The organism is Flavobacterium zhairuonense (assembly GCF_004352915.1).
GTDB lineage: Bacteria > Bacteroidota > Bacteroidia > Flavobacteriales > Flavobacteriaceae > Flavobacterium > Flavobacterium zhairuonense.
The window spans coordinates 1-115,343 of the sequence record NZ_SJSY01000076.1; the positions used below are offsets into that span (position 1 = coordinate 1).

Sequence of the window (115,343 nt, forward strand, 5' to 3'; positions counted from 1 at the left end):
CGGCAGCTGGGGGCCTCCAGCCTTTCTTTTGAGGATCCTTCCCGGCTTGTCGGGTGGGATTTTTTTGTCCTTCTATCTTTAAAAACTGAGGATTAAATTATATTGAATATCAAGAAATAAAATCCCCGTTAAATTTAATTTCAAAGTAAATTTTCTATTTTTGTGTCACTACTACTTTAATTTTAAATTATGCAAAATATTTTTCAAAAACCCGATTGTGATCTATTTATTGATAGGATTAATCAGTTAAAATCTGATTCGGAAGGTCTATGGGGAAAAATGTCTGTTGATCAAATGCTTGCGCATTGTAACGTTACTTATGAAATGGTTTATGATAATATCCATCCGAAACCAAATGCGGTTATGAAATTTATTTTAAAATTACTTGCAAAAAAAACAGTGGTTGGTGGCAAACCTTATTCAAGAAATATCAATACGGCGCCACAATTTATTATTAAAAATGATCGAGACTTTGGAATTGAAAAAAGCCGGTTAATTGCTTATATTACTAAAACACGAGAATTGGGAGAAAAGGAGTTTGAAGGTAAAGAGTCTCATTCTTTTGGAGTGTTAACTGCTTCAGAGTGGAATAATATGTTTGCAAAACATTTAGATCATCATCTTTCTCAATTTGGGGTTTAATAATTTTTATTGCTATGAAATTTTCTATTATTGTAGTTTTTCTGTTTTTAGGACTAACGGCTAATGCTCAGAAACAAGATGTCCAAAAAACTATTGAAGTGTTTTTTGAAGGGTTTCATCAAAAAGATTCAACTAAAATGAAATCGGTTTGTTCTGATCGTATTATTTTGCAGTCTATTTCAGAGAGCTCTACTAAAGGAAATAAATTGTCAGATGAAAAAGCAAGCGTTTTTTACAAATCTATTGCGTCAATTCCCGCAAATATGAAATTTCAGGAGAAGATTTTAAGTTATAATATTCAAATTGATGGTAGAATGGCGCATGTTTGGGCTCCATATGAGTTTTATTTGAATGAAAAATTAAGTCATTCTGGTGTAAATACTTTTACTTTGTTTAAAGAAAAAGATTCCTGGAAAATTATTTATCTAATAGATACGCGTAGAAAATAATAGATTATATTACTTCAGTGGCGTAATAATGACACGAATCTGCTATTAAGCATTCGTCGCATTTTGGTTTTGGTCGGCATGTTTCTCTTCCTAAAAAAGAAATTGCCATTCCAATTTCTGACCAGATATTTTTTGGCAAAACTTGCATCAAATCTTTTTCTACTTTATTTCCGTCTTTTGCTTCTTTAATAATTCCGATTCTTGGAGCAACACGAATAACATGTAAATCAGCAATTATACCTTCAGCTGGTCTTCCAGTTTCCCTTAAAATTACATTTGCAGATTTTCTTCCAACTCCTTTTAGTGCCGTTAATCCTTGCATAGTCAAAGGAATATCGTCATCATTTTGAATTGTTTTTGCGATTTCTAATATCCAATTGGCTTTTGTCCCGAAATTACGAACTTTACTTATATAAGGAATTAATGTTTCAATATCTGTTTGTGATAAACTTTTTAAAGTTGGAAATTTTTCAAATAAAACAGGTGCTATTTTATTGATATTGGCATCAGAATCTTGGGCAGATAAAATAACCATGATCAATAATTGATAAGTATTTTGATATTCGAGAGGATGTCTTTTTCCTTTATATTTCTCTAAAATTGGTTCCAATTTTGTTTCCCAATCTGATGTTTCTCCAAATAAATTCATTTCAAATTTGTTTTTAAGTTAATCGATGTAAAAATATAACTATCACAAAATTAGCTAGTTTTGATGAAATCTAGTGTCTTTTTAATGACATTTTGATTTCCAAGTATTTTTCGATGACCTAGTCCATCTGTCAAATATAAAGTTCCATTTTCCAAGTGTTGATGAATGTGAATTCCTGCTTTAACAAAAACTTCTGGATCATCATTATCGTGAATTACTAAAACAGGAATTTTTACTTTTTGTGCAGCTCTGTATGCTGAGAAATCATCCATTTTTACTTGATATTTTTCTTCAAAAAGATCCCTTAAGCGTTCACTAATTTCTTGCTTTAAACCTAATTTTGAGATAAATTCATCTAAAATATCCTGAACTATATCGCCACTTCCGATAATTATTGCTTTTTTTACTTGAAGTCCGTCTTTTATTGAGTTTAAAACTGACATTCCACCAAGAGAATGTCCAATTGCAATTTCAAATGGTCCAAACTGCTTTTCTATTTCTAAGATCGAAGCAATAAATTCAGACATAATAGTAGATTTTCCTTTGGATTTTCCATGTGCCGGTGCATCAAAACTAACGGTTGAATATCCAATTTTTAAGAGCTCATCAGCTATTTTGAATAATTGTGTACCTCTTCCAGACCATCCATGAACTAACAAAATTTTGCGATCACTTTTGCCATAATGATAAGTGACAATATTTTTGTCTATTGCGGGAATATTAATTGTTATTTGTTCACTTTTAGAATCCATCTCAAGTTCTCGTTTAGGAATCTTATGTTTTATAGGCGTTGTAAATAATTTTGCAGCGTATTTAGTAACCAATTTGGTGGAAATAAAAGCGCAAATTTTACAGGATACAATAATAAATTGTGGAATTTTTAATGATTTAGTAGGATTAGTTTCCTTTTTTGACATATTGATAATTTTTTTTAGAGAGCAGGATTCTCCTAATTTTTTCCTAAATTTAAAGAACATAAAAGTAGCATATTATTGATTAGCTCTAAAAAAATAAATCAACAATTACTATTTAATACTGTTATAAAATTTTAGGATGGAAATATTTCATTTAAGTGCAGAATGTTACCCAATGGCAAAAGTTGGTGGATTAGCCGATGTTGTTGGTGCATTGCCAAAATATCAGAGAAACGCAGGGCATCAAGTAAGAGTCGTTGTTCCTTGTTATGATACAAAATTTAGAAAGGAAAATGATTTTGAGTGTGTTCATTGGGGAAATGTAAAGCTTGGGAATTTTAATTTTCCTTTTAGTGTTTTAAAAGAAACTTCTGATAAGCTCGGCTATGAATTATATCTTATAGAAATCAATGAATTATTTGATCGTCCTAATGTGTACGGCTACGAGGATGATATTGAACGCTTTTTGTCTTTTCAAATAGCAAGTTTAGATTGGATTGTAGCTCGCAATCAAGTTCCAGAAATAATAAATTGTCACGATCATCATACAGGTGTTGTTCCATTTTTGATAAAGTATGCATATAAATACGAAAGTTTGCGAAATGTAAAAACAGCAATTACAATTCACAATGGTCTTTATCAAGGATGGTTTGGATTTGACAAACTGCATTATTTGCCAGAGTTTGATTTGATTCATGTAGGGTTTCTAGAATGGAATCATTCCATAAATTCATTAGCAGTAGGGGTCAAATGTGCGCATGCTGTTACGACTGTTTCCCCTAGCTATCTTAATGAAATAAATCGTTATGCAAACGGATTAGAAGCGTTGTTTAATTCGGTTCGAAGTAAATCAAAAGGGATTTTAAATGGAATTGATATTGAAGTTTGGGATCCGTCAAAAGATAAAATGATTGAATTTCATTATTCCATAGAAAGTTTTGAAAGTGGAAAACAAAAAAATAAAGAAAAACTTTGCGAACAATTTGAATTAGATCCATCAAAACCATTATTTAGTTTTATTGGACGCTTATTTGATGAAAAAGGAGGTGATTTATTGCCACAAGCTTCGGCATTAGCATTGTCTGAAAATTTTGAAAATATTAATATTTTGGTTTTAGGATCTGGAAATTCTGAAATAGAAATGCAATTGACTCAATTACGTGACGATTATAAAGGCAATTACAATGTTTTTATTGGTTATAATGAAGATTTGGCTCATTTAATTTATGCGGGTTCTGATTTTATTCTAATGCCTTCAAGAGTCGAACCATGTGGTTTGAATCAGATGTATGCAATGCGATATGGAACTGTTCCGGTTGTCAGAAGAACGGGTGGATTAAGGGATACTGTAATTGATTTTGGTGACGAAGGAAATGGTGTTTGCCACGACCAGGCTTCAGTTGGCGATATTTGTTATTCTATAAATCGTGCAGTAAAGCTATACGATGATAAAATAAATTTCAATAAAGTTTTAAAAAGAGGAATGTCAGCAGATCATTCCTGGGAAAGTGTGTGCCAAGAATATATCGAAATATACAACTTAATAATTCAGCAAAATGAAATTTAAAAAGAAAAATGTAGTTGCCATTATTTTAGGAGGCGGACAAGGATCTCGCTTGTTCCCATTAACAGAAACTAGATCAAAACCTGCAGTTCCTATTGGAGGAAAATATCGTTTGGTTGATATTCCAATTTCAAATTGTATCAATTCAGATATTTTTAAAATATTTGTTTTGACACAATTTAATTCTGCATCTTTAAACGCCCACATTAAAAACACTTTTAATTTTAGCATTTTCAGCCAGTCTTTTGTTGATATTTTGGCGGCAGAACAGACACCAGATAATCCTACTTGGTTTCAAGGAACTGCTGATGCCGTTAGACAATGTATGTCTCATTTTTTAAAACACGATTTTGACCATGCTTTAATTCTTTCTGGGGATCAGCTTTATCAAATGGATTTTAACGAAATGCTTGAAGCTCACATTGCGGCTAATGCTGAAATTTCTATTGCAACTTTGCCTGTTAATGCTAAAGATGCTCCAGAATTTGGTATCCTGAAAACAAATCATGAAAGTGTTATTGAAGCTTTTATTGAGAAACCGCATGCCTCTTTGTTGCCAGAATGGGAATCTGAAGTGAGCGAACAGATGCAGGAAAAAGGTAAAAAGTACTTGGCTTCAATGGGTATTTATATTTTCAATAAAGATTTGCTGGTCGAATTAATGTCAAATCCGGAAACGAAAGATTTTGGAAAAGAGATTATTCCACAAGCTGTTGGAAAACATAAAATTTTGAGTTATCAATATGAAGGATATTGGACAGATATCGGAAATATTGAATCCTTTTTCGAAGCAAATATAGGTTTGACCGCTGATATTCCGGAGTTTAATTTGTTTGATAATGACAACAAGATTTTTACAAGACCGCGATTGCTTCCGCCATCAAAATTCAGAAATTCAATTATCAATCAATCATTGATTTCTGAAGGCTGTATTATAAATGCTAAAGAAATTAAAAGCTCCGTAATTGGTATTCGTTCCCGAATTGGTGTTGGAACTGTTCTTGAAAATTGCTACGTTATGGGGAATGATTTCTACCAAGATTTGGATGAACTAAATCACGAAGCTAGCGTAAATAAAATTCATGTTGGAATTGGTGAAAACTGTTTTATAAAAAATGCTCTAGTAGATAAAAATGTCCGCATTGGAAATAACGTTCACATTAGCGGAGGAAAACATTTAGATAATTTCACAAACGAATTATACAGCATAAAAGATGGTATTGTTGTGATTAAAAAAGGAGCAATTCTTTCTGATAATTTTAGAATTGAATAAAATTTTAAAACTCCAAATACAATGAGAAATTCCAATTATTGCCTTAAAAACCAAATATGATAAAAGTAATTACGCATTCTCTATTTACTGATTTTGATATTGATTTATTCAAAGCAGGAAAACATTTCAAATTATATGAAAAGTTAGGAGCGCATTTAATCGAAGTAAACGGAGTAAAAGGTGTTTATTTTGCTGTTTGGGCTCCAACAGCAAAATCGGTTTCAGTGGTTGGTGATTTTAACTTTTGGACGCAAGGTGAACATCTTTTACAAGTTCGTTGGGATTCTTCGGGAATTTGGGAAGGATTTATTCCTGATTTGGCTAAGGGTTCGCTTTATAAATATAAAATTCAATCACATATTGATGGAATTGTAACTGAAAAAGCAGACCCTTTTGCTTTATATTGTGAAAAACCTCCACATACAGCTTCTGTTGTTTGGGACTTAGATTACAATTGGAAAGATAAAAATTGGATGGAATCCCGTCATGAAAATAATGCATTAAACAAGCCTTATTCTGTTTATGAAGTGCATTTAGGATCATGGAAACGCGCAGAACATAATAGGTTTTTGACTTATCTAGAATTGGCAGACGATTTGGTGAAATATGTCAAGGAAACTGGCTTTACTCATGTTGAGTTTATGCCAATTATGGAATATCCTTATGATCCTTCTTGGGGATATCAGCTGACAGGATATTTTGCGCCAACGTCTCGTTTTGGAAAACCACAGGATTTTATGGTTTTAGTTGACAAACTGCATCAAGCTGGAATTGGCGTAATTTTAGATTGGGTTCCATCGCACTTTCCCGATGACGCACATGGTTTAGGCTTTTTTGATGGATCTCATTTATATGAGCATCCTGATAGAAGAAAAGGTTATCATCCGGATTGGAAAAGCTTGGTTTTTAATTATGGAAGAAATGAAGTTCGCGCCTTTTTGATAAGCAATGCGGTTTTTTGGCTTCAAAATTATCATGTTGATGGATTAAGAGTTGACGCTGTAGCTTCTATGCTATATCTTGATTATTCCAGAAATGATGGCGAATGGGAACCTAATATTTATGGCGGAAGAGAGAATTTAGAAACCATAAGTTTTCTTAAAGAATTCAATGAAGTAATCTATTCTAATTTTGATGGAGTTCAGACAGTTGCTGAAGAAAGTACATCTTTTCCAATGGTTTCGAGACCAACTTCTTATGGAGGTTTAGGCTTTGGTATGAAATGGATGATGGGCTGGATGCACGATACTTTGAAATATTTCCAGAAGGAAACTGTTTATCGAAAATACCATCAAAATGATTTGACATTTTCAATGACTTATGCTTTTACAGAAAATTTTATGCTTCCATTCTCGCATGATGAAGTGGTATATGGCAAAAAATCTCTGATTTATAAAATGCCTGGCGATGAATGGCAACGATTTGCTAATTTAAGATTGCTCTACGGCTATATGTTTACACATCCCGGAACAAAATTACTGTTTATGGGAGCAGAATTTGGACAAAGCGATGAATGGAATTTTGAAAAAAGCTTAGACTGGCATTTGCTTCAATATGATTATCATTCGGGAATCAAAAAAGTGATTACAGATTTGAATCAACTATACAAATCTCAGCCAGCATTGTTCGAAAAACAATTTACAGGTGAAGGTTTTGAATGGATTAATTATTCTGATCATCAAAATGCTGTCGTTTCTTATATCAGAAAAGGAAACAATCCTGATGAAAATTTAGTTGTTGTTTGCAATTTTACACAAGTTGTCAGAGAAAATTACAGAATTGGTATTTCTAAAAAAGGAAAATTAAAAGAGATTTTCAATAGTGATGCTAAAATTTATGGAGGAAGTGGTGTTGGTAATCCTAACTCGATAAAAATTGATGTTTCTCCTTATGATGGAAGAGATTATTCTGTTGAAATGACTTTGCCTCCTTTGAGCGTTACAGTTTATTCTTTTGAGTAAAAAAATTAGATGTTATTTTCAGAGATGCTATTTTATCAGTTTAGCGTTTTAAAATTATCGAATTATTGATTTTTTGTAAACTAATTTGTAACTCATTCAGAAAAAACGTTTTCGTGAATAAACCTTTTATTCATAGTGCTTTACCAAGTTTTTTTGTATGTTTGAAGTAAGGATTGAGTTATAAATTAAGACAATAGCGATATGATTACAAATACATCATTAGAACATAAAGGCAATTTATTTCCGTCAAAAATAGTTTCATATGAACATGAGGGAGATTCTATTTCTTTTTACACAGACAATAATGTAATTTTAAAAGTCACGATTCTTAGGGACAGTTTAATTCGTTTTCGTTTTACAACAAAAGGATATTTCAGCAATGATTTTTCGTATGCAATAGACAAAACACAACTTCACGGCTATAATTTTCTCCAAGTTGATGAAGACGAAAATTATTTTGAAATCAGAACCAGTAAAGTAGTCTGCAAAATTAAAAAAGCTGATGTTCGTTTGTCTATTTATGATTTGGAAAATTGCTTAATTCTTCAAGATGAACTAGGATTTCATTGGGAAGAAAGTTATGAGTATGGCGGAAATGTTGTAAAAATGAGCAAATCCTCAAAAGATGGAGAATGTTTTTACGGTCTTGGAGACAAAGCCACTCAAATGAATTTAAAAGGCAAAAGAGTAGAAAATTTTGCCACTGATCAATACGCTTATCATAAAGATCAGGAGCCGCTTTACAAAGTAGTTCCGTTTTATATCGGATTGCATAATCAAAAATCCTACGGAGTTTTCTTCGATAACACTTTCAGAACCTTTTTTGATTTTTGCCAGGAAAGAAGAAATGTAACTAGTTTTTGGGCAGAAGGAGGTGAGATGAATTATTATTTCATTTACGGCCCGCAAATGCAGGATGTAGTTACAACCTATACAGATTTGACAGGAAAACCTGAATTGCCACCACTTTGGGTTTTAGGCTACCATCAATGTAAATGGAGTTATTATCCAGAAAGCAAAGTAAAAGAAATCACGTCAAAGTTTAGAGAACTTAAAATTCCGTGTGACGCCATTTATCTTGATATCGATTATATGGATGGTTTTCGATGTTTTACGTGGAATAAAGAATATTTTCCTGATCCAAAAAAGATGGTTGCCGAATTAGCCGAGGACGGTTTTAAAACAATTGTAATCATAGATCCGGGAATCAAAATTGATAAAAATTATTGGGTTTATAAAGAAGCTTTAGAAAAAGATTATTTCTGCAAAAGAGCCGATGGTCCATATATGAAAGGGAAAGTCTGGCCTGGAGAATGTAATTTTCCAGATTATACAAATCCCGTAGTACGAGAATGGTGGGCTGGATTATTTAAAGAATTAATTTCAGAAATTGGCGTAAAAGGAGTTTGGAATGATATGAACGAACCGGCCGTTATGGAGGTTCCTAATAAAACTTTCCCGATGGATGTTCGTCACGTTTATGACGGAAATCCCTGCAGTCATAGAAAAGCGCATAATATTTACGGAACCCAAATGGCAAGAGCCACTTATCACGGCGTAAAACGATTTGTTTATCCAAAGCGTCCATTTGTAATTACGAGATCTGCTTATTCTGGCGCTCAGCGTTATACATCATCATGGACGGGAGATAACGTTGCAACTTGGGAACATTTGTGGATTGCAAATATTCAAGTTCAAAGAATGTCAATTTCAGGAATGGGATTTACGGGTTCTGATATTGGAGGTTTTGCGGAACAACCAACAGGTGAATTGTATGCGCGCTGGATTCAGTTAGGTGTTTTTCATCCATTCTGCAGAACACATTCTTCTGGAGATCATGGAAACCAAGAACCTTGGGCTTTTGATGAAGAAGTCATTAACATTACAAGAAAATTTGTGAGTCTTCGTTATCAGCTTCTACCATATTTATATACCATGTTTTGGCAATATATTGAAGAAGGTATTCCGATGTTGAAACCATTAGTTTATTATGATCAGGATGATACGCAAACGCATTATAGAAATGATGAATTCATCTTTGGAAATCAAATTTTGGTTTGCCCAATTCTTGAACCTAATGCTGTAGGTAGACGTATGTATATTCCTAGAGGCGAGTGGTATAACTTTTGGACAAGCGAGCTTTTTGTAGGAGGTAGAGAAATCTGGATTGATACTAAATTTGACGAAATTCCGGTTTTTGTGAAAGCAGGTGCAATTATTCCGAAATACCCTGTTCAACAATATGTTGGTGAGTTAGAGTTTGATGAATTGACTTTGGACGTTTATTATAAAAAAGGCAAAGAAAAATCAGAAGTCTATGAAGATGCGCAAGATGGTTATGATTATAAAAAAGGACGCTATAGCTTTTTGTCTTTGAGGACTATTGGAAAAGAAAAAGAATTGATTATTCAGCTTCATAAAGAAGGGAAATATGACACGCCTTATTCTAAATATAAAATCAATTTAATTGGACTTCCATTTAAAGTTACGGAGATTGAAATCGACAATGAAAAAATCGAATTTGATAAAATTGGTTTTGAGCAAAATAATTTCTTGATTGTTGATAAAGAATTCAATGAACTCCATATTGTTGGCGAATAAGTAAATTCTGGTAAATTTTTAAAGAATTCTATAATAATTTTGACTTTAATTAGTTGTATTTTTGTGTGTGTTTAAATTTTTAAAATCATGAAAAAACATCTATTTGCGGGAGTTTTTACAGCTGTTTTGGTTTACAGTTGTGCAACAAATCCAATAACAGGGAAACAAAACTTGAATTTTGTTTCCAATAGTGAATTATTTCCATCTTCATTTCAACAGTACAATCAGTTTTTGACTGAAAATAAAGTAATTACTGGAACTTCGGATGCAAAACTGGTAGAGACAGTAGGTTATAAGATTAAATTGGCGGCAGAGAAATACTTGAATTATTTAGGACAAACACAATATTTAAAAGATTATCGCTGGGAATATAAATTAGTCGATAATAAAGAAGTAAATGCATGGTGTTTGCCTGGAGGAAAAATTGTTGTTTATTCTGGTATTTTGCCTGTAACGCAAAATGAATCTGGCTTGGCAACTGTAATGGGGCATGAAGTTTCGCACGCATTAGCTAATCACGGTGCGCAAAGAATGTCGGCGGCGCAATTGCAGCAAATTGGTGGTGCTGCATTAGGAGCAGCGACAAGCGGAAAGTCTGAAGCAACACAACAAATTTTTGCGCAAGCATACGGAATTGGATCAGAAGTAGGAGTAATGCTTCCATTCAGTAGAAGCAATGAAAGTGAAGCTGACAAAATTGGTTTGACTTTAATGGCGATTGCTGGTTATAATCCAGATGATGCTGTGGCATTTTGGAGCAGAATGGCGGCAAAATCTGGCGCATCAGGAACTCCTGAATTTATGAGCACGCACCCTTCAGATGCAACAAGGATTGCTAATATAAAAGCATTGGTTCCTGAAGCTAAAGCAATAGCGTTAAAAGTAGGAACTATAAAATAATTTTTGCATTTGAAACTAAATGATATTTAAAGCTATTCGAAAACGAATAGCTTTTTTTTGCGCTTTATGATTTAATAATATACCAATTGAATAATTTGTATTTGATTATCATAAAAATTAGATAAATTCGTAGCGCATTAACAAAACCATTTCTATGAAAAACCTACCAAAAGGAGATAAGAAATTATTAAATGCCTGGGCATTTTATGATTGGGCCAATTCAGTTTATACACTAACTATTGCTTCGGCAGTGTTTCCAATATTTTACGAAGCATTATTTACGGATCGCGGTCATTATATCGATGTTTTCGGGATGCGACTCAAAAATTCTGCATTAATTAGTTTTACTACAGCAGCAGCGTTTTTAGTTGTTTCGTTTATTTCACCTTTATTATCCGGAATTGCTGATTATGTTGGAAACAAAAAAGCATTCATGAAGTTTTTCTGTTATTTGGGAGCTTTATCATGCATGGGATTGTATTGGTTTGAACTAGGAAATATTTATATCGGATTGGCATTTTATTTCTTGGGATTGATAGGGTATTGGGGAAGTTTGGTTTTTTATAATTCTTATTTGCCAGATATTGCTTTTGAAGAGCAACAGGATAAAATTAGTGCGAAAGGCTATTCTTTGGGATATATTGGTAGTGTGATTTTATTGCTGATTAATCTAGGAATGATCATGTTTCCAGATACTTTCAGTATTTCAGCAATGGAGGCAATGCGTTATTCTTTTGTAATGGTGGGTGTTTGGTGGATTCTTTTTAGCCAGTATACCTATTATTATTTACCAAAAGGAAGCAAAGAAAATGGTCAAAAACTGACTAGAAGTGTTGTTTTCAACGGCTTTAAAGAACTAAAAAAGGTTTGGGGTTTATTGAATGACAATATCCCTTTACGAAGATATTTAGGCGGATTTTTTGTTTCAAGTATGGCAGTGCAAACCGTAATGCTTGTAGCAACTTATTTTGGTGCGCAAGAAATTAAGTGGTCTTCGCCAGAAGAAAGTCAACAAGGATTAATTATTTGCATTTTATTAATTCAGCTAGTAGCTGTTGTTGGAGCTGTTTTAACTTCAAGAGCTTCGGCAAAATATGGAAATGTGCCAACTTTGATTTTTATCAACGCAATTTGGGCTGTATTTTGTGCTTTGGCATATTTCATAACATTACCAATACATTTTTACGTTATGGCAACTGTTGCGGGATTTGTAATGGGAGGAATTCAGGCATTATCACGTTCTACATATTCAAAATTATTACCAGAAACTGAGGATACAGCTTCGTTTTTTAGTTTTTATGATGTTGCTGAGAAAATCGGAATTGTAATAGGAATGTGCATTTATGGAATAATTGACCAGCAAACAGGAAGTCCGCGTAAAGCAATTGTTGTTCTCGCAATTTTCTTCGTTACATCAATTTTTCTATTAAGAAGAGTTCATAAAAAAGAGGCACTTTAAGTGCCTCTTTTTATTTAATAAAGTATGAAGAAAATAAAACTCAATAATAAAAGACGAATGATTGTTCGATTTTTGATTTGATGATTTTTAAAAATCTTTTATTATTGAGTTTTTTTTAATTTATGCTTTTGAAATACTTCCTGAACCTGAAACTTTTACATCACGTTTTTCAGGATTTCCAGTATATTTAATGTCTCCTGAACCAGAAACTCTTGCAGTTAAGCTTTCATTGCAATTGATTTTTACATCTCCTGAGCCTGAAACCATAACATTAGCGTTTTTAGATTTCAAATTAGCAGCTTCGATATCACCTGAACCAGAAAGTTTAATAACTAAGTCATCTGAATTTCCTTTTAATTTAATGTCTCCTGAACCACTCAAACTGAAATCAAATGAGTTTGCTGCAATATCTAAATCAATATCTCCTGAACCGGATAATTTTGCTGAAAATTTATCATTTTTAATCGGTGATTTTGTAACAACATCTCCCGATCCAGAAAGATTAAGCTCAGATATTTTTTCGAATGGAACTGTAATCTCAACTTTTTTTCCTGTACTCGGACGAATATTGGTTCCTTTTTTTGTATAAATTTTTAAAGCATTATTTTCGACTTCAACAATAATTGCGGCTAAAATATTTTCTTCTCCTTTGATTGTAATTTTTCCTTCTTTTCCTGCTACTAAATCAACATCATAAAAACCTGATATTTTGATTGCATCATATTCTGAAGTTGTTCTTGTCTGAGTTACTACATTTCCGTTTCCGTTAATTTTTTCTTGTGCATTAGCTGTAAGGCCAATTAAAAGTGCACTGCAAACTACTGATTGAATAATTTTTTTCATGGTTTTCGATTGTTTAAAATTATTGTTTTTTGATTAATGATACGTTTCCGTAAGTTGAATTAATTATTACCTTATTCTGACCTTTCTTTTTATGAAAACCACTAATGTTTTTTGAGCTGTTCTTGGTTTCATTGACATTGATTTCTAAATCATCACCATTTTTAATATTTGCATATTTGGTGTTAATATCAAAATCAAATGCATAATTGTAATTGTAGCCTAAAGTAATGTCTGTGTAACCTGAATTGATGTTGACATTGTTTGCCTTTTCTGTCAGTGAGCCAATATTGACTTTGCTGTAATTTGTATTGATGCTTAAATTGCTTGATACTTCAGCAACCGAAACTGTGAGGTAGTTTCCAGAACCTGAAAAAGAGTTTACTTTTTGAAATTTCAGATTTCCGTAATTACAATCGTATTTAATGTTTTGAGCATCAGAAACTACTAAATCTGTATAATTTGCATCAAAATTGATATTGCCTGAATCATTGATTTTCAAACCTGAATAACGAGCTTCTACCGTACCATTTTTGATATAATCTATAGATGAATTTTGACAATATTCGATATTTAGTCTGTTTGTTGCATTGTTCAATTTCCCAAGAGTAACTTTTCCGTATTTACAGCTAATGTCAGTTGCGCCTTCAATTGTCATTGTTGTAATATTTCCGTATTTGTTCATCAATTTTACGGTTCCGTTTTTCGGAATTTTGATTACATAATTGATCTCAAAACTATTACTGCTTCCTCTTCCTTTGTTGGTAGAATTTCCGATTTTAGTAACCGCTGTAACCATTGATTTCAAAGCTGTAATATCAACATCAATTGTGTTCAGTTTTTCATTTACCCAATTTTCATTTCCGCCAGTAACTTTGATCGTAATATCAAGATCAACTTTGTCTTCATCCCAAGTAGATACAGAGATGTTTCCATATTTATTGTCAATATCAATTCCTGCATTAGAGTTTACTATATAGGTTTTTTTGATATTTTTTTGTTTCGAAATATTCGTGTCATCATTTGAAAACCCCAAAAAAGGCATCAAGATGAACAGAATTAGTATTTTATAATGTTTTTTCATGGCTTGTGTTTTTTAAATTTTCGTTTTCTTCAATTCTTTTCAAAACCGTCTGCAGAAATGAAATTCTAGTTTGCAGATTGCTTATCATGGCATAAATGATTTGTTTGTTTTCGCCGTTTTTTTGCAATTCATTAATGATTTTTTGATAATCGGCATCAAAAACTTTCATTTGTTTTAATGCATCATTGATGATTTGCTCATTTTCGGGCGAGCTTTTTTCTTTGAGTTTAACCAGTTCGTTATCAATCAGAATGTTGAAAATAGAGTCGGTACGCTGTGTTTCTTTAGATGCAAATTTGAATTCCTTTGGTTTTTCATTTTTATAAAAAACAGTTATTCCAAGCATTAAAACTATAGTCGCCGCAATTGCTGTGGCAAACCAATAATTTCTCTTTTTAGGTTGTTTTTGGTTTAATTTATTCAAGAAAATATCCTGATGATCTGGATTTAATTCTTGAACATCCCATTGGTCTTCAAACTTGTTGAATAATTGATCTAAATTGTCGTTGTTCTTTTCCATTTTCATATCTCCTCTAATTTTTTTCGCAAACTTTCCTTTGCTCTGCTTAATGTAGTTCGGCAGTTTTGATAACTAATATTCAAAATTTCGCTTATTTCTTCTTGATCGTAACCTTCAATGTAAAAAAGTGTCAGTACCATTCGGTAATTGTCTTTCAGACTTAAAATAGTGTCTAAAACTTGTTTTACTTTTAAAGTGTTAAAATCAATGGTTTCAGAATAAAAGTCATCGCTATCTTCAATTTTATAAAGCGTCTTGCTTAGATCATCGATCTGAAAAGCATTATTCTTTTTGTAAAAATCAATACTATAATTGATCACAATTTTCTTCAGCCACGCGCCAAAAGCAACTTCTTGTTTGTAGTCGTTTATTTTTGTAAATGCTTTCAAAAAACCTTCTTGCATGACGTCTTGTGCAAAATGTTCGTCTTTTACAATACGATAAGCCACGTTGTACATAGCTTTGCTGTATCGGTTGTAAATTTCAAATTGGGCTTTTTGATTATTCTCTTTACAAAGCGCGATTAATTCTTCGATATTTTGGTTGGTTATACTCAAGTAATGATTGCTAGTTTTTTATAATGACTTGACTTTTTTTTATTTGTTACAGTTTCTATAAAATTAATTTTATTTTTTTTGAAATAATTAGATTGTGTAAGATTTTTATTTCTTTGGATAAAATCTATATTTGTACGTAAAATAAATACCACATGAAAAAAAATATTTTATTTCTCTTGCTTTTTGCAATATGCAGTCTTTTAGGTTTTTGTAGTCCATTTGATGATGGACGCGATATCGAAGGTTCTCAGAATAATGGAAGCGGAAATGGAAATGGAAGCGGAACTGTCGAAGAAAAGGCTGTTTTTAAGGCTAAAATTGGCGGAGAAGAATTTGTTGCAAATACTACAACTGCAGTTGTAACAGATGACTATGTATTAATCGCTGGTACTAGATCTTCAAAAGGAGATTTAATTCAGATCATTTTGCCAAGCAATAAAGTAGGAACATATACATGGGCAAACAGCAAAGAAAGCGCAGATCGTTTTGTTTTGGCTTACGCCGAAGAAGCTGGAGGGTATGGATTTATTAGTGCTTCAAACGAAGATGCGGCATTTTTGGAAATAAAAAATTATACAGATACTGCAATCATTAAAATTACTGGGGTAGATAAAACGAAAAAAACAATTTCAGGAACTTTTCAATTCACAGGATTTAGAGAAACAGATAATGGCTCAACTGAAACTAAAGTAATTACAAATGGTACTTTTACAAATGTGCCTTATACTGAAGATATTCCTGCAGATGATTCAGATCAAATTTTGAAAGCAAAAGTAAATGGAGTTGATTTTATTAATGACAAAGTTGATGTAACTGTTGTAAGCGCAACTGGAAGTAATCCATATTATAGTATAGTCGGAAAAAAGAATGATGGCAGTGTAAGTGTTGGTTTGAGTATTAATAAATCATATAATGCTGGAATTTATCAGGTTTCAACTAATTCATCGAATACAGGTGGCGCTCTTGAAAACGTTATTGCAGGTACTTTCAGAATAAATGATTACATATATACATCTAAATCTGGGTCAATCACAATTGTTTCAAAAACAGCAACAAAACTAGTTGGGACTTTTGATTTGGTCGTTCAGAATTTTAGTATAAATGATGAAAAGACAATTTCAGGATCTTTTGATATAGATATAGAAGGTCTATAATAATTTATAAGACTCGCTTAAAATCCGCCTTGTGCGGATTTTTTTTGGTAATACAATTTGATTTTATTAGTTTGGCTGATTAAATAGATGCAGTACATTCCATTATTGGCATAGTGATTGTCTATTTTATAGGTGTATCTTGTAAATTAAGTTTTAGCTTGTTTTTATTAGGAAATAATAAATTTCGAGCTTTATTTGCAAGTTGTATTAATCATTTAATGACAAAACGACTTATATATTATTATGTCAAATCATAAAATACTTACTATTGACAATCTGTCACTTCAGGAATTTGATTCTGAAGCAGAATTAATTCCATTATTAACTCCCGAAGACGAAGAAGAAATGAATAATGAGGAACTTCCAGTTTCTCTGCCAATTTTGCCTTTGCGTAATACAGTTTTATTTCCAGGTGTAGTTATTCCGATTTCAGCGGGAAGAGATAAATCAATCAAATTGATTAATGATGCCAATGCAGGTGGAAAAATTATTGGAGTAGTTTCTCAAATTAACGAGGAAGACGAAGATCCATCTAAAGATGATATTCATAAGATTGGAACTGTAGCCAGAATTCTTCGCGTTCTAAAAATGCCTGACGGAAATGTTACCGTTATTTTACAAGGAAAAAAACGTTTTGAAATAGACGAAGTAGTTTCAGAAGAGCCTTATATGAATGCAACAATAAAAGAGGTTGCAGAAGAAAGGCCAGCGGACAATGATACTGAATTTACAGCAATTCTAGATTCAGTTAAAGAATTGGCAATTCAGATTATCAAAGAAAGCCCAAATATTCCATCAGAAGCTACATTTGCAATTAAAAACATTGAAAGCCAATCGTTCTTGATCAATTTTGTTTCTTCAAACATGAATTTGTCGGTAAAGGAAAAACAAGGACTTTTATCAATAAATGGATTAAAAGAACGTGCTTTAGAGACTTTGCGCTATATGAATGTCGAACTTCAAAAATTAGAATTGAAGAATGACATTCAGTCAAAAGTTCGTTTTGATCTAGATCAGCAACAAAGAGAATATTTCCTTCATCAGCAAATGAAAACCATTCAAGAAGAATTGGGAGGCGTTTCGCAAGAAGAAGAAATGGACGAAATGGGGCAGAAGGCGAAAACCAAAAAATGGGATGAAAAAACGCAAAAGCATTTCGAAAAAGAATTGTCTAAAATGCGTCGTATGAATCCGCAATCGCCAGATTTTGGAATTCAACGCAATTATTTAGAGTTGTTTTTAGAATTGCCTTGGGGCGAATATTCTAAAGATAAATTCGATTTAAAGCATGCACAGAAAGTATTAGATAAAGATCATTTTGGACTTGATGAAGTTAAGAAAAGAATGATAGAGCATTTGGCAGTTTTGAAATTGCGAAATGATATGAAATCGCCAATTATTTGTTTAACTGGACCTCCGGGAGTTGGGAAAACCTCAATTGGGCGTTCAGTTGCAGAAGCTTTAGGTCGTGAATATGTACGTATTTCGTTAGGTGGTTTACGTGATGAAGCAGAGATTCGCGGACACAGAAAAACATATATAGGAGCAATGCCGGGACGAATCATTCAAAGTTTGAAAAAGGCAGGAACTTCAAATCCGGTGTTTATTTTAGATGAAATTGATAAATTGTCTAACGGAAATTCTGGAGATCCATCTTCTGCATTATTAGAAGTTTTAGATCCAGAGCAAAACAATGCTTTTTATGATAATTTCCTAGAAATGGGATACGACTTATCTAAAGTAATGTTTATTGCAACATCAAACAATATGGCGGCAATTCAGCCAGCATTGCGCGACAGAATGGAAGTAATTAAAATGTCTGGTTATACAATTGAAGAAAAGGTTGAAATTGCAAAAAGACACCTTTTTCCAAAACAATTGGAAGCGCACGGATTAACTTCAAAAGATTTAACAATTGGAAAAAAACAATTGGAAAAAATTGTTGAAGGTTATACACGTGAATCAGGTGTTCGTAACTTAGAAACTAAGATTGCCCAGGTAATTCGTAATGCGGCAAAAGCGGTTGCAATGGAGGAGGAATACAATAAAAAAGTTACAGATGAAGACATTGTAGCTGTTTTGGGAGTTCCGAGATTAGAGCGCGACAAATACGAAAACAATGATGTTGCCGGAGTGGTTACGGGCTTGGCTTGGACAAGTGTTGGGGGAGATATTTTATTTATAGAATCATTGATTTCAGAAGGAAAAGGTGCATTGACAATTACAGGAAATCTTGGAAATGTCATGAAAGAATCTGCTACAATTGCTTTAGAATATATTAAAGCTAATGCTAAGAAATTAGGATTGAGCACGGAAATTTTCCAGAAATATAATATTCACTTACACGTTCCGGAAGGAGCGACTCCAAAAGACGGTCCAAGTGCCGGTATTGCAATGCTGACTTCATTGGTTTCATTGCTTACTCAAAAGAAAGTAAAGAAAAGTCTTGCAATGACTGGAGAAATTACTTTACGTGGAAAAGTTTTGCCAGTTGGAGGTATTAAAGAGAAAATCTTAGCAGCGAAAAGAGCCGGTATTAAAGAAATCATTTTGTGTCACGAAAACAAAAGTGATATCGATGAAATCAAAGCTGAATATTTAGAAGGACTTGCTTTTCATTATGTAAAAGAAATGAGCGAAGTTCTTGCAATTGCACTTACAGATCAAAGTGTGAAAAATGCAAAACAACTGAAGTAAGCTTTAGTTTAAAAAAATCAATATTATAAAATCCAAATTTCAATTGTTTTAGATTGGAATTTGGATTTTTTTTGTTCTTTTTTTTGATGTTTTTGGAATTTAATTATGGCATAGTTGTTGATTTTAAGGTAATTATAAAAATTATTTTTTCTATTATATAATTTTATCTTTGTATTTACGTTATTCCCACATAGGAACGTTCCAAAAACATGTTAAAACAGATTGTTTTATTTTTTATGTTGCTACTTTGTTCGAGTTCAATCGGGCAAGTAGGAGGGCGCTACACCTATCAATTTCTAAACCTGACATCATCGCCCAGGCAAGCAGCGTTAGGAGGAAAGGTTGTTACGATTTATGATGAAGATGTTAACCAAGTGATGTTTAATCCCGCGGTTTTGAATGAAGATATGGATAATCATTTAGCAATGAATTACGGGAGTTATTACGGCGAAGCTTCTTACGGAACAGCTTCGTACGCTTATACTTACGACAGACATATTCAAACTTTTTATGCTGGCGTAAGTTATGTCAATTATGGAAGTTTTGAAGGTTATGATGAAAATGGCCAAGCCACATCAGATTTTACAGGGAGTGAAGGCGCGCTAACACTAGGATATGCTTACAATGTTCCTTATACAGACTTGCATATTGGGGTAAATGGGAAGTTAATAACTTCGACTTTAGAGAGTTATAATTCTATTGGTGGTGCAATTGATGTGGGAATTATGTATCAAATTGAAAAAAATGATGTAAATTTGGCCTTAGTATTTCGTAATATTGGAACACAGTTTACAACATATTCAGGAATAAAAGAGAATTTGCCCTTTGAAATCATAGCAGGTGTTTCACAAGAATTAGAGCATGTACCGCTTCGTTGGCATCTTACATTAGAAAATTTGCAACAATGGAACATTTCTTTTTCGAATCCCGTTCGTGGTGAAACAAATATCGATGGGTCAACAAGTGACGAGAAAGTCTCGTTTGTAAATAATGCTTTGCGACATGTTGCTTTTGGTTTGGAGCTATTCCCCGAGAGAGCATTTAATTTGCGTTTAGGATATAATTTTAGAAGAGGAGAAGAATTGCGAATTGATGAACAACGCAATTTTTCAGGGGTTTCATTAGGATTTGGCTTAAGAATGAATAAATTAAAATTCAATTATTCTTATTCAAGATATACATTGGCAGCTAATACAAGTCTTTTTGGTCTAACTTTAAATTTTCAATAGTTAATGAAAATATTTACTTTATTTTTGTTTATGACAGTAGGTGTTTTTTCAGGAGCAAAACACTACTTCAAGGAAGATGAATCTACGATAACCAATGTCGAGATTGAAAGAATTAACAGCAGAATAACTGACATAAGAAATATGATTAATGCTGATCGTAGATACAATTCTAAAATCGCATTTTTGATTGATATGAAGGTTCCTTCTGGAAAAAATCGTTTTTTTGTTTACGATTTAGAAAAGAACGAAGTTATAGATCAAGGTCTTGTAGCTCACGGTTCTGGTTCAGAAACTGGTATCAAAGGCATGTTAAAATTTAGCAACATGCCAAACTCTAATTGTACAGCTTTAGGCAGATATTCAATTGGAAAAACATACAAAGGTATTTTTGGCAAAGCTTATAGATTAGCAGGTTTGGATGAAACTAATAATAAGGCTTTAGAGAGAGCTATAGTTTTGCATGCTTATTCTGCAGTTCCATTGCTAGAACAAGATTATTATATCAGCAATAGCCATGGATGTCCAATGGTAAATGAGGAATTTTTCAAAAGAATCCAAAAAATTATTGATAGTTCCAAAACGAATATTTTAATGGATATTTACTATTAAAATAAATAATAGAGAGAAAACTTTTAGTTTAAATTATTATAGCTTTTTATTGTCATAAGTAATTTTACTTTTGATAATCGAAAGCTTTTTTTTGTTTAAAAGTAATCTTTTATAACTGTTGTAAATCTTCCGAATAAAGAGAAAGATGGTTACATTTGCAACACTTTGATTAATTAGACTAATAAAATAAAAATAAAAAATTGAAAAAGATTACCATTGCAATCGACGGATTTTCATCAACTGGAAAAAGTACTTTAGCAAAACAACTGGCAAAAGAGCTTGAGTATGTCTATGTAGATACTGGAGCAATGTATCGTGCAGTTGCCTATTTTGCGATGCAACATAATTTTATTGGAGTTGACTTTTTTGAAAAAGAAGCGTTAATTGCATCATTACCAAAAATCCAGCTAGAGTTCAAATTTAACTCTGATTTAGGTTTTGCAGAAATGTATTTGAACGGTGACAATGTGGAAAAACAAATCAGGACTATTGAGGTGTCTAATTTTGTTAGTACAGTTGCTGCAGTTTCTGGAGTTCGTTCTAAATTAGTCGAACAACAACAGGAAATGGGAAAAAACAAAGGAATTGTAATGGATGGCAGAGATATAGGAACTGTTGTTTTTCCTGATGCAGAACTTAAAATTTTCATGACGGCCAGCGCCGAAACCCGTGCACAAAGACGTTTTGATGAATTACAGCAAAAAGGCGACAACGTGTCGTATGAAGAAGTTTTGAAAAATGTTGTTGATCGTGATCATATGGATACTCATCGTGAAGATTCTCCATTGGTAATTGCCGATGATGCGATTGAGATTGATAATTCCTACTTAAATAAAGAAGAGCAGTTTGCGGCTGTTTTAGAATTAGTAAATGATGTTGTAAAAACCGCTTAATTTTTTGCAGATATTATTTTAAAAAATTAGTTTTACCGCTTTATTTTATTCAAAAGACAATTTTATCATATGGGGATTAAAAACAGATTGATCATAATGAGCTTTCTTCAATTTTTTGTTTGGGGAGCCTGGCTTATAACAATTGGAAATTATTGGTTTGGGACGAAAAACTGGGAAGGAACTCAATTTGGGCTTGTTTTTGGAACCATGGGAATTGCTTCTCTTTTTATGCCTACACTTACAGGTATTATTGCTGACAGATGGATTAATGCCGAAAAATTATACGGTGTCCTTCATATACTTTATGCAACAGTTTTGGTTGGAATTGCGCAGGTTGCTACACCAGATACTTTTATTGTAGTTATGCTTTTGGCAATGTGCTGTTATATGCCGACTATTGCTTTAAGTAATTCGATATCTTATACTTCATTAAAATTAAACAATAAAAACATTGTTAAAGATTTTCCACCAATTCGTGTTTGGGGAACAATTGGTTTTATTGTTGCCATGTGGATTACAAACTTAAGCGGAAGTAAAGCAACAGAGTATCAATTTTATATTGCCGGTGCAGGCGCTTTGATTCTTGGGATTTACGCTTTTACATTGCCAAAATGTGAGCCACAACGTTTAATCAAGGAAAATGCAACTTGGATTGAAACTTTTGGTTTAGAATCATTTAAGCTTTTTGCCAACTACAAAATGGCTTTGTTTTTTGTTTTTTCTATGTTTTTGGGAGGAGCACTTCAATTGACAAATGCTTATGGAGACGTGTTTTTAGATGAATTTAAGCATTTTCCAAAATATGCAGATTCGTTTGTGATTCAATATTCGACTATTATTATGTCGATTTCTCAGGTTTCTGAGACATTGTTTATTTTGGCGATTCCGTTTTTCTTGAGACGTTTTGGAATCAAACAAGTTATGTTGATTAGTATGCTGGCTTGGGTTTTACGTTTCGGATTATTTGCTTTTGGAGATCCAGTTGGAGGTTTATGGATGATTATACTTTCTTGTATCGTTTACGGAATGGCATTTGATTTTTTCAATATTTCAGGTTCTTTATTCGTAGAAAGTAATACAGATTCTAAAATTCGTTCTTCTGCGCAAGGATTGTTTATGATGATGACCAATGGAGTAGGAGCGGTTCTAGGAAGTTTGACTTCGGGATGGGCAATTGATCGTTTCTTTACAAAATCGTTTGCTAATACAACTGAGTTAGCTGGGTTTCTACAAACTGATGCAACAAATGAAAAGATGGTAGAATTTGTAAAGAGCCAAGGAAATTCAATTTCTGCAGATGGAATTTTTACAAATCCAGTTTTAATGAAAGATTGGCATACTATCTGGCTTTCGTTTGCGCTTTATGCTTTGGTGATTGCGATTGCTTTTGCTGTTTTGTTTAAGCATAAACATGATCCTAAGGAGATTGAGAGTTTGAGTCATTAAAAAATATATAATCTTTAATTACTGTATTAAGTATAAAGAGATAGTTTAAATAGAATTTTTAAAAATATAAAATACCACAAAAGTTTCTAAATTTAGAAACTTTTGTGGTATTTTTGTTATGTTATAAATTGAATGAAATATTTTGAAACTAAATTTTTAGAAGAAGCGCGGGAATTTATATTAAAATTGGATGCAAAGATTAGCGCGAAAATTTTATATAACATTGATTTAGCAGAAAAGAAACAAGATCCTAGATTATTTAAGAAGCTTAGTGATGATATTTGGGAATTTAGAATTAGGTATGCGAGAGTTCAAATTCGACTTTTAGCATTTTGGGACAAAACTAATAACAAGAAAACTTTGGTTATTGCAACTCATGGTTTTATAAAAAAGGTTGATAAAGTGGCTGGAAGTGAAATTGAAAAAGCTAATAAAATTAGAATGAAATATTTTGAAAATAAAATAGATTAGTTATGGCAAAGAAAGAAATAAAGATGTATTCGCTTTCTGAAATGAAAGATGAAGTTATTGGGAAAATTGGAACTCCTGAAAGAGATCAATATGAATACGAACTTAGTATGGAGTTATTAGGAAGGATGATTAAAACTGCTAGGAAAGAAAGAAATCTGACCCAAGACCAATTAGGTGAATTAGTTGGTGTGAAAAAATCTCAAATTTCAAAATTGGAAAGTAGTGCCAATAGCGCAACAATAGATACGGTTATAAAAGTTTTTAAAGCATTAAAGGCAGAAATAAGTTTTAATGTAAAGATTGAAAATCAGACTTTGCAGGTTTCTTGAATCTTTGTCAAAGTTTAAAACTTTGACAAAGATAGTCACGAATAGTAAACCCGACAGGTTTTTAAAACCTGTCGGGTTTCGTTTCTAGAGATCTTATGAAAAACAAAAAAATCTAACCTAGCCCCGATAGAAGTGGAAATCCTTTTGTGCCGGGGTTCGGCACAAAAGATTGCAACGGATAGCGGGACTAAACGTCTTTTGAAACCTCAAATCTTCTGCTTCTTAATAATCAACTGATAATCATATCGGTTTTGTTTTGTTAATTCAGAAAAAAGTATTAATTTTGCAGTCCTTTTGGCAGAGAAGAGTTTCCATTAGGAATCAACCATTTATGTAAAACAACTTCTGTATTTTCTATCGCATAGAGAAACTCGAGAAAAACAGAATACAAATTTTTTTATCAGCATGTCTGAACAAACAAAATCACAAGAAGAGTTTTTAGCAAATTTTAACTGGCACAACTTCCAAGAAGGAATCGATGCAGTAGATGAAAAAAACTTACAAGAGTTTGAAGAACTAGTATCAAAAACTTTCATCGCTACAGATCAAGAAGAAGTAGTTGAAGGAGTTGTAGTTAGAATTACAGATAGAGACGTTATCGTTGATATCAATGCTAAATCTGAAGGTGTTATTTCTTTAAACGAATTTCGTTACAACCCAAACTTAAAAGTAGGTGACAAAGTAGAAGTATTAATCGACATCCGTGAGGATAAAACAGGTCAATTAGTATTATCTCACAGAAAAGCACGTACTATCAAATCTTGGGATAGAGTTATTGCAGCTAATGAAACTGGAGAAATCGTTAACGGTTTTGTTAAATGTAGAACTAAAGGAGGTATGATTGTTGACGTATTCGGTATCGAAGCGTTCTTACCTGGATCTCAAATTGACGTTAAGCCAATTAGAGACTACGATGTATATGTAAACAAAATGATGGAATTCAAAGTGGTAAAAATCAACCACGAATTCAAAAACGTTGTTGTATCTCATAAAGCGCTTATCGAGGCTGATATTGAAGTACAGAAAAAAGAGATCATCGGTCAATTACAAAAAGGACAAGTATTAGAAGGTGTTGTTAAAAACATTACTTCTTATGGTGTGTTCATTGATTTAGGTGGTGTTGACGGATTAATTCACATTACTGACCTTTCTTGGAGCAGAATCAACCACCCAAGTGAAGTTCTTGAATTAGACCAAAAATTAAACGTTGTAATCCTTGATTTCGATGATGAGAAAACAAGAATTCAATTAGGATTGAAACAATTAAATGCTCACCCATGGGACGCTTTAGATGCTAACTTAACTGTTGGTGATAAAGTAAAAGGTAAAGTAGTTGTAATCGCTGATTACGGTGCATTTATCGAAGTTGCTGAAGGTGTTGAAGGTTTAATCCACGTTTCTGAAATGTCATGGTCAACTCACTTACGTTCTGCTCAGGACTTCGTGAAAGTTGGAGATGTTGTTGAAGCAGTTATCTTAACTCTTGATAGAGAAGATCGTAAGATGTCATTAGGTATCAAACAATTGACTCAAGATCCATGGACTGACATTACTTCTAAATACCCAGTAGGTTCTAAACATACAGGTATCGTTAGAAACTTTACAAACTTTGGTATTTTCGTAGAATTAGAAGAAGGAATTGATGGATTAATCTACATCTCTGACTTATCTTGGACTAAGAAAATTAAACACCCATCTGAGTTTGTAAACGTTGGTGAAAAACTTGATGTTGTTGTATTAGAGTTAGATGTTGAAGGACGTAAATTATCTTTAGGTCACAAACAAACTACTGCTAATCCTTGGGATCAATACGAAGATTCTTTCGCTGTAGGAACTATCCACAACGGTGAGATTTCTGAAATCGTTGACAAAGGAGCTACTGTAGAATTCGGAGATGATATCGTTGCTTTCATTCCTACTCGTCACCTTGAAAAAGAAGACGGAAAGAAATTGAAAAAAGGTGATACAGCTGATTTCAAAGTAATTGAATTCAACAAAGAATTCAAAAGAGTAGTTGCCTCTCACACTGCTATCTTCAGAGAAGAAGAAGAGAAAAACGTGAAAGCTGCTGCTGAAACTACTGCATCTGCATCTACAAACGCACCAGCTGCGACTTTAGGTGACAACAATGATGTATTAGCTGCTTTAAAAGCTAAAATGGAAAAAACTGAGAAAAAATAATTCTTAGATTTTTTATAAATAGAAAGTCCCACAGCAATGTGGGACTTTTTTTATGCTTTTTGTTTCAGGTTTTCTTTGTTTCAAGTTTTAAGACTGTAAATTCGAGCGAAGTCGTAAATTTTTTAAACTGAATTTAATTAGAAGCTAATAATTTTGATTCTTCTGGAGTATAATAATCTACAACAGAATAGGTGTTAATTCCAGCAATTTTCATTTCATCTAGTATATCAACTAAATTTCCATAATTCGACTTTTTACTTGGCTTGATAATTACAGTAACTCCTCTTCTAGGTTTGCCAAGTTGTGCTGAATATTCTAAAACTTTTTTGTTTCTTTCGAGTAATTCTTTTCTAATTCCGTTTTTACCATATTGAACTTCTTTTGGTGCATCAATAGGAACAAATAATAATCCTGTATAAGTAATTATTCTATTATCGCCGTCTAAAAGTATTGTCATATTTCTACTTTCGTCAGGCATATTGCATTCTCGTATTGGGCCACATCCTGTATCTGATGAAGATTGTTCCATTGCTTTTGGTTTCGACAATTCCCCAACGACCATAAAAAATATAATCAACAAAAAAGAAACGCTGACCATTGCAGTTAAATCGACTTTTGAATTTAACTTTTTGCTTCTGATTTTTTGTGGTAGATTTTTCATAATCGATTTGTTTTGATTTAAAGTTAATAATAAAATAGAGACAAAATAAATATGGATTGCGTATTTTTTTGAAAATATTTTAGAGTATTAACTCCTTGTTTTATAGTGTTTTTTGAGTATTTTTTAAAAATATTTAAACTTTATTGATTTTTTGTTAAAACCAAAACGGCTTTATCGCCGTAAATGAGCTTATAACTTAAAACAATAATTATGAAAACTAGAAAATTTTTAGCAACAGCAATTTTAGCATTAGCATTCGGATTTACATCATTTGCTCAAAAAACAGTAATGGTGGGAGGTGCTGCAATGTATCCAAACAAAAATATTATTGAAAATGCTGTTAATTCAAAAGACCATACTACGCTGGTCGCCGCAGTAAAAGCCGCTGGATTAGTAGAAACATTAGAAGGAAAAGGTCCGTTTACCGTTTTTGCGCCAACAAATGAGGCTTTTAATAAATTGCCAAAAGGAACTGTTGAAACTTTACTGAAACCTGAAAACAAAAAACAACTTCAAAATATTTTAACCTATCATGTTGTTGCTGGAAAATGGAATTCGGCTGATATTGCAAAAGCAATAAAAGACGGTAAAGGCAAAGCAGTTATTAAAGCTGTAAATGGTGGCACTCTAACTGCCTGGATGTCCGGCAAGGATTTATATATTTCTGATGAAAACGGAAATAAATCAAAAGTTACAATTGCAGATGTTAATCAGTCAAACGGTGTAATTCATGTAGTTGATGCTGTTTTATTACCAAAGAATTAATATTTGATAAATTCGAATAAAAAAATCCAAATTCCAAGTTTTAGTTTGGAATTTGGATTTTTTTGTTGGAACTTTAGTTTAGTTATAAATAAGATATTTTAACAGATTGTGCATTTGATTCTAATTTAACTTTTTTCCCAAAAGTCATCGCATGATTGTTTCTAATGTGTCCTGCCGGAAAATCAAAAATCACAGGATAATCATACTCTTTTACTACATTTAAAATGATTTCACGTTGTGTGCCTCCAAACTCTGCATTTTCTTCTGTTTTATAATCAAAATCACCAACAATAATTCCTTTTAAATCTTTCAAAAAGCCATTTCTTTTGAGCGTATACATCATTCGGTCCACTCGGTATAAATCTTCGCCGACATCTTCGATAAATAAAATTTTCCCTTTTGGATCAATATCAGAATTACTTCCAAGCATTGACATGACAATTGATAGATTTCCTCCTATAAGAACTCCTTTGCTTGTGCCTAATTTATTTAGCGGATTTGTTGTTATTTCATAAGTTAAGTCTTGGCCAAACAAGGATTTATAAAGAGTTTCTTTGGCTTCAGGTGAAGCTCGTTTCATTCCGCCAGGCATCGTGGCGTGAATAGAGGCAAATCCTAATCTATGAACTTGTTCGTGAAGTGTTGTAATATCTGAGTAGCCAATAATCCATTTTGGATTTTTCTTAAAAGCAGTAAAATTCAATTCATCAATAATTCTGACAGTTCCGTATCCTCCTCTAGAACACCAGATCGCTTTAATGTTTTTATCATCTAAAGCCTCTTGCATATCATTTTGTCTTTCAAGATCAGTTCCTGCAAAATGATTGTGTCTTTTGAAAAGATTCTTGCCTAATTTGATATTAAGCCCCCAGCTTTTTGCAAGTTCAACTCCTGCGTCGATTTCTGTCGAATCTCTTAGGAAACCTGCTGGAGCAACAATCATTATTGTGTCGCCTGGTTTAAGATAGGGTGGGATCGTAAATTGTTTAATTGCTTTATCTGATTCTGAAAGATAATTTTCTTGATAATTCATTTTATAGGCTGGGGTTTTGCACTGAATAAAAGTTAACGCGACTAAAATAGAAAGAAATACTTTTGTGTGGTTATTGATTATCATTTTTTTGGTTAAATTATAATAGTAAGTTTTTTGATTTAAAAGTAACAAATTTATTGTTTCAATATTCATGTATTGAATAAATTTGAAAGATATTTCTTAAAAATAAAGATGATTGAAATTTGAAATAATAAGAAAGAAATGGGCTTGTACGTGTTGTGATTTTAGAATTATAAACAACAAGTTGCTTTATTGCTTTTTTATCGTTTTGCAGTTAAAGTCGATCCCGCCGAAGCGACAACAACACTGACAACAGCCAAAATTTCATAAAAGCTTAAATTTTCTTGTAAGAAAATAAAAGCACAAATGGCTGCGGCTGCAGGTTCTAAACTCATTAAAATACTAAAAGTGCGTGGAGGAAGTTTTCCTAAAGCTTTCATTTCTAAAGTAAATGGAATTGCGCTTGATAATAATGCAAGAGCAACGCCCATTCCGAAAAGTCTTGGCGTAAGGTTGCTGAGTCCGTTTTCAAAAATGCCAAAAGGTACAATTAGAATTGCTGCTAAAAGCATTCCGGTTGAAACTGCGGTTCCTTCGTTCATTATTTTTGAAATTTTTCCTCCGAAAATAATATAGCAAGCCCAAAGTGCACCAGCCAAAAGTGCAAATAAGACACCAAAAGTGTCTAAACGTTCATTTGTCCATGGAGCAATCAATAAAATTCCGATTGCTGCCAGAACAACCCAGCAATAATCAATCAAACGTTTTGATCCTATAATGGCAAGTAATAATGGGCCAATAAATTCTAGTGTTACAGCTAGTCCAATTGGTATTCTTTCAATTGCAAAATAAAAAATCAAATTCATCGCACCTAAAGACAAACCATAGGGAACCACAACTTTCCATTGTTTTGATGTAATTGCTTTTAGATTTGGTCTGTAAGCCAAAAGAAGAATTATTGCAGAAACACCAATTCTGATAGATGCAGTTCCTGCAGCTCCAATTGCAGGAAATAAAGTTTTAGCAATAGCAGCGCCACATTGTACACTAATAATTGCCAGTAATACAGCCTGAACTGGAGGGAGTTTGATTTCTTTATTTTTCATCGAAGTAAAGTTGCAGAAAAATAAAATTCAACATTTTTCTGCTAAATAAAATAGTAATAAAAGTTTTTGGATTAATTACCCAAAGCTTTCTTGGTAACAAATGCACGATAACCAATAATTGCCATTTGCCATTTTTTGGCTTTAGAAATATCTAAACCTTGTTTGGTAAAACTTGGCAAAAGCATTTTGTTTAATTTGGCTAAAATTTTATACATAAGTAGGTTAGTTTTTTTCAAAGATATAAAAAAAAGACTTTGCAGCTAGCAAAGTCTTTTGATGTTATGGAACTTGCAATTCTAAATTTTCAGAATAAGATTTTGGTCTCCTTCTGTTTCTTTATTTATAGCGTTTTTTGGCGTTTGCATCCAGCCGCTTTTATTAATTACAAATTTAAACATATATGTTTTGTTTTTTTCCAGCTGAGATAGAGGAACCACCAATTCGAATGTGTTTTTGCTTTTTTGAATCATTTGAAAATTTTTGTCATCAGGATTCCAATTATTGAATGATCCAGCAATTGATACACTTTTTACTAAGCCGACATTTAAAGCTTTGTCGTGTTCATAGCTGAAAACTACATTATCATTGATTATTTTGTATCCGTAAATTCCAGATTGTTTTTTGTATTCATTTAACAAATCGTTTGAAAGATTTACAATAGCTTCGCCTAAAGCATTTCCCGTATTTTCATCGCTAACATTTACAATGATCGAAAGTCCCAATTGACGTTCTGGATAAACAACAAGCATATTTTGCGTTCCGAATGCGCCACCGTGTTTCCAGCAGTTTTTTCCGTTGTCGTCAACTTCGATATAATCCCAAAAATATCCATTCCAGATTGTCGGACTGTTCAAAAGATTTCGCTGTGATTCCTGAACAATTTTATCTTTTGTATTTAATTCATAAGCAATGAATTTGGTCAAATCACTTAAAGTAGATTTTAAACGTCCGGCAGCTCCCCAAAGATTATCTGAAATCGTAGGCATTAAAACGCCTTTTAAATTATAGCCATTCGCAATACTAACATTTGGACTTAAATTGATTCCAGTTGAAGTCATTTTAAGTTTGGAAAGAATATGTTCGTTTAAAAGTGTTTCGTAGCTTTTATGATAAACATTCTCTAAAATATGCGCCGTTAGGTTCAAGCTTCCATTGCTGTATTTAAATTTGGTTCCAGGCAAAGTATCCAATTGAATTGTTTTTAAATCTTCAAAAAATTTTTCTCGATTGTATGATTCGTCCATTTTTTTGAAGGCTAAATAACTGCTGTCATTTCGATTTTTTCGCAGTTCAGAATTATCTGGTAGATCTTTGTTAAAACCTGTTCTAAAAGAAACCAAATCTTTAATGGTAATAGGTGTTCCCTTATATTCCAAATTAGGATATGAGCCAGTAATGTATTTTCGGATATCATCATCTGGATTAAGTTTTCCTTCTAAAACAGCTTGTGCAGTAAGCAATCCAGTAAAAAGTTTTGTTATAGATGCAACTTCAAAAACGGTATTGTTGTTGGCTACATTTTCTTTTCCTTTGTCAATTTCTCCGTAATGACGTGTATAAGTTTTGCCATTTTTTACAACTCCAATAGAAACAGAATTTGCTTTTGATTTTTGTATTAAGACTGTAGCAACTTTATCCATTGCTATGAAAATGTCTTTTTCAGTTGTTTTCTGTTGAGCCCAACTTGAAAAACCAAAACAAAGAAATAATAGAATTAATATTTTTTTCATTTTTTAGCTTAATGGTTTTGTTAGTTAAATAGTTAGCTACGATTTTTTATCCAGTAAAGAATCGATTTTTTGCAGCATTTGTTTTGCATTTGTATTATCAGGCGACAATTCTAAGGACTTGATGTAATATTTTTTAGAAATTTCAAATTCCTTATTATAAAAATAACCCTCGGCCAAACTATCAAAACTATTCCCTGATTTTGGATTTTCCTGCGTATTTAATTCAAAAACTTTGATGGCATCTTCAGTCTTTTTTGAACTAAGTAGCGTATAACCAATAGCATTTAATCTTTCTTCAAAATTCCAGTCTGGATGTTGCTTTTTGATGGTTCTATAATTGTTCAGCGCTTTATTGATTTCCAATTTTAAAAAATCAAAAGTTAATTTTTCATCAGTAATTGCATATTCGTCAAATAAGCTCTTATCTACAATTCCAGCTACATGATTTATAACCTGATCTTGAATGCCAGAATATTTATGCCCATTTGACAAAAAGATAACGGTTAAATTGTTTTTAGGAAATTTTCTAAATGCCGTTTCATTTCCACCACTAAATCCGTAACTGAGAATATTGTTTGTGGAATATATTCCCCATCCATAACCAAAATCATATTTGGTTTTAAACTGAAACGGTTCCCACATCTTAATTTTCGTTTCGTTTTTTAGATAAATATTATTATCGAGGTTTTTGTTCCATCGAATAAATTCGTCCAGTGTGATATTCATTCCGTTTGCAGAATGAGAATCAATACCGTTGTCTAAAACACTTTTCTGATATGAATTGGTTTCTCTATTAAAATTATATCTTTCAGCAGCATTTGGATACGGTTCACCAAAGTTAGAAGAAAGATACACGCCACGTTTTATATTTGAAAATTGACTTTGTAGTAGATACTCATCAAATGTAAAACCTGATATTTTTTCTATAATTTTTGCCAAAAATAAATAGTTTGTCTGATTATAGCGGTATTCATTTCCAGTAGCAAAATCCATAGGCTTTTTGGCTAGCAATTCTATTCTCTCTTTATAAGGTGCTTGGATTGGTATATCGCTAAACATTACAATATTTGGTAAACCAGAGGAATGGGTTAGTAGATTTTTGACTTTTATTTCTTGCCATTCTAATGGTAAGTTGTCTAAATATTTAGAAATAGGATCTTCTAAAGATAATTTTCCTCTTTCGATAAGCTGAAAAACACCAACCGTTGTCATTAGTTTTGATGTTGAGAAAATTTTAAAGATGGTGTTTTTGTCTACTTCTTTATTTTCTTCCAATGAAGCCTTTCCGTAATATTTTTCATAAATAACTTTACCGTCTTTAATAACGGCTAAAGCTGCACCTGGTATTTCATTTATTGCTATTACGTTTTGAATATAAGTATCGATTTTTTGTTCTGTTTCCTTGCTTTCTTTTGTTTGGCTGAAGCCCATATTAATAACCAGAAACAAGAATGTGATAATAAAATTTTTTCTCATTTTTAAAGTTTTTAAATGATTAAGTCAATTATAAGAACTAAAAAACCAGTGTTTTGGGCACTGGTTTTTAAATTATAAACTGAGAAGATTAAGCTTTCTTGTCTGCTTTCTCTTTTATTTTCATGTCTTTTTCATGCTGCTTCATATCTTTTGCATGCTGTTTCATTTGTTTTGCATGCTCTTTCATGTCTTTTTCATGCTGTTTCATGTCAAGCTCATATTCTTTCATGTCTTGCTCGTATTGTTTCATATGATTTTCATACTCTTGAGAATCACTGCCAAATTTCATTTTCATGTCAATATTGAATTTGTCCATGTTCATATTGAATTTTTGCATGGCAATCTCATACTTTTCCATTTGTTTTTCAAAAATGGCTTCACGTTTAGACATGATTTCTTCCACTGCATTTCCGTATGCTTCCATAGCATCGATGTTAGGCTGAAATTTTTCCATTTTTTTCTCAAATTCTTCCATATCTTTTTCAAACTGAGCCATTGCAACTTTGTTGTTTGGATCTTTTGGTGCTCTAGGAGGTTTAGGCATTTTTGACATATCAATTGCTGGAGCAGGAGGTAGTGGTCCGCTTGGGAAAACTGGTGCTACAGGAGGAACAGGAGCGACCATACCTGGAGCACTTGTCACACTTGGCGGAGCAGGTGCATCTGGAGCTTCAGGAGCATCATCTGAGTTTTTGAAATCGGTAATAACTACATTTTGAGTTTTAACCATTGTTGGAGTAGTAATGGTTTCGCCATTAACTAAAGTAATATTTTTAGTGCCATTATCATTTGTATTCAATACAATATTGCACTCTTTTATTGCTTCAGAATTGTTTACTTGTAAAATTTGTTTTTTACCGTTTTCTTTGATAATCTGAATTTTAATACCTGTGATTTCGTTTTTACTGTTTCTTTTTAAATCTGAAATTAAAACATCAACATTATGTTCTGATTTTAGTTTTGTTGCTAAGTCTTTTAATTCCTGATCTGTGGTTGATTTTGTGATTTTAAAAACCTCAGGATCTTGATTTTGTGTAGCAACAGTTTTTTCTGTCAAAGCCTTTTTTTCCTGAGCAATCGTTTTTATTTGGAATAAAAATACAAAAGCTGCAAGGGCCGGAATTACAGCATAATATTTCCAGTAATTCCATTTTTTTGATTGATTTTTGTTTAACATGACAATTCGTTTTTTGATTAATGATTGATAAAAATGATTGGTGATTGCAACACAAGTTTCATGTGTTGTTATTTTTAAAAGGGTGTATTGATACGCTTTTTTGTCTGATAATTTTTTTGATGCCTCATTGTCGGCGATGAATTCTAAATTTTGCAGAATTGCTTTTTTGTACAGCCAGATTATTGGGTTAAACCAAAAAAGAATACAGAAAACTCTAGAAATTATTACATCAACAGTATGGTATTGATCGCTATGTACTTTCTCATGTTCGAGAATACTTTGCAGTTCTGCTTCGCTGTACAGTGATGAGTTGTACACGATATAATCGAAATAAGAAAAAGGAGCAATGTTTTCTGTAACATCAACAAATTTGAAATCTTCTTGTTGCTTGATTTTCTTTCCTTTTAAAACCGAATTTAGGCTGTAAAAATCGATAGCAAATTTCAGCATAAAGGCAGTAAAGCCGATAGCATAAATCGCCAGAGAAACTAAATTCCAGTTTATTTCAAAAGGTTCTTCTTCTATAACTTGCGGGGTGTAATTTGCAACATAATGATTGCTTACTGAAGAAGCAGTTTGAACAACAGGCGAATAAACTATTGGCGCCGGATCAACCCAGATTACTTTTGTATAAATCACGAAAGGCAAAACCACTGAAGTGATTAATCCTGCCAATAAAAAAAATCGGTTGCTGGTAAAAAAAGTTTCTTTTCGCAACAAAAAGTAATAAGCAAAGTAAAATAAAGCTATTAAACTGCCTGATTTGATGATAAAGGTGAAAAGTGCTTCCATAACGACTATTTTTCTTCTTTTGGATTTTCAATCATTGCTAAGATTTCTCGTAATTCGTTTGCCGAAATTTTTTCTTCCTTGGCAAAAAACGAAACCATACTTTTATATGAACTGTTGAAATAATTATCAATCGCAGTGCTCATAAAACCTTTTCTATATTCTTCAATACTCACAATTGGATAATATTGATGCGTATTTCCAAAAGCATTATGGCTGACATATCCTTTTTCTTCAAGATTGCGCACAATAGTCGAAAGCGTGTTGTAATGCGGTTGTTCTTCAGTGATTTCAGCCTGAATTTCTTTTACAAAAGCTTTTTTAAGCTTCCATAAAATGTGCATTATTTCTTCTTCTTTGTTGGTTAATTTTTGCATTATTTTGGTTTTGGCTGTTAATTAATGGGTTAGATGTATTTATTTTTTTGTTTCTATAATAACAACACCCTCTTTTGCTTCTTCTCCGTATTTTTTTATGGCATCTTTTCCAGTAAATACTGTTACAGTTTCCATCTTTAATTTATTCATATCATCAATAGTAACTATATTTTTCGTTTTAACTCCATCAACAATTACTAATGGTGGCAAATTATTAGAAACATTTGTCCCATTTCTTAAAATCATAATACTGCTATTTGACTTACCATCACTATTTGTGCTTACGCTGACAGATGCATTAGCGTTAACATTTACATTTATATTATCGCTAGTATTTGTGCTACTACTTGTAGTAACGCTTGTATGAGTATTATCAGTAGTTTTAACATCACATTTTACTTTAGAATTTTGAACATTTTTTACTTCAACCTTTCTTTCTTTATTGACAACTTTTATCTGATTTTCTAGGTTTTCAGAAACAAAATCAATTTTTATAGATCCGTCATCTTCCGTTGTTACAACAATTTGGCAATCTTTAATAGCTTTGCTTCCATTAACCATAAAAGCTTGATTTTGTTCAGAGCCTTTTTTTGCTTCAACTTTAATAGCTGTAATTTCGTTGTCTGAGTTTCTTTCAACATCAGAAATAGAAGCTACAACATCATGTTTTGTCTTTAAATTTTCTGCAATTTCTTTTAACTGCTGATCTGTAGTTGTTTTTGTGATTTTATATGTGTCTACAGATTTACTCTCTTTAGAAACTTCTCTTTTGCTTTCTTGCTGCTTTTCTTTTGCAATTACTTCAATTTGAAATAATAAAACAAAAGAGACAAGGGCTGGAATTACAACATAGTATTTCCAAGAATTCCTTTTTCTTGATTGACTTTTGTTTAACATAACGATTCGTTTTTTGATTAATGATTGATAAAAATGATTGGTGATTGCGATACAGCTTTCGTGCGTTGTAATTTTTAAAAGCGTGTATTGATAAGCTCTTTTGTCTGATAATTTTTTTGCAGCTTCTTTATCAGCAATAAATTCCAGATTTTGAGCGATTGCTTTTTTGTAAAGCCAGATAACTGGATTAAACCAAAACAGCAGACAAAAAATGCGGGCTACCAAAATATCTGCAGTATGATTTTGATCGCTGTGCACTTTTTCGTGCTCGATAATATTCTCTAATTCTGATGGAGTGTACATTGATGAGTTGTAAACTATATACTCAAAATAGGAGAAAGGAGCAATATTTTCGTTTGTGTCAATAAATTTAAAATCAGCTTGTTGTTGGATTTTCTTTCCTTTTAAAACAGATTGCAGACTATAAAAGTCTAAAGCAAATTTTATTAATAAGACTAAAAAACCGATGCCGTAAATGGCTAGAATAACATAGTTCCAATTGATTTCAAAAGTTTCATTTGGAATGTTTTGAGAAATAGGCACTTGGTTTAAGACAAAATTCGATACTCGAGTAGGGTTGACAAAAATTGTTTTGGTATAAACCAAAAGCGGCAATAAAGCAGAGGTTCCTAAACCTGCAAGTAAAAACCATCTATTAGTATTGAAGAATGTTTCTTTGCGAAGTAAAAAATGATAAACACAATAAAACATTACAACTAAACCGGCTGATTTTGCTATATATATGAAAAGTGCTGCCATAAACGACTATTTTTCTTCTTTTGGATTTTCGATCATAGCCAAGATTTCGCGTAATTCTGCCGCCGAAATTTTTTCTTCCTTAGCAAAAAACGAAACCATATTTTTATAAGAACTATTGAAATAATTATCAATAGCGGTTTTCATATACTTCTTGCTATACGCTTCTAAAGTTACAATAGGGTAATATTGATGCGTATTTCCAAAAGCATTGTGCGCTACAAAACCTTTTTCCTCAAGATTACGAACAATAGTCGAAAGTGTATTATAGTGCGGTTGGTCTTCAGTAATTTCTGCCTGAATTTCTTTTACAAAAGCTTTTCTAAGCTTCCATAAAATGTGCATGATTTCTTCTTCTTTGTTGGTTAACTTTTGCATGTCTCCTAATTTTAATTCAAACTTACAACTATTTTTATAGTTACACAACTATAAAATTAGTTATTTAACTATTTTTTAAGTTTGAATTGCCATTTAGGCGCATGAAAATATTTCAATTTAAAATTAATAAATTGAATTTAAACGAGTTAAGTAAAAGTGAACTTTATGATTTTTTTTTGGTATCTACCAATTCATTAAGCCAAAAACAGCAAAGTAATGCTAGTAAACCCAGTGTCCCCATAATCAACCAATTGATTTGGTAGTCATAATGCGCAATAATTTCCAGTCCCGTTTTAGAACTGACAATATGAGCCAGACTGAAACTCATGGTGTAAAAACCCATATATTGGCCTTCCTGACCTTTTGGTGCGCGACTTAATGCTACCGCATTCACAAACGGGAAAGAGAAAATCTCTCCAAATGTGAGCAATACAATACTAATTACAAGGATTCCAACCCAAGAATCAAACAGCAAAATAAAATAGCCAGCGGCAATAAAAAAGGAACCGTAAGCAATATTTTTAATTTTATTTACTCCTTTTCGCTCCAGAGTACTTACAATAGGCATTTCTAATAGAAATACTAATAAACCATTTATAGATAAAAGCATACCAGTTTGAAATTCGCTAAGCCCAAATTTCTCATTATGATATAAAGGCAAAGTTGAAAATATTTGCAGAAAAACCATAAAAGTGACAAAACTGATAAAAAGCAGTAACCAAAAAGGTTTGTCTTTATAGATGGATTTTGGCAAATCTGATAAAACGATATTTTCGTTATTTATTGGTGTTTTCTTTTTTTCCTTAATATAAAATGCGAAAATTGAAATCGCAATCATACAAGTAATACCGTCAACCCAAAATAGGCCTTGATATCCCATTCCTATAATTATTAGTCCGCCTAAAGCCGGACCAGCAGTGAAGCCAAGATTTACGGCCAAACGTACTAAAGACAATGCACGAACTCTGTTTTCTGGTTTTGCGTATATACTTAGAGACACAAACATGGCAGGACGAAACATATCTGAAATTGCCATTATAATAAACATGGCGAAACACAATCCCCAAAATGTTGTAACAAATTGTAATAAGATAAATAGAATTCCGCTAGTAAAAAGACTGAAAATCATGATTTTGTAAAACCTAATTTTGTCACTCAATTTCCCTCCTAACCAGGAACCTAACATAGAACCTAATCCAAAGGAAACCATAATCCAGCCCACTTCGCCATAAGTAAATTGTAAGTCTTCTTTTAAATATTTAGATAAAAAGGGCAAAACCATTGTTCCTGCTCTATTGATAAAGGTAATTAATGCAAGAATCCAAACTTCGTGAGTGAAACCCTTAAAATTATTAATGTAGCGACCTAAGGCAGTTTTAAGCATTGTAAAATTATTCTTATTTGCAACAAAGTTAGGAAACTTTGTCACGTTTTGCCGTTGTTGCTTTGTTACTTTTGAACTATTTTTGCAGAAAATTTCTAAGATGAAAAAAGCAATTGTACTTGTTGCATTGATGATTTTGAATTTTGGCTATAGCCAAAAAAAGTTTAGTTACGCAAATGTTGCAAATTTTCAGACGACGATCAATTCTGAATATGCTGACGCTAAGACTAGTCCGTTGATGGAAGAGGATTTGAAGACTTTTAAATCTTTAGATTTTTATCCGATTAACGGAAAATATTTTGTGGTTGCAAAATTTGAAAAGGCAAAAAATGAAAAAGTTTTCGAAATGAAAACTACAGGAACCAGAACTCCTAAATATATAAAATACGGAACCTTGTCTTTTACTTTAGAAGGAAAAGCACTGAAGCTGAATGTTTACAGAAGTATTGATCTTTCAAAACAAGAGCAATATAAAGATCATTTATTTTTGCCTTTTTCAGACTTAACTTGCGGAAAAGAAAGCTATATCGGCGGAAGATATATTGATTTGAAAATTCCGAAGGGGAATACAATGGTAATCGATTTTAATCAAGCTTACAATCCATATTGTGCTTACAATCATAAATATTCTTGTCCATTGGTTCCTTTAGAAAATGATTTGAATATTGAAATCAAAGCGGGAGTTAAAACATTTCATTAATGGAATTCTTTAATTTTCATACGCATCAGTTTACAAATCAATCCAATGTATTGGAATTGGTTAATCAATATCCTCATGAATTCGATGCTTCTATTCCGTTTTATTCGATAGGCATTCATCCTTGGTATATTTCTGAAGAAAGACTGGAATCGGATTTGAAAATTATAGAAGAAAAACTGCAAACAGAAAATTGTTTAGCAATAGGCGAATGTGGATTAGACAAACGAATAGAACAACCTTTTGAAACTCAGATTTCAGTATTTGAAAAACAGTTGACTTTGGCCGAAAAATATAAAAAACCAGTTGTCATTCATTGTGTTGCCGCTTTTCAGGAAGTGATAGAAATAAAAAAGAAATTGAAAATTTCTGTTCCAATGATTATTCATGGTTTTTCGAGGAATAAGCAAGTTGCAGAACAATTAATAAAAGAAGGTTTCTATATTTCATTTGGAAAATATCTTCTAAAAAACCCGGAGCTTAAAACCGTTTTTCAGAATATTCCAAATGATAAATTTCTGTTAGAAACGGATACAATTGAAGAAAATATTCAACAGGTTTATGATTTAGCAGCAGCATATAAAGACTTAAATTTAAAAGAATTAAAAGGAATTATTTCTAGTAATTATAAAAGAATATTTGAGAAGAAGTAAGAAGTGAAATGTTTAAGGTAAAATATGTAAACCTGAAACAGAAAAATAAAAAACAACAAAAATTATAATATGGCAGAGTGGACAGAAAGAGCCGAGCTTTTATTTACAAAAGAAGGATTGGAAAACTTGCAGAAAGCAAATGTTTTAGTAGTAGGATTAGGGGGAGTTGGATCATTTGCAGCTGAATTTTTAGCGAGAGCCGGTGTAGGGAACATGACAATTGTTGATGGCGACGTAGTTGATATTACAAATATTAACAGACAATTGCCCGCTTTGCATTCAACTGTTGGCGAACCAAAAATTACGATTGTTGGTGATCGTTTAATGGATATTAATCCAGAATTGAAATTGACTCGTGTAAAAGAATTTTTATCGCCAGAACGTGCTTTTGAAATCGTTTCGCCAGAGTTTGATTATGTTTTGGATTGCATTGACAGTATTACTCCGAAATTAAATTTGATTATTGCAGCAAAACGCAAAAGAGTCAAAATTATAAGCAGCATGGGAGCAGGAGGAAAGATGCTGGCATCTAAAGTGAAAGTTGCAGATATTTCGAAAACAATCAATTGTTATTTTTCAAAAACAATCCGTAAAAGATTGAAGGCAGCAAAAATCAATAAATTGAAAGTGGTTTTCTCTTCTGAAATCCAAAATGAAAAAAGCTTAAAATTAACTGACGGAAAAAACTTCAAAAAATCTTTCTACGGAACAAACAGCTACATGCCTGGTTTATTCGGTCTTCATGCAGCGGAAACGGTTATTAGATATTTAATTTCGAAAGAATAATTAGAGTTGCTAAGATTCTGAGATTCTAAGTTGCTAAGATTTTATCTGAAAAACTTTGAAGTTCAGTTTCTGAGCACTTTAAAAGACTCGCAAGAACTTTGTTAAAGTTTTAAACTTTGACAAAGTTGTACGATAGCACAAAAAAAACTTAGCAACTTAGAATCTCAGCATCTTAGCAACTTAAAAAAAAATGATTAAAACAGTAATTTTTGATATGGACGGCGTAATTGTCGATACAGAACCCGTTCATCGTTATGCCTATTACAAACAATTTTCAGAGTTAAATATTGAAGTTTCAGAAGAAATGTACACTTCATTTACTGGATTTTCGACTCGAAATACATTTCAGACTTTAAAAGGATTTTTTCCCGTAATCGACCAAGAAGTCGAAGATTTGATTCAAAGAAAAAGAAGCATTTTCAATGATGCTTTTGATACGAAAGAAGATTTGTTTCTGTTAGAAGGTGTTGAAGATTTGATTAAAGATTTATATGCGAATAAAATTCAGTTGATTTTAGCTTCATCGGCGGCAAAAGTTACAATTGAAAGAGTTTTTACAAGATTCAATCTGCATCAGTATTTTTCACATATTGTGAGCGGAGAAGATTTTCCACAATCAAAACCCAATCCAGCAATTTTCAATCATGCGGCTTCTTTGTCAATTGCGCCAAAAGAGGAATGCATTATTATTGAAGATAGCACAAACGGTGTTAAAGCGGCAAAAGCAGCAGGAATTTACTGTATAGGTTACAGAAGCGAAAATTCAAACTTGCAAGATCTTTCAGATGCTGATTTGGTTATAAATCATTTCAGTGAATTAAATGCTCAAAAAATATCACAGATTACAGTCTGAATTAAGTTAAATTTAACATTTGTTACCTAATTGAATTTGTAAATTTGGACAGAAACAAATAAAACTCTAAAATGAAAAAAATACTTATTGCATTTGCGATACTAATAGCGCCTTTTGCTTCACAAGCACAGATAAAAACACCACAGGCGAGTCCAAAAGCTTACATCAAGCAAACTGTTGGTTTAACTGATGTTGAAGTGACGTACTCAAGACCAGGTGCAAGAGGAAGAGCAGTTTTTGGAAATTTAGTTCCGTTTGGAAAATTATGGAGAACTGGAGCTAATGAAAATACGATTATTAATTTTAGTGATGATGTTGTAATTGATGGAAAAACTTTGAAAAAAGGAAAGTACTCAATTTATACAATTCCTAAAATTGAAAGCTGGGAAATTATTTTTTACTTGTCTACAGACAATTGGGGATTGCCAGAAAACTGGAGCGATGCTTATGTAGCATTACGAACTACGGTTAAAGAAGAGGCATTGCCAACTCCGGTAGAAACTTTTACTATAGGAATTAATGGTTTAGATCAAAATTTCGCTTACTTGGAAATGGCTTGGGAAAACTCTCATGTTGCATTAAAATTTGAGGTTCCAACTGCCAAAACAGCAACTGCAAGTATAGAAAAAACTTTGGCTGGGCCAACATCAAATGATTATTACGCAGCAGCTCAGTATTTATTTTCATCTAACGGAAATATCGAAACAGCAAGAACTTATGTGGACAAATCGTTAGATATGGTTACAGAAAAACCTTATTACATCTTAAGATTGAAGTCAATTATTCAAGCAAAGCAAGGTGATAAAAAAGGTGCGATTGAAACTGCAAAAGCTTCATTAGCTGCGGCTGAAACAGCAAACAATCAAGATTATGTAAAAATGAACAAAGACAGTATCGCTGAATGGAGCAGATAAGTCTTTAAGCAAATTCCAATATTTAAATTACAAATTCCAAAGCTTTCATAGTTTTGGAATTTTTTTTTGGATTTTCTCAACCGCAAAGAACGCTAGTTTTATTTAGCGAATATAAAAAACGCAAAGTTCGCAAAGCTATATGAAATATTCTCTGCGAACTTTGCGTAAACCTTTGCGTTCTTTGCGGTTAGATTGTTATTTTAAGTTGAAACTTGAAACAAAAGAATCAATTCATACTAGGTGGTTCTGGAATTTTGATGTTTCTTTTAATTTTCTTTACTATTAACAAGTAGAAAGTGATTCCGCCTAAAATTATCAGCAATGCAATTTCCAGCTGTCCAAGGCTATTGTTGTCATTATACATTGCATTTGCGGCGGCAAGTTTTGCTTTTCCTTCTTTGATTTGAATTTCAGATAAAGATTCTAGGGTTTTTAAAGCCTGCTCGCATGCATAAGCAATTTTGCTCCAATTTTTATTTTCGACTTGAGTATTTATTTCTTTGCAGGAAGCCAGGAAAATATCAAAATGCTCTTTTTCCTTATTTGTCAAAACAGTTTTCGCATACAAATCATCAATATTGTGAATGATGTCCAATGTGTGATTAATTTCGTTTTTTTTGATATTGTCGCTCAAATCCAGTTTTTCTGCCTCGGCTTTTATAAAATGTAGTTCTTTCGAATATTGAAAAATATAATGTGCTACAACTAATCGGTCGTTGTAGATAGCATTTATGTTTTCGTTTACTTTTTTAGAATTTTCAAGCGTATTGAAGTTGCTCAAAATAATAATCAACATTACAATCAGCAAAATAAATGCAGCCTTAGTTTTATTGCTATATTTTTTCAAATCTTTCATAATGATGTATTATAAAGAAATAATCCTTTGCTAACCATTTTATTATCTATAAGTTCAATATTTTTAACAGCTCCTAATGGTGTTATTTTTATGGCTTTGCTTCCTTTAGGAGTATAAAAATAATAAAGACTGTTGGTGTTGATTAAAAATATTTCTTCAGATTCGCCACTATTATAATTGATTTTGTAATTGTAGCTTTCTTTGTGATCTCTAATCTTTTTTGCAGTAGCGTAACCGCCGGCGAGTCCGTAACCCAAGAAAAACGAGCAAAGTATCGCCGCGAGCGTTTTTACTGAAATACTATTGAAATAGCTTTTAGTTTCTTCGGGAGTTAGGCCCTCATTTTTTTTTAGTTCAAATGTTCTTATAATGAATTTCTTATCGCTATATTTTGCAAGCAACGACGGCAAATTATAGTGAAATATAAATAGCGAAAGTATAAAAATTAAAACTATCGGATTTGAAGTGAAAGTTGCAATCGGACTAATTAATATGTCCATAATTGTTGAGTATTTCAATATGTTTATTCCTAATTGATAATGAAAAATACACTCTTTAACAATTCCCATTATCACAAGAAAAAGGTAACCAAAAGGAAGCAATTTTTGAATATCGTCTGAAATTTTCATTCGCAGTTTTTTAGGTTCAAATTATAAATTGTCTTTGAACATCTAAAATAGTGTTTTTTACTTACAAATGAAGAAGAATTGGATTAGGAATAAAGTGTTTGTAATTTTCAGGAGCTATTTCCTGCTGTCCGCTATATCTTTTTTATGGCAGAAAAAGCCATAAAAAAGGATGCCGCTTCCATCAGGGCTAGGGCATTTCGGTTTTTTAGAATTATTATTTTGATCGAGATTGTTCAATTAATAATTTAGTCTGTTTATTTACAATTTCGGCACCTTTTATTAAAAAAGATGGGTTTGTACATTCTCCGTAACTAATGTAAACGAGATGATTGTCATCTGTCAAGTTTTCGTTTTTCTCGTTTGCATATAAAGAGCTATCCATACCCATAATCATGTGTACGGGATTTCCTTCTCTAAATAATTGAGTTGCTATTCCAACTAATCTTTTTTCTCCAACAAATTGAATTTCTTCTTCGTATGACAATAAATAACTACATGCCAAAATTGAACAAAATTTTATGTTTTTAAAAGCAGCATATTTTTCTAATATTTCAGCTCCTTGATTTAGATTTTCAAAACATTTTGTATAAAATTGGGCTGAGATCGAATTGTCTTCTGTTTCAATTGAATCTGAGGTATTTTGACATACAACTGATATGCTAAAAAGAAGAAAAATCGTGGATATAATTTTTTGTAACATAGTGACTAATTCCTTTTAGGTTTAGCAAACAATAAAAATGCAATAAAAACTACATTCAAAACTGGAATAAAATTAAAAATGATAAAAATTGGTTTTGCATTTAAATCTCTCAATCTTCTAGCTGTAACGGCCTGCATCGGAACGAACGTAAATAAAACAATAAAACAGCTGTAGAATAAATGCAAAATAGTTTCATTATTTAGATCAATCGTTTGATATAAATAAAAAGCAAGCATTTGCATGAGAATTGTAAAAAATGCATAAATTCCATATTCGATTCTTCCTGATTTTTCTAAAAAGGAAGAATAAAAGAAAAGCATATTTCTAAAATATTTCATCTAAATTTTACTCCAAAATTACATTATCAGAATCCGGTTTTTCTCTAAAAAACAAATATTGCAATACCAATGATAACGCAACAGTAAGGTTTGCACCAATAAAATTCAGCCATAAATATCCTAGTTTTTCCTGACCGCTTGGATAAATATAGATCATGAAATAATAAATCACAAAAATCGTCAATTGACTGATGATAGCACTAATAAACATCGACTTCGCTTGAACGCGCTTCAAATAAAATCCAACAAGGAATATTCCTAAAACGGTTCCGTAAAAAATAGAACCAATGATGTTTACAAGCTGTATCAAATTCTCGAATAACGTTCCAACGCAAGCAAAAAGAATCGCTACAACTCCCCAAAAAAGCGTGAAGAATTTAGTCGCCATCAAATAATGTTTATCTGATTTTTCGGTTTTTACATTTCGTTTGTAAATATCAATTGCTGTTGTTGAAGCTAAAGCATTTAGTCCAGAAGCAGTCGACGACATTGCAGCTGAAAGAATTACAGCAAGCAATAAACCAATAAGGCCTTTTGGCAAATAATGCAGAATGAAATGGAAAAAAACATAATCCTTGTCATTGGTTTCGCTATTGCTGTCAGCTTTTGAAATGATTTCTTTTGCTTTGTCGCGCAAATCCTTTTCTTTGTTTGACAACGCAACCAATTCTTTTCTTAAAATCGGATTGTCGTAATCCTGATTCAACTGATCAATATACAATAAGTTGATTACTTTTTTATCTTCAGAAAGTTTGTCAAGTCTTTTTTCTAAAGCATGATATTCTTCTTTATATGCTGATTTTTCAATTACCGTTTTATTATTCGGATTAAAGTTTAAAGGCACTGGATTGAATTGGAAAAAAACAAAAACCATAACTCCTGTCAGTAATATGAAAAACTGCATCGGAACTTTTAAAAGTCCGTTCATGATTAGTCCCATTTGGCTTTCCTTTACGGATTTCCCAGATAAATAACGTCCAACTTGTGATTGATCCGTACCAAAATAGGAGAGAGCCAAGAAGAAACCACCAGTTATACCACTCCAAAAAGTGTATTTTTCTTCTGGATCAAAAGAGAAATCAACAATATTCATTTTGTCATTTGCGCCTGCAATATGCATGGCACTTGTAAATGTCATATCGTTTGGCAAATAGTGCAAAATCAAGAAAAAAGTGATAAACATTCCTGAAATAATCACAAACATTTGCTGTTTCTGCGTTACGTTTACTGCTTTTGTTCCTCCAGAAAACGTATAAATAATCACCATAACTCCAATGATTATATTCATCACAGTCAAGTTCCAGCCCAATAATGCCGATAAAATAATTGCCGGAGCATAAATGGTAAGTCCGGTTCCTAAACCTCTTTGTACTAAAAATAAAATTGCAGCAAGAGAACGAGTTTTTACATCAAATCGCTTTTCAAGAAATTCGTAAGCTGTATAAACTTTATTTTTATGATATAACGGAATAAAAGTGGCGCAAATTACAATCATGGCGATTGGCAATCCAAAGTAAAATTGCACGAATCCCATTCCGTCATGATAAGCCTGCCCAGGAGTTGACAAAAACGTAATAGCACTCGCTTGCGTTGCCATTACTGAAAGCCCAACAGTATACCATGGCGTTTCATTGTTTCCTAAAATAAAATCTTCAACATTTTTACTCCCTTTGGTTTTCCAAGAACCATATCCAACAATGAATAAAAGTGTAACAATAAGTACGATCCAATCAAATAGTTGCATAGGTTAAGAGTATAATTGCATGATTAAGAAGAAAATAAGGATATAAATAGCATTTGCCACCAAAACATAGGTGTAGCTTTTTTTCCATTTTTTTGTTTTTTTAGCTTCCATTTTACAAACGTTTTATTGCTTAAATTCTTGTTTAGGAGCTTCTACTGGCTGTTTCAACGAAATTATATTTGATAATAATCGGTATGCGCCGGCAACACCTTCTGGCAATTCTCTAAAAAAGCTTAAACCGGTGTAAATATAATATCCTTTTCCGTATGGCGCTACTAACAAAGCACCATCTTTTGGAGATTCACCTTTGTCGTGCGATGATATAATAGGAGTGAAGGCTGCATCATATTGATCTGGATAATACAAACCTTGTTCTTGAGTCCAACCTTGAAAATCCTTTTCGCTGATTTTATTAGGCGTATTTAAAACTGGGTGATTTGGAGCTAGAAATGTGATTTTAGCATTTTCTTCAGTCACTCGATCATTTGAAACTTTTAGCGGATATGGCGCAATTTGATCCGTAACCATTTTGCCATATGTATTGTATTGTACAATCATATTTTTACCGCTTTTCACAAAATCAAAAAGTATTTTTTGTTTGTTCGCCAAAGCATTAACAGTGTTGTAAGCACGAATTCCTGTAATAACAGTGGCAAAAGAATCCAAACGTTCTGGCGTAATTTCTTCCGGTTTCAGAATCGTAACTTTATATCCCATTTGCGCTAAACTTTCTGGAACTTCGTCACCTGCGCCCATAATGTATGCAATGGCATCGCCCGAAGTTTTTAAATCAATTCTAATACATTTTGATTCGGCTGATTTTAAAACCATTTGTTTTGTAATATGGCTGTATTCTATAACCGTTTCATCTTTATCAAAACGTTTATTGTCAGTAATTGCAACAGCTTTGGCAACCGCTTCTTCTGGATTTACTGGAGGTGTAACTTCAAAATAAAAGATTTGCTCGTTTCCTTTTTTATCTAACGAAAATGGAATCTGTTTTGGAGAAACTACCCAACTTTTTGGCAATTCTAATTGCAGATTTCCTTTTATTCCATCTTTTCCAGCACGAACTTTTACCGGAATCATTTTAGTTTTCGTATCCTTAAAAATTAGAACTTTTTCTGGTATAGAAGTGGTTACTTCAGGGACAATATCTAAGAAATTGTACATTTCACCTTTTACTCCATCATTGTATTTGTAAACAACAGTGCGCTCAAACGGAATTTCAACGCCATTTATTTTTACATTAAAAACAACTTTAACTTCTCTGATGATATCTGGAATTCCAATAATTTCCTGATTTGAAACCGTGTACATTCCAACAGTTGCTTTTTCTTTTAACCAATAAGGTTGCGTGTATTCAATTGTTTCAGGAAGCTGTAATTGAAGATTTATTTTTTGATCGTTGTTGTTTTTTAAAATACGGTTTTGAGCAGTTGTTTTATTATCTGGCAAAGTCGTAATACTGACTAATTCCATTTCAATAGCACATCTATTGATTGCTTCAAGATTAAGTTTAATTGTACTTCCAGGAGTTGCTTCTTGTTCGCTCGCAACTGCTTCAAGATATAAACCTGAGCATGATGCAATAATATTTTTAATTGCATTTGCTTTTAAAGGTTTCCAATGATCATCATCTAAAGCTTCAATCATTGTGTATGCTTTTATCAAATCAGGAATACTTGCTGATGGATTGCTGAAATCATATTTTGAGATGATTTTAGAAATTAACTCTCCAATTGGTTTTCCGTTTTTAACACGGTTCCAAGAAGTATCGATTCCGTCAAACAAATTATCTCTTTCTTTTGGAGTTTCCCCGTTTATAAGTTCCAAATATTCTGTTTCTTCACCACGCGCACCTGTACTTCCAAAACCTTGCGATTGATGACGGCTTCGGCTTAAAGCGGCAATTTCTTGATTTGATTTCCCAATTCCCGTATAGTAAACTCCAGTTTCTAGTTTGGTGAATTTTGATTTATTGGCAGCGTCAAATTTTTCTTGGCTTCCATAAAACCACCAAGACGGATTAAAAAATTGACGTTTTACTTGCCAAGGCGTAACATATTTTAATTGTTCTGGATATATTTTCGGATCATTTGTAAGCTTATAGCTTTCAACACTCAACATTGCCGATGATGTATGATGCCCGTGTGTTGTTCCTGGAGAACGATGATCAAAACGGTTTATGATTACATCGGGTTGAAATTTTCTGATGGTCCAAACTACGTCGGCAAGAACTTTGTCTTTGTCCCAAATTTCCAATGTTTCGCTTGGATTTTTTGAAAAACCAAAATCATTCGCACGAGAGAAAAATTGTTCTCCACCATCAATTTTTCGGGCTTCAATCAATTCCTGAGTTCGTATAACACCTAATAATTCACGTAATTGCGGACCAATTAAATTTTGCCCTCCATCACCGCGCGTCAATGACAGATATCCAGTTCTTGCATTCATTTCATTTGCCATATACGAAATCAAACGCGTGTTTTCGTCATCAGGATGTGCTGCAACATATAAAACAGAACCTAAAAAATTTAATTTCTTGATTTGATTGTAAATTTCTACAGAACTTGGTTTCTGTGGTTGTTGTGCAAAAGAAATTGAAATCCCTGTTAAAAAAAATGAAAGAATTAGTAACTGAATTTTTCGCATAGCGTGGTTAGTGTTTTTGAAAGTGCTTCAAAAATAGTAATTATATTTTTGAAGACTATTTAAATGAATTGTTAATGTTTGGTTATTGATTTCCTTTTTTAAGAAAAACTACCCCACAAAAAAAATGCCATCAGATTGTCTCCGATAGCATTTTTTTTAAAGAATTGATTTAATAAATTAAATCAGGTGGTATTTCTTAGGATTACAGAAAATTATTTCAATTTGTTTTCTGTGTCATTGTACGTTCCAGTAATAGTAACGCCACTATTTTTAGTCACTTTACCGTAAATGGTAATTGACGAATTGTTTCCAATAAAATTAATTTTTGCACCGCTGTTCAATCTTAAGTCCCCCCAGATTACTACAGAACCTTCAACTTGAAGTAAGGCATTGCTGTTTATAATAAGTTCAGTTGGATTTGATTGTTGGTATTTACCTTGAGCCAAACTTCCTGTCATATTAAAAGTTCCTCCACTATTTAAAATTAAAGTATTTTGAACAGAGATTGATCCGCAATGCGTTAAAACACCTCCAGAATTTACAATTATAGAGTTGATTGCAGTTGAACCATTATATGATTTCACTTCGTTTGAGTTCAAAATCAGATCTTTACCTTGGTTGTAAACACCATATGAAGAACAATTTGCGAAAGTAGTGTTTGGTTTTTCCATCTTAATGATTTTTAAACCGCCTTTTCCACTCGCAACATAAATATAGTTTCCGCTAGATTTTACATAGTTTGATGAACCTGTAATTCCAACAGTTCCAACTAAACTATATGGAGTTCCTGATTTATAAACGTTTAATCCTGCAGCGCCGTTTGCTACAAAAGCATATCCGTCGTTTACAGAAACAGCATTTGTTACATTATCACCTCCAGCAGAAGCCAAACCGATTGTTTGCAATTTTGATCCGCTGTTAATATCATAGATTCCTAAACCATTGTATCCTTCAGAAACCAATAATTTTGTTCCGTCAAAATCAATTGTTCTTTTTGCAGCACTTACATCAGTACTTGTCGCAAAAGATTTTTGAAGCGCAAGAGTCGATTCATTATAAATATTTACACCTTTTTTACCGCTTAAAGTAACAATTTTGTCACCACTTAGCGCTACTGTACGCAAATCTTCTACGGCAACTTTTGAAGTTATTGCTTTTGTAGAATTACTGATTTTAAACAAGCTTCCTGTATCACCAGTTACTGCAAAATAAGAAGATGAATTTGCAGCAACATCAGTTGTTGCATGGCTTTCCAGTTTAGTTACTGTGTATTTGTCTGTTAACATTCCGGAACTTAACTGCATATTGATTACAATTGCAGGGTTTGTCAATGTTGCATCTTTATCGATGTCTTTTGCTCCAGCAATAATTAAATTTCCGTTAGAATAAGTAAGCGATGTAATATCTGTATTTGCAATTAAAGCAGATGTAAGCAATTTAGGTTTATAAGGATCTGTAACATCGATAACATCGATTGCTCATGAATAGGCTTCTCCCATCATTGTATAAGCTACATAAGCATAGTTTCCATTTACAGCTACATGATTTGCTTGCAAAGTTCTTCCGTTGCCGTCTGTTGGAGGATTTATTTCTGCAATTTGAACCAAAGGCAAATCAGTTGTTGATTGCGTTGCTAATCCTTTTGCAGTTGAAGTGTTGGTAATTGAAATAACTCCTGAGTTTGTGTAATCAAGTCTTTTGTTTAAAGAAGTTGCATCACTATTAATTGTAATGCCATTTTCTGTTGCTTGATTTCCTGAATTGTCATCATTGTTGTCACAAGAGATAAAAAATGACGTAGTTAATAAGGCGAATAGATAGAATTTATTTTTCATAAACAACTGAAATTTAAAATAATGCGCAAATATAAGTCACAAAAGTAATAGAATAGGACAATTATTATAAATATAATTGATTTTGTCATCATTTTTAAATATTAAATAACAAATTAACATTTGGAAAATATAATATGCATGCATAAAAAAAGAGTATCATAATTTTTGATACTCTTTTGTGTTGAATTCTAGATATTTATCAATTATCTTCTTCCATGCCCATGGTGATCATCGTGATCATGGTCGTCGCGATCGTGTTTGTCATGGTGTTTGTCGTAGTGTTTGTCATAATGTTTATAATCTCTGCGGTCATATCCATAAACCGGTCTTGGGTTGTATGGTCTTTGAGGAGCTCCGTGATAACCTTTATAGTATTTCACTCTATGGCGATCAAAGTATACATAAGGTGTTCTTCCGTGGTAATCAGTTAAAACTACTTTGTAACCTCCATATAAATCATAGTTTCTATACTGTCTTGGCAAATAAGTGGTTCTAACCCATCTTCCGCCTCCAAAATATATAAATTGTGAAGCTCTTACATCATAGTATGCTTCGATGTCTGGTAAATAATAATATTCCATTTCAGAATATCCTGCAGGTCCCCAAGCTGGTGGCGTACCTATATTTACGTTGATTGATACTTGGGCTTGCGTGGCATTTGCAACCAAAAGAAATAATCCGGCGATTGCTATTTTTAGCGTTTTCATTTTTTCTAAAGTTTTAATGTTACTCTTGTCTAGTAGTATTCATATACTGTGCCAAAAATAAAAACTGAATGCATTTCGTCGGATAAAATTAGCCGTTTAACGAGTGGGAAGGCGCTAAATACTTGGTAATCTATTGATTTTTAATTTGTTCTGAAATATTTAAAAAAGATAAAAAAATATAAAAAAAATGCTTCTACTTGTAATCTACAATTCTTGGCTTTGACAGCTCAAAATTCATTAAACCAAAGTCTGTTGTTTCAAAAGTATTGGTTTTGAAAACGTTATCTCCTTCAAATGGAATAGTAGGATAATAGGACAGTGATAACTGAAAGGAACTGAATACCAAATAGTCATTGCTTACAATCACGCCAAGTGTAAATTTTGAATACGCTTTGTTTCTTCCCATAGCATTATTGGGACTTCCTAAAACGGCGACTGAATAATTAAAAAACGGATTCAGACGAAAACCTAAAAGTGCATTTGGCGAATAGGTCTGCGTTTGAAGTGATAAAACCATTTTATTGGTTCCGTAAATAGCGCTGTTGAAACCCGCCAGTCCGTTTTGTTCGTTTATATTTAATTGATCGCCGATAATATCTTCGCGATTGACACCAATTACTACTTTGGGATTCACGAATTGTCTTAATTTCCAAGTACCAATGCTGTAAAGTTTTGTAAAATAGTTGGTTTCTATAGAAAATGCCGTTTCATAGGTTTTGGAATCATGAAAAAAAGTTCCACCTTCAAAATTGGCACTTAAAAACCCAAGCCGATAATAATTTCCAAAAGAAAACTGACCACCAATGTAAGGCCTCCACATTTGATTTTTGTACTGATAGCCAAATGTAGCGCCATAGATTCGGCCAATTGGTACGTCTTCGGTTTGGCCATTTCTAAATATGTAATTGTCTTTTATAAATCGACGAGTGTTAATTCCGACACCCGATAAAATCAATTTTTGATCGGAATAAAAGTTAGTTGGATCATATAATTCCGTTGGACTTTCACTATAATTAACATTAAGAAATCGGCCGGAAACGATTAAATTCGTGATTCCTTTGTCTTCATCTTCAAAAACTTTATATGCTTTTCCTGCCCAAAAATCTTGAAAATTATACTTGAAAGGTTGATAAGCATACGACATATCAGGAGCCTGCAAAGTATCCTTTCTGAAATTCTGACCCACATAGATTCCACCTGCCCATTTGGTCAGTGGAGAATAAAATAATCGCTCGATATTAATGCTTTTGGTATAATTGTTATCAAGATCCATTTTGTAGTTCAGCGTGGTTCCTATATAAGTATTCTTGATATTTGGAATGGTATAAGTAACATCATTCCCGTTTGCGCCATCGTCAAAACGATTTGTAAAACGATACTCCAATTGCTGGCCTGATCCAAAGAAATCTTTTTCCTTAAACCCGACAGAAACTTGATTGCTCGATATTGAGAACCTCGGAATTGTACTCCAAGAATCCAGCACTCTAATCGTAACATCAACAGAATCTGATGCTACACCAGCCAATTTATGGGTAATTCTTACCGCCGTGACATATTTTTGAGATCGTATCAAACGTTCGGTTTCTTGTACTTTATAACTGTCGTAAACGGTGTTTCGCTTAAATAAAAGCAAGTTGTAAATGGCAATTTTTTTTGTTTTTAGATGAAGTCTGTTCCCTGTTCGTTCACCCCAATTTTTGGGCATTTGAGTAGTATCTGTGATCGAATGGCCAAAAGGATCGAGTGTCACAATATTTATTTTTCGGATGATTTTTCCATCGTAATTTGAAGTATCACTTGGTATGAGCAGTTCTTCTTTCTTTTTAGGTTTATTGGTTCTGAAAAAAAGTTTGTGAAGTGTTTTAGTAAAAGTATTTTTTTTAGAATAATTTCGGATTCTATCGTAAACTCCAGTAGTATCTTTTTTTACTGAAGGATTTTTTTTTATGCTATCTGATTGTCCATAAGTGCTTTGTAAACAAAAGCATAACAAAAAGAAAACGATTATTTTTTTGTTTAAAAACATTCAGATAGAATTTCACTTATTTTAACACAGTTTGTAATATGAATTTAGGGTAAAAATTGCTGTTATTTATAAAATTAACTGGTTTTTAACTGACACCTTTTGTTTTTTTAGCACGCCAAGTGAATTTTCTGGGTACATGATTGCCCATCAAATACCCCCAGGCTTCCATCGATTCAATTCGGTCAAATATAATTTTTAATATCGCTAAAAGTGGAATGGCTAAAAACATTCCTGCAATTCCGCCACCTGCACCACCAATTATAATTCCAATAATAGAAACAAATGCATTGATTTCGACTTTAGAATTAATGATTAACGGAACTAATAAATTGTTATCAATCAGCTGCACAATAATATTTACTACAAGAATTCCCAGAATAATTGAAGTTTCACCAGATCCTGTTAACGAAGCTAAAACGGTAATAATTCCAGCAATAAATATCCCGATGTACGGAATAAGATTTAAAATTCCTGTTATCAATCCAAGTAAAATAAAATATTTTACACCAATAATCCAAAGTCCCAAACTTGTCAAAACGGAGACGATTATCATTTCTAAAATCAGACTTGCAATGTAATTATTTATTGAAACTTTAATTTGAGATAGAATATCTTTTAAGGTTGAATGGTTTTCTTGGTCGATTAATTTGGCTAAAAAAAGAATAAAATGATCTTTATAAATTAAAAACAAGAAGGTATAAATTGGAATAATGGTGCAGTCTAAAAGCAAATCAGTAATTGAAATTAGCGCCGAACTAATTGTCGCATTTCCATTTTTTACAGAATCTTTAGTTACGTTATCAATATATTTTTTCTGTTCGCCAATGCTTACATTAAAATTGTCTTTAATAAACCGATGAAGATCAGCAATAAAAGCATTGGCATTTTTTTTGATCGTCTCAAAATCATTAGCCATATCGCGGACTTCGAACGAAATAAAAACTAAAATTCCAACAATAAAAGCAGCAAAAGCCAAAACACAAATTATTGCCGCCAAATGTCTCGGGAACCTTAATTTTTTATTTAAAAAGCTAAAGATCGGCAACAATAAAACTGCAAACAAAAATGCCATCAACACTGGAGTTATAACATCTTTGGCAATACAGAAAATATAAGCAAACGAAATTAGAGTTATTAATATACAAGCAAGCTTTGCATAAAAAGGCAATTTTATAGGCTGAGTCATTTTTGTGAATTTTTGAATAAACGTAAATTGGCTTAAACAAATATTACACTTAAAATCAGGATTTGTGTTTTATGTTTTTTGTTTTGGATTATAAAATTTCCATTCAAAAATTAGTCAAAAAACTCTTTATCTTCGTATTTTGCTGGCATTATAGAAATTCCTTTTTGTAGTAAAAGGTTATTTGGGAAAATAATTCGTTCGCCTTCTTTGGTCTTCAAATTGACATGAAAGGCGCTGATGTCTTCAATTTCGGCTTCAATAGGGAAGTCCTTGTCGTGGATTTTAATAGTGTCTCCGATTCTGAAAGGAAAGGAAAAGAACAGGATTATTCCAGAAGTAATGTTACTTAAAATTGACCACTGCGCAAACATAGCAACACCAATTACAGTTGCAATTGAAGAAACGTAGAAAAAAATATCTTTAGTGTCAACTCCCCAGATTACAATTAGGCAAATTGCTACCAATATATTCATCAAAATATGAACATATTTAATTACGAGATTTGTTCTATGTTCTAGCAATTGGCTGCTGCTGGCATAACGTCTAATTAATTCAGCAACGATAATTCTTAGGGCGACTAAAATTAAAAGCAGTATAACAGTAGCTAGTATTTCCTGACTATATTCTTTAAAAGAAAACATATAATGATTTTTATACTAAAGTACTCAAATATTCGTAAACTTTAGCGGTTGGAAGTCCCATAACATTAGTGTAAGAACCTTCGACTTTTGCAACGGCCATAAAACCAAACCATTCCTGAATGCCATAAGCTCCAGCTTTGTCATAAGGTTTGTAATTTTCGATGTAATACAAAATGGCTTCGTCTGATAAATCATTAAATGTTACTTTTGTTACATCATTTATTACCGTAGAAGTATTTTCTGTTCTAAAGCAAACTGATGTAAATACTTCATGTGTTGCATTCGACATTGATTTGATCATTTCAAAAGCTTCTTCTGCATTTTTTGGTTTTCCTAAAGCTTTATCCTGATGCCATACAATTGTATCGCTAGTGACCAAAATTTCATTTTCTTTTAATTCGCCATCAAACGCACTGGCTTTCAACGCTGCCAGATAATCGGTGATTTCTACGGCTTTTAATTCTGGTGGATAAATTTCTTCAACATCTTTTAAGCGAATTTCGAAATCTAAATCCAAATCCTTGAAAAATTGCTGTCTTCTTGGTGATCCTGATGCCAGAATCAAAGTATATTTTTTTAGTTTTTCTTTAAGCATTGTAATGGATGTTTAACGTAATTACCAAAATTGACAAAATCCCGAAAAGTAAAATCAGTTTTAAAACGGTACTCAAATGATGAAATTCCTTTTGTGTTTTTGCCGTGAATATTTTGACAATAAAATATAATAAAGGCGCGAGAACAGTAGCAAAACCGTATAAAGTGGCAATATAAAGCTTATTATGCATGAAATATTCATTGATATAAAGCAACGACAAAATAAACGGAATTATAGCAAATCCTAAAGCAATTTTAGCCGCTCGGCTATTGCCAATTGCAATTGGTAAAGTATTCATTCCTTGATTGTAATCGCCATTTACATCTTCAATATCTTTAACTATTTCTCTCACGAAATTTATCATAAAAGCAAAAAGCGCATAATCGATCAAAATCGAAAACAAACTTGCCATTTGCGCTTGGTTTTCAGCATTTGTTGCTGGAAACAAGTCAAAAACACCAATGATAATAACGCTTAAAGCCAAAAGCAACGCTACAATAAAATTGCCTAAAATCATAATTTGTTTTAAGCTCGTAGAATAAAAATAAAGCAATGAAGCAATCAGAATGAAAATTGTCGCAAAACTTGGCCTCAAAATAACATTCGACAAATAAAAACCAATAGCAACTCCAGTAATATTCAATGCGATGTAAATATTATAAGCTCTAGTTTCGGAAATTTCTTTGCCAATAATAACTTTATTTGGTTTATTGATTGAATCTGTTGCGACATCAAAAATATCGTTGATAACATAACCGGCAGCTGCTAATAAAACAGTGCTTAAAACCAATAATCCATACTGCCAATCGGCCAAGGCAAGTGGAATATTTTGCTGTTTTAAAAAGGCATAACGAAACAAGACCTGCATGAAAGCAAGCATCAACAAATTTTGATAACGAACTAGTTTTAAGTATTTCATTTTTTAAGGTTCTAAGGAGCTAAGGGGCTAAGTTGCTAAGTTTTTTAATTGATAATCAGTAATTTATAATTGTCAATTAATTAATCGTGTTTTCCGTTAAAGTATTCCATCCATTTTCCTTGTACTTTCATCACTTGTTCGATTACATCACGAGCAGCGCCGCGTCCCCCTTTTACATGTGAAATATAACGGCAAATGTGTTTGATTTCTGGGCTTGCGTCTTGTGGGCAAGTTGGTAGGCCAACTAATTTCATGACATGAAAATCAGGAATGTCATCACCCATATACAATACTTGTTCGGGTTTTATATTGTTTGCACTAGTGTAATCATTAAATGTCTGTACCTTGTCTGGAGTTCCTAAATGAACCTCTTTAATTCCAAGATTATTTAAGCGAATGCGAACACCTTCATTGCTTCCACCAGAAATAATGCAGACATGGTAACCGCTTTCAATTGCAGCTTTCATTGCATAACCATCGCGAATGTTCATTGTACGAAGCATTTCGCCTTCATTGGTTACAAAAACCGAACTGTCTGTAAGTACGCCATCAACATCAAAAACAAATGTTGTGATGTCGTTCATTATTTCTTTATAACTTTTTGCCATTATTTTGTATAGATTGTGTGAGTATTTTATAAATGTTTTTTTGATTTTCGTTTGTTAAAAACGCCAAATGCGCTTCTATAGTATTTGTATCATTTCGTTTTGCTGGACCAGTCTGCGCATCAATGGGATCTAGAATATTGATTTTTTCAGCAGTTTCTTGAATCAAAGGTTTCAAAACTTCAAATGGAACTTTATTTTCATCACAAATTTCTTGACCAATTTGATACAAATGATTCGTAAAATTATTAACGAAAACCGCAGCAACATGCAATGCTTTTCTTTGCTCTGAATTTATTGCAAAAACTGCATTTGAAATAGCTTTTGCAGTTTGTTCCAAAAGTTCAAAATCTGAAATGTTTTCAGCTTCCAAACACATTGGAATCACTGAAAAATCCAAAGCTTTATTTTTAGAAAAACTTTGAAGCGGATAAAAAACGCCTCGTCTGTTTTTTGAATGTAAGGAATTTAGAGGAGCAGCGCCAGAAGTATGAACTACAAGTTTATTTTGAAAAGGCAACTGCTGTGAAACTTCTGAAATGGCATTGTCAGAAACGGCAATGACGTATAAATCAGCTGGTTTTGTTAGCTGAGCTAAATCAGTTGCGATTTTGTCTTCATCAATAAGAGAAAGCAATGCTTCTTTTTTTCTAGAAAATAGCTGCACAATTTCTATAGCTTCACTTTTTGCGAAAGCTTTAATTAAATGCTGTGCTACATTTCCGGAGCCAATTATCGAGAGTCGAATCATAGCACAAAATTAACATTATTTTTTTGAAATGTCGTTTCGTCTTATTTCGTTTGTTGTTTAATTATGTAATCACACGCTGATTTTACTGGTTTGCTTTGTAAAAACGCGGATTAAACGGATTTTTAATTTTTGAAATCCGTTTAATCCGCGTCTTCGTGATAGCGAATCGGTTTTATCCGCGTTGAATTAATCTTTTTAAAATTTTACAGCACCTTTAGGAACCGTTTCTCCAATGGTTATGTTTTTAGAAAAATCAGAATTCGGATTTTTTGCAAACTCAATATTTTGGCTTACTTCTCCATTAATCGAAATCGCTTTTTCTGATTTTGAATTGAATTCGATATTTTTAAAAGACATGTTTTTTCCGTTGTAAATTTCAAAAACAGTTGGCTTTTGAATATCTAGTTTTGCATTGCTGATTTTGATTCCGTTTGCATCGATTATTGAAAAACCATTTTCAGCTTTTGCCGTCAAATTCGAAATTTCAATATTTTCAAGATTCATCTCCGGAAGTCCTTGCAAAAATACCGCTTGATAAGCGCCCGCAATGGTAATGTTTTTTATAGAAATATTTTTGAACTGAGGTGTTTCTTCATTTACTGGCATCATTTTGTTTTTTACTTGAGTGCCACCTTCTGCCAAAGTTTCAGCAATTGATTTTCCTCCATAATATAAATCAAAAGAAATAGCTTGAGAAGGAATGTCAGTCATATAAATATCCGAAATAAAGATATTTTCTACAATTCCGCCACGCCCACGAGTACTTTTAAAGCGTAAACCAACATCAGTTCCCATAAAAGTGCAATTTGAAACATGCAGATTTTTAACGCCTCCCGACATCTCACTTCCAACAGTTACGCCACCATGACCATGATAAACGATATTGTTTTTTACGATTATATTTTCGCAAGGGATGCCACGATCGCGACCATCTTTGTCCTTTCCTGATTTAATACAGATTGCATCGTCACCAACGTCAAAGCTTGAATTTTCAACCAAAACATTTTTGCATGATTCCACATCAAGTCCGTCGCCGTTTTGAGAATACCAAGGATTTCTGACGGTAACATTCCTAATAATCAAATCTTCAATCATTAAAGGATGAATGTTCCAAGCTGGAGAATTTTGAAAAACAGGACCATCAAATAAAACTCTTTTGCTGTTTTGAATGCTTACCATTACAGGACGAAGAAAATCATGAATTTCTTCAAATTGCTCTTTCGTTTTTAAATCAAGTCGTACATTTTGATCAGCCCCTACAGATGCTTTCATAAAAGTTTCAGACGGATACCAACTATCTTTTTTCTCATTTAAAACACCTCCCGAAGCCACAAAATTTTTCCATTGACTATCTGTTAATTTGCTTTTTTTTACTTGTCTCCAAACTTCACCAGAACCATCCCAAACACCATTTCCTGTAAAAGCAACATTTTCCAAATTTTTCCCATAGATAGGAGAGATGCAACGCCAAGTATTTAATCCTTCAAAGCTGGTTTCAATAATTGGATAAAGTTTTTTGTCTGTCGAAAATTTTATCAATGCACCAGTTTCAGCGTGTAATTCGATATTGCTTTTCAAAGTAATCGGCCCCGTAAGCCAAATTCCAGGAGGAATAATCAATTTCCCGCCACCTTTTTTTGAAAGAGCATCAATAGCATTGGCGAAAGCCTTTGTATTTAAAACATAACCACCACTTATCGCACCAAAATCTTTTAGGTTTACTGTGTTTTTGGGGATTATTGGTTCTTGAACTTTAGCCATTTTAAATTCAATATCGTTATAAAAAGAAGTAGATTTTGAATTTTGAGCAACAGTTTTGTTTGTTGCAACCACCACAAATAGTGAAAGCGAAAGAACAAGCTTAATGGTTTTGGTTTTCATTTTAATGATTTTAAATAGAGATAGTTAATAAACGAATTTTTATTTGAAGCTTTCTTTTTTGAGAAAAGTATAAATTTCTTTGGTCATAAAGCTTAAATTCAAAATGTAATCGATTACACAAATCTATGAAAAAATCTTAATATTCAAAGAAATTATTAAATAGTTTGTTTTTGTAGTAATTAACCTATTTCAAGGCTCGTTTTTGATAAAAAAGGTTGTTACTTTTAGTTTTTATTAACAAAACTCAAATATTGGAACTCAACATTTTTAAGTACTTTTGTGCCACTTTTATACAATGTAATTCCTCAAAAATGGATAAAAAAATATTCTCTTTTTTGTTTTCTACACGCTTAATGGCCGTTCTTTTTTTAACATTTGCAATTGCAATGGGTGTTGGAACTTTCATCGAAAGTAAATACAACACAGATACAGCTAGAATCTTAATTTACAATACTTGGTGGTTTGAGGCCATAATGGTCGTTTTTATGTTGAATTTCCTTGGAAACATCAAACGCTACCAATTGCTTAAAAAAGAAAAATGGGCGACTTTATTACTTCATATTGCTTTCATTTTTATTCTTTTAGGAGCTTTTATAACACGTTATATTAGTTATGAAGGAATGATGCCAATTCGTGAAGGCGCTGCAGAAAATCAAATTTATTCAGATAAAACATTTATTACTGTTTTTGCAGATGGAGAATATAAGGGCGAACCGAGAAGAAGAGTTTTCGACAAAAACCTTTTGTTGTCACCAGTAACGAATAATGATTTTACCCTTTCGGGTCAATTTGACGAAACTCCGTTTGAGGTTTCTTACGTCAACTATATTATGGGCGCAAAAGAAACAATTAAACCAGATCCAAAAGGAACACTTTACTTAAAATTAGTTGAAGCTGGAGCTGGCGGACGTGAAGAGCATTTTTTGAAAGAGGGTAAAGTTCAAAATATTCATAATGTGTTGTTTGCATTGAATAAACAAACTGACGGCGCAATCAACATTAATACAACTGGAGAAAAATATACCATTCAAACGCCTTTTGAAGGAAAATTTATGCGAATGGCCGATAAATTGCAAGGTGATGTAACTAAAGATAATGTGCAGCCTTTAATGATGCGTTCTCTTTACAGCATTGGCGATATCCGAATTGTTTTTCCTGATCCGGCAATTAAAGGAGTTGTTGATTATGAATCAAGTAATGATTTTAAAGCAAAATCGCATACAGATGCTTTATTTGTAAAAATTAAAGCTGACGGTCAAGAAAAACAAGTACGTCTTTTAGGTTCTAAAGGAAGCGTAGGAGAGGCTCAAACTGTAAAAATTGGGAAAATTGAATATAGTTTATTCTTTGGAAGCAAAGCTTATGTTTTGCCTTTCAAAGTTAGATTAAATGATTTTATTGCCGATAAATATCCAGGAACAGAAAAAAGTTATTCTGCTTTTAAAAGTAAAGTAACGGTTCAAGATTCTACTGAAACTTTTGACGCTGATATTTTTATGAATCACGTTTTAGATTATAAAGGCTATCGTTTTTTCCAATCTTCGTTTGATCCAGATGAAAAGGGAACTGTTTTATCTGTAAACCATGATTTCTGGGGAACTAACATTACATATTTTGGATATTTTTTACTGTACATCGGTTTAATGGCAATTATGTTTACTAAACATTCTCGTTTTGGAGATTTGAAGCGTAAATTGGAAGTGGTTAAAAAGAAAAAAGAAAAACTGATTACGATTCTTGTTTTGATGATTGGTTTGAGCGGTTTTGCACAACAAAACCCTCATGTGCATTCACATGAACACGATCATAATCATACGGCAGATCCAAACGATCACGCTAATCATGTTGTAGCACCGCCAAGTCAAAAACAGTTGGATTCGTTATTAACAATCTACAAAGCTCCAGAAGCACATGCTGCTAAATTTGGACGTTTGATTATTCAAGATGCAGGAGGAAGAATGAAGCCGATTAATACGTTTTCATCTGAATTGTTGCGTAAAGTAAGTCATAATGATACATATAACGGAATGAATTCTGATCAGGTGTTTTTGTCTATGACGCAATACGCTCAGGTTTGGATCCAGATTCCGCTTATTTACATCAAATCTGGGAATGACAGTATTCGCAAAATCATTGGCATTGAAAAGGAAGCTAAATATGCTCCTTTTGTAAAATTCTTTGATGAAAACGGAAATTATAAATTATCTCCTTATTTAGATGATGCTTATAAAGCAGGAAATCCAAATCAATTTGAGAAAGATTTTATCGAAACAGATAAAAAAGTAAACTTGATGGAATCTGCTTTGAGCGGAAGCATTTTGAAAATTTTCCCAATTCCGAACGATCCAAATAACAAATGGGTTTCTTTCTTAGAGCGTGAAAATAGCGGTTTTAAAGGAATGGATTCTACTTATGTGAAGCAAATACTTCCTTTATATTTCAGTGCTTTGAATAATGGTTCAATTTCTAAAAATTGGGATACAGCAGATCAATTAGTAGAAAGCATCAATGGTTTCCAAAAGAAATTTGGTGCAAAAGTTCGTCCGAGCGAGCAAAAAATTGATGCTGAGATTGCTTATAATAAATATGATGTACTTCAAAAATTACCGTATTGGTATTTGACAGCAGCAATATTGATGTTCACATTTACAATTTTAAATATCTTTTTTGAAAAAAAATGGATTCGTATTACGGTAAATGCTTTCCATATTATTGTGGGACTGTTATTTGCGATCCACACATTAGGATTAATAGCACGTTGGTATATTTCTGGCCATGCTCCTTGGAGTAATGCGTATGAAGCGATTGTATATGTGGCTTGGTCGACGATGTTCTTCGGATTGGCCTTTGACCGCAAATCAAAATTAACGGTGGCTTCATCTGCTTTCGTTACTGCTATGATTTTAATGGCTGCATATATGAATTGGATTGATCCAGAAATAGCAAACTTACAGCCCGTTCTTAACTCATATTGGTTAATGATTCACGTTGCAGTTATTGTAGGTAGTTATGGTCCGACCGCATTAGGAATGATTTTAGGTTTTGTGGCTTTACTATTGATTTTCTTTACAACAGAGAAAAATAAGGCTAAAATGGAGTTGAATATTAAAGAAATCACTTATATCAACGAAATGTCATTGACTATCGGTTTGATTATGTTAACGATAGGTAACTTTCTTGGAGGGCAATGGGCAAATGAAAGCTGGGGACGCTACTGGGGATGGGATCCAAAAGAAACTTGGGCTTTAATCTCGATTATGATTTATGCGTTTGTTATTCACGCTCGTTTTGTACCGGCTTTGCGCGGAAAATGGTTCTTCAATTTAATGAGTATGTTTGCTTTTATTTCGATTTTATTTACTTATTATGGAGTAAACTTCCATTTGGTTGGTTTGCACTCATATGCAAGTGGAGAAGCACATTCTTTAAGTTGGGTTTATTATTGTTTTGCAACAATTTCCGTAATTGGAGCATTAACATATCCAAAATACCGTAAATATTACAAAAGCAAAAAAGTAAAGAAAAAGTAATTATCAGGAATAATTATTAATTCAAATATAAAAGGTTCAACACTAGTTGAACCTTTTTTTATTTTATATACATCGAATAATTATTATGTAGGTAGCTTTCCTAAAATTGCCAACACAATTATTAAAATTATTAGAAAACAAACTAAGAATATTAAATGGCTTAAGATGCTTAAAAGAAAAGCTCTTGTTTTTGACATCTTATTAAAGAATTGAATATTGGTCCAAAATATAAGTACGAGTCCTATAAAATAAGTTATAGATGAAAACTTTCGAATTTCTGGCGTTCCATTTAAATAAAGTAATATTGGGAAAGTCAAAATTTGCACAAAAAGTCTTTGTGATGCTTTAAAAGTATTTAAGACAAAAAATTCAACAAAATTGTAACCTTGTTTTTTAAAAACAATATAAGTCCCAATTGTGTAAATTGGAATTGTAGCAATGGTTACCCAAGAAAAATGTGTTGCCATCCATTCATTAAATTCATTATAATCTAAAGTTTTCTCTGATGGATCAGGAAATGTATTAATGTGAAAATAATGATATAACACACCGTAAAGTGTTGCTAAAACAACAACTAACGAAAGCGGTTTGAAATGCCTCACTCGTTTTCCTTCAATAAATTCACGTACCGAATGCCCAGGTCTTGTAAATAATTGTTTTAAAGAATAGGTAATTCCCTTATCAAAATGCAATAATCCATGCTGAATATCGTGCCATAAAAAATGTGCATTTATCTTATGAGTTGCCGAAGGTTGACCGCAATTGCTGCAGTAATGTCCTTTATAAACGTGATGGCAGTTTTTGCAGATTACTTCCATTAATTGTGTGGTATTTTTTTAGTATTAATTTAAATCGTATTGTTTTTAAAGCCATTCGGAAACATGATTGCCAGCAAAACCATAATAAGCAAAAAGTTGTATTCGACACCATTTCTTCCTCCACCAACAACGAACCAGCCTTCTTGAAAATGAACCAGAATAATTCCCATTATTAAAACAAAAATGGTTACAAAACCAGCAAGCTTAATATATTTATTTAAAAGTAAAAGTATTGCCGCAATCACATGTGAGAGTTTAATGCTCCAAGCAAGAAAAACACCAAAAGGAGCGAAGCCAATTTGATTCAGATATAAATTCCCAAAATCATTGATTCCGTTGTTGAACATGCCAAAAACGGAATGTGTCAAGAGAATAATAGCAACTGCAATTCGTAGAAGTAGATTTCCGTTCATTGTTGTGGTATTTGATTAATAACGAATTAAATATAATAAAAAAACGCATATTTGAGATAATATGCGTTTTTCGTTTTAAGTATGAATATCAATTTTAAACTTTTCCTAAAGTATATAATTGCGTCATTGTTGGTGTTAAACTTCCGCCTGCTGGTTCAAGTGTAATCCCAAAAGCCTCTGCTTCATTAGTACGGTCAACAGCGAAGATTTTGTTTGAATTTCCTTCAAAATCACTAAGCAAACCAATACTTGTTGGCGTTAATACAGGACTTAGTTTTAATGCCCAAACTTGATAAACCATTCCTTTTGGAGGTTTTGGCAAACCAGCAGCGTCAATATAAGTCGTTTTGGTTTCTTTGTTCCAATATACTTTTGCGAAAGATGTTGGAGAAACGGCTTGACCGCCAAGTGTTACACCAGTATTTTTTATATCTCTAACAATGGCTAAACTTTTTTCAGTTTCTTTATTCTGCTGATCTAGAAAAGCATAATCTCTTTCGATTTTGCTTTTTTCAGTTCCAACAGTACTGATAGCTTCTTTTGTTTTAGTCAATTCCAATGTCTGATAACCTAAACCTAGCAATAAAAGAATTGCAGCAGCCCAGCCCACATATTGTGACCAGTTTGATGCTGGTTTCATGTCGACTACTTTGCCATGTTTAAGTTCTAATCTGGCTTTGATTTTTTCAAAATTCGCTACCGAATGGAAAGGCGAGAAGCTTGATGACAAAGCCACGATAGCTTTTTCAATAGAAATAATTTCCTGTAAAACTTCTGGTTTTTTCTTCGCCAATTCGGCAATTTCTAAATTTTCTGTTTCGGTCAACAAACCGTAAACATATAGTTCTAGGGTTCCTGATTCAATATATTCTTGTGCTTCCATTATATTTTTAGATAATTTCTTAAGTCGTTAATACAGTTTCTGTTTTGCGTTTTGATAGTTCCCAATGGCATTGCCAATTCTTCTGAAGCTTCTTGTTGGGTATATCCTTTAAAGAATAATAAATTAATAATTTCAATACATTTTGGTTTCAGCTTCTTTACGAACTCTTGAATTCCAATTGCATCAAGTTTATTGCTTAATTTATTGCTCTCATCTAACAGATTTACGAAATTATCGGATGAAAGGTTTTTTTGAGTGTTATTATAATTTTTGGATCTTAAAGTATCAATTGAGGTATTCCTAGCAATATTAAGGATCCAGGTATAAAATCGGCCTTTACTTTCATTATACGAATCGATGTTTTTCCAAATTTTCACAAAGACTTCTTGCAAAACATCTTCGGCCTCTTCGCGATTTTTGATCAATATATTAATGACCGAAAATAAACTTTTTGAATACATATCGTACAAATGTGTGAAAGCTCGTTCGTCTTTCTCGTAAATTAAAACTAATAATTCTTCTTGACTCATAGATTTGGATTTAAGCTTAAACAAAAAATTAATTTGACAGTATTTTATTACCTGATATAAAGATAGAGCATTTTTTTATGAAAAAAACATTTTTTTTAATAGTAAAAACATCAGGAAATATAAGGGTTCGTAAAAAAAATAAAAAAAAATGCACTTTTTTTAAAACCAAAAACAATCCAATTACGTAAATGCAATTAGAAAGGAAATAAGTAGGAAATAGATTAAATGAAAGGAAGTTGAAATTTTGATTGTTTAAGATTTCTTATTTAACAGGTAAACAAAATGTTGAATTTCCAAAAATTAAAAAATAGCATTAACTAAACCAAAAAGCATCATGAATAAAATAACTATTTTAAAAGTTTTGATTATTGGGCTTACTAGCGTTCTAGCTCTAACACATTTTGGGAATAGCGATAGAAATAAAAAGATAAAGAAGTTGAGTTTTTCAATTTCTGAAATCAAAGTTTAAGATGATTAAATAGTTGGTGTCCTCGGACTTCCAAACCGAAAATTATTGATAAACCGTATTTTCAAATTATAAACGAGTAAAAACCACTATACAAGCCATTGAAAAAAATAGAAGAAAATGCGAAGTAGAGTTTACAAAGATGATTTTCAATACAACCGAGAGGCATCAACTATATTAAGATAAGAAAAAGGTATATAAGACATAATAATTAATTCATGGTTTGATTTGTTTGTATGGGGGGAAGCCTAACGTCTGATTAACGTTAGGCTTCATTTTTTTAACGAATCTTTAATAGAAAATAAAATTGCCAAAGCCATTTTGTAAATCAGATTTTAACTAATTTTATAAAAAATTAAACAATGAAAAAAATAGCATTTTTAATGTGCAGCGCGCTCTTTATGGTTTTTGCACAAACTCAAGCTCAATCGAGTAATAAAAAATCTAAAACAGAAAAAAACATGGCAGAAGGAACAATTTACCAGTTCAAAGTTGAAGATTTATCAGGAAAAACTTTTGATTTTGCTTCCTTAAAAGGAAAAAAAGTTATGATTGTCAATACAGCTTCAAAATGCGGACTTACTCCACAATACAAAGATCTTGAGGCAGTTTATAAAGAATACAAAGACAAAAACTTTGTAATTGTAGGTTTTCCAGCAAATAATTTTGCAGGACAGGAGCCAGGAACAAATGAAGAGATTGCTTCATTTTGTCAATTGAATTATGGTGTAACTTTTCCAATGATGGATAAAGTTTCGGTAAAAGGTGATGATATGTGCGAAGTTTACAAATTCTTGACTCAAAAATCTAAAAATGGATTACAAGATTCAGAAGTGGAATGGAATTTTCAAAAATATCTAATTAATGAAAAAGGGCAATTGGTAAAAGTAATCAAACCTAAAACATTAGTTACAGATGCAGAAGTAATCAATTGGATTAAAAGCTAATTGAAATCTTTAAAAAAATATAAATCCACAAATTTGAGAAATTCAAGTTTGTGGATTTTTTATGAATATCAGACTGAACAAAGTCAAAGCCTAAAAAAAACTTGCATAAACTACTTCAATATCAACTGCATAAATACTAAATCCAGCCATTGATCAAATTTATATCCAACCTCACGAATGGTTCCTGTTACCACAAATCCAAAACGTTCATGAAAAGCAATACTTCCCGCATTATCTGCATCAATAGCGCCAATCATAACGTGGTAACCTTGTTCTTTTGCCAAACGAATTAATTCTGTCAATAATTTAGATCCAATTCCTTTTCCAATAACATTATCAACTACATAAACAGAATGTTCGACGGTGTATTGAAAACCAATTTTTTCACGAAATTGGCCATAACTTCCAAAGCCAACAACTTCACCATCTAAATCGGCAACGACAATTGGCAAGTTTTTAGCTTTTTTATCTTCAAACCATTTAGTTTGCACTTCAAGTGTTTGGATATCATAACTGTAATTTGCATTTGTGTACAAAATAGAATGATTTACAATTTCTAGAATTTTTTGCAAGTCATTTTCACTTGCGGGTCTTAATGTAACTTCCATGGTAGTTTTTGGTGTTTTTTATTTTGTGTTTAGTTCAGCTAATAAAGTGTCAACTTCTTTGGGATTCCAAGTCATTTCGGTACAAATAACCTTGGCATCTTTGGCATATTGCAAAGCCATTTTTTTGTCTTTGATTTTATTGTAAAGCCGAGCAATCAACAAATTTCCGTCGTATGAGTCATTTATTTCTAAAGAATGTTTTACCCAGAAAATTGATTTTTTCAAACTTTCAGTATCATTAATATGTTTTAAATAAGTCTGACCAATATCTTTTAAAGAACTTGGATCATTCCAAACTAATTTTTGGGTATTTTCAAGTGTCACTTTTTTATAAAATTCCCATTTTTCTGTTCGTTCTGCCAAGGTTAAATCAAACTTAAAAACTAAAGAATCTGTTTTTTGCAAACGAATAGATTTTGCAACTTCTCTTTGTTTGTAATAATTTACAGTATCTAAATTATCAACGTAAGGGCGAAGCAATTCGGTTACAATACTTTCAATTTTACGATCTACACGACTTTGAGAAGCAACAGCAGCAAATTCTTTTTGGTGTTTTAAAACATATTGAAATTCTCTTGAATTAATATCAGTCACACCATTAGCAATAATTCGCCAATTGGTCTCGCTAACCAATTGTGCATCAGATTGTGTTTTTAAATAAATGTGCGTTGCTGGCGACAATTCAGTTCTGTCTTTTCCTTTTTTCAGTGTATTTAAATAAGCGAAAAACTTATCAGAATTACTCGGGTCCGACATGAATTCTTTTTCTAAATAAGGCAATTGCATTCTAGAATTCAGAGCGTATTTTACTTCAGTCATAAATTCCGGCGTTTTCATTTCACCTTTCAAAGCGTATAAAAGCGTTTCATTCGAATCTAAAAACAAAAATGTAGGCAGTGATTTTGTCTTGTACTTATCTTTCAAAGCTATTCCTTCATCTTTCTCAATGTTTTTCCAAATACAAACATAGTTTTCATTTAAAAAAGCCATTACGTCAGGATTGCTAAAAACCTCTTTTTTCATTTGATTGCAATGCGGACACCAATCAGCATATAGCATTATAAAGAGCGGTTTGCCTTCAGTCTTTGCTTTTTCCAATGCGGTTTTATATGGTGTGTCATTGGGAACAAACTGATTTTGAGAATTTACAGTTTGCAACGAAAGAAAAAGGATAATAATATAAAGTAAACGCATAAGGTCTATATTTTTAGTACAAATTCGCTTTTACAAATATATTCCCTTTTTCTAGAATGTTTCTTAATATCTTGCCATTTATAAGTTAAATCAAGTCCGAAGTTTGTAACTTTGTAATTGTAAAAGAAAATTTTAATTTAATGGATTTTCTTTAAAAAATAATACGCCACAGGAATGATTTACCCCAAAATACCGCTTGCACAAAGCATTATCGAAATTTGTTCAGCAAAAGGAATAACAAACATCATAATTTCTCCAGGTTCACGAAACGCTCCTTTAACGATAGGGTTTGCGCAAAATCCGAATTTTAAATGTTACAGCATAGCTGATGAGCGTTGCGCAGCATTTTTTGCTTTAGGAATTGCACAACAAACCAAAAAACCTACGGCAATTGTCTGTACTTCAGGTTCAGCGTTGTTGAATTATTATCCAGCCGTAGCCGAAGCTTTTTATAGCCAAATTCCATTAATAGTAATTTCTGCAGATCGTCCGCAAAGCAAGATTGATATTGGCGATGGGCAAACAATTCGTCAAGAAAATGTCTTTTTGAATCATTCGGTTTTCAATGCAAATTTAACAGAAGATGCTTCTCTTGAGAATGATTTGAAAATTAACAAAGCGATCGAAACTTCAATTCTTCAAAAAGGTCCCGTTCATATCAATGCACCTTTTGAAGAACCTTTGTATGAAACTGTAGAAACGCTTTCTGTTCAGCCAAAAATTACAACTTTGGAAGAAGAAATTCCAACCAAAATTATTGATAACCGCGAAGAAATTGTTTCTATTTGGAATTCGGCTAAAAGAAAACTAATTCTTATTGGAGGAATAAATGAAGTAAATTCTATAGAACCGGAAATTCTGGAAAACTTTGCCAACGATTCATCAATTGTTGTACTTACAGAAACTACTTCGAACTTGCATCATCCGAGTTTTGTTAATAGCATAGATACTTTAATTACACCATTTGACGATTCTGATTTTAAAGAGTTAGAAGCAAAAGTTTTAATCACTTTCGGAGGTATGATTGTATCAAAACGAATTAAAGCTTTTTTGCGAAAGTATAAACCTGCACATCACTGGCATATAGATACTTTGCGGGCATATGATACATTTAATGCTTTAAGTAAACACTTTGTTATGGAGCCAAATGATTTTTTTAAAGATCTGCTTCCAAAAACAGAATTTGTAACTAGTAATTATTTTAAGAAAATTGATAAAATTTACAGTCTAAGAAATGAAAGAAAAGAAGAATATCTAAAGAAAATTCCATTTTCAGATTTTAAAGTTTTCGAAAAAGTAATTGAATCGCTTCCTAAGAACATCCAATTGCAAATTAGTAACAGTTCAGCAATTCGTTATGCGCAATTAATTGAGATTGATCCATCAATTGAAGTGTTTTGCAACAGAGGAACAAGCGGAATTGACGGAAGCACGTCAACAGCAATTGGAGCCGCAGTAGGCAGTGAGAAGCAGGGAATTTTTATTACTGGAGATATCAGCTTTTTATACGACAGTAACGCTTTATGGAATTCGTACATTCCAAAAAACTTTAAAATTATTATAATTAATAATGGTGGAGGAGGAATTTTTAGGATTTTACCTGGACATGAAGAAAAGCCGGTTTTTAATACTTACTTTGAAACTTCACATCATTTGACAGCTGAACATTTGGCCAAAATGTATGGCTTTGTATATTTGAAAGCTTCGGATAATGAATCTTTGAGCAAAAACATCGATGTTTTTTATAGGCAGAATGAAACTCCGGCTATATTTGAAATATTTACGCCAACGGTTGAGAATGATATTATATTGAAACAATATTTCAAAGAATTGAATTGATTTTTTGTAGTATAAATATTGTTAAAATTAGGATTGCATTGTATTTAATTTTAAATTGGCTGCATTAATTTGTAACCAATATTAAAATTATGAGCGCAAGAGAAGAATTAATTAAAAAGTATGCCTCAGATTTAAAAGAGAAGTGCGGTGTTACACCCGACATGAATTTGTTGACAAAAGTTACGATAGGTTGTGGACCATCTATTTATAATGGAGACGCATCTACAGTTGCTGCGTCGCAGCCGTCTGAATTAGAGACAGTGAAGAAGAATTTCTTAATTAAAAAGTTAGGATTGGCTAACACTCCAGCTTTAGATGAAGGGCTTCATGCTGTATTGGAAAAATATGGGCACGCAAATAAACACAAATACAGGGCAGTTGTTTATTATTTATTGACACTTCACTTCAAAAAAGAAAGTGTTTACAAATAAAAATTGAAAAAATAAAAGCGCCTAATTTGGCGCTTTTATTTTTTCGAATAATTTCTATTTAATCGGAATAGGGAAAATAGGTAAGCTTGCATGTCCTAAAGCATCTACCGTTTGTACAGCAAAAAAGTAATTATCTTTAGAATATGGAATTTCTGCCTGTGTATCTTTTACAAAAATTGTTTTTTCCCAATGCGAAGATGAAGTTTCACGCATTAAAATTTGATAGCCATATTGCGCTTTTCCTTCTGGAGCTGACCAAATCAAAGTCGATGAATTAGAAAGTTTTTTAACTTCAATTCCAACATTTTCAGGAGCTTTTGGAGACGAAGCAAGATTTGCCAGTGTAGCCAAGTTTGAACAAGTATTTTTTCTCAAATAGTCAAAATCCATAAATTCAGGCAAATCGCCATATTTTATGTTGTTTTCAGTTCTCAAATCTTGATGCTGATGATCGAAATTTTCATTCATTTCACAAAAACGGACTGCTGTAAAACCATTTTGGCTGAATGGGGTATGATCACCACCACGTAAAAAACGGTCATTTCTATAAACTAATTTTACTTTCAATTGATCTACATACTGTTCAGTAACAGTCTTGATATATCGCGCCAAAAGTCTTGATGGGCTGTCATTATCACGGCTTATTGCTTTACGCATTTTAGCTTCTTCCTCAGTTTCTAGATACGGAATAGTTTCGCTGAAAACACGAATTTGAGTATTATCTCTTAAATTAGTTCCGCTAGACAAACTATTTCCAATCATGTCATTGTTAAGCATTGCAATAACATTCCAGTTTCCTTCTTTTGCTTTCTCAGCAAGATGGCGCGCACCAATTAATCCTTGTTCTTCACCAGTTACTGCAACAAAAATAATAGTTGCCGGAAAAGATCTTTTGCTCATCACTTTTGCTAGTTCGATCACGGCAGCAACACCTGAACCATCATCATTTGCTCCTGGAGCATTTGATTTAATATTCATGACATCTGTAACTCGCGAATCAAGATGTCCGCTAATAATAATAACACGATTGTCATTTGGATCGGTTCCTTTTAATGTTGCCATTACGTTTCCAATTTGGCTGTCAACATTGATTCTTTTTCCATCTGCTTTAACAGTAAAATAATCAATTTCAGAAGTTAATCTGCCATTTGATTCTAAAGCAAATTTGTCAAACTCAGATTTTACCCATTGCTGTGCGGCGCCAATTCCTTTCGTTTTGTTTTTTGCGTCGCTTAAAGTATGTCGGGTTCCAAAAGAAACTAATTTGTTGATGGTTGCTTCGAGATTTTCAGCTTTGATTTCGCTGATCATTTTTTTAATTTCCGGATCTTCAGAAACTTGTGAAACAGAAGCTTGAGTAAAAGTTAAAAATGCAAAAGCAGCATAGATAAGGGTCTTTTTCATTTATTTGGTGTTAATTAATAGGTCTTCAAATGTAACTAAAAGGAATAAACTATAACAAAATGCAGCGTTCTTTAACATTTTTCGGTTTACCATTTCCAAACTTCGTACATTTGCACACTAGAACTTAAAGAATATGCTTAAAATAGGAAAATACAATGCACTAACAATATTACGTGATACTAAAGTTGGCTTGTTTTTGGGAAATCCTGAAAATGATCCAGACGGAATTCACGATGTTTTGCTTCCAAATAAATATGTTCCAAATGAATTTGAAATAGGCGAGGAGCTTGTTGTTTTTGTTTATTTGGATCACGAACAACGACCAGTAGCGACAACACTTGAACCTTATATAATGTTGAATGAATTTGCGCTTTTGAGAGTAAATTATATCAATCAGGTTGGCGCGTTTATGGATTGGGGAATGGAAAAAGATATTCTGGTTCCGTTCAAAGAACAAGCTCGCCCAATGGAAAAAGGAAAACGTTACTTAGTTTATTTATATATGGATAAACAAACTAATCGTTTGGTGGCGTCGAGCAAAACAAATCAGTTTTTGAGCAACGATCAATTGACGGTTGAAAAAGGCGAAGAAGTTGATTTGATCGTTTCGCATATTACAGATATGGGAATTAATGTCATCATCAATGAGCAACACAAAGGTCTTTTATATAAAGATGAAGTATATGACGATTCGATACGAACAGGAGACAGAATGCGAGGTTACATCAAAAACATTCGTCCTGACAATAAAATAGATGTTGCTTTACAAGTTCAAGGCTATGAAAGCATTGAGCCAAATGCTGAGAAAATTTTAGGAGAATTAAGAGCAAACAGAGGCTTCTTGAGGCTAAATGATAATTCACATCCAGAAGACATCAAAACAGTATTGAAAATGAGCAAAAAGACCTTTAAAAAAGCAATTGGCGCTTTATATAAAGAGAAACTCATTGAAATCAAAGATGATGGAATTTATCTTGTAAAAGAAAACTAAAGAGTTAAATCACAATATTTAAAATCCAAATTCCAATCTTTATTGGAATTTGGATTTTTTTTTTGGAATTTCACTAAACAAGAAAGGCTGCTCATTACAAGCAGCCTCTCTCTTTTTATTCTAGTTTTAAAAAAAATTGTAATTAAAAAAAAACAGAAATAAAATAATTCGAATCCATATAAAAAATAATAGCTTTATTACTTTTAGAAATTACTTTTCATCATGGGTATGTCTTTTAAACAATCAATACATTCATTTTTATTTGCAAAAGCTCGATTTCACGGCTAATCCATTTGGTTTGATAAAATAACTTTTAGAAAGTTTCAGTTAGTATTTTTTTCCTCTTTTCGTAATCAATCTTGTATACTAATTACATTGAACAATTCTATTGTTTAACCGTAGGTGCTACTATCTCCTTTTTGAAGTTTTAACAAACGCATAAATCATTTGCTCACTGTTTTTGGTTTTATTGTTTATTAGAACCGTAAAAAAATGAGCGACAAATTTTTTAAAGTTTCTCAAAAAAATCATTTTTTAGGTTAATAAATCAGTGAAAGAAAATCAATCTTATATCAACAAAATAAATTGTATCTCGTTGATTTCTAGGGTGTAAAATTAATTATTATTTTTTAAAACTAATGTTAAAAAGTGTTATTTTTTGTAAGTAAATACCAATTGTTAACATTGAGAGTTGTTTTGGTGCAAGACTTAAATTAAATTGAGTAGGTAAAAATGTAAAAATGCTTTATTTTTACACTATAATTATAAAACATACAAATAAAAATGGATTGGATTACTGCCAGAGAATTTGAAGATATAACCTATAAAAAATGTAATGGAGTTGCCAGAATTGCTTTCAATAGACCAAATGTTAGAAATGCTTTTCGTCCGAAAACAACTTCAGAATTATATCAAGCTTTTTACGATGCACAAGAAGATACCTCTATTGGTGTAGTTTTGCTTTCTGCTGAAGGGCCATCAACTAAAGATGGTGTATACTCTTTTTGCAGCGGAGGAGATCAAAATGCTCGCGGACACCAAGGTTATGTAGGTGACGATGGGCAACATCGTTTAAATATTCTTGAAGTGCAGCGATTAATTCGTTTTATGCCAAAAGTAGTCATTGCAGTAGTTCCTGGATGGGCAGTTGGAGGCGGACACAGTTTGCACGTAGTTTGCGATATGACTTTGGCCAGTAAAGAACATGCTATTTTTAAGCAAACAGATGCTGATGTTACAAGCTTCGATGGTGGCTATGGATCTGCTTATTTAGCCAAAATGGTAGGACAAAAGAAAGCACGTGAAATTTTCTTTTTAGGAAGAAATTATTCTGCACAAGAAGCTTTTGAAATGGGAATGGTAAATGCTGTAATTCCACATGATGAGCTTGAAGCAACTGCGTACGAATGGGCTCAGGAAATTCTTCAAAAATCTCCAACTTCTATCAAAATGTTGAAATTCGCTATGAACTTGACAGATGACGGAATGGTCGGACAGCAAGTTTTCGCCGGAGAAGCAACACGTTTAGCATATATGACTGAAGAAGCAAAAGAAGGAAGAAATGCCTTTTTAGAAAAAAGAAAACCAAACTTTGGCGAAAATAAATGGTTGCCATAAATAATTTTAGATTTCTGATTTTAAATTTTAGATTTTTCAATCTTTAATTTTTGATCAGAATATTGTAATCTAAAATCTAAACTCTAAAATCTAAAATTAAAACATGAAACATTGGATTGAAGCCGCACGACTGCGCACATTGCCTTTATCAGTTTCTGGAATTATCGTTGGAAGTATTTACGCTTTATCAAACCCAACAGAAACAATTAATACGCCAACAGAAGTATTTAGCTGGAAAATTTTTGGTTTTGCACTTTTAACAACATTAGGCTTGCAGGTTTTGTCCAATTTTGCCAATGACTACGGAGACGGCGTAAAAGGTACTGATAATACTGACAGAGTAGGGCCACAACGTGCTATTCAGAGCGGAAAAATCACGCCTCAGGCTATGAAAAAAGCAATAATAATCACTTCGTTATTAACGCTTTTATCAGCTGTAATCTTGATTTATTTTGCTTTTGGCAAAGACAATTTTGGATATTCAATTTTCTTTTTATTGTTAGGAATTGCTGCAATTGTTGCTGCGATTAAATATACAGTTGGAAATTCAGCATACGGCTACAAAGGCTTTGGTGATGTTTTCGTTTTCATATTCTTCGGATTAGTAAGTACGCTAGGTGTCAATTTTTTATATTCGAAAGAAGTTGAGCCAATTTTAATTCTTCCTGCAATCGCTATCGGTTTATTGAGCGTTGCGGTATTGAATTTGAATAATATGCGTGATGAGGAATCAGACAGAAAATCTGGAAAAAATACGATTGTAGTTCAAATTGGTGGTGCAAAAGCTAAAGTCTATCATTTCACGCTGATTATTACAGCAATGATTTTGGTAGTTGTTTTTGCAGTTTTAAGCGATTACAACTTTGATCAGTATTTGTTTTTGCTGGCTTATATCCCTTTAATTAAACATTTAATTACGGTTTCTAAGAACCAAGACCCTAAGCTTTTAGATCCAGAATTGAAAAAGGTTGCATTGAGTACTTTTTTGCTTTCGCTGTTATTAGTAATCTGTATGATTTCACTAATTTCAGATATTATCGTTAATCTTTTTCTTGGAGGAAGATAATCAAGTTCAATTTTAAAAATTAAGATCATGAAAATAACATTTTACGGACACGCTTCTTTAGGAATCGAAGTTGGAGGAAAACATATTATTGTTGATCCATTTATTACGGCAAATCCTGCTGCAGCTTCAATCGATTTGAGAGATTTAAAAGCAGATTATATTTTACTGACACATGCACATAGTGATCACGTTTTAGATGTCCAAGCTCTTGCTAAACTCACAAATGCAGTCATTGTTTCAAATGCAGAAATTGCTAGTTATTATGCAAAATTAGGATTTAATTCGCATCCAATGAATCATGGCGGAAGCTGGAAATTTGATTTCGGTAAAGTAAAATATGTAACTGCTATTCACTCAAGCACTTTTCCTGACGGCGCTAGCGGAGGAAATCCGGGTGGATTTGTAATCGAAAGCGAGCATAAAAATATTTATATCGCTGGAGATACTGCACTTACAATGGATATGAAATTAATTCCGTTGCGAACAGAATTAGATTTAGCAATACTTCCAATTGGAAATAATTTCACAATGGATATTGAGGATGCTATTATAGCGTCAGATTTCTTAGAATGCGACAAAGTTCTAGGGTACCATTTTGATACTTTTGGATACATCGAAATCAATCACGAAGAAGCAATCAAAAAATTCTTCGACAAAGGAAAAGATTTGATGCTATTGGCAATTGGAGAATCAATCGAGTTATAAAAATAGAATGATTTTGAGTATAGTCGAAAGATGGAGCTAATCCCGCTTTCGGCTATATCTTTTTTAGGCAAAGAAAAATTGCCTAAAAAAGGATACCGCCTCAAACGAAGTTCACTGAACTCCAATTAAAATAAAATTATAGTGAAGTAATCGGGGCTAGCACACTCGGTTTCAAGATAAATAATTTGGCATAATTTTTACTAAGTTTATTTCAAATCATAAAATTGACAAAAATAAAAATTAGTAAAAATTGTGTAATTCGTGGCCCAAAAAAACGACCATTTAATATGACTTTAAAAAAAATAGTTTTATTTCTCTTATTCGCTTTTTCTCTAAACTCTTTTGCTCAAAAAGACGGCTATTGGGATAAAGAACGTGCAACAACAAAAGAAATCATCGTTTCTGCGCGCGACCGAATCGTTCTAAAAACTGAAGATTTGCCAGTTGGGACAACCGAAATAGTTTACAGAATAACGCTTTTGGATGAAAATCAGCAAATGGCAAACAGTTTGGTTTCTGTTTTAAAATCAATTCCGGATCCAACAGGAATTAGTCAAGGCTCTGCGGGAGCTGTTTTTTTGATGTCTAAAATTTCTGGCGACGACACTTGTACGTATTCGTTATTTACTTCAAGCGACGCGGCAAAAAAATATATAGAAGATGGAAAAATAGACAAAGCATGTTATTCTGAAGAAGAACCTTTAAGCAAAGATGCTAAACGTTTGTCATTGGATAAATCTTCTTGCTTAGGACAGAATATTAGCAATATTTGGTTTGGATTTCACAGCAAAAACTGGCTTTTAAAACAAAAAATAGTTTTAGAGGTCGTGCCTTGGGTCGATGTAAAACTAAACCGCGGTTGGAATCAAGACAATAAAAACGAAATTATAAGTCTTTGTAAAACATCAACAATGGCACAAAAAATGGCCAATTCTGATGATTTTTGTGTTTGTATTTTAGATAAAATCATCAAACAATACCGCTACACTGAATTTCAAAAACTGCTTCAGATAGAGAAAAACAAAGTTTATAAAGATTTTGGAAGCGCATGCTACAAAGACGCCGATATTTCAAAAAACGTTTTCAATGATCTTAGAAAAGAAGCTTCTGCATTAATCAAACAGCAAAAATACAACGAAGCAATTCCGAAATTAAGCACTATTATTAATGAAGGAAAAGCAACAGCATTAGATTACAGCTCAATTGGTTATTGCTATATTTTAACCAAACAGTACGAAAAAGCGCTAAAATTTTTGCAAGAAGGAGAAAAGCTTGATAATACAGAATTACTAGTAAAATTAAACCTCGCACATTTATATTTGGTCAGCAACAATTACAGCGATGCAAAGACCATTTATAAAAAATATCAAGATCAAAATGTTACCGACAGCTTAAGTTGGAAAGACAAAACAAAATCTGATTTTGTGATTTTTCAGAAAGCTGGCCTTCCATCAAAAGATTTTGAGAAGGTTTTAAAATTATTTAATTAAGTTTCTAAGATACTAAGCTTCTAAGCATATTTTATGTTAAAAAAAAACTTAGAATCTCAGCATCTTAGGGCCTTAGCATCTTAAAAAAAATGAACGCTACTTACCATAAATACATGCTTCAATTTAAAGTTCCATCAGGAACTTCACGAGGCATCATGACCGAAAAAGAAACCTGGTTTATCATTTTGGAAGAGAATGGCAAAAAAGGAATAGGCGAGTGTGGTATTTTAAGAGGTTTGAGCGCCGATGATCGTGATGATTATGAAGAAAAACTTAAGTGGGTTTGCGAGAATATTCATTTAGGAGAAAAAGCATTATGGGAAGCCATGCTTGAATTTCCGTCAATTCAATTTGGGATCGAGATGGCTTTTTTATCGCTAAAAAGTGAAAATCCATATTTGTTGTTTCCGTCTGATTTTACTTCAAATTCAGAATCAATTGTTATAAACGGCTTGGTTTGGATGGGAGATGAATCGTTTATGAAACAACAAATCGAAACAAAATTAGCAGAAGGTTTTACCTGTATTAAACTTAAAATTGGAGCAATTGATTTCCAGAAAGAATTGGATTTACTGCAATTTATAAGAAAACATTTTTCACCGGATCAAATCGAAATAAGAGTTGATGCCAACGGTGCTTTTGCATCAAATGAAGCTTTAGATAAACTGCATCAACTTCATAAATTTCAGCTTCATAGTATTGAACAACCAATCAAAAAAGGGCATACGAAAACAATGTCAGAACTATGCAAAGAAACTCCATTTCCAATCGCATTAGATGAAGAATTGATAGGTGTATTTTCATTAGAAGATAAAGAAAAACTATTGCAAGAAATCAAGCCGCAATATATTATTTTGAAACCAAGTTTTGTTGGCGGGTTCAGAGGAACAAAAGAATGGATTGATTTGGCAAATAAATACAATATTGGTTGGTGGATCACATCAGCATTAGAAAGCAATATTGGCTTAAATGCAATTGCACAATGGACTTTTTTACAAAACTCTGATATGCCACAAGGTTTAGGAACTGGCGCACTTTATACTAATAATTTCGATTGCCCACTTGAAGTTTCAAAAGGACAATTATGGTACAATGTTTCTAAAAAATGGGATTTTTTTGAAGTAACAAAGTGACAAAGTGACAAAGGTTCAAAGTGACAAAGGTTCAAAGTCCCTAACTATAAAACTTTGTGCCTTTGTCACTCTGCATCTTTGTACCTTTTTTTTCACTCTTTCCCTCCTAATAAACTAGCTTGCCAGTCTTTAAGTTCTTGCCATTTTCCTTGATAAGCCATTAATGCCTGTTTTGCCCAAGTACTAGGATTGTGTATGCTGTAATTTTCACCACCAGCATCCAAAATTGATTGCAGTTTTTCTGTAGAAGTTATAGATAATTCTTGCCAGCTTGTGATTCCTGCCTCATTAAATAAAGATTCTATTTTTACACCTATTCCTTCGACAATTTTCAAGTCATTATCTTTGACTTTTTTGCCTAAAATAGTTACAGCTATCTCTTTGTCAAATACAAATTGTGGTTGTATTTGCGAGTTATAGTTTTTCGTTTTTGTATCTAATTCGTTGTCAAGACTATTAATTTTTTGGTTTAAATTTTTGACAGTAGCTTTACATACATCCAGGTCTTCCTGTAATGATATAGCAAGCAAAACATCTTTTTTCGAACTTATTTTTCCTAGTAGATAGCCTAAAATTCCAAAGATCAAACCTACTAGTGCCGGTATTAAAAATGACATTACATTCATGATCAGACATTTTAAATTTTGATTAATATGGACTATTGAAATATGTATTTCTTTAAATACAATATAGAATCAACAGCATTTAGGGTTAATCAAATTTACTCAAAAAACAAATCTTAATATATTAACAATCAGTTAATTTGATGCTTAAAATAGAAAACAGCTTAGAGTCTCAATAGGATAGTTTACATACCTGAATTAAATTGAGTAACTTGCAGTAAAATTAATTGGAACATCAAAATGGTTGAAATTGAAAGAAAGTTTCTTGTAAAATCAGGAGATTTTAAAGAACAAGCTTTTACTCAAAATAAAATTGCCCAGGGTTATTTAAGCTCAATTCCTGAAAGGACAGTTCGTGTTAGAATTAAGGGAGAAAGAGGTTTTTTGACGATAAAAGGAATCGGACACCAAGGAGGAATGACGCGTTTTGAGTGGGAAAATGAAATTCCGCTAGAAGAAGCAATAGAATTGCTGAAATTATGCGAAAAAGGAAAAATTGAAAAGACTCGTTTTGAAATAAAATCTGGAAATCACATTTTTGAAGTTGATGAGTTTTATGGCGAAAATGAAGGTTTGATTATTGCAGAAATAGAACTTAATTCTGAGACAGAGACATTTGAAAAACCAGATTGGCTTGGAGAAGAAGTGACGAATGATGAACGATATTATAATGCTTATTTGAGCAAAAAACCTTTTAAAGACTGGGAAAACAACTAATTTATGACAGATTATGATTTGATTATTGTCGGCGGTGGCCCAATTGGTCTTGCTTGTGCAATAGAAGCTCAAAAGAAAAACTTGCGTTATTTGATTATTGAAAAAGGAGCAATTGTAAATAGTATTTTCAATTATCCTTTGTATATGACTTTTTTTTCGACTGCAGAAAGGTTGGAAATTGGTGATATTCCTTTTAATTGTTTGGCGCCAAAGCCTGGCCGTCAGGAAGCTTTGGAATATTATCGAAACATTCATCGCTATTTCAATTTTGCTATTAATTTGTTTGAAAAAGTTACCGAAATCAAGAAAAACGAAAGCTCTATTTTTGAAATCACAACAAATAAAAACTTCTATAATTCCAGAAATGTAATTATTGCGACTGGATTTTATGACATTCCGATTACAATGAATGTAATAGGAGAAGAATTGACAAAGGTTCGTCATTATTACAAAGAAGCCCATGAATATGCTTTCCGAAATGTTTTGGTTGTTGGAGCAAATAATTCTTCTGTAGATGCTGCATTGGAGTGCTGGCGAAAAGGAGCAAACGTTACAATGGTCATTCGTAAAAATGAAATCAACAGTAGAGTAAAATATTGGGTTAAACCCGATATTGAAAACCGAATTGCCGAAGGAAGCATCAAAGCTTATTTTGAGTCGAATATTACCGAAATAAAAGAAAATGAAGTTGAAATCGAAACTCCCAATGGAAAAATAACCATCGAAAATGATTTTGTTCTGGCATTAACAGGATATAAGCCAGATTTGAATTTTCTTGAGAACATTGGAATTAAGCTTTCAAATGATGAATTAAAAATTCCATCATACAATGCCGAAACGATGGAAACTAATATTGAAGGACTTTTTCTCGCAGGCGTTGTATGTGGTGGCATGCAGACGCATAAATGGTTTATTGAAAACTCAAGAATTCATGCTAAAATGATTGTGGATTATATTGTTTCAAAATAGTTTTATCTATGAATTCAAAGAAAAAAATTTCACGCAGATTCCACAGATTTACGGAGATCGACACAGATTTTTTAATTAATCGGCGTATATCTGCATAAATCTGCGGAATCTGGGTGAAAAATAATTTGCAACAAGAAAAATTAAGAACTACAAGAAAGCATTGAACAACCTACTTTTGATCTTGCCCAATCTGGTCGTTTTGCAAACCATTTTTCATATTCTGGTTGTTCATCGTATGGCTTTTGCAAAAGAGTATAAAGCTCATCAATTAAAGAATAATCTTCTTTGTCAGCAGCGTCAATTGCCAATTGCGCCATATAATTTCGAAGCACATATTTAGGATTGATCAAGTTCATTTTTTGAGAACGTTCTTCATCTGATAATGATTCAGCTTTTAGTCTTTCCAAATAAGAAGCGAACCATTTTGTCCAGTTTGCCAGAATTTCTCCTGAAACTTCGTCAACATTATAAAATGCATATTTTATTTTTTCGATCGCTTCTGGAGCGAAATCTGTTTTTTCTACTGAGCTTAAATTTCTAAAAAAGATGGTCATGTCGGTTTCAGTCAATTGCAAAATATTTTCTAAATCCGAAATTAATTGATCATCAGTTTCAGTTGAAGTAAATAATCCTAATTTGCTTAAAAACATTACTTTGTAATCAGAATCAAAATCACTCATAAACGATTCAAGAATTTTTTCTAATGGTGCAGCTTCATTAATTAACGGATAAAGTGCGTTTGCCAGTTGGAATAAATTCCACTGTGCTACACCAGGCTGATTCCCGAAACGATATCTTCTATTTTGGCTGTCAGTTGTGTTTGGTGTCCAATTCGGATCATAATTTTCCAACCAACCATAAGGACCGTAATCAATTGTGATTCCGTGAATAGACATGTTGTCCGTGTTCATTACACCGTGCACAAAACCAACGCGCTGCCAATGCAGAATCATTTCTCGTGTCGTATCGGCAACTTTTTTAAAGAACTGCAAATATTGGTCTTTAGGCTCACCGGTTATTTCCGGGAAATAATGTTTTATAGTAAATTCAACAAACTGTTTTAAATTTTTTAATTCATTTCGAGCTGTAAGCATTTCAAAACTTCCAAATCTGACAAATGATGGAGCAACACGGCACACTATAGCGCCTTTTTCGTAAGCAGGATTTCCGTTATATAAAATATCACGCAAAACCTGATCTCCAGAAAGTATCAGAGAAAGGGATCGAGTAGTGGGAACGCCAAGATTGTACATTGCTTCCGCACATAAATATTCTCTAATAGAAGAACGCAAAACAGCCAAACCATCAGCAGTTCTTGAATATGGAGTTTTTCCTGCACCTTTTAATTGAAGCGTATAAAACTGATTATTGTGTTCGATTTCAGTTAAGTTAATTGCACGGCCGTCTCCTAATTGTCCGGCCCAATTCCCAAATTGATGTCCAGCATAGCACATGGCATAAGGCTTTGTTTCAGGAAGAATTTCTTTTCCTGAAAATACATTTAAGAAATCTTCTGACTGAATTTCATCTTTTGAAATCCCAACTAATGCAGCAACATCTTCTGAAGCATGAATCAGTTTTGGATTTGATGGTTTTGTTGGATTTACATACGAAAACAAAGTGTCTTTTACCTGACGAACTTCATTTGACAATTCTGGATCAGCAGGCAATTCAGCTGTAAATCGATTATTTATTTTTAGATTTTTCATTTTGTTTTTTTCTTTTTTTTGCCATTGATTACGCAGATTAAAAAGATTTTTTTTAATCTGTGTAAATCCTTAAATCTGTGGCTAAAAATTAAATTAATCGGTCGGCGTACATTTTTTTCAGTTTCTGTACTTTCGGATCAATTACGATTTGGCAATAACGAGCATCTTGATTGTTATTGTAATAATTCTGATGATCTTCTTCGGCGAGATAAAATACTTCAAATGGAGTCAGTTTTGTTACAATCTGATCTTCGTAAAATGGTTGCACTTCTTTGAAAACCTGTTCAGCAATTTCTTTTTGCTCTAAATCATGATATAAAACTATTGAGCGGTATTGTGTGCCAACATCAGCACCTTGACGATTTAAGGTTGTTGGATCATGACTTGTCATAAATATGAAAATCAAATCGTGATATGAAATTATGTCAGGATCAAAAGTGACTTGTATGACTTCGGCATGCCCGGTTCTGCCAGTACAAACTTCACGGTAAGGAGGATTCTTTATAAAACCTCCCGAATAACCTGATTTTAAAGATTTTACTCCGTTTAAACGCTGAATTACAGCTTCAATACACCAGAAACATCCGCCACCAAAAGTAGCTGTTGCTAAATTTCCCATAATATATAGTAGTGTTTGTTGTTTTAATGCCTATTAATCCGATAGAATATTATGATAATTTATTAAAAAAAGAACTAAATAGTTAAATATACTGATTGGTTCTTTAAAATTTGAAGTTTAGTATTGATAAATTCGCAATTGTATAAAAAAGCAATATATTTGCAATCAAACTCAGGCACACATAATGAATAGCAAAAATAATACCATCAGTTTAGAAACTTATTTTCAGGATTTTCGTCAAAATATAGTGGGAATTAATCAAGAATTTACCTCTCCATTTGGCAAAAAACGAATAATTTATACTGATTGGACTGCCAGCGGAAGACTATATCGTCCTATTGAAGAGAAACTTCTTAATCAATTTGGGCCTTTTGTAGCAAATACACATACTGAGACGACTGTGTCAGGTACTGCCATGACAAAAGCGTATCATCATGCCAGACACATCATCAAACGTCATGCTAATGCTAATCATGATGATGTTTTGATAACTGATGGAACAGGAATGACAGGCGTTGTCAATAAATTTCAACGTATTCTTGGATTGAAAATTCCTGAAAACCTTAAAAGCTGCACAACAGTTCCTGCTGAGAAAAAACCAATTGTTTTTATTTCACACATGGAGCATCACTCTAATCAAACATCTTGGTTAGAAACGATTGCAGATGTTGAAATTATTCCTTCTTGCGAAAAAGGACTTTTCAGTTTAGAACATTTAGAAGCACTTCTAGAAAAATACAAAGACAGAACCATAAAAATTGCCTCAATTACTTCATGCTCTAATGTTACGGGATTAAAAACACCTTTTCACGAAGCGGCAAAATTGATGCATCACTATAATGGTGTTTGTTTTGTTGATTTTGCTTGTTCTGGACCTTATGTAGAAATCAATATGCATCCTTCTGATCCAGAAGCTTATTTGGATGCCGTTTTCTTTTCGCCTCATAAGTTTTTGGGCGGGCCAGGAACTTCAGGAGTTTTGATTTTCAACAAAAAATTATACAACAATATGATTCCTGATTGTCCAGGAGGAGGAACGGTAAGTTGGACGAATCCTTGGGGAGAACATAAATATATTGACAATATTGAAGACCGTGAAGATGGTGGAACGCCTGGTTTTTTACAGGTGATCAAAACTGCACTTGCTATTGAATTGAAAGAGGAAATGGGAATTGAAAACATTTTGCAACGTGAGCACGAAATTGTTGAGTATGTTTTTGACCAATTAGAACCAGTCGAAAATATTAAAATTTTAGCTGGCCAACATAAGGAAAGATTAGGCGTTGTTTCATTCTTTATCGAAAACCTTCATTTTAATTTGGGTGTAAAATTATTGAATGACCGCTTCGGGATCCAAACTCGTGGTGGATGCAGTTGTGCGGGAACTTACGGACATTTTTTGCTTCATGTTGATCAGGAAACTTCAAATAAATTGGTTAACGAAATTACAATTGGTGATTTGATCAAAAAACCAGGTTGGATCAGAATGTCTATTCATCCTACTACAACAGATGAAGAAATTGAGTATGTATGCGAAAGCATTAAAGAATTGGCTAAAAACCACGAAGCTTGGGCTTTAGATTATTCTTATAATAAAAACACAAACGAATTTATTCATAAAGAAGCAACTTCCTTTGAAGATGAATTGGTGGAAAGCTGGTTTAAGTCTTAAAGAAAATAAATTTTTATTTCATAGTAAACCCGACAAGTTTTAAAAAAACTTGTCGGGTTTGGTTTTTATGTTTCTTTTGAAAATGATACTTCTCGCTTAGCCCCGATAGGAACGGCATCCTTTTATGGTCTCGTTTTTTCTACGAGATCATAAAAGATATAGTGGATAGCGGGACGTCTCTTCAATAGAAAACTGGTTTTTCTGCTCCTAAAAAAAATAGAATTACATTATCAATCGTACGCCACCAAGATCTGAAATGCGGTAAGAAAATTTATCTCCAGGAGAAGCAATGAACATGAAATTTTTTGGGATATTCCATTTTTTCGAAAGCTCATCAATCATTTCTGGACCAAATTCTCCTTGTATTTCAAGGTATTCAATGTCAATATCATCGTATGCGCGATCTAAAACTTCAAGATCCTTTTTTAAAGCCGTGTTGGTTGCTTCATGTTTTTTAACATGAACAATTTTAAGCTTTTTTGTAGTTTCATTATTTTCAACATATTGCAATACTTTATTTAAAATTGCAATGTCATCGCCTTTGGTAAAAAACACAAATTCTTGTGAATTTATTTTAATGCTTAAATTTTGCAGATAACGATTGCTAACAATCACCATTCGGCGCAAGGGTTGATAAAAATATTCAAGTGCTTCAATTAATAATTTAATGAGTATGACACGATTAAGCATAATTCCGATAAAAATCAAAGACGGAATCATGTATTTCAAAAAGGTGTAGAAAGCGTGAATGTTGAGTTCCATGTTTCCAATGAAAGCAGCTACCACAAAAAATACCGCTGTTACAACTGCAATACCCCGTGCGCGTTCTGGCCTTGGAAGTTTTTTACGTTTAAATTTCAACAATAAATTCCCAATTCCGAAGAGCGCCATTACCGCTAAAAATGAAAATGTATAGACTCCGGCCAATGACTCTAAATGTCCTTGAGTGGCAAAAAGTACTGATATGCAAAGAATTAAAAAACTGATTACTATTCTATAATGCGAACCTCTTTTATTTTGCTTTAGGAAAAAATTTGGTAAAATTCGATCTAAAGTCATTCGGTTTAATAATCCAGAAACACCTACAAATGAAGTTAATACGGCACCACATAAAACTAAAACAGCATCGATAGAAATTAACCAAGCCAGCCACGAACCGCCAGTTGTATCGCCTAAATGCGCCAGAAGTGATTCTTTGTTTTCACCAACTTCGGTAAGCGGAATTACGCTAATCAACAAAATTGCAATTACAGGATTAAAGAAACTGACAATTCCCCACATATTGCGGAGTGTTTTTGGAAAAACACCTTTTTCTTGCTCTTCCACAAAATTTGCAGAACTTTCAAAACCTGAAATTCCAAGCATTGCGGCTGAAAATCCTAAAAAAAGAGCTGTTTCAATACTTCCTGTTGCTAATGGTGTCTGCCAATTTATATGAAAAGTTTCTAATCCGTGAAAAAACAGAAAGCAAACTGATGTTAAGACCAGCAAAGTCAAAGTAGTAATGTGTATAATGAAAATGATTACGGCTACAAATGCAGATTCTCCAATTCCTAAAATCGCAAGAAATGTAAATAAAATTAAAATAATGACTGTAGCGACAGTAACATTTAATCCATCGAAAATTCCGTGCAGGTAGTGCATTCCTTCCGATGCTGAAATTACTGCCGTTGCCATATAAGACAAAACGGTTAATGTTGCCGCAAGCGATGCAAGTTTTTTAGTAGAGGTATTTAATAAAACGTTGTATGCTCCACCATTTAAAGGAATTGCGCCAACAACTTCCCCATAAATTTTTCGAAATAAAAACAAAACAATTGCGACAATCAGTAACGAAATCCACGCGTATTGACCAGCATATAAAATAGTTAACGCCGAAACATACAAACAAGAAGAGCTAATATCATTGCCACAAATGGCTGTTGCCTGTAATTGATTTAATTTTTTGTGGATGACTTCTTTCATGATTATTCAAGATTACAACATGATTAACTTTATAAAAATGGCAACAAAACAATTAAAATCTGTATTTGTGGGCAGTTTCTTTATATTAAAACTGAAATTATCTAGTTAATCCTGAATTTTGAATATTCAAGTTAAGGATATTATTTGGATTGCTGAAATTTTTTAAGAGACAGTAAGGCCTGCTCTTGAATTTTTTTATGAAAAAATCCTGTCCACCCCAGCAAATATCCGGTAATTCCAAAAGCTTGTTTCGACCATTTCCAAACGTCAAAACTATCTGTATGTTTGATGATTAGTCCGTCTTGAAATACAAATTCTGCATAAATGCTGTTTATAACTTTTCTATTGGTTTTGCTAAAGTTATAAGTTGCAACCCATCTTGCAGAACCTGAAAAATCATCGGCTTTTACATTTGAAAATTCAATTTTAATGTTTCCTTTGCTTTTCAAAAGCAACATTTCCCACATTTTAGAAACTTGCTCTTCTTTCAGCAATCCAAACGCCGGATCAATAAAATGTACTTTTGGATGATAGCATTCGCTCATTGTTTTTGCATCAGCATTAGCAAAAGCGGTGTAGAATTTTGTAATTAAACTTTCGTTGACGTTCATTTAGATCTTAATTTGAGTATAAATATAAAGATTTATTATTTAAGTCTTTTCTTTATAAAATACTAATTTCTTTTGCTGTATCAAAAGTCTTTTTTGATTTGTCGTAGGCCGTTGAAAAATAAGAGTTTCTGTTCACTGCAGTAAAATGCCCTGTTTCATTGCTAAAAGCATTCGAATTGCCCACAATAATAAATCGAATTCCTTGAATATCAGTTTTTTTAAGTTTCAGCATTTCAGCAGGAGTGAAGTAGTAATATGCTGTAGTTTTGCCATTTGCAGTTTCTTTTACATTTTTATCCACGCATGCAATTACATCGCCGTTTGCCAAATCCACATACACACCACCCAAAATTTTGGATTGATCATTGGCTGTAACGATACTTAATTTTAAAATTCCGCCTTTTTCTGTTTTTGCTACCTGAACATCAAGTTCACCTGAAAAAGCATATTTTTCACAAATGAAAACATAATTTTGAGTTGCAGGATACGGTTTTGATCCTTTTACACTCAAACTTTCTTGGGCATTAGAAATGTTTGCAATAAGCAGCAATAAAAAAAACGGTAATCTTAAACGCATATATTTACTTTATTTATCGGTTATTTTAGCATCAAATTTTTCATCCCAATCCATTGATTTTATGGCTGAAATCAAATTATTTTCATCAACAAAAACTCTAAGTTCTTTGTTAGCTACTTTTTTGGAATACAAAGCATGATAACGATAAATGACTTCGTTTTTGGTCTTATAAACGCCGTCCAATTTCAAATCAATAAAACTACCGTAATACTGTCTAAATCTAGTGCAGGTTTTTGTCAGTCGTTCTTCGGTTGTGTTTTCCATTACTGATTTGGTCACTTCTGTTTCATTAAATGGCTTAAATTTTGAAGTATTGCAGGTCTCTAAAACACGTTTGCCTAATTCGTACGCTTTTTTTTGCTGGTTCGAATTAACTTCAGAAACTGCTACTTTCTTAATTTTCAAATCGTCAGTATCTCTGCTGACCGTTTTTGATTTGCATCCAATAAGCAATAACAAACATATAATCAATCCTGCTTTCTTCATAACTATTTATGTTATTTTTAATAATAAGTTAGGGTCGGGGCAATTTTCGATATAAAAATTAAGATCACTTGAATTGCAGACTCCAGGATAATCGCCCCAATAATCTTCAATATTTTGTATAATTTGAAAGTGGACATGAGGAGCATAATCGCCATTGACAGCTGCATTTCCAAGAGTCGCAATTTGATCACCTTTTTTAAAAGATTTCCCAACCGTTAAGTCGTCTAAACTTTCTAACGATAAATGTCCATATAAAGTATAAAATTTCACATTCTGAATTTCATGTTGCAAAATAATCGTTGGTCCGTAATCACCTAAACCAATATTGTTTTTAAAACTATGCACTTTTCCATCAAGAGCAGCCAAGACAGTTGTTCCTACCTTTGTCCATAAATCCAATCCGATATGAATATTACGCTCCGGAATCGAATCATTTCTAAAAATCGTACTTCTTTTATATAAGGTACGTCCTTCAATATAACCGCCAAAAGCTACTTCGGCATTGTTTCTTGACAAATAATCTGAGATAAAAACTTCAAATTCAACAGCATTTTCTGGTCGGCTGTCCATTAATTCTTCATTATTTGCAGATAAATCTAACGGAATATACTTTGATAAATCAATACTAGAATCAATAATTTTAGTAGGTGGTAAGGCGTTTAAAATGGCAGAAAGGGGTTTCATAAAAATAAAATTTAGGCTACTTTTTCGATTATAATTAACTCATTATGAACCTCAATGCGAGGCAGCATTTTTGAGGAAAACAATTTAGGATTTATTTCTGAAATGTACTTCTTATTTCTCACATTATGTGCTTCGTCCAAAATCATCGTATTAAAAAGCACAAAACCTTGATCATTCAATAGTGAACAAACACGCGCACTGAAAAAACTCTCAAATAAAAAATTCGGCATTTTGATATCTTCAAAAATGTCAATTATGATTAAATCGTATTTGTCTTTTGTTTTTAAAACAAATTCAAACGCATCATCAATAATCAGTTCTAATTGTTGAATTTTATTTAAATTAAAATATTGATTGGCAATCTGAATCATATCTGGATCAATTTCAACTCCCGTGATTCTGCCTTTATATTCGATTTCATCTACCAAAGTTTTGATGACGCTCCCGCCAGCAACTCCTAACACCAAAATATGCTTCATTTCTAACACCTTATTGTAACCAATATTTCGCAATCCGTATCTTAAAATGCGCTGCAAACTTCCATACGAATAATTCGTGTTTTCAGAGTCCAAAACCAGTTCGCCATTTGCCCATGTAACCTCGATTGTTTTGCTCCGTACTGATTTTTTTTTGTATATTTTTATTGGGATTAGATAACTAAACAGTTTTTGAATCATTTTATAAGGCTTTTACTCAAAAATACATTTTAAATCTTTTATTTTGCAGAAATAATTAAACTTTAATGAAAAAACAGTTATACAAATTCATTTTTTATAAGCTAATGGGCTGGCAAATTAAGGGAATCGAAAATGCAGATGTAAAAAAATGCATTCTTATGGTTATGCCTCATACCAGCAATCATGATTTTTATATTGGGCTTTTTACTCGTGGAATTTCTGGACTGCAAATGAATTGGGTTGGAAAGAAGGAATTATTTAAATTTCCTTTTGGTTATTATTTTAGAAATGTTGGCGGCGAGCCTCTTGATCGAAGTGGCGGATTAAATAAAGTTGATTCTATTGCCGCAATTTTTGATCGGAAAGAAACATTTCGTCTTGCAGTTGCTCCCGAAGGAACTAGAAAAGGAGTAACCGAAATCAGAACTGGATTTTATTATATCGCACTCAAAGCAAATGTTCCAATTGTTCCTGTTGCTTTTGACTGGGGAAAAAAGGAAGTGAATTTGGGAGAGCCTTTTTTTCCGACAGGAAATTATGAAGCTGATTGGGAAATTTTAAAAAAGCATTATGTAGGCGTAGCTGGTAAAATTCCTGAAAACGGAATTCAAATCTAAAAATTCGATGTTTTTTTCAATTGCGTGAGAATCGCTTAAATGAAAAATAATTTTAAAAATTTTCAAATACGCGAAATTTTCGAATTACGGGACATATACCTTAAATGTTCCGTTTTTATGAAAAAAGATAATTTTTTCTATTTCGTCTTCTTCCGAAGCAAAAATTTGATTTTTCGCAGAGGACGGATTTTTTGTTTCTATTTTTTCTTTCTCATAATTGATTTGAGAAAATAAATCAATTCCATCCAAATTGTCATTTAAAGAAATAGGAGCGGCCGTTTTTTCAACTTCTGGAATAACTGTAGATTTTTGAATTAGGGTTTCCTCATTGTTTTTTGGAAAAACTCCTTTGCCATTTAATAGCCAATATAAATCTACATCAGGAAAAACTTCAAGAATTTTCATGACAAAATCCAAACTTGGCTTGTTTCTTCCTGATAGGAGATGAGACATACTTGAGCGCTGTACACCAATTTTATCTGCAAAGGATGAAGCATTTAAAGTATAGTAATCGAGTATGATTTCAAGCCTTTTTACAAAATCATCGATGTTTACCATTGTAAATTATTTTTAAAAATTGTGTTGTTTACAAATGTAACAAAAAGGAATTGAATAAGCAATTTTACAGTTGTAAAATCGAAAATTACTATAAAATACCTATAATTGAAACTTTAAATAAAACTATTTAACTGATTGAAAAACAATGCTATTTTTCTTTATCGATTAAATAATAACATTTGTCAATTTAGAAATTCAAATTCCTTTTGATAAAGTAATAAATCTTGTTTACAATTCTAAATTATGTCCTTTTTTAATAGTTTACATTTGTAAAAATAAAGATGTTTACTTTTGTAAACAAATCAAAAGACAATGAATTTAGAACAATTATTTAACCAAAACAAAGAAGAATCAATCTCAGGACGTTATTTGACTTTAGATCATATTGAGCCTTTATTAAATAAATTAAATACGAATAATCAAGTTTCAGTAATTGGCAAATCAGTTTTAGGAGCTCCTATATATAGTTACCAAATTGGAACCGGAAAAACGCGTGTTTATCTTTGGTCACAAATGCACGGAAACGAAAGCACAACGACAAAAGCACTGTTTGATTTTATTAATGTATTAAATAGCGGTTCAGAGTTTGCGAAAAAAATGTTAGATACTTTTACTTTTTTGAGCATCCCCATACTAAACCCTGACGGTGCGAAGTTATATACCCGTGAAAATGCTAATAAAATTGACCTGAATCGAGATTCGCAGAATTTAACACAACCAGAAAGTAATGTTTTAAGGGATGTTTTTGAGACTTTTAAGCCTCAGTTTTGCTTTAACCTTCATGACCAAAGAACAATATTTGGCGCTGGAGATACCGGAAAACCTGCAACAGTATCATTTTTGGCTCCATCATACAACGAAGAGAGAGAAGTTAATGCAAACCGTTTAACCGCAATCAATCTGATTGCAGGAATCAATGATGAGCTTCAAAAATATATTCCAGGACAAATTGGCCGTTTTGATGATTCTTTTAATATTAATTGTATTGGAGATACGTTTCAATTTTTAGGCGTTCCGACCATTTTATTTGAAGCAGGGCATTACGCAGGCGATTATGATAGGGAAACAACGCGAAAGTTCATATTTTTCTCACTAATTACAGCATTCAAACTGATTTCCGAAAACGATTTAGTTCATAATAGAATTGGTGATTATTTGAATATTTCACAAAATAAAGTGGTTTTTTATGATTTTATGTATAAAAATATCAAAATAAATTATGATGGTATCGAAATTATTACGAATTTTGTCGCTCAATACAAAGAGGAATTGATTGAAAATAAGATTCATTTCAATGCTTACATCGTTGAAGCAGGAGAATTAGAAAATTATTTTGGACATTATGAATATGACGCAAAAGGCGCAGTTTATTCAGACGACCAAGGTAATTTTCCGAAATCAAACCAAAAAGCAGACTTTTATTTAAATAAAAATATTAAATTTGTTAACGGGTTGATAAAAAGTTAATTTTTATGTGAATTTGTTGTTTTTTATATATATTTTTATACTTTGTAAGAGCAATTAGTAATATTAATTAAAGAATTATGAGTAAATTTCGTTTAGATGAAGTAGATCACCAGATTTTAGATATGTTAATAGACAATACGAGAGTTCCGTTTACTGACATTGCAAAAAAACTTTTGATATCTGCTGGAACAGTACATGTTAGAGTAAAAAAGATGGAGGATGCCGGTATCATTATGGGATCATCTTTAGCCTTAGATTACGATAAATTAGGGTATTCATTTATTGCTTATGTAGGTGTATTCCTTAATAATACGTCTCAAACTAAATTTGTATTAGAGAGAATCAATCAAATTCCATTCGTAACAGTAGCTTCTGTAACGACAGGTAAATTCAACATTTTTTGCAAAATTAGAGCAAAAGATACTAAACACGCAAAAGAAGTTATCTTCATGATCGACGATATCGAAGGTGTTTACAGAACAGAAACTATGATTTCATTAGAAGAAAGTATTAACGATAAGAAGCGTTTGATGCATACTATTTTTAAAAATATGTAATATTTTCTTGAATGCTATATAAAAATATACCTCAAGTTTATTCTTGGGGTTTTTTTATGACTAATTAACCAACCAACTACAACACAATTATGTACACGTTACCAAAAATTGAGCGTTTTAATCAAGACGTTCTCTCTAAATACTACATTTATAATAGTGTTTTTATAACATTGCCGTTTGACTCTATAGACAATACAGGAGTTTTATTGCCTTTGTTTACAGAGACTTGTGAAACAGGATTCAAAAAACAAGAAACACCGAAAGAAATTTTTGATTTTTTCTCAAATAAGTTCCTAAATAACGCTTCTGAGACTGAAAAAATCGACTTAATGTTCCGATTTATTCAATATATAGAACGTCAAATCGTATTATTTGATGCTATTGAAGATGCTGCTTTTCCAGAAGTAAACAACATGGAAGGACGTGGGTCTCTTCGTGATATTAAAGAAAAAACGGATGCAAAAGAAAAAGACGAAGAATTAATTGAGTTTTTAGAAAACTTCAATGTGCGTACCGTTTTGACTGCGCATCCAACTCAGTTTTACCCTGGACCTGTTTTAGGAATCATTAATGATTTGACTGAAGCAATTCGTCAGAATGATTTGTTGCAGATTAAACAATTATTAGCGCAATTAGGAAAAACACCTTTTATTCAAAATGTAAAACCAAATCCTTATGATGAAGCCGTAAGTTTGATTTGGTATTTGGAGAATGTGTTTTATGCAACTTCTGGAGAAATTGTTCATTATTTGCAGAAAAACATTTTAAACGGAAGTGCGATTCAGAATCAATTAATCAAGCTTGGTTTCTGGCCAGGAGGTGATCGTGATGGAAATCCTTTTGTTACAACAGAAATTACTTTGAAAGTTGCAGATCGTTTGCGTACTTCAATTTTGAAGTGCTATTATGTTGAAATGAGAAATTTAAAGCGAAAGCTAACTTTCTCAGGAGTAGATACTTTAGTTGCTGAACTTGAACATAAACTTTATCGCTCGGTATTTTATTCAAAAGGAGAAATCTTCATTACTTTAGAAGAATTATTAACTCAGTTGAATAAAATTAGAACCATTATTATTGAAAAACATCAGTCTTTATATTTAGATGAATTAGAAGCGCTTTTAGTGAAGATCAATCTTTTTGGATTCCATTTTGCTACTTTAGATATTCGTCAGAATAGCAAAATTCACAACGCTGTATTTAAAGATGTAGTTAATTACTATTTAAATTCTGGTTCAGATATTTTTCCTAAGAACTATTATGAATTGACAGAAGATCAAAAAATTGATGTTTTGTCAAAAGTAAAAGGAAATTTGAATCCTGCGGATTTTGAAAACGAAATTACAAGATCGACTCTAGAGTCTGTTCAAGCGATTAAAACAATTCAGCAAAATAATGGGGAAGAAGGAGCAAATCGTTACATCATTAGTAACAATGAAAGTGCTCTGAATGTAATGGAAACTTTTGCTATGATTCGTTTGAATGATTGGGAAAATCCTTCGGTTGATATTATTCCGCTTTTCGAATCAGTAGATGATTTGCAAAATGCACACTCTATTATGGAGCAGCTTTATACAAATCCAGAATATTCTAAACATCTTCAAGCGAGAGGAAACAAGCAAACCATTATGCTTGGTTTCTCTGATGGAACAAAAGATGGTGGCTATTTAATGGCTAACTGGAGTATTTATCAAGCTAAAATTTCTTTGACAGAAATTTCAAGAAAATATGGAATTAAAGCAATTTTCTTTGATGGACGTGGTGGACCTCCTGCACGTGGTGGCGGAAAAACACACAAATTCTATGCATCATTAGGTCCAAAAATTGAAAATAACGAAATCCAAATTACAGTTCAAGGCCAAACTATTAGCTCTAATTTTGGAACTTTAGATTCTTGCCGATATAATATCGAGAATTTATTAACTGCCGGAGTTACTAATCAGGTGTTCAAAAAAGAAGAAAACGAGTTAAGCGCTGAAGAAACACAAATCTTGACTAAATTAGCGAATTTGGGATATGACAAATATTTGAGTTTTAAAAATCACCCAAAATTTATTCCATATTTGGAAAAAATGAGTACGCTGAAATATTACTCAAAAACAAATATTGGAAGCCGTCCATCAAAAAGAAGCAAATCGGAATCATTAGATTTTGCCGACTTAAGAGCGATTCCGTTTGTTGGATCTTGGAGCCAATTAAAACAAAACGTACCTGGATTTTTTGGTGTAGGTTCTGCTTTGAAACATTTTGAAGAATCTGGACAATGGGAAAAAGTAAGCGATCTTTACCACAATTCATTATTCTTTAAAACGTTGCTTGAAAATAGTATGATGTCATTGGCAAAATCATTCTTGCCATTAACAGCTTACATGCGCAAAGACCCTGAGTTTGGCGAATTCTGGCAAATTATCTACGATGAATTTTCAGAAACAAAACGTCTTTTGCTTAAAATTGCAGGCCATAAAACGTTGATGGAAAATTATCCTGATGGGATAGCTTCTATTCAAATTAGAGAGCGTATCGTATTGCCATTGTTGACAATCCAGCAATATGCATTATTGAGAATCAATGAACTAAATAAAGAAAAAGAAGCAAACGAAGATTTGATCAAAGTGTATGAAAAAATCGTGACGAGATCGCTTTTCGGAAATACGAATGCAAGTAGAAATTCAGCTTAAAAATAAGAATCATGAATGCAGACCAATTATTAGAAAATGAATATTCTGGCGGATTTGCAACCTATATCCGTGAAGCAGGAAATGTAAATTTGATTGAAGAGTTAGAAATTTCTCTGCATAGTTTCATCAGATTTGTACAAGACATTCCTATGGACAAATTTGATTATCGTTATGCGGAAGGAAAGTGGACAATCAAAGATATTATTCAGCATATTATGGACTGTGAGCGTATTTTTGCTTATCGTGCACTGCGTTTTTCAAGAAACGACAAAACGGCTTTGCCAAGTTTTGAGGAAAATGATTATGCTGTTAATACGAATGCAAACAGTCGAAGCATTCAAGATTTGTTGACTGAATTTTCTGCGTTAAGACATTCAAATTTATTGTTTTACAAAAGCTTATCTGAAGAACAACTTAAGAGAATTGGAACTGCATCAAACAATCCAATTTCAGTTCGTGCTTTAGGTTTTGCTATTATTGGGCATCAAAAACATCATCAAAAAGTTTTTGAAGAAAGGTATTTGTAAGGTTGAAAATTATAAAAAGAAAAAATCCTGTAAATCAATTTACAGGATTTTTTTGTTTTCTCTCCAAAAACGCCAAACCAAATCGGATCTTTTCATAAGACATTTTCTCTTCGAAAAAATCGTAGTAAGGTCTTAATGCATTTGGATTCTCTAATGCTGTTTGAGCTTTTTCTATTTGAAGAATTTCTTCTTCAGAAACAAACTGGCTTAAATCTAAATCATGACCATCAACATATAATTTCGCTAAATGTGAAATAATTGTAGTTGGACTCAAATCTCGCTGTTCTGCAATTTCTTCTACCGAAATTCCATTCTGAAATAATTCCAACGTTTTTTTATAAGTGTTGTCTTTTTTCTCTTTTTTGACAACAGATTTATTTCTTTCAAATTCAATAATGGCTTTGATGAAATCTGCTCCGTACTTTTCTAGTTTTGCTTTTCCGACACCTTCGACAGAAAGAAACTCTTCATCGCTCATTGGTCTTATAATTTCCATTTGACGCAGGGAAGCATCACTAAAAATGACATAAGCAGGAACTTCTTCTTCTTGTGCAATTTCATAACGCAATTTTCGAAGTGTTTCAAAAAGAGAATTTTTGATTGCTTTTGCTTTTTCTTGTTTGATTTCATTTTTATCGATCACCTTTTTGACTACTGTTGTCAATTTTACTTTTTCGCCTTCAAATAAAACTTTTTTGGCAAAAGGAGTAAGCAGGATTTTATTATGCTGATGAAAAGCAATTTCACAATATCCTAAATTAATAAGCTGAATCAAATATTGATTCCAGTCGTACCAAGAAATGTCAGCACCAATTCCGTACGTTTTTAGCTCTTGATAATTTTTTTCATAGATATATGCGTTTCTCGAGCCTCTTAAAAAATCAACAATTACGGCCAAAGGTTCAGATTCCTGCAATCTCGTAATTGCAGAAAGTGCTTTTTGCGCGAGAATCGTGCCATCGAAAAAAGTTGGCGGATTTTTGCAAATATCACAATTACCGCAATTCTCAGTAACCAATTCTCCAAAATAAGAAAGCAAAATTTTTCTACGGCAGCTTACAGCATCTGCATATTGCTTCATTCGATCTAATTTTGCAAGCTGCACATCTGAGTTCAATCCCTCAGAAGCAAATTTCTGAAGCTGAATTACATCGGCATAACTTTCGAACATTACAGTTTCGGCTGGTAATCCATCACGCCCGGCACGCCCGATTTCTTGATAATAGCCTTCAATATTTTTTGGAAGATTATAATGAATGACCCAGCGAACATTCGATTTGTCAATCCCCATTCCAAAAGCAATTGTAGCGCAAACCACTTGGCAATCATCATTTATAAATTGATCTTGAGTCTTTGCTCTAGTCTCATTATCCAAACCTGCATGATAAGCTTTTGCTTGAATTCCGTTTTTAGCTAATTTTTCAGCGAGTTCTTCTGTGGTTTTTCGGCTCAAACAATAAATTATTCCAGATTCATTGGGCTTGTTTTCGATAAAATCAATAATTTGTTTTACACGATCTAAAGCTGGACGAACTTCCAGACTTAAATTTTTTCTGTCGAAAGAAGCTACAAACGTTTTTGGGTTCTTTAGATTTAGCTGCTTTGTAATATCAGTACGAGTTGCTTTGTCTGCAGTAGCCGTCAAAGCAAGGATTGGAGTAGAAGGAAAGCGGTTTTTTAAATATCCCAAATTAGTATAAGCCGGCCTGAAATCATGTCCCCATGAAGAAATACAATGGGCTTCATCAATAGCAATCAAGCTGATTGTCAATTCATTAAAAACAACATCTAGATATGATAAACTTTCTGGCGCAATATAAACGAGTTTGAAAGAATTTGTTTTTAAATTGTCTATATAAAATTGCTGTTCTTGAGCAGATTGACTGCTATTGATATAACATGCATTAATTCCATTTGTTTTCAAACTGTCCACTTGATCTTTCATTAATGCGATCAATGGTGAAATAACAATTGTTATTCCAGGTAACACTAAAGCGGGTAATTGAAAACATATTGATTTCCCTCCGCCAGTAGGCATGATGGCGAGTGCATCTTGACCCGAAAGAACTGTATTTATTATGGTTTCTTGATTTGGTCTGAATTTTTCGAATCCAAAATTTTCTTTAAGCTTAGTATGGAGGAGTTCTGTATTCATATGGCTTTTATCTAAAAGATAAATTTAAAGAATTTTCTTATATTTTAAAATATTTAAATAATTATTCTTATAAAATTATTAATGATTGCATCAATAAAAAAAGGAACTCAGTTATGAGTTCCTTTAATTTATTTTTAAAGATATAAATTAATCTTCGTCGTCTTCATCATCATCGTCCGCGATGTCGTCACTATCTCTATCTTCGTCATCATCGTCATCATCTCCACCATCATTGTCCGGTTTATCTTGATTGTCATCGTCGTCGTCGTCGTCGGCTGCATCATCATCAAGATCTAAACCTTTAACTGGCTCGATTGTGTCAACATCAAGATCCATATCGTCATCTTCGTCATAATTTTCGATTCTGTCAGCAAGTTTAGTACTGATTTTTACTAAATAAATAGTGTCTTCCGTGCGAACTTCAACAGCTTCTACTAATTCGTTTTTAGCGTTTCTGAAACGGATAACATCCGAATCGTCATAACCATCAGGGAACTTTTCAACCAGAAGGTTTAAAATTTCATTGGTCAATTTGGCGTAGTCTACTATAATTCTTTTCATAAAAATATCCTATAAATCTAATAAATATGCAAAAATAAGTGGAGCAACAATTGTAGCATCCGATTCAATAATAAATTTCGGAGTTTTGATATCTAATTTACCCCAAGTGATTTTCTCATTTGGAACTGCTCCAGAGTATGATCCATAACTAGTTGTTGAATCAGAAATTTGGCAGAAATAGCTCCAGAAAGGAACATCATGCATTTCCATATCTTGGTACAACATTGGCACAACGCAGATTGGGAAATCTCCCGCAATACCACCACCAATTTGGAAAAATCCGATGCCGTTATCGCTATTTTTTGAATACCAATCAGCAAGGAAAGTCATGTATTCGATACCTGATTTCATTGTCGATGCTTTCAAATCACCTTTGATTACATAAGAAGCAAAAATATTACCCATTGTACTGTCTTCCCATCCTGGAACGATAATTGGAAGATTTTTTTCGGCAGCGGCATACATCCAGCTGTCTTTTAAGTCAATTTCATAATATTCTTCAAGAACTCCAGACAACAACATTTTGTACATGAATTCATGTGGGAAGTAACGTTCTCCCTTGTCATCTGCATCTTTCCAAATTTTATAAATATGCTTTTGCAAACGTCTGAAAGCTTCATGCTCAGGGATACATGTATCAGTAACACGATTTAATCCTCTTTCAAGCAATGCCCATTCGTCTTCTGGTGTCAAATCACGATAGTTAGGAACTCTTTCATAATGAGAGTGAGCTACTAAATTCATGATATCTTCTTCTAGATTGGCTCCAGTACATGAAATAATTTGTACTTTATCTTGTCTAATTATTTCAGCGAAAATTTTACCAATTTCTGCTGTACTCATAGCTCCAGCCATACTTACAAGCATTTTAGCACCATTTGCTAATTGTTGCTCGTATTCTTTAGCTGCATCTACAAGAGAAGCAGAATTAAAGTGCAAATAATGTTTTTCAATAAACTGACTGATTGGTCCTTTCATTTCCTCTTTTTTTTTGTTTTTTTTGAATTAAAGATTTTAACCTTCTGTGTTGTATGCAAATTAAGCATTTTTAAAATATTAACATTTAATTTGCAGTTGTTTTTTTACATTTTTTTCTTGTATCCTAAAATCTTCAATACATCATCAGAAGTTTGTTGCTCTGAAAACACTTCGGTTGCTAAAATACCGTTTTCATCACGGTCTATTAGAATATGCTTAGGCTGGGGAATTAAGCAGTGGTGCAAACCTCCGTATCCACCAATTGTTTCTTGATACGCACCAGTATTAAAGAAACCAATATACAATGGCTTTTCTTTGTTGTATTTAGGCAAATAAATGGCGTTCATATTTTGTTCTGAATTGTAATAATCGTCACTATCGCAAGTCAGTCCACCTAATAAAACCCGTTCGTAAGTATCATTCCAGCGATTGATTGCCAGCATGATAAAACGTTTATTTATTGCCCAAGTATCCGGCAAAGTAGTTATGAACGATGAATCGATCATATTCCATTTTTCTCTATCATTTTGTTGTTTTTGATACAATATTTGATAAATCGCGCCACCGCTTTCGCCAACAGTAAACGAGCCAAATTCTGTAAAAATATTTGGCACATCAACTTCAGCTTCTTCACAAGCAATTTTAATTTGATTGATGATTTCATCAATCATATATTGATAATCATATTCAAAAGCAAGTGAGTTTTTGATCGGGAAACCACCTCCAATGTTCAAGCCATCTAGAGTAGGGCATTCCTTTTTTAGTGCAATGTATACTTTGATACATTTTACTAACTCATTCCAATAATATGATGTATCATTGATTCCAGTATTAATAAAAAAGTGAAGCATTTTAAGCTCTAATTTGTCATTTTCCTGGATTTGTTTTTTATAGAACGAAACTATGTTTTTATATCCAATTCCTAATCTTGAAGTATAAAATTCAAATTTAGGCTCTTCCTCAGCAGCGATACGAATTCCAATTTTGAATTTTCCTTTGATTTCGCCTTGAAGCAGATCAAGTTCTTCATAGTTATCAATAATCGGAATAGTGTTTTTATGTCCGTTATTGATTAATCTTGCAATATTTGTAATGTATTCGTCTCTTTTAAAACCATTGCAGATAACATATGTACTTTTGTTGATTTTTCCGTTTTCCAACAAATTCTCAACAATATTTACGTCAAATGCTGACGAAGTTTCAATATGAATGTTATTCTTAAAAGCTTCATTCATAATATATTCAAAATGAGAGCTTTTTGTGCAATAGCAATAGTAATATTTTGCTTCGTATTTGTTCTTTTCCATTGCTTTTCTGAACCAAGATTTTGCCTTGTTTATGTTTTCAGAAATTTGAGGTAAATAAGTAAACTTTAAAGGTGTACCATATTGTTCAACAAGCTTCATCAAATCGATATTATGAAACTGAAGATTGTCCTTGTTTAGTTTAAATTCCTCTTGTGGAAAATAGTATGTTTGGTTTATTAGATCAGAATATTTTGTATTCATTTAATTTTCAATATTTTAATTTGTATTTAAATTTAGTAAAAACGGCGCTAAATTTAAAATTCAAACTCTAATATTGGCAAAAATAATCGGCAACTTTTCGTGCTCGGCTTTTGAACATAGGAAAACATCAAAACAAAACGGACTTTTACTATTATAAAAACGGTTCAACATTCTTAGTAAAGAACTGTTGAGTCTGTTTCTGTAAGAGCTGAAATGTCTTTGTTTTCTGTTTGTTTTCATCGAGGCAAATGTAAAAAATAATATATACCTAAAGCAATGCTTTTGATTAAAAAAAAATTAAGATTTATAATCCTCAAATGCTTCTAGAATTAATTTATTTTCAACAGATTGGTTAATTTTTATTTTCCCGATTCCTTCAATTAATGCAAATTGAATTAATCCGTATTCATTTTTTTTGTCGTGAATCAGCAATTCTAATATCGGATCAATGTCATTTTCTTCAAAAATCACATCATCATAAATACCTTTAATTATTGCTTTTATTTCTCGATATTCTTCTTGAGAAATCAAACCTTTTTGAAGCGAAATATAACTTTCCAAAATCATTCCAACTGCAATGGCTTCTCCATGTAATAATGTCGTTTTTTCCTCACTCTCTAAAAAGTAACCTTCAATTGCATGTCCTAATGTATGTCCGAAGTTTAAAGCTTTACGAATGTTTTTCTCAGTTGGATCCTGAACAACAATTTCATTTTTAATTTCAACTGAACGATAAATCAATTGATCCAATTCATCAAAAACAATTGATTTTAGATCAGAGAACTGCCTCCAGTACGGCGCATCGTATATTAAGCCGTGTTTTAGCATTTCTGCTAAACCAGAACGCATTTCACTTTGTGGCAAAGTCTCTAAATATGCTGTATCAATTAAAACCATTTGAGGCACGTTGATAACTCCAATTTGATTTTTAAGATTTCCTAAGTCAACTCCCGTTTTTCCTCCAACAGAAGCATCAACCATAGACAATAAAGTAGTTGGTACATTTATAAAATCTACACCTCTTTTAAAAGTAGAAGCAACAAAACCTCCTAAATCAGTAACAACACCACCACCTACATTAATAATAAGTGTTTTTCTGTCGGCTCCAAGTTCGGTCAATATATTCCAGATCTCAATACACGTTTCAATGTTTTTATTGGCTTCGCCAGCTTCAAATTCTATGATTTCAATTGCTAAATCTGTTTCCAAAAGAGGAATGAATTTAGGCAAACAATATTCATTTGTTTGATCGTCTACGATTATAAATATATTAGAGTATTTATTTTCTTTTAAATGTTTATTTAAAGCTTCGTAGGCATTTTGGTTGAAATGAACGAAATAATTATTGGCTTGAATAGATTTCATAATTTGCAAGTTAATTGAAACCGCAAAATAAGGCATTTTTCAACAAATAATATTCAAACTTTGAGTCTAATTTGTTGGATATGGACCATATTTTATTCAATATTTTGTTTGACAAACCTATCCACAAGAGTTATGTGCTAATATTCTTAATTCTTTAAACTTTTGCTTCAAATGGCAACTTTAACTAAAAATATGCAAAATTATAATGCTGTTTTGTAAACAATATTCAAAACACTCTATATCTTTGCATAAAAATTAAACTTAATGGAAAAAATATTCGATAACACTCAAGTGGCATTTTCGCTAAAGAGTGATACAGAACTAGACAGAGCTTACTTTCTTTTTAAAATGATTGACAGCGAGCCACTTGTTAGAATTGGAACGGCTGTTACTAATTTTGCTATTAAAGCACATCTTCCGGTTGAAGGACTTATTCGTGCAACTGTTTTTGATCATTTTTGTGGTGGTGTAAATGAAAATGACTGCCTTACAGTTGTGGACAAAATGTTTACAAAAGGTGTTTCATCTGTTTTAGACTATTCTGTTGAAGGAAAAGAAGAAGAAGAGCAGTTTGATGCGGCTTTGGAAATGACATTAAGAACAGTAGAATTTGCAAAAGAGCGTCTAGCGATTCCTTTTGCTGTCTTCAAACCAACAGGTTTAGGACGTTTTGAATTGTATGAGAAGTTAGGTGAAAAACAAACTTTGTCTCCAGCTGAACAAGAAGAATGGAATAGAGTAGTGGCTCGTTTTGATAAAATATGCAGCGAAGCGCATAAAAAAGATGTGGCGTTGCTAATTGATGGTGAAGAAAGCTGGATGCAGGATGCTGCTGATGACTTGGTAACGGATATGATGCGTAAATACAATAAAAAAAAAGCGATTGTATTCAATACATTGCAAATGTACCGTTGGGATCGTTTAGATTATTTGAAAAAATTACATGATATAGCAAAAACAGAAGGCTTCTTCATCGGAATGAAGTTGGTTCGTGGTGCTTATATGGAAAAAGAACACAAAAGAGCCGAAGAAAAAGGTTATGTTTCACCAATTTGTGTTTCTAAGGAAGCAACTGACGTAAACTATGATGCTGCCGTACATTATATGTTAGAGCATTTAGATACAATGGCTATTTTTGCTGGAACTCACAACGAATTGAGCTCATACAAATTAATGGAAATGATGGCTCAAAAAGGAATTGCTAAAAATGACAACAGAATTTGGTTTGGGCAGTTATACGGAATGAGTGACAATATTAGTTACAACTTGGCTGAAAACGGTTATAATGTTGCGAAATACTTGCCTTTTGGACCTGTAAAAGATGTTATGCCGTACTTAATTCGTCGTGCTGAAGAAAACACTTCTGTAGCTGGCCAGACTAGCCGTGAATTATCAATGATTAAAGCGGAACGTAACAGAAGAAAAGGGAAATAATTGCAATATTTTCAACTTGCAAATATTTGAAAAGCTCCAATTAAAAATTGGAGCTTTTTTTGTCTTGTCTAAACTGGACTGAAGTCCAGCTCTACAAAATAGTTTGTTCCTGCGGAACTTTAGTCTATTGTTTACAATAAATAATAAACCCGACAGTTTTTTAAAATGTGTCGGGTTTGTTTTATAATTGGAATTTAATTTAAGAGTTACTAAACTGCAAATTACTCAAGTTTTTATAAATTCCGTTTTCTAGGTTTATTAGTTCTTGATGTGTTCCTTCTTCCGAAATTTTTCCGTTATCTAAAACTAGAATTTTATCAGCGTTTCTAATTGTTGAAAGGCGGTGAGCGATGATGATGCTTGTTCTTCCTTCCATTAAAACTTCTAGTGCTTCTTGAACTAGCTTTTCGCTTTCACTATCTAGTGAAGATGTTGCTTCATCCAAAATCAAAATACTAGGGTTTTTAAGCAAAGCTCTCGCAATTGCAATACGCTGGCGTTGTCCGCCTGATAGCTTTACGCCACGTTCTCCAACCAAAGTCTCAAATTTTTCTGGGAAACCTTCTATAAAATTGAAAGCATTTGCTTGTTTTGCAGCAGCAACAATTTCTTCATTTGTAGCATCAGGTTTTCCGTAAGCTATATTTTCTCTAATTGTCCCTCCAAATAAAATCACATCTTGAGGAACAATACTCATGTTGCCGCGCAGATTTTCTAAATCATAATCGTGAATGTCTTTTCCATCAATTAAAATTTCTCCTGCGGTGATATCGTAAAAGCGCAATAATAAGGATGAAATAGTGGATTTTCCGGCACCACTCGGACCAACAATTGCAATTTTTTGCCCAAATCCGGCTTCGAAATTTACATCTTTTAATACCTGAACTTCTTTTCGTGATGGATAATGGAAAGCAACATTTTTAAAAGCCACATTTCCTTTGATTTTTTCTATAGTCGATGCATGCGGATTTGCATTGATTTCCTCTGGAGTTTCTTCTAGCAATTCAAAAACACGTTCTGTTGCGCCAACCGCTTTTTGAATTTGAGCATACATTTCGGCAATTCCTCCAAAAGAAGCTCCGATAAAAGTGGTATAAAGAACAAAAGAAATCAGATCTCCAACACCTTCAACTTCGCCTTTAATTGTCAAAGTAATTCCGTACCAAACAACGGCAACCACACATCCAAAAAGGCATAAAATGATAAATGAAGCAAAATATCCTCTGTATTGTCCGCCTTTGATAGCGATTTTTACAATTTCTTTGATTTTGTTTTTATAACGCTGAATTTCATACCATTCATTTGCAAAAGCTTTTACATTGCTAATTCCCTGCAATGTTTCTTCAACAATCACTTGGCTTTCAGCAACTTTATCTTGTGTTTTTTTTCCGTATTTACGAATAAATCTTCCAAAAATTACTGCAGCTACAGCTACAACTGGAACAATAGCCAACATCATCAAAGTCAGTTTCGGACTAATACTTCCTAGAATAACAAAACCACCAATAATTAAAATAAACTGACGTAGAAATTCGGCAATTGTTGTTGTGAAAGTGTCTTGAAGCTGTGAAATATCTGCACTGATTCGGCTGTTTAGTTCTCCAACACGTTTTTGTGAATAAAAAGACATTGGCAGTTTTACCAAATTCTCATATAATGCAAAACGGATGTTTGATAGTGAATTCTCAGTAAAATTTACAAAAAGTGAAATTCTGAAAAAAGAGAAAATAGCTTGCAATGTTAGAATTCCCATTAATGCAAGTGCAATTTCATTAGCTTTGTCTAGATCTTTATTAGTAACGCAATCTACTAACATCCCCATTAATTTAGGAAAGGCGAGGGCAGTGGCGCTGGTTAATAAAAGGAAAATCAAGCCTAGGAAAAATTTCCATTTGTGATTTTTGGCGTATTTAAAAATTCGGAGTGCTTTTTGAAGTGAGTTAGAGTCTAATTTAGCTTTCGGTAAATCATTTTCTTGAAATCGTGCCATTTGAATATACAATTAAGGTATGCAAATGTATGACACTAGTCAATGAATACAAAAGAATATTAGAAATTAGACATCTAGATTTTGCTTTTTAACTAAATACTAAGAAAAAGATAGTTTTTATTCTATTTTTAAATAACTGGAAAATAGGTTTCTAAAGAAAAAATAAAAAAAAGTTTTGATTTTTTTTATAAATATGCTTGTAAATAGAAAATCTAACTGTACATTTGCACTCGCAGTCACGAAATGATAGCAACCTACGTAAAATAGGGCGATTAGCTCAGCTGGTTCAGAGCACCTCGTTTACACCGAGGGGGTCGGGGGTTCGAACCCCTCATCGCCCACAAAATTTTTCTAAATATACTTGCAAATACAAAATCTAGCTGTATATTTGCATTCGCAATCAGGAAATGATAGCAACCTAATAAAATAGGGCGATTAGCTCAGCTGGTTCAGAGCACCTCGTTTACACCGAGGGGGTCGGGGGTTCGAACCCCTCATCGCCCACAAAGAAACTCCTTAAGAAATTAAGGAGTTTTTTTTTACTAAAATTTAATTCAAAGCCATATGAGTAACCAATTGATTGGATTTAATGTTAGAGTTTATGCATTTTGTATACATGAAAATAAAATTTTAGCACTACACGAAAAATATGCAGGAGTAAAAATCTGTAAATTACCAGGAGGAGGTCTCGAATTTGGAGAAGGAACTATTGACTGTCTTCATAGGGAATTTGAAGAAGAATTAAACCTAAAAATAGAAATCGTCGATCATCTATATACTCAGGAAAGTTTTATAGAGTCCCGTATTAATGACAATAAACAAATCCTTAATATTTATTATACAATCAAGATACTAAATATTGAAGATTTAAATGTTCAAATCCCAGGATTAGAAAAACTAGAATGGATTGATATTAACTCAAAAAATAATCCATTTGTTCTAGAATCTGATATTATTGCATTTGAGAGATTAAAAGAGATAACAAAAGTAAAATAAGAATAAATTCTATATCGGATTTACATTCAATTAAGAAGAAAAACTGGTTCGTCATAATCAAAAAAGCAAGGGATTTACCGAAATGTAAATGACCCGAAGCAGTATTTACTTAAAGGTACAAAACCTTAGTTTTTTCAATTAAAAACTTTTACCAACGCTAATTTTGTAAATAATTAACTTACTTTTGACTTAACACAAATGTTATTTTTAAAAGTAAAATATGAAAAAAATTATTGTAAGTATTTTTGTTCTAAGTCAATGTTTTAATGTACATGGACAATCGATTGATAAAATTATTACGAACAAGGAGGTTACTCGTATAGAGAAAATACTTTCGGCCGATGATATGCAGGGAAGAAGAACTTTTACTCCTGGTATTGACAAAGCATCTGCCTTCATAGAATCAGAGTTTAAAAAAATTGGTTTGCAAACTTTCAATGGAGCAACGAATTACAGACAAGAGTTCTCGATGACAGCCTCTAAAGCAGTTTCTTCAAAAATTACTATTGACGGCAAAGAAATAAATAATAATCAAGTTGTAACATTCTCGTACCTTCCTCAGGTTTCTTTAACTGAAAAAAGCGATATTTCTGTAGTAAAAATCAACAAAGGGGACAACATAGGCCAAAAATTTAATGAATATTATAAAAGTCCGAAAAATCTTTTAGTCCTAGTTGACCCTTCATTCGAAAAAGTTTTACCGAATATTCAACATATTGATAGAATAACGGCTAATCCTGGAAACAATACAGTTATGTTTGTTTTTGGTACGATGGAAGCGACCACTTTTTCTGTTGAATTGACAAATACAATCTCCAAAAAAACATTGAATAATGTTGTTGGAATATTACCAGGAAAAACAAAACCAGATGAGTATGTAATTTTTTCAGGACATTATGATCATTTAGGCATAGGTTCTCCTGAAGAAGGCGCTCCGCATCCAGCAACAGATTCTATTTATAACGGTGCTAATGACGATGCAGCTGGAACAACAGCAGTAATTATGCTAGCAAAATATTTCAAAAAACAAAATAACAACGAGCGCACTATTATTTTTACCACATTTGTGGCAGAAGAATTAGGTGGTTATGGAGCCAAATATTTTTCGAAACAGCTTGTACCAGAAAAAGTAATTGCGATGTTCAATATCGAAATGATAGGAACAGAATCTAAATGGGGAAAAAACTCGGCTTATATTACAGGCTTCGAAAAGTCGAATATGGGGCAGATTTTACAAACTAATTTAACGGGAACAAATTTTACATTTTATCCAGATCCTTATCCGGACCAACAATTATTCTACCGCTCAGACAATGCTACATTAGCCAGACTTGGAGTTCCTGCTCATACCATTTCTACTTCAAAAATGGATAATGAGCCATATTACCACACAGCTGATGACGAATTTGAAACGTTAGACATTGACAACATGACCCAAATAATAAAATCAATTGCATTAAGTTCTTCTTCGATTATTAGTGGGAAAGATACGCCGACAAGAGTAGATAGTACTCAATTGAAATAATATAAGTAAATTATGAAGTATCGAAAAGCACAGAAAACCAATTATTTTCTGTGCTTTTTTTATTATTTTTTTGTTCTGTTTCTGATTTGTGTAACAATTTTTCTAAAAAGCTACATATATTAAATCAATATAGATTTGGGACAAGTAAAACAACCAATAAAACTTCGGAAATATGAATTTATCACAATGGCTCATCTTTATTTTTATTCTACAAATCTTCCATGGGTTATCTACTTGGAAACTTTATATTAAAGCGGGAAGAAAACCTATAGAGTCATTTATACCAATTTATAATTTAGTAGTAATGATGAAAATCATAAAGCGCCCGCGTTGGTGGGTTGTTTTGCTTTTTATCCCTATTATTAATCTTTTGGTAATTCCAGTATTTTGGATTGAAATTATAAGAAGTTTTGGAAAAAACTCCACAAAAGATACCACACTGGTTTTAGTGACATTAGGAGTATATATCACTTTTATAAACTATTCTGAAAAGCTAGTTTACATTGAAAATAGAGATTTAACGCCTAGATCGAAAACTGAAGAAACAATAGGCTCGCTAATATTTGCAATTGTTGTTGCAACATTGGTACATACTTATGTAATACAGCCATTTACAATTCCGTCTTCATCATTAGAAAAAACATTATATACAGGAGACTTTTTGTTTGTAACCAAATTTAATTACGGCGCAAGAACTCCTATGACAACAGTGGCATTGCCAATGGTTCATGACTCAATTCCTTTTTTGGGCAAAAAATCATACTTATTTAATGATGATGTGACAAAAAGAGAAACATCATTATTAAACAAGTTTCAATTGCCATATTTTAGATTCCCTGCAGTTGAAACCATTCAACGAAACGAGATTGTAGTTTTCAATCAGCCTGCAGACACCTTGCGAGATATGGATAATTTTCATCCTGACCGAAATTACTATAAACCAATCGACAAAAAAACAAACCTGGTTAAAAGATGCGTTGGAATTCCGGGCGATTCTTTAGAAATCCGCCAAGGATATATTTACATTAATGGCAGATTATCAATATTGCCAAAAAGCGCAAAGCCACAATACAATTTTCTGATTGATACAAAAGGGCAAACTATAGATCAAGACGCTCTTGTTCACAGATATGGAGCAAGAGAAGGTTTAAAATATGAAAATGGAGTTTTTGCTTTGACTAATACTGGCGAATATTTTTTGACATTGACAGATGAAGAAGCCAAACAAATTGCAAATAACCCCGCTGTAAAAGCCGTGAAGAAACAATTGACACCAAAAGGTGAGGATGGAGGCGTATTTCCACATATTTCGTCTTTAGGATGGAATATCGACAATTTTGGCCCTATTTATATTCCTAAAAAAGGGAAAACTGTGAAATTGACTTTAGAAACATTGCCTTTTTACAAAAGAATTATTCAGGAATATGAACACAATGATTTGAAAATCGACGGCAAGAAAATCATTATAAACGGAAAATTATCTGATACTTATACTTTTCAACAAGATTATTACTGGATGATGGGGGATAACCGTCAAAATTCTTTAGATGCGAGATTTTGGGGATTTGTTCCTTTCGATCATGTTATAGGTAAGCCCGTTTTTATTTGGTTTAGTTGGGATAAAGATGGTAAAGGCATTAACAAAGTAAGATGGAATCGCGTTTTTTCTGTAGTTAACGGAAACGAACCGAAGTCCTATTTAATACATTTTCTTGTTTTTGTTGTTCTTTGTATTGCAGCGAATAAATTCATAAATAAGAGAAAAAAAGCATAGCAATTACAATAATTCTAAAATATCAAAAGCTCTGAAACGCTATATTTCAGAGCTTTTTTCATGTTTTGTTATAGCAATTTATTAAACCAAAACAGCCTCTTTGCCACTTTCAAGCCATAAAAATTTCTCTTTTACTTCAGATTTTTCAATTTCACTTTTTAAAGACTTTGTAGATTGCTTAAAATGCCACCAACCTTCGTAATGTATCGGAATAACAGCGTTCGGATTTAAGAGTTTTGTTGTCGCAATTGCTTCTTCACCATTCATTGTGACTCTTAAATTCTTTTTTAAATAAGGAAATGCGCCAGCTCCTAAATGCAAAATTGCAATATCAACGTTTTTCTTTTTTTTCAATTCGTAAATTCCATCAAAAAGGACGGTGTCTCCTGAAATGTAAATACAACCGTTTGTTTGGCCTTCCCATTCGATCGTAAAGCCTATCACTTTGCCCATTATTTTATCCAATCTTTTAATATTGGTATGTTGTGCAGGAACAGCAGTAATTTTTAGATTTCTTACTTTTTCTGTTTCTACATTATATTCTTGCCAATTGTCAAGACCAATTGTATTGGTGTCTTTTAAACGAAGTTCAGCGTCTTTTGTAGAAAGAACAATCGGAACTGTTTGAATAAAAATTCTCCCTTTCTTGTCTAAATTATCACTATGATGATCGTGACTCAGCAAAACCAAATCAATTTCGCCAATTTCTTCAATTGACAATGAAGGATCAGTATACTTTTTTGAAAATGCCATTGGACTACTTACATATTGTGGAAAAAATCCATCTTTTTTATCCAATGTTGGATCTGTCAAAATCTTATATCCGTTGATATTTATTAACACGCAAGCAGTGTCAATATGTGTAATTGTAACTTTCATTTGTATTCTATTTTGATTGTTAAAATATCATACAAAACTGTACTAAATAAGCGGTTTGAAAATTGACTTTCGTCAAGAAATACGTTTTCTGATTCTGCTAAGAGTTTCCGGTACAACTCCGATATAAGAAGCGAGATATTTTAATGGAATTTGCTGTACGTATTTAGGTTGCTCCAATAGCAAATTTTCATACCTTTCTTGTGGTGTTTTAGTCAAAAGATCCAGTTCTCTCTTTACTTTTTTATCAAGCAAATATTCTGTTGCAATACGTCCTAGTTTTTTTGCGGTTTCACATTTTTCATACAAACGCTGCAAATTTTCATATGATATTGAATACAGTTGACACTCAGTCAATGCTTGAATATAGATATCGGTTTTAGTCCTATTGTAAAAAGAATCATAGGCGCAATAAAATGAATCTTTAAATGCAAAATCAAAGGTTATTTCTTTATCATTTGCAATTACATAATATCTTATAACTCCCGAATCAATAAAAGACAAATAATTTTCTAATTGCCCTTGAACAAGAATCGATTCATTTGCAGAGAAGCTTCTGGTTTTAAGACAACCTAAAAATTCAGTTAAAGTTTTTTCTGGAAAACCCAGTTTTGCAAAATATTCAATTAATGATTTCATTCACTACAATTTACCTTTATTATTTCAGATTTAAAATTTTGGATATTTTATGCTATAAATTACGAATATAGACATTTTAATTTTCTATCTGCAAATTTGGATAAAGCCAAAATTGCCACTTTTCAAAGTGCACAAAACTTACAAATTCTGATAATAGTTTTTTACTATATTTGGCATAGATATTGGTCGTTTTATTTCGATCAATTTCATTGAATTATTTTGAATTAACCAATTCTAAAACAATAATTTTAATTTTATTAGTTACATTTTTTACACCAAACGATTTCCCCAAATCAAACTATAAAACCAAAATCTTAAAAATGAAACAAAAACTAACAACGCTTTTATTTGTATTTACTTTTATAAATATGTTTGGCCAAGTGTCGCCTACAGCAAAAAACAGCCAAAGTACTGATCCAAATAACAAGGCTTTAATTTCAAATGATATTGTTACAAACAAAGCTATAAGCGCACTTAAAAAAGTTCCATTAGACGAGGCTTCAATCTTGCTTTATGATTATGATGGCACTCTTTTTTCGTTTGATTTAGAATCTGAAACCATTGTTTGGACTGTCAAAGCATCCGATTCACATACAGAAATGTGCGCAAATGCTGTAACACTTCAAGATGGTGTTGTATATGTCCCATTTATTAACGGTGAAATTTTTGCGATTGACAATCAAACTGGTGCAATTTTTTGGAAATCAAGAATCGGCAATTACACAGATCAAATTGTTTTAAAAGATCAAGCTCCAACGATAAATAATGGAAAATTATATATCAGTACTCAAAATCAGAACAGCAGTATTTATGCTCTTGATATC

105 protein-coding genes and 2 tRNA genes (1 of these 107 running past the window's edge) are annotated in these 115,343 nt (G+C 32.5%); 48 read left to right on the top strand and 59 right to left on the bottom strand.

The annotated features are described in order from the left end of the window. The first annotated feature begins 189 nt into the window (after positions 1-189). On the top strand, positions 190-642 hold the full coding sequence (locus tag EYY60_RS19055) for a DUF1569 domain-containing protein (RefSeq protein ID WP_132990876.1): 453 nt from the start codon (positions 190-192) through the stop codon (positions 640-642). 14 nt (positions 643-656) lie between these two features. Continuing rightward, a complete protein-coding gene (locus tag EYY60_RS19060; RefSeq protein ID WP_132990877.1) occupies positions 657-1,091 on the top strand; it encodes a nuclear transport factor 2 family protein in 435 nt (144 codons plus the stop codon). A 4-nt stretch (positions 1,092-1,095) separates the two neighbouring features. On the opposite strand, the gene EYY60_RS19065 is transcribed toward EYY60_RS19060, so the two are convergent. Next, positions 1,096-1,740 (bottom strand): endonuclease III domain-containing protein, encoded by a 645-nt coding sequence (locus EYY60_RS19065; protein ID WP_132990878.1) that lies wholly within the window; start codon positions 1,738-1,740, stop codon positions 1,096-1,098. Between the two features lie 50 nt (positions 1,741-1,790). Next, positions 1,791-2,657: an alpha/beta fold hydrolase gene (locus EYY60_RS19070; protein WP_132990879.1), complete on the bottom strand. Its 867-nt coding sequence runs from the start codon at positions 2,655-2,657 to the stop codon at positions 1,791-1,793. A gap of 136 nt (positions 2,658-2,793) precedes the next feature. Between EYY60_RS19070 and EYY60_RS19075 the strand changes: the two genes are divergently transcribed. The 6 genes from EYY60_RS19075 to EYY60_RS19100 all read left to right on the top strand — a co-directional run bounded on the left by EYY60_RS19075 (position 2,794) and on the right by EYY60_RS19100 (position 12,412). Next, positions 2,794-4,221 (top strand): glycogen synthase, encoded by a 1,428-nt coding sequence (locus EYY60_RS19075; RefSeq protein WP_132990880.1) that lies wholly within the window; start codon positions 2,794-2,796, stop codon positions 4,219-4,221. Beyond that, on the top strand, positions 4,211-5,491 hold the full coding sequence (locus tag EYY60_RS19080; RefSeq protein ID WP_132990881.1) for a glucose-1-phosphate adenylyltransferase: 1,281 nt from the start codon (positions 4,211-4,213) through the stop codon (positions 5,489-5,491). The genes EYY60_RS19075 and EYY60_RS19080 overlap by 11 nt, the downstream gene beginning before the upstream one ends. A gap of 56 nt (positions 5,492-5,547) precedes the next feature. Beyond that, the gene (gene glgB, locus EYY60_RS19085; RefSeq protein WP_132990882.1) at positions 5,548-7,452 is read left to right on the top strand and encodes a 1,4-alpha-glucan branching protein GlgB; all 1,905 of its coding nucleotides are present in this window, start codon (positions 5,548-5,550) and stop codon (positions 7,450-7,452) included. Positions 7,453-7,653: 201 nt separating this feature from the next. Beyond that, positions 7,654-10,053, top strand: a complete 2,400-nt coding sequence (locus EYY60_RS19090; RefSeq protein ID WP_132990883.1) for a glycoside hydrolase family 31 protein — start codon at positions 7,654-7,656, stop codon at positions 10,051-10,053. 87 nt (positions 10,054-10,140) lie between these two features. After that, the gene (locus tag EYY60_RS19095; RefSeq protein WP_132990884.1) at positions 10,141-10,953 is read left to right on the top strand and encodes a M48 family metallopeptidase; all 813 of its coding nucleotides are present in this window, start codon (positions 10,141-10,143) and stop codon (positions 10,951-10,953) included. A 154-nt stretch (positions 10,954-11,107) separates the two neighbouring features. After that, the gene (locus EYY60_RS19100) at positions 11,108-12,412 is read left to right on the top strand and encodes an MFS transporter (RefSeq protein ID WP_132990885.1); all 1,305 of its coding nucleotides are present in this window, start codon (positions 11,108-11,110) and stop codon (positions 12,410-12,412) included. 120 nt (positions 12,413-12,532) lie between these two features. Here the strand turns inward: EYY60_RS19100 and EYY60_RS19105 are convergent, their stop codons facing one another. Genes EYY60_RS19105 through EYY60_RS19120 form a run of 4 tightly spaced genes read right to left on the bottom strand, consistent with a single transcriptional unit; the run spans position 12,533 to position 15,413 of the window. Next, positions 12,533-13,255, bottom strand: a complete 723-nt coding sequence (locus tag EYY60_RS19105) for a head GIN domain-containing protein (protein WP_132990886.1) — start codon at positions 13,253-13,255, stop codon at positions 12,533-12,535. Positions 13,256-13,274: 19 nt separating this feature from the next. Beyond that, complete coding sequence (locus EYY60_RS19110) at positions 13,275-14,336, bottom strand: hypothetical protein (protein ID WP_132990887.1); 1,062 nt, start codon at positions 14,334-14,336, stop codon at positions 13,275-13,277. Then, entirely contained in the window at positions 14,320-14,862 is a 543-nt protein-coding gene (locus tag EYY60_RS19115; protein WP_235832363.1) for an anti-sigma factor, read from the bottom strand. Before EYY60_RS19115 ends, EYY60_RS19110 begins: the two co-directional genes overlap by 17 nt. Beyond that, positions 14,859-15,413: an RNA polymerase sigma factor gene (locus EYY60_RS19120; RefSeq protein WP_132990888.1), complete on the bottom strand. Its 555-nt coding sequence runs from the start codon at positions 15,411-15,413 to the stop codon at positions 14,859-14,861. The genes EYY60_RS19115 and EYY60_RS19120 overlap by 4 nt, the downstream gene beginning before the upstream one ends. A gap of 152 nt (positions 15,414-15,565) precedes the next feature. On the opposite strand from EYY60_RS19120, the gene EYY60_RS19125 reads away from it, so the two are divergent. The 9 genes from EYY60_RS19125 to rpsA all read left to right on the top strand — a co-directional run bounded on the left by EYY60_RS19125 (position 15,566) and on the right by rpsA (position 26,422). Then, complete coding sequence (locus EYY60_RS19125) at positions 15,566-16,567, top strand: DUF6252 family protein (RefSeq protein ID WP_132990889.1); 1,002 nt, start codon at positions 15,566-15,568, stop codon at positions 16,565-16,567. Between the two features lie 243 nt (positions 16,568-16,810). Continuing rightward, positions 16,811-19,264 (top strand): endopeptidase La, encoded by a 2,454-nt coding sequence (gene lon, locus EYY60_RS19130; RefSeq protein ID WP_132990890.1) that lies wholly within the window; start codon positions 16,811-16,813, stop codon positions 19,262-19,264. Positions 19,265-19,473: 209 nt separating this feature from the next. Further along, on the top strand, positions 19,474-20,493 hold the full coding sequence (porQ, locus tag EYY60_RS19135; RefSeq protein ID WP_132990891.1) for a type IX secretion system protein PorQ: 1,020 nt from the start codon (positions 19,474-19,476) through the stop codon (positions 20,491-20,493). 3 nt (positions 20,494-20,496) lie between these two features. After that, positions 20,497-21,102, top strand: coding sequence for a murein L,D-transpeptidase catalytic domain-containing protein (locus EYY60_RS19140; RefSeq protein ID WP_132990892.1), 606 nt, complete (start codon positions 20,497-20,499; stop codon positions 21,100-21,102). A gap of 200 nt (positions 21,103-21,302) precedes the next feature. Continuing rightward, a complete protein-coding gene (gene cmk / locus EYY60_RS19145) occupies positions 21,303-21,995 on the top strand; it encodes a (d)CMP kinase (protein ID WP_132990893.1) in 693 nt (230 codons plus the stop codon). A 69-nt stretch (positions 21,996-22,064) separates the two neighbouring features. Beyond that, complete coding sequence (locus EYY60_RS19150; RefSeq protein ID WP_132990894.1) at positions 22,065-23,441, top strand: nucleoside permease; 1,377 nt, start codon at positions 22,065-22,067, stop codon at positions 23,439-23,441. A gap of 132 nt (positions 23,442-23,573) precedes the next feature. After that, positions 23,574-23,912: a type II toxin-antitoxin system RelE/ParE family toxin gene (locus EYY60_RS19155; RefSeq protein WP_132990895.1), complete on the top strand. Its 339-nt coding sequence runs from the start codon at positions 23,574-23,576 to the stop codon at positions 23,910-23,912. 2 nt (positions 23,913-23,914) lie between these two features. Beyond that, positions 23,915-24,241 carry a helix-turn-helix domain-containing protein gene (locus EYY60_RS19160; protein WP_132990896.1) on the top strand — a complete coding sequence of 109 codons (327 nt, stop codon included), beginning with the start codon at positions 23,915-23,917 and terminating at the stop codon, positions 24,239-24,241. A 405-nt stretch (positions 24,242-24,646) separates the two neighbouring features. Then, complete coding sequence (gene rpsA, locus EYY60_RS19165) at positions 24,647-26,422, top strand: 30S ribosomal protein S1 (protein ID WP_012024823.1); 1,776 nt, start codon at positions 24,647-24,649, stop codon at positions 26,420-26,422. Between the two features lie 133 nt (positions 26,423-26,555). Here the strand turns inward: rpsA and EYY60_RS19170 are convergent, their stop codons facing one another. Then, positions 26,556-27,083 (bottom strand): ExbD/TolR family protein, encoded by a 528-nt coding sequence (locus EYY60_RS19170; protein WP_132990897.1) that lies wholly within the window; start codon positions 27,081-27,083, stop codon positions 26,556-26,558. A gap of 210 nt (positions 27,084-27,293) precedes the next feature. Between EYY60_RS19170 and EYY60_RS19175 the strand changes: the two genes are divergently transcribed. After that, complete coding sequence (locus tag EYY60_RS19175) at positions 27,294-27,848, top strand: fasciclin domain-containing protein (RefSeq protein WP_132990898.1); 555 nt, start codon at positions 27,294-27,296, stop codon at positions 27,846-27,848. 82 nt (positions 27,849-27,930) lie between these two features. On the opposite strand, the gene EYY60_RS19180 is transcribed toward EYY60_RS19175, so the two are convergent. From EYY60_RS19180 to EYY60_RS19225, 10 genes are all read right to left on the bottom strand, one after another. Further along, positions 27,931-28,881 (bottom strand): S66 peptidase family protein, encoded by a 951-nt coding sequence (locus EYY60_RS19180; RefSeq protein ID WP_132990899.1) that lies wholly within the window; start codon positions 28,879-28,881, stop codon positions 27,931-27,933. Positions 28,882-29,162: 281 nt separating this feature from the next. Further along, entirely contained in the window at positions 29,163-30,008 is an 846-nt protein-coding gene (locus EYY60_RS19185; RefSeq protein ID WP_132990900.1) for an EamA family transporter, read from the bottom strand. A 71-nt stretch (positions 30,009-30,079) separates the two neighbouring features. Then, positions 30,080-30,223, bottom strand: coding sequence for an SsrA-binding protein (locus tag EYY60_RS19190; protein WP_132990901.1), 144 nt, complete (start codon positions 30,221-30,223; stop codon positions 30,080-30,082). An 81-nt stretch (positions 30,224-30,304) separates the two neighbouring features. After that, complete coding sequence (locus tag EYY60_RS19195; RefSeq protein WP_132990902.1) at positions 30,305-31,738, bottom strand: serine hydrolase; 1,434 nt, start codon at positions 31,736-31,738, stop codon at positions 30,305-30,307. A gap of 36 nt (positions 31,739-31,774) precedes the next feature. Next, entirely contained in the window at positions 31,775-33,214 is a 1,440-nt protein-coding gene (locus tag EYY60_RS19200; protein ID WP_132990903.1) for a serine hydrolase domain-containing protein, read from the bottom strand. An 88-nt stretch (positions 33,215-33,302) separates the two neighbouring features. Further along, a complete protein-coding gene (locus EYY60_RS19205) occupies positions 33,303-35,183 on the bottom strand; it encodes a M56 family metallopeptidase (protein WP_132990904.1) in 1,881 nt (626 codons plus the stop codon). Between the two features lie 5 nt (positions 35,184-35,188). Further along, a complete protein-coding gene (locus EYY60_RS19210) occupies positions 35,189-35,557 on the bottom strand; it encodes a BlaI/MecI/CopY family transcriptional regulator (protein WP_132990905.1) in 369 nt (122 codons plus the stop codon). Between the two features lie 39 nt (positions 35,558-35,596). After that, positions 35,597-37,213 carry a M56 family metallopeptidase gene (locus EYY60_RS19215; RefSeq protein WP_132990906.1) on the bottom strand — a complete coding sequence of 539 codons (1,617 nt, stop codon included), beginning with the start codon at positions 37,211-37,213 and terminating at the stop codon, positions 35,597-35,599. A 6-nt stretch (positions 37,214-37,219) separates the two neighbouring features. Beyond that, positions 37,220-37,588, bottom strand: coding sequence for a BlaI/MecI/CopY family transcriptional regulator (locus EYY60_RS19220; RefSeq protein ID WP_132990907.1), 369 nt, complete (start codon positions 37,586-37,588; stop codon positions 37,220-37,222). A 163-nt stretch (positions 37,589-37,751) separates the two neighbouring features. Next, on the bottom strand, positions 37,752-38,972 hold the full coding sequence (locus EYY60_RS19225; protein WP_132990908.1) for an MDR family MFS transporter: 1,221 nt from the start codon (positions 38,970-38,972) through the stop codon (positions 37,752-37,754). 100 nt (positions 38,973-39,072) lie between these two features. Here EYY60_RS19225 and EYY60_RS19230 point away from each other — a divergent pair, with 100 nt between their 5' ends. The 5 genes from EYY60_RS19230 (at position 39,073) to EYY60_RS19250 (ending at position 42,875) form a co-directional block, all read left to right on the top strand. Further along, entirely contained in the window at positions 39,073-39,672 is a 600-nt protein-coding gene (locus EYY60_RS19230) for a DUF1684 domain-containing protein (RefSeq protein WP_132990909.1), read from the top strand. Beyond that, positions 39,672-40,322, top strand: a complete 651-nt coding sequence (locus tag EYY60_RS19235) for a TatD family hydrolase (RefSeq protein ID WP_132990910.1) — start codon at positions 39,672-39,674, stop codon at positions 40,320-40,322. The genes EYY60_RS19230 and EYY60_RS19235 overlap by 1 nt, the downstream gene beginning before the upstream one ends. A gap of 69 nt (positions 40,323-40,391) precedes the next feature. After that, complete coding sequence (locus EYY60_RS19240; protein WP_132990911.1) at positions 40,392-41,108, top strand: tRNA threonylcarbamoyladenosine dehydratase; 717 nt, start codon at positions 40,392-40,394, stop codon at positions 41,106-41,108. Positions 41,109-41,298: 190 nt separating this feature from the next. Beyond that, entirely contained in the window at positions 41,299-41,961 is a 663-nt protein-coding gene (locus EYY60_RS19245) for an HAD family hydrolase (protein ID WP_132990912.1), read from the top strand. 71 nt (positions 41,962-42,032) lie between these two features. Then, positions 42,033-42,875, top strand: a complete 843-nt coding sequence (locus EYY60_RS19250; RefSeq protein WP_132990913.1) for a DUF2911 domain-containing protein — start codon at positions 42,033-42,035, stop codon at positions 42,873-42,875. A gap of 226 nt (positions 42,876-43,101) precedes the next feature. Here EYY60_RS19250 and EYY60_RS19255 read toward each other — a convergent pair whose 3' ends face one another. The 17 genes from EYY60_RS19255 to EYY60_RS19330 form a co-directional block, all read right to left on the bottom strand. Beyond that, complete coding sequence (locus EYY60_RS19255) at positions 43,102-43,731, bottom strand: MCP four helix bundle domain-containing protein (protein ID WP_132990914.1); 630 nt, start codon at positions 43,729-43,731, stop codon at positions 43,102-43,104. Then, positions 43,728-44,360 (bottom strand): hypothetical protein, encoded by a 633-nt coding sequence (locus EYY60_RS19260; protein ID WP_132990915.1) that lies wholly within the window; start codon positions 44,358-44,360, stop codon positions 43,728-43,730. The genes EYY60_RS19255 and EYY60_RS19260 overlap by 4 nt, the downstream gene beginning before the upstream one ends. Before the next feature lie 214 nt (positions 44,361-44,574). Next, complete coding sequence (locus tag EYY60_RS19265; protein WP_132990916.1) at positions 44,575-45,060, bottom strand: hypothetical protein; 486 nt, start codon at positions 45,058-45,060, stop codon at positions 44,575-44,577. Between the two features lie 5 nt (positions 45,061-45,065). Further along, positions 45,066-45,398: a DUF805 domain-containing protein gene (locus tag EYY60_RS19270; protein WP_132990917.1), complete on the bottom strand. Its 333-nt coding sequence runs from the start codon at positions 45,396-45,398 to the stop codon at positions 45,066-45,068. 7 nt (positions 45,399-45,405) lie between these two features. Next, entirely contained in the window at positions 45,406-47,142 is a 1,737-nt protein-coding gene (locus EYY60_RS19275; RefSeq protein WP_132990918.1) for a sodium:solute symporter, read from the bottom strand. A 123-nt stretch (positions 47,143-47,265) separates the two neighbouring features. Continuing rightward, positions 47,266-49,797, bottom strand: coding sequence for a PIG-L family deacetylase (locus tag EYY60_RS19280; protein ID WP_132990919.1), 2,532 nt, complete (start codon positions 49,795-49,797; stop codon positions 47,266-47,268). 212 nt (positions 49,798-50,009) lie between these two features. Next, positions 50,010-51,233, bottom strand: coding sequence for an LVIVD repeat-containing protein (locus EYY60_RS19285; protein WP_235832364.1), 1,224 nt, complete (start codon positions 51,231-51,233; stop codon positions 50,010-50,012). 42 nt (positions 51,234-51,275) lie between these two features. Continuing rightward, positions 51,276-51,632 carry a hypothetical protein gene (locus tag EYY60_RS22475; RefSeq protein ID WP_235832365.1) on the bottom strand — a complete coding sequence of 119 codons (357 nt, stop codon included), beginning with the start codon at positions 51,630-51,632 and terminating at the stop codon, positions 51,276-51,278. 203 nt (positions 51,633-51,835) lie between these two features. Then, positions 51,836-52,339: a hypothetical protein gene (locus EYY60_RS19290; RefSeq protein ID WP_132990920.1), complete on the bottom strand. Its 504-nt coding sequence runs from the start codon at positions 52,337-52,339 to the stop codon at positions 51,836-51,838. A gap of 193 nt (positions 52,340-52,532) precedes the next feature. Beyond that, positions 52,533-54,365, bottom strand: a complete 1,833-nt coding sequence (locus EYY60_RS19295) for a hypothetical protein (RefSeq protein ID WP_132990921.1) — start codon at positions 54,363-54,365, stop codon at positions 52,533-52,535. 85 nt (positions 54,366-54,450) lie between these two features. Further along, positions 54,451-55,551, bottom strand: a complete 1,101-nt coding sequence (locus tag EYY60_RS19300; protein ID WP_132990922.1) for an AI-2E family transporter — start codon at positions 55,549-55,551, stop codon at positions 54,451-54,453. A 110-nt stretch (positions 55,552-55,661) separates the two neighbouring features. Beyond that, positions 55,662-56,192, bottom strand: coding sequence for a mechanosensitive ion channel domain-containing protein (locus EYY60_RS19305; RefSeq protein WP_132990923.1), 531 nt, complete (start codon positions 56,190-56,192; stop codon positions 55,662-55,664). A 10-nt stretch (positions 56,193-56,202) separates the two neighbouring features. Then, on the bottom strand, positions 56,203-56,787 hold the full coding sequence (locus EYY60_RS19310) for a Maf-like protein (protein WP_132990924.1): 585 nt from the start codon (positions 56,785-56,787) through the stop codon (positions 56,203-56,205). After that, positions 56,780-57,706, bottom strand: coding sequence for a geranylgeranylglycerol-phosphate geranylgeranyltransferase (locus EYY60_RS19315; protein WP_132990925.1), 927 nt, complete (start codon positions 57,704-57,706; stop codon positions 56,780-56,782). Before EYY60_RS19315 ends, EYY60_RS19310 begins: the two co-directional genes overlap by 8 nt. A gap of 80 nt (positions 57,707-57,786) precedes the next feature. Then, positions 57,787-58,314: a KdsC family phosphatase gene (locus EYY60_RS19320; RefSeq protein ID WP_132990926.1), complete on the bottom strand. Its 528-nt coding sequence runs from the start codon at positions 58,312-58,314 to the stop codon at positions 57,787-57,789. Continuing rightward, on the bottom strand, positions 58,298-59,062 hold the full coding sequence (locus EYY60_RS19325; RefSeq protein WP_132990927.1) for a Rossmann-like and DUF2520 domain-containing protein: 765 nt from the start codon (positions 59,060-59,062) through the stop codon (positions 58,298-58,300). The genes EYY60_RS19320 and EYY60_RS19325 overlap by 17 nt, the downstream gene beginning before the upstream one ends. A 195-nt stretch (positions 59,063-59,257) precedes the next feature. Next, positions 59,258-60,943, bottom strand: coding sequence for a glycoside hydrolase family 28 protein (locus EYY60_RS19330; RefSeq protein ID WP_132990928.1), 1,686 nt, complete (start codon positions 60,941-60,943; stop codon positions 59,258-59,260). A gap of 311 nt (positions 60,944-61,254) precedes the next feature. Here EYY60_RS19330 and ccsA point away from each other — a divergent pair, with 311 nt between their 5' ends. Continuing rightward, positions 61,255-64,473: a cytochrome c biogenesis protein CcsA gene (gene ccsA / locus EYY60_RS19335; RefSeq protein ID WP_132990929.1), complete on the top strand. Its 3,219-nt coding sequence runs from the start codon at positions 61,255-61,257 to the stop codon at positions 64,471-64,473. Positions 64,474-64,556: 83 nt separating this feature from the next. Here the strand turns inward: ccsA and EYY60_RS19340 are convergent, their stop codons facing one another. The 4 genes from EYY60_RS19340 to EYY60_RS19355 form a co-directional block, all read right to left on the bottom strand. Then, the gene (locus EYY60_RS19340; RefSeq protein WP_132990930.1) at positions 64,557-65,291 is read right to left on the bottom strand and encodes a DUF3667 domain-containing protein; all 735 of its coding nucleotides are present in this window, start codon (positions 65,289-65,291) and stop codon (positions 64,557-64,559) included. Between the two features lie 29 nt (positions 65,292-65,320). Beyond that, positions 65,321-65,704 carry a DoxX family protein gene (locus EYY60_RS19345; protein WP_132990931.1) on the bottom strand — a complete coding sequence of 128 codons (384 nt, stop codon included), beginning with the start codon at positions 65,702-65,704 and terminating at the stop codon, positions 65,321-65,323. 94 nt (positions 65,705-65,798) lie between these two features. Next, a complete protein-coding gene (locus EYY60_RS19350) occupies positions 65,799-66,587 on the bottom strand; it encodes an anti-sigma factor (protein ID WP_132990932.1) in 789 nt (262 codons plus the stop codon). Beyond that, entirely contained in the window at positions 66,587-67,117 is a 531-nt protein-coding gene (locus EYY60_RS19355; protein WP_132990933.1) for an RNA polymerase sigma factor, read from the bottom strand. The genes EYY60_RS19350 and EYY60_RS19355 overlap by 1 nt, the downstream gene beginning before the upstream one ends. Before the next feature lie 828 nt (positions 67,118-67,945). On the opposite strand from EYY60_RS19355, the gene EYY60_RS19360 reads away from it, so the two are divergent. Continuing rightward, the gene (locus EYY60_RS19360) at positions 67,946-68,530 is read left to right on the top strand and encodes a glutathione peroxidase (protein WP_132990934.1); all 585 of its coding nucleotides are present in this window, start codon (positions 67,946-67,948) and stop codon (positions 68,528-68,530) included. 110 nt (positions 68,531-68,640) lie between these two features. Here the strand turns inward: EYY60_RS19360 and EYY60_RS19365 are convergent, their stop codons facing one another. Together EYY60_RS19365 and EYY60_RS19370 are read right to left on the bottom strand one after the other, a co-directional pair. Then, on the bottom strand, positions 68,641-69,138 hold the full coding sequence (locus tag EYY60_RS19365) for a GNAT family N-acetyltransferase (protein ID WP_132990935.1): 498 nt from the start codon (positions 69,136-69,138) through the stop codon (positions 68,641-68,643). 18 nt (positions 69,139-69,156) lie between these two features. Beyond that, positions 69,157-70,332, bottom strand: coding sequence for a thioredoxin family protein (locus EYY60_RS19370; protein ID WP_132990936.1), 1,176 nt, complete (start codon positions 70,330-70,332; stop codon positions 69,157-69,159). Positions 70,333-70,506: 174 nt separating this feature from the next. Between EYY60_RS19370 and menD the strand changes: the two genes are divergently transcribed. After that, entirely contained in the window at positions 70,507-72,171 is a 1,665-nt protein-coding gene (gene menD / locus EYY60_RS19375; protein ID WP_132990937.1) for a 2-succinyl-5-enolpyruvyl-6-hydroxy-3-cyclohexene-1-carboxylic-acid synthase, read from the top strand. Positions 72,172-72,260: 89 nt separating this feature from the next. Then, the gene (locus tag EYY60_RS19380; protein ID WP_132990938.1) at positions 72,261-72,602 is read left to right on the top strand and encodes a DUF2853 family protein; all 342 of its coding nucleotides are present in this window, start codon (positions 72,261-72,263) and stop codon (positions 72,600-72,602) included. Positions 72,603-72,656: 54 nt separating this feature from the next. On the opposite strand, the gene EYY60_RS19385 is transcribed toward EYY60_RS19380, so the two are convergent. Beyond that, on the bottom strand, positions 72,657-74,006 hold the full coding sequence (locus EYY60_RS19385) for a M28 family metallopeptidase (protein ID WP_132990939.1): 1,350 nt from the start codon (positions 74,004-74,006) through the stop codon (positions 72,657-72,659). Positions 74,007-74,139: 133 nt separating this feature from the next. Here EYY60_RS19385 and EYY60_RS19390 point away from each other — a divergent pair, with 133 nt between their 5' ends. From EYY60_RS19390 to EYY60_RS19415, 6 genes are all read left to right on the top strand, one after another. Continuing rightward, the gene (locus tag EYY60_RS19390; RefSeq protein WP_132990940.1) at positions 74,140-74,997 is read left to right on the top strand and encodes a CvfB family protein; all 858 of its coding nucleotides are present in this window, start codon (positions 74,140-74,142) and stop codon (positions 74,995-74,997) included. 783 nt (positions 74,998-75,780) lie between these two features. After that, positions 75,781-76,614 (top strand): 1,4-dihydroxy-2-naphthoyl-CoA synthase, encoded by an 834-nt coding sequence (locus tag EYY60_RS19395; protein WP_012024845.1) that lies wholly within the window; start codon positions 75,781-75,783, stop codon positions 76,612-76,614. Positions 76,615-76,717: 103 nt separating this feature from the next. Next, positions 76,718-77,680 carry a 1,4-dihydroxy-2-naphthoate octaprenyltransferase gene (gene menA, locus EYY60_RS19400; protein WP_132990941.1) on the top strand — a complete coding sequence of 321 codons (963 nt, stop codon included), beginning with the start codon at positions 76,718-76,720 and terminating at the stop codon, positions 77,678-77,680. A gap of 27 nt (positions 77,681-77,707) precedes the next feature. Then, a complete protein-coding gene (locus EYY60_RS19405; RefSeq protein ID WP_132990942.1) occupies positions 77,708-78,385 on the top strand; it encodes a metal-dependent hydrolase in 678 nt (225 codons plus the stop codon). Positions 78,386-78,672: 287 nt separating this feature from the next. After that, entirely contained in the window at positions 78,673-79,875 is a 1,203-nt protein-coding gene (locus EYY60_RS19410) for a tetratricopeptide repeat protein (RefSeq protein WP_132990943.1), read from the top strand. Positions 79,876-79,964: 89 nt separating this feature from the next. Beyond that, complete coding sequence (locus EYY60_RS19415; RefSeq protein WP_132990944.1) at positions 79,965-81,008, top strand: o-succinylbenzoate synthase; 1,044 nt, start codon at positions 79,965-79,967, stop codon at positions 81,006-81,008. Between the two features lie 92 nt (positions 81,009-81,100). Here the strand turns inward: EYY60_RS19415 and EYY60_RS19420 are convergent, their stop codons facing one another. Then, positions 81,101-81,634 (bottom strand): hypothetical protein, encoded by a 534-nt coding sequence (locus EYY60_RS19420; RefSeq protein ID WP_132990945.1) that lies wholly within the window; start codon positions 81,632-81,634, stop codon positions 81,101-81,103. 237 nt (positions 81,635-81,871) lie between these two features. Here EYY60_RS19420 and EYY60_RS19425 point away from each other — a divergent pair, with 237 nt between their 5' ends. Together EYY60_RS19425 and EYY60_RS19430 are read left to right on the top strand one after the other, a co-directional pair. Further along, complete coding sequence (locus EYY60_RS19425) at positions 81,872-82,348, top strand: CYTH domain-containing protein (protein WP_132990946.1); 477 nt, start codon at positions 81,872-81,874, stop codon at positions 82,346-82,348. 3 nt (positions 82,349-82,351) lie between these two features. Next, positions 82,352-83,317 (top strand): YpdA family putative bacillithiol disulfide reductase, encoded by a 966-nt coding sequence (locus tag EYY60_RS19430; RefSeq protein WP_132990947.1) that lies wholly within the window; start codon positions 82,352-82,354, stop codon positions 83,315-83,317. Positions 83,318-83,457: 140 nt separating this feature from the next. Here the strand turns inward: EYY60_RS19430 and EYY60_RS19435 are convergent, their stop codons facing one another. Together EYY60_RS19435 and msrA are read right to left on the bottom strand one after the other, a co-directional pair. Beyond that, positions 83,458-85,026, bottom strand: a complete 1,569-nt coding sequence (locus EYY60_RS19435; RefSeq protein ID WP_132990948.1) for a protein adenylyltransferase SelO — start codon at positions 85,024-85,026, stop codon at positions 83,458-83,460. An 88-nt stretch (positions 85,027-85,114) separates the two neighbouring features. After that, a complete protein-coding gene (gene msrA, locus EYY60_RS19440; RefSeq protein WP_132990949.1) occupies positions 85,115-85,645 on the bottom strand; it encodes a peptide-methionine (S)-S-oxide reductase MsrA in 531 nt (176 codons plus the stop codon). Positions 85,646-85,829: 184 nt separating this feature from the next. Here msrA and EYY60_RS19445 point away from each other — a divergent pair, with 184 nt between their 5' ends. Next, entirely contained in the window at positions 85,830-87,317 is a 1,488-nt protein-coding gene (locus tag EYY60_RS19445) for an aminotransferase class V-fold PLP-dependent enzyme (protein ID WP_132990950.1), read from the top strand. Positions 87,318-87,539: 222 nt separating this feature from the next. Here EYY60_RS19445 and EYY60_RS19450 read toward each other — a convergent pair whose 3' ends face one another. From EYY60_RS19450 to EYY60_RS19475, 6 genes are all read right to left on the bottom strand, one after another. Then, entirely contained in the window at positions 87,540-89,282 is a 1,743-nt protein-coding gene (locus EYY60_RS19450) for an APC family permease (protein ID WP_132990951.1), read from the bottom strand. Between the two features lie 140 nt (positions 89,283-89,422). Continuing rightward, positions 89,423-89,893, bottom strand: a complete 471-nt coding sequence (locus EYY60_RS19455) for a nuclear transport factor 2 family protein (protein ID WP_132990952.1) — start codon at positions 89,891-89,893, stop codon at positions 89,423-89,425. A gap of 52 nt (positions 89,894-89,945) precedes the next feature. Beyond that, entirely contained in the window at positions 89,946-90,470 is a 525-nt protein-coding gene (locus EYY60_RS19460; RefSeq protein WP_132990953.1) for a hypothetical protein, read from the bottom strand. A 9-nt stretch (positions 90,471-90,479) separates the two neighbouring features. Further along, positions 90,480-90,956 (bottom strand): hypothetical protein, encoded by a 477-nt coding sequence (locus EYY60_RS19465; protein ID WP_132990954.1) that lies wholly within the window; start codon positions 90,954-90,956, stop codon positions 90,480-90,482. A gap of 6 nt (positions 90,957-90,962) precedes the next feature. Then, positions 90,963-91,640 carry a peptidoglycan DD-metalloendopeptidase family protein gene (locus tag EYY60_RS19470; protein WP_132990955.1) on the bottom strand — a complete coding sequence of 226 codons (678 nt, stop codon included), beginning with the start codon at positions 91,638-91,640 and terminating at the stop codon, positions 90,963-90,965. 11 nt (positions 91,641-91,651) lie between these two features. Further along, positions 91,652-92,317 (bottom strand): spermidine synthase, encoded by a 666-nt coding sequence (locus tag EYY60_RS19475; RefSeq protein ID WP_132990956.1) that lies wholly within the window; start codon positions 92,315-92,317, stop codon positions 91,652-91,654. 65 nt (positions 92,318-92,382) lie between these two features. On the opposite strand from EYY60_RS19475, the gene EYY60_RS19480 reads away from it, so the two are divergent. Then, positions 92,383-92,934: a 1-acyl-sn-glycerol-3-phosphate acyltransferase gene (locus tag EYY60_RS19480; protein WP_132990957.1), complete on the top strand. Its 552-nt coding sequence runs from the start codon at positions 92,383-92,385 to the stop codon at positions 92,932-92,934. A gap of 84 nt (positions 92,935-93,018) precedes the next feature. On the opposite strand, the gene EYY60_RS19485 is transcribed toward EYY60_RS19480, so the two are convergent. Then, positions 93,019-93,492 (bottom strand): helix-turn-helix domain-containing protein, encoded by a 474-nt coding sequence (locus EYY60_RS19485; protein WP_132990958.1) that lies wholly within the window; start codon positions 93,490-93,492, stop codon positions 93,019-93,021. 312 nt (positions 93,493-93,804) lie between these two features. Between EYY60_RS19485 and EYY60_RS19490 the strand changes: the two genes are divergently transcribed. The 4 genes from EYY60_RS19490 to EYY60_RS19505 all read left to right on the top strand — a co-directional run bounded on the left by EYY60_RS19490 (position 93,805) and on the right by EYY60_RS19505 (position 98,718). Beyond that, on the top strand, positions 93,805-94,959 hold the full coding sequence (locus tag EYY60_RS19490; protein ID WP_132990959.1) for a M14 family metallopeptidase: 1,155 nt from the start codon (positions 93,805-93,807) through the stop codon (positions 94,957-94,959). 77 nt (positions 94,960-95,036) lie between these two features. Then, positions 95,037-95,516, top strand: coding sequence for an Lrp/AsnC family transcriptional regulator (locus EYY60_RS19495; protein WP_007805990.1), 480 nt, complete (start codon positions 95,037-95,039; stop codon positions 95,514-95,516). Between the two features lie 89 nt (positions 95,517-95,605). Next, a complete protein-coding gene (locus tag EYY60_RS19500; protein ID WP_132990960.1) occupies positions 95,606-98,191 on the top strand; it encodes a phosphoenolpyruvate carboxylase in 2,586 nt (861 codons plus the stop codon). Between the two features lie 11 nt (positions 98,192-98,202). Continuing rightward, positions 98,203-98,718: a DinB family protein gene (locus EYY60_RS19505; RefSeq protein WP_132990961.1), complete on the top strand. Its 516-nt coding sequence runs from the start codon at positions 98,203-98,205 to the stop codon at positions 98,716-98,718. A gap of 34 nt (positions 98,719-98,752) precedes the next feature. On the opposite strand, the gene recQ is transcribed toward EYY60_RS19505, so the two are convergent. The 5 genes from recQ to aroB form a co-directional block, all read right to left on the bottom strand. Then, positions 98,753-100,873, bottom strand: coding sequence for a DNA helicase RecQ (gene recQ / locus EYY60_RS19510; RefSeq protein ID WP_132990962.1), 2,121 nt, complete (start codon positions 100,871-100,873; stop codon positions 98,753-98,755). A gap of 147 nt (positions 100,874-101,020) precedes the next feature. Then, positions 101,021-101,434 carry a DNA primase gene (locus tag EYY60_RS19515; RefSeq protein WP_132990963.1) on the bottom strand — a complete coding sequence of 138 codons (414 nt, stop codon included), beginning with the start codon at positions 101,432-101,434 and terminating at the stop codon, positions 101,021-101,023. A 9-nt stretch (positions 101,435-101,443) separates the two neighbouring features. Then, positions 101,444-102,412 carry a deoxyhypusine synthase family protein gene (locus EYY60_RS19520; RefSeq protein ID WP_026728690.1) on the bottom strand — a complete coding sequence of 323 codons (969 nt, stop codon included), beginning with the start codon at positions 102,410-102,412 and terminating at the stop codon, positions 101,444-101,446. A 104-nt stretch (positions 102,413-102,516) separates the two neighbouring features. Continuing rightward, positions 102,517-103,920 carry a type III PLP-dependent enzyme domain-containing protein gene (locus EYY60_RS19525; protein WP_026728689.1) on the bottom strand — a complete coding sequence of 468 codons (1,404 nt, stop codon included), beginning with the start codon at positions 103,918-103,920 and terminating at the stop codon, positions 102,517-102,519. A gap of 297 nt (positions 103,921-104,217) precedes the next feature. Next, positions 104,218-105,285, bottom strand: a complete 1,068-nt coding sequence (aroB, locus tag EYY60_RS19530) for a 3-dehydroquinate synthase (protein WP_132990964.1) — start codon at positions 105,283-105,285, stop codon at positions 104,218-104,220. A gap of 264 nt (positions 105,286-105,549) precedes the next feature. On the opposite strand from aroB, the gene EYY60_RS19535 reads away from it, so the two are divergent. Then, positions 105,550-106,719: a proline dehydrogenase family protein gene (locus EYY60_RS19535; protein WP_132990965.1), complete on the top strand. Its 1,170-nt coding sequence runs from the start codon at positions 105,550-105,552 to the stop codon at positions 106,717-106,719. 199 nt (positions 106,720-106,918) lie between these two features. Here the strand turns inward: EYY60_RS19535 and EYY60_RS19540 are convergent, their stop codons facing one another. Beyond that, positions 106,919-108,709 (bottom strand): ABC transporter ATP-binding protein, encoded by a 1,791-nt coding sequence (locus EYY60_RS19540; protein ID WP_132990966.1) that lies wholly within the window; start codon positions 108,707-108,709, stop codon positions 106,919-106,921. 266 nt (positions 108,710-108,975) lie between these two features. On the opposite strand from EYY60_RS19540, the gene EYY60_RS19545 reads away from it, so the two are divergent. The 5 genes from EYY60_RS19545 to lepB all read left to right on the top strand — a co-directional run bounded on the left by EYY60_RS19545 (position 108,976) and on the right by lepB (position 113,004). Beyond that, positions 108,976-109,050 (top strand) — tRNA-Val (locus EYY60_RS19545). An 88-nt stretch (positions 109,051-109,138) separates the two neighbouring features. Further along, positions 109,139-109,213: transfer RNA gene (locus EYY60_RS19550), tRNA-Val, on the top strand. 60 nt (positions 109,214-109,273) lie between these two features. Continuing rightward, entirely contained in the window at positions 109,274-109,705 is a 432-nt protein-coding gene (locus EYY60_RS19555) for an NUDIX domain-containing protein (RefSeq protein WP_132990967.1), read from the top strand. Between the two features lie 220 nt (positions 109,706-109,925). Then, positions 109,926-111,230 carry a M20/M25/M40 family metallo-hydrolase gene (locus tag EYY60_RS19560; RefSeq protein WP_132990968.1) on the top strand — a complete coding sequence of 435 codons (1,305 nt, stop codon included), beginning with the start codon at positions 109,926-109,928 and terminating at the stop codon, positions 111,228-111,230. Between the two features lie 172 nt (positions 111,231-111,402). Further along, complete coding sequence (gene lepB / locus EYY60_RS19565; protein WP_132990969.1) at positions 111,403-113,004, top strand: signal peptidase I; 1,602 nt, start codon at positions 111,403-111,405, stop codon at positions 113,002-113,004. Positions 113,005-113,085: 81 nt separating this feature from the next. Here the strand turns inward: lepB and EYY60_RS19570 are convergent, their stop codons facing one another. After that, complete coding sequence (locus tag EYY60_RS19570) at positions 113,086-113,883, bottom strand: MBL fold metallo-hydrolase (protein ID WP_132990970.1); 798 nt, start codon at positions 113,881-113,883, stop codon at positions 113,086-113,088. Positions 113,884-113,955: 72 nt separating this feature from the next. After that, positions 113,956-114,519 carry a Crp/Fnr family transcriptional regulator gene (locus tag EYY60_RS19575; protein ID WP_132990971.1) on the bottom strand — a complete coding sequence of 188 codons (564 nt, stop codon included), beginning with the start codon at positions 114,517-114,519 and terminating at the stop codon, positions 113,956-113,958. Positions 114,520-114,839: 320 nt separating this feature from the next. Here EYY60_RS19575 and EYY60_RS19580 point away from each other — a divergent pair, with 320 nt between their 5' ends. Continuing rightward, positions 114,840-115,343 carry the 5' portion of a PQQ-binding-like beta-propeller repeat protein gene (locus tag EYY60_RS19580; RefSeq protein WP_132990972.1) on the top strand. It continues 705 nt past the right edge of the window, so 504 of the gene's 1,209 nt are visible here — the first part of the coding sequence; its start codon is at positions 114,840-114,842; the stop codon falls past the right edge of the window.

What these genes read in the sequence shown, in the direction of transcription:
- EYY60_RS19305 (WP_132990923.1), bottom strand. Translation starts at nt 56,192, where the DNA reads ATGTTTTCTTTTAAAGAATATAGTCAGGAAATACTAGCTACTGTTATA.
- EYY60_RS19455 (WP_132990952.1), bottom strand. Translation starts at nt 89,893, where the DNA reads ATGAACGTCAACGAAAGTTTAATTACAAAATTCTACACCGCTTTTGCT.
- EYY60_RS19560 (WP_132990968.1), top strand. Translation starts at nt 109,926, where the DNA reads ATGAAAAAAATTATTGTAAGTATTTTTGTTCTAAGTCAATGTTTTAAT.
- EYY60_RS19110 (WP_132990887.1), bottom strand. Translation starts at nt 14,336, where the DNA reads ATGAAAAAACATTATAAAATACTAATTCTGTTCATCTTGATGCCTTTT.
- EYY60_RS19470 (WP_132990955.1), bottom strand. Translation starts at nt 91,640, where the DNA reads ATGAAACCCCTTTCTGCCATTTTAAACGCCTTACCACCTACTAAAATT.
- EYY60_RS19070 (WP_132990879.1), bottom strand. Translation starts at nt 2,657, where the DNA reads ATGTCAAAAAAGGAAACTAATCCTACTAAATCATTAAAAATTCCACAA.
- EYY60_RS19420 (WP_132990945.1), bottom strand. Translation starts at nt 81,634, where the DNA reads ATGAATGTAATGTCATTTTTAATACCGGCACTAGTAGGTTTGATCTTT.
- EYY60_RS19075 (WP_132990880.1), top strand. Translation starts at nt 2,794, where the DNA reads ATGGAAATATTTCATTTAAGTGCAGAATGTTACCCAATGGCAAAAGTT.
- EYY60_RS19185 (WP_132990900.1), bottom strand. Translation starts at nt 30,008, where the DNA reads ATGAAAAATAAAGAAATCAAACTCCCTCCAGTTCAGGCTGTATTACTG.
- EYY60_RS19555 (WP_132990967.1), top strand. Translation starts at nt 109,274, where the DNA reads ATGAGTAACCAATTGATTGGATTTAATGTTAGAGTTTATGCATTTTGT.
- EYY60_RS19225 (WP_132990908.1), bottom strand. Translation starts at nt 38,972, where the DNA reads ATGCTTAAAACTGCCTTAGGTCGCTACATTAATAATTTTAAGGGTTTC.
- EYY60_RS19260 (WP_132990915.1), bottom strand. Translation starts at nt 44,360, where the DNA reads ATGAAAATTTCAGACGATATTCAAAAATTGCTTCCTTTTGGTTACCTT.
- EYY60_RS19500 (WP_132990960.1), top strand. Translation starts at nt 95,606, where the DNA reads ATGTACACGTTACCAAAAATTGAGCGTTTTAATCAAGACGTTCTCTCT.
- EYY60_RS19250 (WP_132990913.1), top strand. Translation starts at nt 42,033, where the DNA reads ATGAAAAAAATACTTATTGCATTTGCGATACTAATAGCGCCTTTTGCT.
- EYY60_RS19170 (WP_132990897.1), bottom strand. Translation starts at nt 27,083, where the DNA reads ATGAAAAATCTACCACAAAAAATCAGAAGCAAAAAGTTAAATTCAAAA.
- EYY60_RS19290 (WP_132990920.1), bottom strand. Translation starts at nt 52,339, where the DNA reads ATGAAAACGCTAAAAATAGCAATCGCCGGATTATTTCTTTTGGTTGCA.
- EYY60_RS19310 (WP_132990924.1), bottom strand. Translation starts at nt 56,787, where the DNA reads ATGCTTAAAGAAAAACTAAAAAAATATACTTTGATTCTGGCATCAGGA.
- EYY60_RS19245 (WP_132990912.1), top strand. Translation starts at nt 41,299, where the DNA reads ATGATTAAAACAGTAATTTTTGATATGGACGGCGTAATTGTCGATACA.
- EYY60_RS19505 (WP_132990961.1), top strand. Translation starts at nt 98,203, where the DNA reads ATGAATGCAGACCAATTATTAGAAAATGAATATTCTGGCGGATTTGCA.
- EYY60_RS19090 (WP_132990883.1), top strand. Translation starts at nt 7,654, where the DNA reads ATGATTACAAATACATCATTAGAACATAAAGGCAATTTATTTCCGTCA.
- aroB (WP_132990964.1), bottom strand. Translation starts at nt 105,285, where the DNA reads ATGAAATCTATTCAAGCCAATAATTATTTCGTTCATTTCAACCAAAAT.
- EYY60_RS19230 (WP_132990909.1), top strand. Translation starts at nt 39,073, where the DNA reads ATGAAAAAAGCAATTGTACTTGTTGCATTGATGATTTTGAATTTTGGC.
- EYY60_RS19535 (WP_132990965.1), top strand. Translation starts at nt 105,550, where the DNA reads ATGGAAAAAATATTCGATAACACTCAAGTGGCATTTTCGCTAAAGAGT.
- EYY60_RS19495 (WP_007805990.1), top strand. Translation starts at nt 95,037, where the DNA reads ATGAGTAAATTTCGTTTAGATGAAGTAGATCACCAGATTTTAGATATG.
- EYY60_RS19460 (WP_132990953.1), bottom strand. Translation starts at nt 90,470, where the DNA reads ATGCGTTTAAGATTACCGTTTTTTTTATTGCTGCTTATTGCAAACATT.
- EYY60_RS19180 (WP_132990899.1), bottom strand. Translation starts at nt 28,881, where the DNA reads ATGAATTATCAAGAAAATTATCTTTCAGAATCAGATAAAGCAATTAAA.
- EYY60_RS19095 (WP_132990884.1), top strand. Translation starts at nt 10,141, where the DNA reads ATGAAAAAACATCTATTTGCGGGAGTTTTTACAGCTGTTTTGGTTTAC.
- EYY60_RS19240 (WP_132990911.1), top strand. Translation starts at nt 40,392, where the DNA reads ATGGCAGAGTGGACAGAAAGAGCCGAGCTTTTATTTACAAAAGAAGGA.
- EYY60_RS19160 (WP_132990896.1), top strand. Translation starts at nt 23,915, where the DNA reads ATGGCAAAGAAAGAAATAAAGATGTATTCGCTTTCTGAAATGAAAGAT.
- EYY60_RS19435 (WP_132990948.1), bottom strand. Translation starts at nt 85,026, where the DNA reads ATGAAAAATCTAAAAATAAATAATCGATTTACAGCTGAATTGCCTGCT.
- EYY60_RS19195 (WP_132990902.1), bottom strand. Translation starts at nt 31,738, where the DNA reads ATGAAAAAAATATTAATTCTATTATTTCTTTGTTTTGGTTTTTCAAGT.
- EYY60_RS19575 (WP_132990971.1), bottom strand. Translation starts at nt 114,519, where the DNA reads ATGAAATCATTAATTGAATATTTTGCAAAACTGGGTTTTCCAGAAAAA.
- EYY60_RS19570 (WP_132990970.1), bottom strand. Translation starts at nt 113,883, where the DNA reads ATGAAAGTTACAATTACACATATTGACACTGCTTGCGTGTTAATAAAT.
- EYY60_RS19365 (WP_132990935.1), bottom strand. Translation starts at nt 69,138, where the DNA reads ATGGAAGTTACATTAAGACCCGCAAGTGAAAATGACTTGCAAAAAATT.
- EYY60_RS19280 (WP_132990919.1), bottom strand. Translation starts at nt 49,797, where the DNA reads ATGCGAAAAATTCAGTTACTAATTCTTTCATTTTTTTTAACAGGGATT.
- EYY60_RS22475 (WP_235832365.1), bottom strand. Translation starts at nt 51,632, where the DNA reads ATGAAAAATAAATTCTATCTATTCGCCTTATTAACTACGTCATTTTTT.
- EYY60_RS19115 (WP_235832363.1), bottom strand. Translation starts at nt 14,862, where the DNA reads ATGAAAATGGAAAAGAACAACGACAATTTAGATCAATTATTCAACAAG.
- porQ (WP_132990891.1), top strand. Translation starts at nt 19,474, where the DNA reads ATGTTAAAACAGATTGTTTTATTTTTTATGTTGCTACTTTGTTCGAGT.
- EYY60_RS19410 (WP_132990943.1), top strand. Translation starts at nt 78,673, where the DNA reads ATGACTTTAAAAAAAATAGTTTTATTTCTCTTATTCGCTTTTTCTCTA.
- EYY60_RS19200 (WP_132990903.1), bottom strand. Translation starts at nt 33,214, where the DNA reads ATGAGAAAAAATTTTATTATCACATTCTTGTTTCTGGTTATTAATATG.
- EYY60_RS19525 (WP_026728689.1), bottom strand. Translation starts at nt 103,920, where the DNA reads ATGAATACAAAATATTCTGATCTAATAAACCAAACATACTATTTTCCA.
- EYY60_RS19275 (WP_132990918.1), bottom strand. Translation starts at nt 47,142, where the DNA reads ATGCAACTATTTGATTGGATCGTACTTATTGTTACACTTTTATTCATT.
- EYY60_RS19370 (WP_132990936.1), bottom strand. Translation starts at nt 70,332, where the DNA reads ATGCGTTTACTTTATATTATTATCCTTTTTCTTTCGTTGCAAACTGTA.
- EYY60_RS19425 (WP_132990946.1), top strand. Translation starts at nt 81,872, where the DNA reads ATGGTTGAAATTGAAAGAAAGTTTCTTGTAAAATCAGGAGATTTTAAA.
- EYY60_RS19385 (WP_132990939.1), bottom strand. Translation starts at nt 74,006, where the DNA reads ATGAAAAAGACCCTTATCTATGCTGCTTTTGCATTTTTAACTTTTACT.
- EYY60_RS19360 (WP_132990934.1), top strand. Translation starts at nt 67,946, where the DNA reads ATGAAAAAAATAGCATTTTTAATGTGCAGCGCGCTCTTTATGGTTTTT.
- EYY60_RS19315 (WP_132990925.1), bottom strand. Translation starts at nt 57,706, where the DNA reads ATGAAATACTTAAAACTAGTTCGTTATCAAAATTTGTTGATGCTTGCT.
- msrA (WP_132990949.1), bottom strand. Translation starts at nt 85,645, where the DNA reads ATGGGAAATTTAGCAACAGCTACTTTTGGTGGCGGATGTTTCTGGTGT.
- EYY60_RS19150 (WP_132990894.1), top strand. Translation starts at nt 22,065, where the DNA reads ATGGGGATTAAAAACAGATTGATCATAATGAGCTTTCTTCAATTTTTT.
- EYY60_RS19175 (WP_132990898.1), top strand. Translation starts at nt 27,294, where the DNA reads ATGAAAACTAGAAAATTTTTAGCAACAGCAATTTTAGCATTAGCATTC.
- EYY60_RS19235 (WP_132990910.1), top strand. Translation starts at nt 39,672, where the DNA reads ATGGAATTCTTTAATTTTCATACGCATCAGTTTACAAATCAATCCAAT.
- EYY60_RS19295 (WP_132990921.1), bottom strand. Translation starts at nt 54,365, where the DNA reads ATGTTTTTAAACAAAAAAATAATCGTTTTCTTTTTGTTATGCTTTTGT.
- EYY60_RS19390 (WP_132990940.1), top strand. Translation starts at nt 74,140, where the DNA reads ATGCTTAAAATAGGAAAATACAATGCACTAACAATATTACGTGATACT.
- EYY60_RS19520 (WP_026728690.1), bottom strand. Translation starts at nt 102,412, where the DNA reads ATGAAAGGACCAATCAGTCAGTTTATTGAAAAACATTATTTGCACTTT.
- EYY60_RS19215 (WP_132990906.1), bottom strand. Translation starts at nt 37,213, where the DNA reads ATGGCAGCACTTTTCATATATATAGCAAAATCAGCCGGTTTAGTTGTA.
- EYY60_RS19220 (WP_132990907.1), bottom strand. Translation starts at nt 37,588, where the DNA reads ATGCAAAAGTTAACCAACAAAGAAGAAGAAATCATGCACATTTTATGG.
- glgB (WP_132990882.1), top strand. Translation starts at nt 5,548, where the DNA reads ATGATAAAAGTAATTACGCATTCTCTATTTACTGATTTTGATATTGAT.
- EYY60_RS19355 (WP_132990933.1), bottom strand. Translation starts at nt 67,117, where the DNA reads ATGAGTCAAGAAGAATTATTAGTTTTAATTTACGAGAAAGACGAACGA.
- EYY60_RS19125 (WP_132990889.1), top strand. Translation starts at nt 15,566, where the DNA reads ATGAAAAAAAATATTTTATTTCTCTTGCTTTTTGCAATATGCAGTCTT.
- EYY60_RS19325 (WP_132990927.1), bottom strand. Translation starts at nt 59,062, where the DNA reads ATGATTCGACTCTCGATAATTGGCTCCGGAAATGTAGCACAGCATTTA.
- EYY60_RS19515 (WP_132990963.1), bottom strand. Translation starts at nt 101,434, where the DNA reads ATGAAAAGAATTATAGTAGACTACGCCAAATTGACCAATGAAATTTTA.
- lepB (WP_132990969.1), top strand. Translation starts at nt 111,403, where the DNA reads ATGAATTTATCACAATGGCTCATCTTTATTTTTATTCTACAAATCTTC.
- EYY60_RS19480 (WP_132990957.1), top strand. Translation starts at nt 92,383, where the DNA reads ATGAAAAAACAGTTATACAAATTCATTTTTTATAAGCTAATGGGCTGG.
- EYY60_RS19065 (WP_132990878.1), bottom strand. Translation starts at nt 1,740, where the DNA reads ATGAATTTATTTGGAGAAACATCAGATTGGGAAACAAAATTGGAACCA.
- EYY60_RS19540 (WP_132990966.1), bottom strand. Translation starts at nt 108,709, where the DNA reads ATGGCACGATTTCAAGAAAATGATTTACCGAAAGCTAAATTAGACTCT.
- EYY60_RS19485 (WP_132990958.1), bottom strand. Translation starts at nt 93,492, where the DNA reads ATGGTAAACATCGATGATTTTGTAAAAAGGCTTGAAATCATACTCGAT.
- EYY60_RS19490 (WP_132990959.1), top strand. Translation starts at nt 93,805, where the DNA reads ATGAATTTAGAACAATTATTTAACCAAAACAAAGAAGAATCAATCTCA.
- EYY60_RS19340 (WP_132990930.1), bottom strand. Translation starts at nt 65,291, where the DNA reads ATGGAAGTAATCTGCAAAAACTGCCATCACGTTTATAAAGGACATTAC.
- EYY60_RS19100 (WP_132990885.1), top strand. Translation starts at nt 11,108, where the DNA reads ATGAAAAACCTACCAAAAGGAGATAAGAAATTATTAAATGCCTGGGCA.
- ccsA (WP_132990929.1), top strand. Translation starts at nt 61,255, where the DNA reads ATGGATAAAAAAATATTCTCTTTTTTGTTTTCTACACGCTTAATGGCC.
- recQ (WP_132990962.1), bottom strand. Translation starts at nt 100,873, where the DNA reads ATGAATACAGAACTCCTCCATACTAAGCTTAAAGAAAATTTTGGATTC.
- menD (WP_132990937.1), top strand. Translation starts at nt 70,507, where the DNA reads ATGATTTACCCCAAAATACCGCTTGCACAAAGCATTATCGAAATTTGT.
- EYY60_RS19405 (WP_132990942.1), top strand. Translation starts at nt 77,708, where the DNA reads ATGAAAATAACATTTTACGGACACGCTTCTTTAGGAATCGAAGTTGGA.
- EYY60_RS19155 (WP_132990895.1), top strand. Translation starts at nt 23,574, where the DNA reads ATGAAATATTTTGAAACTAAATTTTTAGAAGAAGCGCGGGAATTTATA.
- EYY60_RS19140 (WP_132990892.1), top strand. Translation starts at nt 20,497, where the DNA reads ATGAAAATATTTACTTTATTTTTGTTTATGACAGTAGGTGTTTTTTCA.
- EYY60_RS19265 (WP_132990916.1), bottom strand. Translation starts at nt 45,060, where the DNA reads ATGTTACAAAAAATTATATCCACGATTTTTCTTCTTTTTAGCATATCA.
- EYY60_RS19345 (WP_132990931.1), bottom strand. Translation starts at nt 65,704, where the DNA reads ATGAACGGAAATCTACTTCTACGAATTGCAGTTGCTATTATTCTCTTG.
- EYY60_RS19080 (WP_132990881.1), top strand. Translation starts at nt 4,211, where the DNA reads ATGAAATTTAAAAAGAAAAATGTAGTTGCCATTATTTTAGGAGGCGGA.
- EYY60_RS19465 (WP_132990954.1), bottom strand. Translation starts at nt 90,956, where the DNA reads ATGAAGAAAGCAGGATTGATTATATGTTTGTTATTGCTTATTGGATGC.
- EYY60_RS19210 (WP_132990905.1), bottom strand. Translation starts at nt 35,557, where the DNA reads ATGCAAAAATTAACCAACAAAGAAGAAGAAATAATGCACATTTTATGG.
- EYY60_RS19430 (WP_132990947.1), top strand. Translation starts at nt 82,352, where the DNA reads ATGACAGATTATGATTTGATTATTGTCGGCGGTGGCCCAATTGGTCTT.
- EYY60_RS19270 (WP_132990917.1), bottom strand. Translation starts at nt 45,398, where the DNA reads ATGAAATATTTTAGAAATATGCTTTTCTTTTATTCTTCCTTTTTAGAA.
- menA (WP_132990941.1), top strand. Translation starts at nt 76,718, where the DNA reads ATGAAACATTGGATTGAAGCCGCACGACTGCGCACATTGCCTTTATCA.
- EYY60_RS19205 (WP_132990904.1), bottom strand. Translation starts at nt 35,183, where the DNA reads ATGGAAGCACTTTTCACCTTTATCATCAAATCAGGCAGTTTAATAGCT.
- EYY60_RS19445 (WP_132990950.1), top strand. Translation starts at nt 85,830, where the DNA reads ATGAATAGCAAAAATAATACCATCAGTTTAGAAACTTATTTTCAGGAT.
- EYY60_RS19055 (WP_132990876.1), top strand. Translation starts at nt 190, where the DNA reads ATGCAAAATATTTTTCAAAAACCCGATTGTGATCTATTTATTGATAGG.
- EYY60_RS19475 (WP_132990956.1), bottom strand. Translation starts at nt 92,317, where the DNA reads ATGATTCAAAAACTGTTTAGTTATCTAATCCCAATAAAAATATACAAA.
- lon (WP_132990890.1), top strand. Translation starts at nt 16,811, where the DNA reads ATGTCAAATCATAAAATACTTACTATTGACAATCTGTCACTTCAGGAA.
- EYY60_RS19300 (WP_132990922.1), bottom strand. Translation starts at nt 55,551, where the DNA reads ATGACTCAGCCTATAAAATTGCCTTTTTATGCAAAGCTTGCTTGTATA.
- EYY60_RS19330 (WP_132990928.1), bottom strand. Translation starts at nt 60,943, where the DNA reads ATGAAAACCAAAACCATTAAGCTTGTTCTTTCGCTTTCACTATTTGTG.
- EYY60_RS19450 (WP_132990951.1), bottom strand. Translation starts at nt 89,282, where the DNA reads ATGAAAGAAGTCATCCACAAAAAATTAAATCAATTACAGGCAACAGCC.
- EYY60_RS19060 (WP_132990877.1), top strand. Translation starts at nt 657, where the DNA reads ATGAAATTTTCTATTATTGTAGTTTTTCTGTTTTTAGGACTAACGGCT.
- EYY60_RS19190 (WP_132990901.1), bottom strand. Translation starts at nt 30,223, where the DNA reads ATGTATAAAATTTTAGCCAAATTAAACAAAATGCTTTTGCCAAGTTTT.
- EYY60_RS19320 (WP_132990926.1), bottom strand. Translation starts at nt 58,314, where the DNA reads ATGGCAAAAAGTTATAAAGAAATAATGAACGACATCACAACATTTGTT.
- EYY60_RS19395 (WP_012024845.1), top strand. Translation starts at nt 75,781, where the DNA reads ATGGATTGGATTACTGCCAGAGAATTTGAAGATATAACCTATAAAAAA.
- EYY60_RS19380 (WP_132990938.1), top strand. Translation starts at nt 72,261, where the DNA reads ATGAGCGCAAGAGAAGAATTAATTAAAAAGTATGCCTCAGATTTAAAA.
- EYY60_RS19350 (WP_132990932.1), bottom strand. Translation starts at nt 66,587, where the DNA reads ATGGAAGCACAAGAATATATTGAATCAGGAACCCTAGAACTATATGTT.
- EYY60_RS19105 (WP_132990886.1), bottom strand. Translation starts at nt 13,255, where the DNA reads ATGAAAAAAATTATTCAATCAGTAGTTTGCAGTGCACTTTTAATTGGC.
- rpsA (WP_012024823.1), top strand. Translation starts at nt 24,647, where the DNA reads ATGTCTGAACAAACAAAATCACAAGAAGAGTTTTTAGCAAATTTTAAC.
- EYY60_RS19415 (WP_132990944.1), top strand. Translation starts at nt 79,965, where the DNA reads ATGAACGCTACTTACCATAAATACATGCTTCAATTTAAAGTTCCATCA.
- EYY60_RS19255 (WP_132990914.1), bottom strand. Translation starts at nt 43,731, where the DNA reads ATGAAAGATTTGAAAAAATATAGCAATAAAACTAAGGCTGCATTTATT.